We start from the raw sequence: 112,121 nt of genomic DNA on the forward strand, positions 1-112,121 counted from the left end.
ACCTTAAAGCTAGACTTAAGGTCAAATCCTCGGGCCGCCTCTCAAACTACACAAGGCGGCCGACGCCGGAGGGATACCAAGGTTAAGCTCGAATGTCACGATGAACAGCCAGACCTCGTAGTGTGAGACCTTGACCGCACGGGCTGCCAATTCCGCTTCAGACCATGCAGCGGCAGGTGCGGCGTCTGCGCGATCCGCTCGACAATGAAGGCGCGCTACGGATCAAGCACGCGTTTGCGCTGACCGCCGATCTTGCGCCGGCGGAGCCTTCTGTGTGATCGCTGGGAGCTAGCTGCGACCTCAGTTCTGCCATGCGCGCCGAACCTCGCTTCCCACCCGCTGCTGCATCTCGCGGGATATTGGCCCACTTTCTCAAAGGCGATCACGTCGGCACGCGAGAGCCTGGTTGTAAACCTCGGCGCAAAGCATTCGTATTTGACTTCCCGCCGCGCGGGCAATTGCCGACGACGCCGGTGATCAGCGTGGCCATTCTGGTCCACGCATCAAAATCGTTGGGGCACCATCGCCGATTTGAAATTGCATAAGGTCTTCGCCGACAACGAGCGGTCCTTTATATGTATCTCGGGTCTGGGAGATCACCTCGTCCCACCCAGGCAGTCCCCGCGGTCCGGGCAGAAGTCCCATATGCGAATAGACGGCCAGCTTAGGAGAGGCCTTTGCGAAGACCCTGCCGGCTTCGCGAGGTGCAGTGTGATGATCCAAAATCGCGATATACAGGGGGTTACTGGCCATCTCGGATGGGGCAGCAGCGAACTCGTGGACTAAGAGATCGACGCCCTCCGAGTTCCGGATGACGGTCTCGTCATACTTGGTGTCGCCACTGAACACGACGCTATGCCCTGCGTAATCGACTCGGTATCCGACAGCTGGCTTGATCTTGTCGCCGTGATCAACCGGGAACGCGGTCACCCTAACGCCAGCCTTCTCGAATATGACTCCCACTTCAAACTCATGTGCTATGACTTTCGTGCCATCCGCTGCAATACCCTCATCAGCTGAACGAATGGCCGAGTCTGCTGCGAAGAGTTTAGTTAGCCCCTCGACGACTACGGAAGTGCCTTTTGGTCCGTAGACCTGTAAGGGTGACGATCGCCCGCCCAGCAACTTCCAGCCTAGATACCCGGTTGCGTATAGGTCCGGCAGACCGCTGATGTGGTCGGAATGAAAATGCGTGAGGAAGATTGCGTCTACGGATCCCAGCGGTAGCCCGAGTTGGAACAAACGGATACCTGCGCCTCTGCCAGCATCAATCATCAGGTTCAGCCCACCTGCTTGAATCAGGTTCGCGAAGCCGAAGCGTCTTATGTTAATGGTCGGCGTCCCTGTGCCCAGGAGAGTTACAACCATCTTGCTCTCTTGGGCGGCCGCCGCGGCTGGCAAGCCTGTACCCTCAACGAACAATGCAACCGACACCACAACTGCACTTAGAGTCCGAATAAACATCACTTCCTCCCTTAACTTTGTTAGAGCACGCCTCTGCAACACAGGCGGGCTTAGTCTGAGTGAGGACAGCGAACTGCCCACACCCAGGGTTTTTCGAGCCGCGCCGGCGGTGACATTCGAAATGCTCTGGCCGGCTCTCAGAACTTCACAGTGACACCGGAATACAACGAAGACTCTGTACAGCTACGGTTCGTCGCGGCCGCAACACAGGGTGGGGCGAGCTGGTGATCGAGTCCAAATTTGTTCTGCCAGTAACGATAGGCGACCCACACGTCCGCGAAATGGGAATATTTTGGGCCCCAGATCGCCTTACTCGCGTCGAACGTCAAGCGGATGGGTTCGCTGTTGAATTCAGTTACGGTCGGTCGCTGAATTGTCAGCGGAACCTGGGCTGTTGTCGTTCCCGTACCTTTCGGACCTTGCCAGGCGGCTCGGCCGCTAATTGCGAAGTATTGAAGCGATGGGGGAAGGAAGCCGAGGTCCATGTACCAGTCTAGCTCGAGCGCCCAAGTAGGTCGAAAGTCGAGATTTCCGTCGACAATTCCCGGCGCTGGTGGTGCCACGAACGACGGCGTAAGGAATGCGCTATGATTCCATACCTTGAACAGCAGTGGGGCTACGTTGAAGTATCCCTTGTAGGGCAGGTCGAAAGCAAACTGCAAACCCGCAGCGAGCGCTCTCTGGTTCGGCGCAAGAAACTGGTTCTCAGTCTCGCCATTGGCGCCGACCTCGAACGACACATTGCGCAGCGGTCCGATCGAAAAAGCATTCGTGTTGAAGAGTTGGTTGAATCCAAAGGTGCTCCGTATAGTGCCGAAGAATTCGGTAGCGCCTGCGCAACCAGTACTGCGCTGGACGGGACATGGGGACGCGGGATCGGCATGATCGGATTTGTAAAGGCCGAGGTTGATAAGATTCGTCCCGTAAGCCCAGGCATCGAAATGTGTAAACGCGTAAACCTGTTTCGCTGTCTGATTCGCGAAGCCAGGACTGGTTGCGGTGAATTGGTAGGCGTATGTGATGCGATTGTCGTTAACTGAGAAGAACGGCGCGGGTGCGATCGGCGCCGGGGCTTTCGCTGGCAGATCTTCTGCGCGCGCTTGGCCGGAAATGCTCAACGCGATTGATATAAGCGCTGCGCTCAATGATATCGAATTCTGAAACATCGACTTCCCCCTTTGCATAAAGAACAAGAACGCGGAGCGTGCGAGCCATTGCGCCGTACGTCGCGTTGTCTCCCCGCTTCCCTCCTGCGCGCGTACGACAGGCCCGAATGCGAGACTTCTAGTTGGAGCGACGCTTCGATGTGGTTTTCGCGGCCCAAATTGAGTTTGGCGGCGTCAAGATTCATGCAGTGTGTCAAATGTACGACACCATAAGCATCGGCGCGATCGCGAGGGCGAGATCGGTCAGTCAATGGCCGTCAATTTTATCGAGCGTAATTGTCTCCCATGGCTCGGCTCAGGAGTCCGGCGCAATTTCTACCGTCAGCAAGCCCATTTCATCCGTTACGGTGATCTGGCATGACAACCGCGAATTCTTCCGTCGATGGTCAGATCCATCGAGTAGTTCGTTTTCATCATCCGACATGGGGGCAGGAGATCGGGTCGCTCGATGTCAACGTAGACATGACACCTCGCGCAGGAGCGACAACCGCCACAAAGTGCTGCAAGTTCATCGATGCCAGCATTGCGGATGTTTTCCATAAGCGAAATCCCTCCGCTGGTTTCAATCTGCCGCCGCGAACCGCTCGGGGCGGTCACTACGAGACGCGTCATTGTTCAGCCTAGCACCGCGATGCCACTTTCGACCCAGAGTTTCGGCGGCGGAAGGAGGAGCCGTTCGAAGATCTTGCTGCCGGCGAGGTAATCCGTTGAGAGGGGCGGCCGTTCATATGGCAGCTCCGGCTCTTCGCTGATGAGTGCGATCGATCCGGTGTCACCCTGTTGACGTGGACGAATCGCGGTAAGGGCGTCGGCATGACGCCTGCTTCCTCAGGCAGCTGATAGCGATTAGCACGCAAATTGAGGTTGTGGAACACGAGCGCTTCTTGAGCCGAGTATGACGCGTAGCACATTTATGGACGATATCCGGATGGCTCAGCAGACCTTGGGCACAAGCGCCTAGCTCGAGCAATCCCGCGCGATCGAGGACGATATCGCAGTCGACGGTATGGATCCGTGCATGCCGGGGTCGTTCGGCTCAAAAGGCTCAGAGATCCTTGGCGTTATCGGAGCCCCTTGTCCTTCAACCGTTCACGCATCTTGTTGACGTCAAGACTCAACTCGCCCGTGGCGTAGCGAAGGAGCAATGCTTCTCCCTTCTCCTCTTGGGCGCGCGCCCTGGCGGGAACTCCTGCGGCGTCAGTACTAGCGATGATGCGAACCCCGTCGTCGTCGGCGACGACTACCTCGCCAGGACTTACGCGCACACCGGCGCACACGAGGGGCATCTGCACATTGGCAAGCGTCTCCTTGACAGTCCCTTGAGCCGAGACGGCCTTGGACCAGACGGGGAAGGCCATGTCGGTAAGACGCGCTACGTCTCTCACGCCTGCATCGATCACCACGCCTTTGACGCCGCGCGATGCGAGTGCCGTCGCAAGAAGGTCGCCGATATAGCCGTCGTCACAAGGAGACGTCGGTGCAATGACCAGAACGTCGCCCGGTCGGGCTTGTTCGACCGCAACGTGAAGCATCCAGTTGTCGCCATGCGCCACTTCGCAAGTCAGGGCGCTTCCTGCCAGGCGTGCGCCGCGCCATACAGGACGCATGTGGCTTGCCATCAGTCCTCTTCGACCCTGTGCTTCGTGCACGGTCGCCACGCCTATTGCGCCAAGAGCAGCTACGACGTGGGGATGTGCGCAAGACGTGTTCGTCACTACAATCACACTTTCCTCCTTCGGGGCAACGAGCTAAGTCCATGCGCCACCATTGTCGATTTTGAGTCCTCTTCGCCAGTCGCCGACAATGCGCAGGTAAGAGACGGAGACCGGCCGTCGTTTTGCGGTGAAAGCTCTTCCAAGAGTCCCATGGGCATACGGGAAGCTGCGGAAACAAGCATCGGTGGCCCATTTCCAGTGACCAATGAATGGCCAGGACGCGACGGGATGATTGCTGGACGATCGGAACACCAGGAAGACTGCGATCTGAGGCCACATGGTGAAACGAGTTCCGGCTGATCTCGGCTTACCAAAAAAAGGCTGCGCGACTCCTCGCGCAGCCTAGTCTCTGGGAGAAACGACAGCTTGCGTCATTAGAACTTCAGGGTGCCCGAGTGCAAAGCGCAACCCCACAGACCGACTGACGTTCTAACGCGAACGAGTGTACTTCCACGTCGCTCCGAATGTGGTTCGAAAAGCCCATCTTGGGTCGGCACGATGGATTTTGTCCGGCGTGTCAAATGAGGGACACTGTGGAGACGTGGGCTCTTCCAGCGAAGCACGGGAATCAAATGAAGCCGGCGCCTTACTTCAATTGGTCAGCCTAGTGCCACTTGAGATGCCAAGGATAGCCAGGGCCGTTGAGCCCACGGGTTCCTCAATGACAACTCCGGCGACGGGTCGGCAAGTAAGACTTGCTCCACCTCGCAATATGCAGACAGTCTGAGCCGCGCGGGCGCGAGATGATTGTTGCGATCCATCACACACACACACACACACACACATAGTGATCGGAGGGGAGATGGCCGATAGGATGAAAAGCGGATCGCGGAATACGTTCCGTAGGCCCTCATCGCAAATCGAAGACGAGGACCAAAGCACCCACCGCTCCGAAGTCGATGGAGTCGAGCGCAGAATTCATGTGACATAACTGAGCTCCCGGGATGGTCCAGGCGGCCACCAGCGTAGCATCAGTTATGCAACAATTCGATGAGGTCTATTGAGGCGATCGAATTGAGGGTTCAGCTTCGGGCCGGTAATGTCCTCACAAATGAGACCCTAGGGAGGAAAGATGACGAGCGCTGCACCGGTCATCTCGGACATCACTTATCACGAACTGCTCGACGATCCCTATCCGATCTTCAGGCGCGTTCGCGACATGGCTTCCGCCGTATTCGTGGCACCGGCCAACCTGACGCTCGTCACGCGGTTCGACGATATCGTGAGAATCGAACGCGACCCCGTGACCTATTCGTCCGACAACCCGGCATCCCTGGTCAACAAGGTGATGGGGCCGACCTTCATGCGGAAGGACGGCGCGGAGCACGCCGCCGGCCGCAAGGCCATCGAGCCCTCGTTCCGTGCGGGCACGATCAAGGAGCATTGGACGCCACGATTTGCGGAGATCTGCGAACGACTTATCGACTCGATAAGTGAATCTGGCGAAGCGGATCTCTTCACGGCGCTTGCAGCGCCAATGGCATCGCTGAGCTTGATGGAGATGATCGGCTTCAAGGAGATGCCTTGGCAGACTTTGGCGCTGTGGTCTCAGTCGCTGATCGACGGTGCCGGCAACTATGCGCGGAACGCCGAAATTGAGCGGAAAGCCATAGAGGCCGGCGCGGGCATCGATGCCGCGATCGAAGCGGTACTCGACGAGCACCGGGCTCACGCCAATCCTTCGATTTTGTCGTCGATGGTTCACGCGGATCCTCCAATGTCGATCGAGGAGATCCGTGCCAACATCAAGGTAATTATTGGCGGCGGTCTGAATGAGCCACGCGACGCGATCCTCACGCTGACCCTGGGCCTCTTGCAAAATGCGGCACAAAGGGACAGCGTGCTCGCCAAGCCGGAACTGTGGTCGAATGCCTTCGAGGAGGCGGTGCGTTGGATTTCGCCGATCGGCATGTATCCGCGTCGAGTCACTCGCGAAACCGATCTCTCAGGCGTCGTTCTGCCGGAAGGGCTCCAAATCGGGTTGTGCGTCGGTGCGGCCAATCGGGACGACAGGCGTTTCAACGATCCGGATATCTTTGATATTTCCCGGCCCCGGCAATCGCATCTGGCCTTCGGCGCCGGCGCCCATTTCTGCGCGGGCACATGGGTGTCGCGGCAGACCGTCGGCAAGATCGTGGCGCCGATGCTGTTCGAGCGCCTCCGCAATCTGCATCTTCGCGAAGACGCTCCGCCCCTCATCCGCGGCTGGGTGTTCCGCGGCCCGGTGTCGCTGCCTGTCCGTTGGAACGCTTGAGGGGCAGAGATGCCAAAAATCACCTTCGTCTGCGCGGACGGTGCTACCCGTGAAGTTATCGCGGATCTGGATCAATCGATCATGGAAGCGGCGCTTGCCGCCGGCGTGCCCGGCATCGTCGCCGAGTGCAACGGCGCTGCTGCTTGCGCCACCTGTCACTGCTACTTCGAGTCCGCCTACGCGGCTCATACCGGCGAAATTGGCGAGCATGAGAGCGAGATGCTCGATTTCACTGCCTCGGAGCGCACGGCCGAAAGCCGCTTGAGCTGCCAAGTGCGCGTAGCCGCGGGGATGGAGGGCATGACCGTGCGAGTGCCCCCCACGCAATAGGTCTCTAAAGGATAGCCATATGACCCGAGTTGTTATCGTCGGAGCCGGACAAGCCGGAAGCTCTGCCGCGCTAAAACTGCGTGCCCTTGGCTTTTCAGGTGACATTATCCTGATCGGTGACGAGCCGATTGCGCCATACCAGCGCCCGCCACTTTCGAAAGCCTATCTGTTGGGGAAGACTACGGCGGAAGCGCTTCTGATCCGGCCAGTCTCTCTTTACCGGGACCAATCGATTGATTTGCGCCCGGGATGTCGGGTCGATCGCATCTTGCCGCACGCGCGACGCATTGAGACCAGCACAGGAAGTCTCGACTACGACCATCTTGTGCTGGCAACCGGTGCAAGGCCGCTGCAGCTCGACGCATCGATTGGCGGCGCGCTCGGAAACGTCTTTTTGCTTCGTTCGCTGGAGGATGTCGACCGGATCCGGCCGGCATTCGTGGCAGGTCGGCGGCTCCTGGTGGTCGGCGGCGGCTACGTTGGGCTCGAGGTGGCCGCGGTGGCCGCACAGGCTGGGCTCCAGGTGACACTGGTTGAGATGGCGGACCGCATCTTGAAGCGCGTTGCCTGCGCCGAGACTGCTGCATACTTCCGAGCGCTTCATGCACGGCAGGGGGTCCGAATTCTTGAGGGGACCGCAGTGCAGCGGCTCGAGGGAAGCGGCCCCATCACGTGGGCTCACCTGTCCGATCGAGAGGACTTGGCGACCGACCTGGTCGTCGTCGGCATCGGGGTAAAACCAGATATCTCGCTCGCAAGCGGGACCGGCCTAGACATCGATAATGGTATCAAAGTCGATCAATTTGGGCGCACCTCTGTCGAAGGAATATGGGGCGTCGGCGATTGCGCGTCCTTCCCACACTACGGCGAACGCATTCGCCTGGAGAGCGTGCCGCATGCGATCGAACAGGCCGAGACGGTCGCCGCGAACATTTGCGGAGCGCAGAAGGTCTACGTCGCCAAGCCATGGTTCTGGTCGGACCAATTCCACGTCAAGCTTCAGATCGCGGGGCTCAACACGCGCTATGATCGCGTTGTGGTCCGCCAAGATAGTCGTCCCGACGTTGCCTCACACTGGTATTTCGGGGGGGAGAGGCTGCTTGCGGTCGATGCGATGAACGATGCCCGTAGCTATATGGTCGCGAAGCGAATGATCGAGGCCGGAATATCTCCTGATCCGGAAGCGGTCCGAGATCCCACGACGGATCTTGGCTCTCTGTTGAAGTCTCTCGCTGTGGTTGCTGTGCCGAACTACTAGAGCTGTAACCTGCTAAGCACTAGAGGCCGCTCGCCACGCAACCGCGCCTAAGAAGACAACCACAATTGCTGCTACGTATCCGACTTAACATCGGGGGCGCCGTGACGCTCTGGGTCGTCAACGTCCGGCGCAGCTCGGAGATTATCCAGCTTCGCTGCTGAACGAATCTCTCTACCCGAGCTTCACCGTTACGTGCGAAACCTTCCAAGTCACGTCATCAATTTGATGATCCATCGGCTAACCTAACACAAGCCAGCCGTGTAGGCCGGCCGAAACTTGAAAGAGGCGAGGGCCGACATGAGCCGGCCGCAGCTTCTGTATTCGTGCGTGATACCAGTTGTCTGACGCTCGCGTGTCACTTTGCTCCAGCACCCAGCAGCACGAAGGCAAGCGTAGCGGGCTTGCCGCTGGGATTGCGCCACGCATGCCGGGCACCCTGCTGAACAACGGTGTCGCCCTTCTTGAGCTGGACGGTGACTTGGTCGTCAAGCTCAAGCACAATCTCCCCGTCGACAACGCAGGCATAGTCCACCGTGGATGTGGTGTGCATGCCCGGATTGTCCATCTCGAACGTTTCGGCGATGCCAGGGGCCGCCACGAGATGCTCGGGTCCTGCCTTCGCCGGATCGAAATCGGCGGACATCATCACGCTGTCGGGAGGGAACGTGACGACCATGAAGCTCGAACCGCCCGGACCGGGAAGCAGGCTGCTGTCCGGCACCGACATCGGATCCTTGGCGTCCGCCGGAAGCGACGGCGCACCGGGAATCATCCACATCGGTGCGGAGACAAAGCCGGGCGTATGTTTGAGAGCCATTTCGCGCGGCGAGGCGCCATCGCTCATGACTACTGATTTTCCTGCGGCGCTCTTGCCGGTCACGACACGTCGGAAGTTCATGTTTCTCGTCCTTGTCTCGCTTAGGGATAGATGACGAAATTGGAGAAGCCGCCGTGCCGCTGCGCAATGCCGGAAATGGCGTCGTTCACTTCAGACAGTTGACGCCCTTGGGTCTCGAGGATCGACAGGTCCACCACTCCGGCGGCCACCAAGTCCGCCATTTCCTGTCCTTCCTCAGTGGTAAGCCAGGCAGAGCCGTACAAACGCTGGTTGCGATCCATCAGCCGATGAACGTCAATCGCGACCGGTCCCATGACAGCACCGATATCCACGGCGATGCCACCACGACGCAGGCTGTAAAGGCCCTGCTGGAACGTCTCGTGAAGCGCGCCAGGTCCGAGGCAGTCCAGGAAGGCGTCCACGCCTTCGCCGTCGGTATGCTTCATGACGAAGTCCGTGACACTGCCATCGTCGATCGAGAATACCTCGATGCGCGACGGCGCGAGTGCCTTGACTTGCTCGAGTAGTTTGCGATCGCGCCCAGTGCCGAGGATCTTCTTGACGCCCATAGCCGGCGCAAAGATCGCGGCGCTGATGCCAAGTGTGCCGCTGATGCCGTTGACGAGAATCGTGTCGCCGGGCCCGGCATTGACTTTCTTCAACGCCGAATAGACCGTGCCGAGATAGCCGAGGCGGGCTGCCTGTTCGTAGGTCATATTATCCGGGATCTTCACGATCGCTGAGGCCGGTACCACCGTGTATTCACTCAGACCTCCAATCGGGTAGTCGCCAAACGTCTGCATGGCGTGCTCGCTGAACCCGAAATAGCCCTGAAATGCGTAATGCTTGCACGCGATTGAATCGCCGCGGCGGCAATGACGACATGTGCCGCATGAGCGGCCTGGATTGGCATAGACGCGATCACCGGTCTTGAGTCCATGAACCTGGCGGCCGACTGCCGCGATCTCGCCGGCTGGGTCCAGTCCGAACACGGCGGGGAGCGGCGGTTGCGGCATATGGGGAAACCAGGTCGGCCAGTTGGCAAGGATGTTGCCGAGGTTCGGCACGATCCCGCAAGCCCGGACGCGGATCAGAACGTCCATGTCACCCGGCTTCGGCGTTGGCAGCTTTTCCAGTTTCAATTCACCGCCGATCGCATGCATGCGGGCAGCCGTCATCGTTTCAGAAACGACCATCTAATCCTCCCTTATGTCGTGTTGGACGGCAGGCCCTCAGGACCCGCTGCCTCCCATGGACATTCTGGCATTAGAATTTCGAAAATACAATATCATTTCGTAATATCTTCGCGCGCCCAAGGGGCTACGCCGCCTAGCCATCTAGCCGAGTGATGTCTAAGCCGTTTCTGGAGCTTCGTCTTAAATAGGGAGAACCGGTGCTGGGCTATTCAGCTGCGACGTCAGCACTCCGGCCCTGCCGTTCGTCGTCCACCTGGACGAAGAGGTGACCGGCATGCTTGATCACGTTTTCTGTCGTCTCGCGGATGTGCCGCTCGATCAACTCCTGAGCCTTTGCGGTATCACGCCCGATGACCGAATCCATGATCATCTTGTGTTCGACATCCTTGGCACGCCACTTGGTTCGGAATTGGGACGACATCCGCCGATAGCGATGTGCGCGTTCGAACAACTTCTGACGAATTTCCAGGAGATTGGGCGAGCCACTGGCTGCGACAAGCGAAAAATGAAAATCGCCGTGGAGCTTACCCCACTCCTCCGAAAGGTAGTAATTGGAGCCAAGCCGGGTCTGGAGGCGATCCATGCGGTGAAATGCACCGATGATATCGGCTTCCCAACCGTCATCGCCGTGTTCGATGGCAAGGGCTAGGCACTCACGCTCGACAAGCACGCGAACGTAGGTCAGGTCAATAAGGTCTTCCATCGAGACTGGCGCGACAATAAATCCGCGCTGGTCTTCAGCGATCACTAGCCCTTCGGCGACCAGCCGCGAAAGGGCCTCCCGGAGTGTTGAGAAGCTGACGCCATACATCTCCCGCAATGCCTCAAAGCGCAGCTTTGCGCCGGGCTTCAGCGTGCAACTGATGACGTCGGCACGCATCCGGTGCAGCACGTCTGCTGCCCTTGTTTCTCCCGCTGGTTTGGCCTTGTCGCGCATTCACGCCGTCCTACTTGCTGATCGCAGCAACGACTATGAGCCGATTTTCGAAAAAAATCAAACCTTTCGGTCGGCCGGATTGCGAGAGCTGGGCAAGGGTGAGGGGTCGTCAACGGGAGCTAGGTTGAGCAATCCGCGGTGTCAAAACCCAGGAGCTCTGGCCGCGGCTGCCATTACGAGAAGCCCTGCAATCCCGTCTGAGCGCGGCCGAGAATTAGCCATGCACGTCGTACGCCCCCTCACATGTGTTGACGGTTTCGAGGTTCAGCATGTGCCGCATGACACAGAATTCGTCCGAGATGCCATTGCCGCCATGCATGTCAGGCGCGGGCCGTGCAAATGCCCGAATGCCTTGCCGCAATTGTTGCGCTTAGTCAGGTTGATCATCTGCATCCTCCGCTCGAAGAGTCTACCAACACGCAGCGCGGCCTGAAGCCCAAGCGCGATTTCCATCTTCTGATGGAGCTGGGTGTTGGCGAGAGGTCGCCCGAACTGCTTGCGGTAGAGACCGTACTGACGTGCGGCGTGCCAGCCGCTTCGGCTGTCGCGCCCAGGCTCCCGTAGCGAGCCCGATTGAGGCAGCCGAAAGAGTCCGGCGAGGTCCTCCGCATCCGGCAGGAGTGCCTCCTGATCGACCTCAAAGCCGCGGATTTTGCCTCCGTGAGCATCGGACTTCGCCATACGACGAATACATCGGCTGACGGCGCATTTGTAATCCAGGTCTTTGCGCCATTTAGCCGATAGCCGCCGGCGATCTTCCTCGCGCGTCTTCATGCCGCCGGGGTAGAGTCGGCGTCCGGTTCGGTCAGGCCGAAGTAGCCGATCCATTTGCCCCGACCTGTCGAATTCGCGGAACAAGCCGATCCTATACATAAGCGCGGCGGTGTCGCGAATCATCCGCTCTTCTTCACCGAATTGCGCTTCGAGCAGGAAAGGATCGCCCCACGCAAATGGATTCCTCTTCTTTGTTCCTGCCATCGCTCTCACGTTCTTGACCGCCGGCGGCTTTCTCGCAGGCGGCCTCGACTTCAAGGGAAGCCCATCCTGCATAATTTCGAAATAATGTGCTGTTTCGAAAATATGTTGCCTTCGCCCTCCTGATGAGGTAGCTCAGATCGCAGAAACTCAACATCGCAGATTTCGGGAGGCGGCAATGTCGCATTTGGTGAACGCCATCGGGCACGTGAAGATCAATACGACCGCAACCGAGGCAGTGGTGCGCGAAGCCACCGAAATCCTCGGACTACACGTGACCTATTCCGATGAGCGCCAGACCTGGCTGAGCTCCAACGGGCGTGCGGCCGAGCTGGTGCTGCTCAGGTCCGCTGAGAATTCGACCCACACCATTGGGCTGGAAGCGCTCACCGGGCAAGCCGTCCGCGAGGCGGAGTCGCGGGTCGAGGACGCGGGGTGCCGGATCCTGACGCGAGAACCGAGCCTCAAATGCATCGCCGCTGGCGTCACCTTCGCCACGCCGGAGGGCTTGCGCTTTGAGATCCACACCCCCGTTCGCAACAAGATCTATGCGCGACGTCACCCGACCCATGGAGTCGGCCCTAATCGTATGGACCATTTGAATCTGACCTCGCCCGATCCGGTCGCCACGCGTCAACAGCTCGAGAAAATCTGTGGTCTGCAGTTGTCCGAGCGCATGGTCGATGACAGCCTTAGCTGGATGTATGGCGGCAACCGCCAGCATCACATCCTCGGCGTCGTTCGCGGCAAGACGGGGCTGCACCACTATTCGTTCGAATTCCGGGAATTCAACGACTACCTCAAGCTGGGCGACCTGCTCGATCGGTTCGACAAAGAGATGCTGTGGGGACCGGGTCGCCATCGCCCCGGCGACAACACCTACGCCTACTACACCGACTCCAGCGGAGCGATGATCGAATGCTCCGGCTCGATGGCTCTGATCGCCGATGATGGAGATTACGAGCCGAACGTCATCACCAATCTCGAGCGGCCGGGTAATGTGCGGGCAATGAACGTCTGGGGTACGCCCGCGCCTCTTGAGTGGCGTCAGCATCATTTTCCCTTCACCGCTATCAATTGATCCAGGGGCCCTCCACGGGCCATCGGCGTCTCGCTGCGCCCAGCAACACCAAGGATAAGCCAATGCAAGAAAAGCTCTCCTTCCGTTCAGACGGGCTCAAGCTTTCCGCTGTTCTCCATGTGCCGGAGGGTCGGAAGGCAGGCCAGCGTTTGCCGGCATTCATCGTTCTTCACGGGTTCGTAGGCTCGAAGGACGAATCCCACGCTGAAATTCAAGCGGGCATGCTCGAAGAGATGGGCTACGTCGCACTTCGTTTCGATTTTCGCAGCTGCGGCGAGAGCGAAGGGGAGCGAGCTCAGGTGCGTTGCTTCGACCAGGTGGCGGATGCCAAAAATGCGCTGACGTTCCTTGCCGAGCGCGAAGAGGTCGACCCGAAGCGGATCGGCGTGGTCGGTCACAGCTTTGGCGCGGCCGTCTCCGTCTATTCCGCGGGCGTGGACGATAGGTTCGCCTGTGTGATCTCGTCTTGCGGCTGGGGTGACGGCGAGCGCAAGTTTCGCGGACAGCACCCGAGCGCCGAGGCGTGGGCCAAGTTCACAGGTCTCCTGGAGAAGGGCCGCAAGCAAAAGCAGGAAACCGGAAAGAGCATGTGGATCTCCCGCTTCGACGCAGTCCCGATCCCGGAGCACCTGCGCAAGAACCTCTCGCCCAAGGCAATCATGGAGATCCCGGTCGAGACCGCATGGAGCATGTACAATTTCCGCGCCGACGATGTCGTGGGCAACATCGCTCCGCGTCCGATCCTGTTCCTGCATACGGCCAACGACACGATCACGCCGACTGAACAATCGATCCGCATGTTCGAGAAGGCCGGCCAGCCGGCCGAACTCGTCCTGATCACCGGCACGTCGCACTTCCCGCTCGCGCACGATGACGCGCCGCGCACCAAGGCAGTCATCAAGAGCTGGCTCGACAAGTTCTTTCCGTCGCCGCTGGGGGCCTGAGCGTGGGCGGAGTTAGCGACATGGTCGGGGTCGGCGCTGGCCCGCTCGAATGCTTCGCGGCTGCGCTGCTAAGGGCAGGCGGATTCAGCGCCGATCAGGCTGAGCAGACTGCGGCCATTCTGGTCTGGGCCAATTTGCGCGGCGTCGATTCTCATGGAGTGCTACGGATCCCCCGCTATCTCGAGATGGTCGAGCTCGGCCTGATCAATCCCGCAGCCGGACCGCGCCAAGTCTTGGGCAAGGGCGCGGTCGCGGTGATTGACGCGCAGCGCGCGCCCGGCGCCGTGGCAATGAACCTTGCCACGCAAACGGCGGTCCGACTTTCGGACGCTCACGGTATCGGCTGGTGCGCGGTTCGCGCGATCACCCATGCTGGCGCGATCGGCTACTATGTGCAGCAGGCGGCGCGCGCAGGCCGTGTGGCCATCGCGATGACGGCGTCAAAGCCTCTCATGGTGTATCATGGGTCGAAGACGGAGGGCGTTTCGACCAATCCGATCGCGATTGCCGCACCAACAACCGATCCGGACCGTCCCTTGCTACTGGACATGTCGACCGCGTCGGTGGCGATCGGGAAGATCATGGCGGCCAAGGATGCCGGTCAGGCGATCCCGGCGGGCTGGGGGGTAGACGAGCAGGGTCGAGAAACCACCGATCCGCACAAGGTGAAGGCGGTCTTGCCGATGGCCGGCCCTAAGGGGTCGGGGCTGTCCCTAATGATCGAAGTGCTCGCCAGCGTCATGGTCGCAAATCCCCTCATCAGCGTCGCGCTGACCGAAGGCGGCGATCCCGGTGGCAATGGCTTGGTAGTTGTGGTTGATCCGTCGGCGTTCGGCAACGAATTCACGTTTGAAGTCGATCGCCTTCGTGCAGCCATCAAGGGCTTGCCCCTGGCCGATGGATTGGACGCCATCTATTTGCCGGGCGAACGAGGGTTTGAGGTGATGGAAAAGCGATCACGCGATGGCATCCCGCTCGCGCAGGGCACCCGGTCCCGCTTGGCAGCGCTCGCCAGGACACTGAACGTTGTGACGCCCGAAGGCCTCGCGTAGCGAGGGTTATCGCGAACGAGGTCCAATCATGAAGTTGTTGTCGTTCTCCGAAGGCGGGCGGGAGAGCTGGGGCGCTGTCGTGGATGAAGCCGTGGTGGATCTTGGCAGGGCCTTGCCTCAATATCCGGCGCTCGCGGATTTCGTAGGGAGCCTTGATTTTGACCGGCGCGACGACATCGCAGCTGAAACAGCAGGCCTAAAGCTCTCCGACATCAATTTCCTGCCGGTCATTCCGCGGCCCGAGAAGATCGTCTGCGTCTTGCGCAACTACCGCGACGGGATGTCGACATCCGGAGAAGCCGCCGAATTTCCGCCGATCTTCCTGCGCGTCTGGCGCTCCCAAGTTGGGCACAACGAGGCGGTGATCCGGCCGAAGGTCTCCCACCAGCTCGATTGGGAAGGCGAGCTCGCGGTGGTGATCGGAAAGGCCGGGCGCTACATCGCGCAGGCCGACGCCTGGACGCATATTGCCGGCTATTCGATCTACAACGACGTCAGCGCGCGTGACTGGCAGCGCCACGCTCAACAGATCGCTTCCGGCAAGAATTTCGTCGGAACCGGCCCGTTCGGACCTTGGCTGGTCACGCCGGATGATATCGGCGATCCGGCCAAGCTCAAGATCGAGACAAGGGTCAACGGAGCGGTGATGCAGTCGGCCGACACATCGATGCTGATCTTTTCGATCCCCCGACTGATCGAATACTGCTCGATCATCTTCGATCTCGTGCCGGGCGATGTCATCGTCACCGGCACGCCGGCCGGCGCCGGTTTCACGCGCAAGCCGCCGATCTTCCTCAAGGCTGGCGACCTGGTCGAGGTGGAGATCGAGAAGATCGGCGTGCTCAAAAATCACGTCATCGACGAGTGAGCTGCTGGCATCGAGGCATCCCGTTGTCCAAAAAAATGGGAGGGCGATGCCTCGCAATATCCGATTCGTCTGGGGGCGAAGGATGCTTGTGGAAAGAGCCGAAACGGAGGCACTGTAATGCGACTGCTCGAAACCGAGATCATCATCGATGCGCCACCGCAGACCGTCTGGGCGGTGCTTGACGACATCGCTTGTTATGCTGAATGGAATCCGGCGCTGCCTGCGCTCAGCGGCCGCACTACGGTCGGCCAGCAAGTTGTGGGAACATTGCGCCAACCCAATGTGCCGGAGCGCGAAGTTACGCCGACAATCACCCGCGTCGTCGGGGCCCGGGAACTGCGTTGGCTGAATCAGGCGCCCGGCGGAGTGTTCAGTGCCGAACATATCTTCATCCTCGAGCCCACTGGCGACGGCGGCACGCGCATCCTTCACAACGAGATTTTCGACGGTCCGCTGGCCGACGAGCGCTGGCCAAGCATCGACACCAATCTGCGTAAGGCCTATCTCGACTTGAACCAGGCGCTGAAGGCGAGGGCGGAGGCTCTGCGCGACAGGCCGATCGCACTGCATCCGGCGGTCGGAAAGGTGGCTTCGGGCTCGGTCGAGACGTTCACTGCGCGCTGCAAATGCGCCAGCGACCCGGTCGAGATCGAGGCGAGCCATGCTGTGGCGCACAACCATCTGTGTGGCTGTTCGAAATGCTGGAAGCCGGAGGGCGCTGCCTTCGCGCAGCTTGCCGTCGTGCCGGCGGGCTGCGTCGCCGTGAAGGCGCATGCCAAGAAGCTCGAGGCTGTAGACGCGACGCAGAAGATCGAGCGCCACCGCTGCAAATCCTGCGGGACGCACATGGTAGGCAAGGTGCATGATCCGGATCACCATTTCTACGGTCTTGAATTCGTGCATCCCGAGCTGGCGACGGACGGGCACCAGCCGAAAATCGAGTTCGCAGCCTTCGTGTCCTCGCTAGTCGAGACTGGGACGCCGCCGACCAGCATGGCCAGCGTGCGCAATGAACTGGGTAGGGCTAGAATTCCCGCTTATGACGCCTTCTCGCCGGAACTGATGGACATCATCGCTTGGCACAAGGTGAAGCTCGCTACGGCGGCCGGCTAAAGGCAGTCCAGTCTGGAGCCATGGAGGACAGGGACCGATACGCCGACGATTCCCATCTGCCGCTCGACTTGTTCGACACCTCGAAGCCGCCGCGTCCCGCCCTCTTTGACATCGCCACGGCTCCGGTGCTCGTGATTCGGCGGTTCAGGCGGGAAGGCATCTTGAAGGAGCCAACGCAGCTAGTGCCGGCATCCAATAGTTTGAGGAGAGCCGTATTCATCGGATCGCGAAGCAGGACCCTTCGGGCCCCTCGCAACATATCGTACCGCCGCGTGCGGTCAGCCGCTAACAGGAACAGTGTGGGCGTCGCATCGTCACGCGGTCAAATTAATGGGTACACACCCAAGCCGAAAGGCCGCCGGCGCCGCAAAGCAGGTGCACGGCGGCCCCACTTTCTGGAAGTAAGGGGCCTGGGCGACCGTAGCCCTGATTTCGCGCACCTTGTGCCTGTCCACCGTGCGGCGCTGTGGGTTGGATTCGCCCCACAAAATCGTGACCTCTCTGCCCGGCGTGGCGTGCTCGAGGTCGACGAGCAACAGCGAAATGATCGCGCCGGCATTGGCCGAGTAGGCGAGCCGTTGTGATATGCCGACGTTGTTGCCGTTCCTGAGAATCGCATCGGACTGGAAGGTCGTGTACATGGGATTCGGCAATTGCATGTACTTGCCGCCATCTGCGGCAGCGAACAGCGACGACCGCATCAGCTCGGTGACGTCGTCGTTGTTCCAGTCCAGGGTGACCTTCTTGCGCCTCGGGTCCTTGACCTTTTCGCGTACGCGTCGCGGCCGATGAAGTCGCGCTCGAAATCGATCAGCGACCCATACCCGACCTCCACCGATTCGACATAGTAGTCGACGATGTCGTCGGACAGGAAACTACCGCCTAGCGAGCCGATCGTCTCAAAGAAATAGTTCGTCAGCCACTGGCGGTAAGGGCGCATCGCCTCGCCATGATAGATCGCCGGCAGCGGCATCGGCATCCAGCCGGACTCCTCTGCCGTGGTCGAATAGGTGAGCGCGCCGACCTTGCGCATGCCGTATTTCTCGCCTGCTTTCTCCAGCGCCTCCCGAACGGTTTGTTGCGCGTCCCAGGGACCGTAGATCTCGTAACCCGGTTCACCCGCCATGCCGTGCCGCAACGCCCGAACCGTCTGGCCGGCGATCTTGAATTCGCCGATGTCGACGAACTTGATTTCGGGAAGCGTTCCCTCGGTGACCTCGCGCATTAGCGGCAGCGCTTGCGGTCCCTAGACCTGGACGCGGAACACGTCGCGGGTCCCCGAGCGGATCGAGAAATTGTCGTCGCGCGTTACGGTGACGTCGAGCGTGGTCTTTTCGGCGTTGAACTGCACCCAGTCGCTCGCGAACGGTGCGCCGACGATCCGCAGGAATTCCTCCGACTCCCGGAACAGGATCGCATCGGCGATGAAATAGCCGTCGTGTCCGGCGAGCACCAGCTGCTTGCCGCGCTTGACGGGAAACGGGTCGAACTTGTTGGTCGCGAGCTGTGACAGGAATTTGACGACGTTGCGACCTCTCAAGTGCAGCTCGGTCATGTTGTATGACAACTCGAGCAGTGCCACGCTATCCTTCCAGGCCTGCACTTCGTCCCGCCAATTTGAACTCCGGGGTAATGACGGGGAAGGTGTAGGGGCCGAGGTTCGAGCCGCGCAGCAGTTTGACCGGACCGCCGACTTCGTCGAGAATCGACTGCAGACTCTTGGGTGGTGCGTTGTGCGAGATTGCCATGATGTCTCCTCCTTGGATTATGTTGATTGTTTTGAAGTTGCTGCCCGCCAGCCGGTGGGCCGCTTTACGTTTCGGGCACGATCTCCACGGAGACCGTGCCCATCTCGGCCGTCACGACGAGCTGACACGACAGGCGCGAATTGTCCCGCCGATGGTCCAATGCATCGAGCAGGTCGTTTTCCTCATCCGAAATCGGCGGCAGAAGATCGGGTCTTTCGATTTCCACATAGACATGGCAGGTCGCGCAGCAGCGGCATCCGCCGCAAAGCGCTGCCAGTTCGACGACCCCTGCGTTACGGATGTTTTCCATGATGGAGATGCCGATGGTGGCTTCAAGTTGCTGGCGCTTTCCGCTCGGCGTCGTAACCAGGAGGCTGGGCATTCTTCAACTCACTCCCTGTCGGGCAATGTCACTCGGCTGTGCGAGGCGGTTGTCCGTTGCGGATTCAAAGCCTTGAGGATCGTCGCCGGATACGCGAATCGTGCATCGTCGAAGGATCAAAGATCCTTCGCGTCGACATATCGCAGCCCCTTCTGCTTCAGCCGTTCGCGCATGTTGTTGATGTCGAGGCCGAGCTCGCCCGCGGCGTAACGCCGGCGCAGCGCTTCCTCCTTCTCCTCGCGGGCGCGCGCCTTGGCGAGCACGCCGGCGGCCTCCGAACGGGAGACGATGCAGACCCCGTCGTCATCGGCCAGGACCACGTCGCCGGGACTGACGCGTGCTCCGGCACACAGGATCGGCACCTGCACGTTGGCGATGGTCTCCTTGACCGTGCCCTGGGCCGAGATGGTTTTCGACCAGACCGGGAACTTCATTTCGGCGAGCCGCGCTACATCCCGCACGCCGGCATCGATCACGATGCCGGCGACGCCGCGCGCGGCGAGCGCTGTTGCCAACAGGTCGCCGATGTATCCGTCGTCGCAAGGCGAGGTCGGCGTGACGACGAGCACGTCGCCGGGCCGCGCTAGCTCGACTGCGACATGGATCATCCAGTTGTCGCCAGGGGCGACTTCACAGGTGAGGGCGCTGCCGGCCACGCGCGCGCCGCTCCAGACCGGGCGCATATGGCTCGCCAGCAGTCCTTTGCGTCCCTGCGCTTCGTGCACCGTCGCAACACCGAGTGCGCCGAGACCGTTGACGACATCGACATCCGCGCGGGGCGCGTTCGTCACCACAAGCATCATTCCCCTCCCTGCGAGCACATTGTCGATCGTCGCCCTCACGCTTGGCCATTCGCGCCTGCGGAGGTTGACAAGCGATGTGCTCTTAGATACCGAATAGTATCTAGAAACTAAAAAGTATGTCAATCGATGAATTGCGCTCCCGATGAAATCCGGAAGCGCTCATCAGGGGAGGGTGCGATGACTGCCGATGCGCTGACTGGTGAAAATCTGTTTCGTGATCCCTATCCCGTCTACGCACGGCTTCGGAAAGAGGCGCCGGTGTGTCTGTTTCCGGAGACCGGCGAATGGTTCGTGACGCGCTGGGCCGATTGCCAGACCATTGGAATGAAAGACGCCATCTTCGGACCGTCGGACAGTTCAGGCCGGCCCGAGGCTCGGGTGATGGGCATGCCGAACGTGCTGAGCATGACGGGCGACGAGCACAAATGTCTGCGCGTGGGGATCGACGAGAACCTCACTGCCGAGAAGGTCGACAGCTACGTCGATCGCCTCGCGCGACCGGTCGCCCGGCGCTTTGTCGATGAGTTCAAGAGGCGCGGCTCGGGAGACCTCACGGCCGAATTGTTCGAGCCGATCAGCGTTCGCGTGATCGGCGACTTAGTCGGGCTTATCGATGTCGACGTCGAAGCGCTGACGCGTTGGTTCCACTCTCTCAATGGCGGACTCCAGCGGCCAAACGATCCGGAGGCCTGGGCGGCCTGCGAGCGGGCCCGTTCGGAGATCGATGCCGCAATGGGGCCGATCATCGAGCGCGTCACGGCGCGCCCCGATCAAACGCTGACATCGCATGTGGTGCACGGCGGCATGGGCGACGGCAAGGTGCGCAGTTTCGAGGAGATCATGCCGACCATGCGGGTCATCCTGCTCGGCGGCTTGCAGGAGCCCGGGCATGGCGCGGCCAACGCAGCGCTCGGACTGTTGCAGAACCCGGAGCAAGCCGTAGCCGTCGCTGCCGATCCGGAAGGGCTCTCGCTGCGTGCCTATGACGAAGGTTTGCGGTGGATCGCCCCGATCGGCGTGACGCCGCGGCAGGCGTCGGAGGACTTCGAGCTCGCCGGCACCGTGATTCCCAAGGGCGCCTCGGTCGCGATCGTGATGGCGTCCGCCAATCGCGACGAGGCCCGGTTCGAGAATGCGGACGCCTTCGATCTCAACCGCAAGCGCAAGCCGCACGCCTCCTTCGGGTACCGGCCGCATTTCTGTTCGGGCCACTATCTAAGCCGCCAGATCGGCAGGATATCGCTTGAGGAGGCCTTCCGCTCGCTCCACGATCTGAAGCTCGATCCCGACCGGGAGGTGGTGACGAAGGGCTGGCGCTTCCGGGGCGTCCTGCATCTGCCGGCACGGTGGAGCGCATGACGCAGTCAAGGGCCGAAGAACGATGATCATCGATTGCCACGGACACTACACGACCGAGCCCCGGTCTCATCACGCGTTCCGCGAGGCGCAGATCGCGTTCGCCGCGGGAAGCGGGTCGAAGCCGTCCTATCCGCAGATATCGGACGACGAGATCAGCGAGACGATCGCGGCCAATCAGCTTCGCCTACTGCGCGAGCGCGGTGCCGACATGACGATCTTCTCGCCGCGCGCTGCCGGCATGGGCCATCATATCGGCGACGAGGCGATCAGCAGGACCTGGTCGCGGCATGCCAACGATCTGATCGCGCGCATCGTCGGTATGTTTCCGGAGAATTTCGTCGGGGTCTGCCAGCTGCCGCAATCGCAGGGCGTGCCGATCGCGCAATCGATCGAGGAACTGCGGCGCTGCGTGACCGAGCTGGGCATGGTCGGCTGCAATCTCAACCCGGATCCCTCGGGCGGACATTGGACCGCGCCGCCGCTCACCGCCAGATCCTGGTATCCATTCTACGAGGCCATGGTCGAACTCGACGTTCCGGCGATGATCCACGTCTCGGGCTCGTGCAATGCGTGCTTCCATACCACGGGCGCGCACTATCTGAATGCCGATACGACAGCGTTCATGCAGCTGCTGCAGGGCGATCTGTTCAAGGATTTTCCAAGCCTGCGCTTCATCATCCCGCACGGAGGCGGTGCCGTTCCCTATCACTGGGGGCGATTTCGCGGATTGGCGATGATGCTGGGCAAGCCTGCGCTCGCCGAGCATCTGATGAAGAACATCTTCTTCGATACCTGCGTCTATCATCAGGCCGGCATCGATCTGCTGTTCGAGGTCATTCCCGCCGACAACATCCTGTTTGGATCGGAGATGTTCGGCGCCGTCAAAGGGCTGGATCCGGAAACCGGGTTTCCCTTCGACCATACCAAGCGCTATATCGACAGCTTGGAGCTGTCTCAGGACGACCGAGCGAAGGTTTTTGAAGGAAATGCGCGCCGAGTGTACCCCGGACTTGATGCGCTGCTGAAGCGACGGGGACTATGACCGGGTCGAGCCCGGTCGCTTTCCATAGGCATCATACATTGCCATGAGCGCGGTCTTTACCAGGTCTCTCACCGAGGGGCCGCGCGTGAAGCTCGCAGCGGCACCGTAGGTGAGCTCGAAGACGATGCCACCGAGCGTTTCCGCGTCAGCGGGTGCGGCGCCCTTCGGAAACATCCCGACCAAGATTTCGCCCAGGCCCTTCCACTGTTTCTCGAACAGATGGGCGTGACGCTTTCCGAAGGTCAAATCCTTCTTCGCGCGTCGGAATAGATCCAGTGCGAGCATGCCCCAGCTCGGATCCTTGGCCCGCGATCCGGCCCAGTCGCTGATGATCTCGATCATCTTCCGCGGGTCTTGCACGTCCTTCAGCAGTCCGGTTATCTCGCCGACGTCCGCAACCGAGTGTGTTTCCAGGAGCTCAAGGAAGATCTCCTCCTTGCTTTCGAAGTTCGAATAGAATGCTCCCTTGCTGAAGCCGGCTTCCTCGGCGATCCGATCGATCGAGGCGCCTTCATAGCCCTCTCGCGCCATGACCTCGTATGCCGACGCCAGCAGCTTCTCCCTGGTTAACGCCCGGCTTTCTTCGCGGCTCAGTCGCTTGGGAACGGATCTTTTTTTCTGCGCTACGACCATCTCTTCTCTTCTTTTGTCTCGGTCATATTTAGTCCGGATCGCCGACGTGACCGCGGTCAAACCCGCTGCGGCAAGTGCCAGGGTGCTACCTTAGAACGGACAGTATGCAAGCAGATGCCCAGAAAATCATATATTCCGGTCCCTGCTTCTGCCAGCGCCAGTTCAGCCCGTTGATCCTCACGACGGCATAGCTGGCGCCGACCAAGACCAGCACGGCAAGCCCGGCGGCTATTTTTTCGAAAATGCCGGTCACAAGCCCGATGCCGGCAAGCACTTCGCACGCGACTGTCAAGATAACGAACACGCGTCCAGGTCGCAGCCCGACCTTCTCAAAGGTCGGCGCGGCCCGTTCCATATTGCGCAGTTTTCCGATGATGTGAGGCAAGAACCAAACGCCGCAGAGAACCCGAAGCGTCGTGAGAGCGTCGAATTGAAACTCCATCATGCCGAGCCTCACTGAGTCCAAAGGCCGTCGAGGTACTGCCGATCGAGCGCCAGGTTGGCTTTGTCTCGATCGGCAGCCCCTAGAAGGCCTGCTTTGATCATAAGATCGACCGTAGTCTTGAAGGCCGACTTCGGTATTTCCAGGTGTGCAGGGAACAGGGCCTTTTCGCGCATATAGGCGAGCGCACGCCGCGAATAGGCTTCGCTTGATTTCGTGATTTCGGCGAGTATCGGAAGTACGAGTTCGTCGCGCGATTCGTCGTAGACTTCGGCCGTAGCCTCCGCCAGAGCCGTTAATAGCTTACGGACGCTCTCGCGGTTTTGCTTTAGCCAATCATCGGCGCCGATCATCGCAGTGAACGCAATCTCTGGGATCACATCCGTGACCTCGCCAAGATTGGAATAGCCGGCGTCGATTGCCACAAAATTCAGAGGAACTGGCTGAACCGCAGCATCGATCCGACCGTCTTGCAATGCCTGCCAGCGCTCGGGATGCACGCCCACCACCGCAAACTCATAGTCGCCCGGGTACTTGAGGCCGTGCCGCGCCAGCATCTCCATCGTATAAATCGCGGTGCCTTCCATCATCGACGAAGTACCGAGAACACAGCCCCGCAAGTCCTCGATCTTCTTGATGCGCGAGTGTGCGACCAGCGTCATCGGCAACCTGTTCGCGTTGCCGGCTACAATTCGCAGCCTCCCTCCCGCGATTGCGTTGGCGATCGCGCCCTCAGGAGGGGTGATCGCCAAATCGGCTTCAGAGTTCTTGATGGCCGCGGTCGCTTTGTCCACGGTGCCCATCCGCTTCAGGGAAACCTTCAATCCGTGGCGCATGAAGATCCCCGATTGCTCCGCGACGAAGACTGGGAGCCAATTGAAGCCCAATGCGCCACCGGCGAGCGTCAATTCCGTCATCTTGGGCGTGATCGCATCCATTTCTGCTCCTCCCGTCGCTGCGGCGCCTGCCAAACCGGCTTGTTCGGCTCCTCAGCCGGACACGTCGGCGCTCTTGACTACTGTTGATTTACAGATACTGATCGGTATTTCAAGTCAAATCGGTATGTCAATGGTCGCAGGGAACGAGCGCTAACGGCGCCGCTATGAGAACATGAGCGCCAGTATCATCGACGGAAGGAGCATTGCCGCGGAGCTACGCGGCCGCGCTGCCGACGAGGTCGCCCGCGTCAAACGCGAGCACAATCTGATACCAGGGCTCGCGGTGGTCCTGGTCGGCAACGACCCCGCCAGCGAGGTCTACGCCCGTTCGAAGCACACTCAGACCCAAGCGGTCGGTATGACCTCGTTCGAGCGCAAACTGCCGGCCGGGGGTCTCGCAAACCGAGCTGCTGGCCCTGATCGCAAAGCTCAATCGCGATCCCGCCGTGCATGGCATCCTGGTGCAGCTGCCGCTGCCGAAGGGCCTCAACACAGAAGCCGTCATTAACGCCATCGATCCCGCCAAGGACGTCGATGGCCTGCATCCGTACAATGCCGGCCGGCTCGCCGGCGGCTTCGAGGCGCTGTCGCCCTGCACGCCGCTCGGTTGCATCATCCTGTCCAAGAGCGTGCATGCCTCGCTCGAGGGCATGAATGCCATCGTCATCGGCCGTTCCAACCTGGTCGGCCGTCCGCTTGGACGCATATTGCCGGCTATTCGATCTACAACGACGTCAGCGTGCGTGATTGGCAGCGCCACGCTCAACAGATCGCGTCTGGCAAGAATTTCGTCGGCACCGGCCCGTTCGGGCCTTGGCTAGTCACTCCGGATGACATCGGCGATCCGACCAACCTCAAGATCGAGACCAGGGTCAACGGAGCAGTGATGCAGTCGGCCGAAACCTCCATGCTGATCTTTCCGGTTCCGCGGCTGATCGAGTACTGTTCGACAATCTTCGAACTCGTGCCGGGTGACGTCATCGTTACCGGCACGCCGGCTGGAGTGGGTTTCACGCGCAAACCGCCGATTTTCCTGAAGCCGGGGACATTGTTGAGGTGGAGGTCGAGAAAATCGGCATGCTCAGAAACAGCGTCGTCGACGAGTGACACGCAGCCCCTGCTGACATTGCAGACCGGGGAGGCGGGCGCCGGCACTTGGTACCTGGATGAAATATTTGGGTTGCCGCGGAAGGGCGGCTCTACCTTTGAGAATGAAGCGAAGGTGTGCTTCGATGGCGACGCAGGGTCGCTCGAGCGGAGAAATCTTGTCGGCAAGCATCGACAGTGCTTCCTGGTGGCTTGCGTTGTCGCGTCGAGACACCTTGGCAAGACCGCGATCAGCGCCTTCAACAAGTGGCTGAAGGCGTTCTGTGAACGCAAGCTGAAGGAGCCGTTTTCCTTATCTGATCCTAGACGCCCGCCACGAGCGCGTCAGGGAAGATGGCATCGCCATCCAGAAAGGTGTACTTCAAACTGAGATTATGCAAATCAGCCAAGACGAAGACCAAATCCGCACCTCTCATACCCTGGAAATGGACGCGGATAAGCGCGATGCCCCTGATCATCCAAACGAGCCATCAAGTGCCAGGCGGGAGCGATGAGCCGAAAAAGAAAGAAAGCCAACAAGCCAAAAAAAACGTTTGCAGGCTCATTGGTCGCGCGACCACCCACTCCCCAACCCGAGCCGAGGGTATGTCCTTGGCTTGTGACCTCGAAAACCGACACCACAGCGTTTAGCAGGCTCTACGGTGTGGCGAGGCACTATGCGGGTGCCAGCGACCGTTGGTGCGAGGTCCAACCCGGCGAGTTGCAGTTTCATTTTTCGGAATCCGATCCGGCGCGCGCCTTTGCTCGTTTCTGTCTAAAAAAAGGGTTGGATATTTCTCTCCGCGATAAGCGGAAGTCGGGAGAGTTGGAGGACCTGGATGCGTTGCGAGGTGAGATAAAGCAGCCGAGAGATGCAGCCCTGATGATGAAGGGCTTCCCGGAGAAGCGAACGTTTCCGATGCGTCTCGAACTGGCGGGGAATTACGCCGATGACGCAGTGGATTTCCTTCACCGGTATCGAGTCACTTTTTATTCGCAAGAGGTTGATTATCAGGGCATCAAGAGCAGGCGGGCCAAAGCCTACGTCGATTTGCGGATGGCGCTGGAAGCCCTGCTGAAGGCAATCCTCTGTTTGCGCTCTCCCTATTCGTTGGCGGGCAAGCCCCTCGTCGACAGCATTCGCCGATACTCTCATGACATCGATCGGCTCAGAAAAGCTGCCTTTAGAGGGGTTAAGCTGAATGAGGGGCAGGCGACGGCAATAGCCAAATGCAACATCGCTCCGGTTGATCTTCGGTACCAGTTTGACGCGATGAATTTTCGCGTTCCGAATGACCAAAACTACTACGACACGATCGGATCGAGCGCTTGGCTCAAGACGATCGAGGGGTTTGTTCAAGCAGGTCTGAAGAGGCTTCGGGCGGCCTTGGGCAGGCGATCCAAGATCGTGACAGGTAAGGTCGCGATACAGGAACTAAAGCGTCCATCGGACTACCCATCAGCATGAAAAGTGCGTCACTCGCCATCAGTGATTCCTGGCCAACAAAATTTCCAACAAAGTGTCCATCTCCATTCATAGTCGATGTGTGAGCGCCTACTGCTCGCAAAATAAGTCTTGCAGAAGCGGAATTCGTTAGGATTCGGTTTACTTTCAGACTGGTCGCCTACTTGTTTGGGCACTTCGCCCGCTTCAATATCGACTGCCCACCGCCCGCATTACCCCGTCGTTGGATCTAACCACCCGGTCGCCAAATCCCGGTAGGGACGTGCTTCGGCGAAGCGCGGACAGAACTGCTAGGGCTGGTCAGCACTGACAACCACTTCCATCGCGCATACTTGTCGCCGGTCTGACGCAAGTGTGTATAGCGCTTGAGACTCGACCAAGAACGATGCCCCGACACTGCAGCCACTTGAGGAATGTTGCGACCTATCTCAAATAGTCTTGAAATACCATCGTGACGAAGATCATGCAGATGCAAGTCGATGATCTCGAGGAATTGGCATGCGCGCGTGAAATTTGTTCCAATAGTGTCGCCGCAATAGGGAAAGATTTCTTCGCGGCTCTTGGGCATGGAGAGAATGATCTGAAGCGCTTCCTGCGGTAGATCGCACCATACGTCATTCCCGATCTTCTCTCCGGGATTCTTCATATCCCGGATCAAAACACGGCTTCCTTCCGCGTCGAGGTTCTTCCACGATATCCGCGTAATCTCCTCGAGGCGACGCGTTGAAAATATCGCGAAACCAATGATCTTCTGCATCGGAATGGACGATGGTCGGCGCTTCAGCCGTTCGCCGAAATATTCGAGGATCTTGTCGAGCTCTTCGAGGGACGGACGTCGATCGCGCTCGCGGCTCTTACCTGCAATACCGAGACGCCTCGCCACTACGAAGGCGTCCTTCATTGCGGTCTGATCAAGCGGGTATGACCATGCCGGCTTGGCCACGGCAAAGACTGCCCCCAAATGTGAAAGGTAGTTACCGACCGTTGACGGAGCGACGTTGACTATCAGTTCATTTGCAAGCGCTACGACATCAGTGCTCGTGATTTCCGAACACCTCTTATTCCCTATGTCGTAGTTCTTGATGGCTCGCAGAACCTGCGCCTTGGTCCGCCCAATCTTCTTTATGGATTCATCTGTGTACCGGTCGATAACTCCAGCTAGAGTGGGGTCTGGCGCTTCGAGACGTTCTAGGGCGCCGGGTTTGGCAAGTTCCTTTTCCCGTTTTTCGAGCCAAGCTGAGGCTGCCTGTCGCCGATCGAACGTTCGATTTTCCCGATGCACGATCTTGCCAGCTCGCTTGATAAGGAGCTGGGCTTGATATCCTGTAGAGCCATCACTTCGTTTGCGTTGGACGACCGTTCCCATCTTGGATGCCTCGTTTTCGGTACTGCATGGGCGTCTTCGGTACTGCACTGCAGTACCATAGGTACCAAAATGGATGAAAATGGCCAAAAAACGAGTTGAAAAGAAAAATTCAGAAGTGTCTATAAGTTGCTGATATGACCGAAAAAACTGCGAATATCTACGATGCTCCTTTCTCCGTCGCCCCGATGATGGACTGGACCGATCGGCATTGCCGGGTGTTCCACCGTCTCATGACGCGGCGGGCGCTGCTTTATACGGAGATGCTGACGACCGGCGCCATCATCCATGGCGATCGGGCGCGGTTGCTTGGCTTTGATGTGAGCGAGCATCCCCTGGCGCTGCAGCTCGGCGGGTCCGATCCGCGCGATCTCGCGACCGCCGCTCGGATCGGCGAGGACTTTGGTTATGACGAGATCAATCTCAATGTCGGCTGTCCGTCCGATCGGGTGAAGGATGGCCGCTTCGGCGCGTGCCTGATGGCGGAGCCCGCGCTCGTGGCTGACGGTGTCGCGGCGATGAAGCGCGCGGTGAAGATTCCCGTCACCGTGAAATGCCGCATCGGCATCGACGATCAGGATCCCGAGGTCGCGCTCGATACGCTGGCGCATGGTGTGGTCGCGGCCGGCGCCGATGCCTTGATCGTGCATGCGCGCAAGGCCTGGTTGAACGGGTTGTCGCCGAAGGAGAACCGCGACATCCCGCCGCTCGATTACGACCGCGTCTATCGGCTGAAGGCCGCGTTGCCGCACGTTCCTGTCGTCATCAATGGCGGCATTGCGAGCGTGGCCGAGGCAAAGGCGCATCTTGCGCATGTCGATGGCGTGATGCTCGGACGCGCGGCCTACCAGGAGCCGTGGCGGCTGCTTGCGGTCGATCCTGAGTTCTTCGGCGAAGCGGCGCCGCAGGCGACGATGAAGGACGTATTCGCCGCGATGATGCCTTACATCGAGGCGCAGCTGGCGCGGGGCACGCGGCTGCATGCGATGACGCGGCACTTCGTCGGTGCGTTCCACGGCGTGCCCGGCGCGCGCGCGTTCCGCAGGCATCTGGCGGAGAATGGCGTCAAGGCTGACGCCGGCGTCAATGTGCTGCGCGACGCGATCGCGCTGGTCGACGATCGCGCGCTCGCGACTATGGCGGCTTAGCGCGATCTACTTGGCGCGGCGATCCGCGAGCTCCGGATAGCCGTTCAGGGTCAGCTTGTCGGCCCGCACGCCCCAGCTTTCCAGGCGGTCGAGGAAGCTCATACCGAGCAGATTGGCCCTCATCTGGCCGCGCTGCACGACCAGCGCAGGCACCGATTTCTCAACGAGCTTGCCGACCGCGAGGCGGTCGAGCGTCAGCCGCGCCGCCTTGGTGTGACCGCCGGCGGTTTCCAGATCGACATTATATTCGAGCATGTCGGTCGGCAGGCCGATTGCTTTCGCGGTTTCCCAGGTCAGCACGACGGAGGTCGCGCCGGTGTCGATCACCATCGGCGCGCTGACGCCGTTGATCTTGGCGCGGAAGGCGAACTCGCCTCCATGGCCGCGCGCGATCTCGACCGCAGGGGGAGGGGCGAGGCTACCGCGGTGACCGAGGAAATGCGAGACGTGGTTCTTGGCGCGCGCGATCTGCGCGGGATCGCCATAGGCCACGACCGCGCCGGCGGTCGCCACCAGCATCAGCAGGACGAGGACGATGCGGCTCATTGCGCGCCCTCCCATGCAGCACGGTCGTTCAGGCGCGCCTGGGACGCGGCTCCATGCGCGGCAAACCGGCCTCCGTCATGCGCGCGGGCAGCAGCGCCATCACGTCCAGCCTTTCCGCGCGGTCCATCTTGTGCCAGCGCGCGATCTCCGGAAGCGTGCGGCCGCATCCGAAGCAGAGCTTGGTCTTGGGATCCATCATGCAGACTGCGATACACGGCGTGTCTTGGCTCATTCTGGAAGTGTTGAACGTTTTCGGCCGCTTCTGCAAGCCGCTCAGGGCGCGGTGAATGCATCGCGCCCTGATCCTTCTGGATCATTCCCGTAGTCCGGTGCCTGCGCCCATGATCGATCGGCGCACGCGCTTCCTGTCGTCGGTCTCGGTGGTCTCCGGCTGCAGCGGCGGCGCCTCTTCCGACATCGGCGCCAGCGCGCTCATCACGCGCTCCGGCGGGAAGGTGACGATCACCTCGGTGCCGATGCGCAGCTTGGATTTCAGCGTGAACGTGCCGCCATGCATGTCGATCAGGCTTTTCGCGATCGGCAGGCCGAGGCCGGCGCCTTGCTCGGCCGACTTGATCGAGTTGGAGCCCTGGCCGAACGAAGCCAGCACGATCGGGATCTCGTCCTCGGCGATGCCAGACCCGGTGTCCTTGACGCTGAGATACTGCCCGCCGGACGCGGTCCAGCCGACCTTGAGCCAGATCTCGCCGCCTTGCGGGGTGAACTTGATCGAGTTCGACAGCAGATTGAGCACGACCTGACGCACCGCGCGCTCATCGCCCCAGATCCGCGGCATGCCCTGCTCGAACACCTCGTGGATGGTGATGCCGCGGCTCGAGGCGCGCAGCTTCAAGAGATGATGGCAATCGGCGACGACATGCACCAGCGCGACCGCTTCCTCGTTCAACTCGTAGCGGCCGGCCTCGATGCGCGAGAGGTCGAGGATCTCGTTGATCAGGTTGAGCAGGTGCACGCCGGAATTATGGATGTCGGCGGAATATTCCTTGTAGACGGCGACCGCATGCGCGCCGAAAATCTCGCTCTTCATCACCTCGGAGAAACCGAGGATGGCGTTGAGCGGCGTGCGCAGCTCGTGGCTCATCTGGGCGAGGAAGCGCGACTTGGCGACGTTGGCGGACTCAGCGCGGTGCCGCGCCTCGTCCGAGATCGCCTTGGCCTGCTCGAGCTCGCCGATCAGCGCGTCCTTCTCGGCGCGCGCTTCGAGTGTCGCAAGCGTCGTCGAATGCAGACGATGGGCGAGCAGGGCGAAATAGCCCTCGGCGGCGAGCGCCAGGAGCGCCATCACGTAATTGTCGAAGGTGCCGTTCAGCGCCAGATCCACCGCGATCGCGACCGTCACCGGAACCGTCGCCGCGAGTGCTGCGATCGGCAGGCTCGCCGCCAGCATGCTGGAGACCGCGATCACCAGCAGCATCAGGAACATCATCAGCGTGTTGGAGGCGAGGTCGCGGCCGGCCGGGTGGATCAGGATCGCGGTCCAGCACAGGCCGTAGAGCAGATCGAGCAACACGAAGCGCGTGCGCCATTTCTTCGTCGCCGGCAGCGAGGCGGGCTCGCCGAGGAACCGCGCGCAGGAGCGGATGATCGCAGCATGGATGCAGAGCATGCCGACGGTCCAGGCGCCGGCGATCAGCGGCTGCATCCACAGACCGAACAGCACGCCGGTGGCGACCACCAGCAGCATCACGACATAGGAGGCGGAGAGCCGGGTCTGGGCATATTGGCGCAGCAGTTCGGCGTCGAAGGCGGGGCGGGTTCCACTCGTTGACGTTAACCGATCCCGCGCCTCACGCACCCGCTGCGCCGCGACGCGCCGATTGTTCACCGGCGCGGTGGGCTGAGGTCCGGCCGGAAGTTGCACAACTTCAGGCTTTTCTGCGGGATTACTCATAAACAACACAAACCCTGCCCACGAACCGCGCGGGCTTTTGCATTGTCTATCTGTGCCGCCAAATCCTTAAGCGATGACTTAAAGAGCTAAAGAATCCCGTTAACGCGAGGTTAAATTAACTTTTGCTCTCACCCCGCGATCCGCCTTCGCCCGAAGGCGGGCTTCGGCGAGACGAGGCGGGGTGAGAGCGGGACACGATTACCGCGACAGCCGGGCCAACAGGCTCGACGTATCCCAGCGCTTGCCGCCCATCTTCTCGACCTCGGCATAGAACTGGTCGACCAGGGCGGTGACCGGCAGGTTGGCGCCGTTGCGGCGGGCTTCGGCGAGCGAGATCGAGAGGTCCTTGCGCATCCATTCGACCGCGAAGCCGAAATCGTACTTGCCCTCGTTCATAGTCTTGTAGCGGTTCTCCATCTGCCAGGACTGCGCTGCGCCCTTGGAGATGGTCTCGATCACGGCTGGTACGTCGAGACCGCTCTTCTTGGCGAAGTGGATGCCCTCGGAGAGACCCTGCACCAGGCCCGCGATGCAGATCTGGTTGACCATCTTGGTCAGCTGGCCGGATCCAGCGGGCCCGAGCAGCTTGCACATCCGCGCATAGGCGCCTGATATGATCGGCTCGGCGCCGGCATAGGCATCATCAGCGCCGCCGCACATCACAGTGAGCACGCCGTTCTCGGCGCCGGCCTGGCCGCCGGAGACGGGGGCATCGACGAATTTGAAGCCGGCCTTGGTGGCGGCCGCGTCGAGCTCGCGGGCGACCTCGGCAGAGGCGGTGGTGTGGTCGACGAAGGTCGCGCCCTTCTTCATGCCGGCGAATGCGCCATCGGGGCCGATCGTGACCGCGCGAAGGTCGTTGTCATTGCCGACGCAGCACATCACGAAGTCCTGGCCCTCGGCGGCCGCCTTCGGGGTCGCCGCGGTCTTGCCGCCGAACTTGTCGGCCCATTCCTTCGCCTTCGCCGCGGTCCGGTTGTAGACGGTGATCTCATGGCCGCCCTTTTTCACGAGGTGTCCCGCCATCGGGAAACCCATCACGCCGAGACCGAGAAAAGCGACTTTAGCCATGTGTGCTACCTTGTTTTTTTGCCCTGGAAATTGGCTCGATTTGCCTTTGGAGCCGCGCCGGCCACGTTTGCCGCAGTCCGGGTGTTCCCGCGGAGGGAGGCCGCACCATACCCCCTGCGCAGGTAAGGGCAACGCCTTCGTTGGGTGGCAGGGACGCGTTTTGTGCTAGGCTGACGCACCTTAAGAACCACACAAAAATGGGAGTGTCTCGCATGGGCGTGAGCGTGGGTGTGCTCGATCATTTCAACATCCGGACCCGGAATCTTGGCGACACCGTCCGCTTCTACGAGGACATTCTGGGCCTGGAAAAAGGCCCGCGGCCGAATTTCGCCTTCCCCGGCGCCTGGATGTACAGCGAGGGCAAGGCGGTGGTGCATCTGGTCGATATTTCCAGGACTGATGAGGCGCAGAAGCCCGATTCCGGCGTGGTCCATCACGTCGCCTTTGCCAGCCAGGGCTTTGCCGGGATGAAGAGCCGGCTGCAGTCCAAGGGCATGGAATTCGACTCCCGCCAGGTTCCGGGCGGCGACCTCTGGCAGATCTTCGTCAACGACCCCAACGGGGTCATGATCGAGCTGAATTACGAGGCCGCCAAGGAGGAGGGCGGGGCGGCCCCGGCCGAACGGCGGGATGACGTCGGAGCGAGGTAGAATTCTGCGCTGCAACGTTCTAATGGGTCGCATCGGGGCATGATCCGGAAAAGTGTGAAGCGGTTTTCCGACCAGATCATGCCCACTTGAAACGTCCCAGGAGATGCGGTCGTGAGCGTGACGCAGCAACAGGTCCTCGAATGCCTTGCCAAGGTGATGTCGCCCCGCGGCGTCGCCTTGACCAACGCCAATGTGCTGTCGCCGATCACGGTCTCCGACGGCAAGGTGTTTTTCTCGATCAATGTCGATGCCGCGGAAGCCCGCGCCTGGGAAAGCGTGCGCGCGCAGGCCGAGACCGCCGTGCGCGCCATTCCCGGCGTCAGCGCCGCGATGATCGCACTCACCGCCGAACGCAAGGCTGGGCAGAGCGCACCCCCGCCGCCGCGTCCGGCCGGCGGCGTCCAGCCGGCCTCCGCCCATCGTCATCCGCAGCCGCCCGGTGGCGCCTCGCCGATGGCCCGGCAGGCCGACATCCCCGGCATCGCTGCCGTGATCGCCGTGGCCTCCGGCAAGGGCGGGGTCGGCAAATCGACCACCGCGCTCAACCTCGCGCTGGGTCTGCGCGACCTCGGCCTGCGCGTCGGGCTCCTTGACGCTGATATCTACGGCCCGTCGGTGCCGCGGCTGACCGGTATCCGCCAGAAGCCGGAACTGAATCACGACAAGAAGATGATTCCTCTCGCCCGCTTCGGGCTTGCGATCATGTCGATCGGCTTCCTGGTCGAGGAGGACACCGCGATGATCTGGCGCGGGCCGATGGTGATGTCGGCGATCACCCAGATGCTGCGTGACGTCGCCTGGGGCACGCTCGACGTGCTCGTGGTCGACATGCCGCCCGGTACCGGCGATGCCCAGCTGACTCTCGCGCAGAACGTGCCGCTGAAGGGCGCGGTGATCATCTCGACCCCGCAGGATCTCTCGCTGATCGACGCGCGGCGCGGACTTGCGATGTTCAAGAAGGTCAACGTGCCCGTGCTCGGCATCGTCGAGAACATGAGCTATTTCCAATGCCCGGAATGTGGCACACGCTCGGACATCTTCGGCCACGGTGGCGCCCGCCACGAGGCCGAGCGGCTCGGCGTGCCGTTCCTCGGCGAGATTCCGCTGCACATGGCGATCCGCTCGAGCTCGGATGCGGGTAACCCTGTGGTTGAAAGCGAGCCGGACGGCCCGCATGCCGCGATCTACCGCGAGATCGGTGCCAAAGTCCGCGAGCAACTCAAGGGCGCGATCGCGGCCGCCTGAGCGGTGCGCATCCCGTCGCGCGCGGACCGAAGCGCGGGACTGCTTCTGTTTCACGAAATTGCGCTCTGGACGATTGCCGGATCGCGTCCAGCCTGTATGCTTGGGCCGGCAGAGCTGAACAGGATCGCCCTGATTCTGCAGGCGAGGTAAGAGAGGCCTTACGGCAGCAATCGACATGGCACGCGCACCCGATTTCAAGAGAGCCCCCAAGCACATCACCAAGGACGAACGCGCCGTGGCCGCCAAACAGGCGGTCGCGCTGGCGAAGAAAATGGGGTCGCTGGGCGAGGCCGCAGAGACGATCGCCAAGCAGTATGGCGTGAGCCCGACCACGGCGCGGAGCTGGATCCGGCGCGGCCTGTACATGGCCAAGGTGGCCAAGGCAGCCAAGGACGCGGGGAAGCGCTGATTGGCGCTCTCGCGGCACAATCCAGCCGTCGTCCTGACGCAAGTCAGGACCCATAACCACCGAGTTTGGTTGTGAAGGGGATAGTGGCCCCAGCGGTGCGCCGCAATTCGCATTCGGGGTAATGGGTCCTGGCGTTCGCCAGGACGACGAATGTGTGGTGGGCAGCAATTGCAACAACTCGCAGGTCCACCTTCTCGCAACACAATACCGGTGTCATCACCCGCGCATGCGGGTGATGATACCGGTGTCATCACCCGCGCATGCGGGTGATCCAGTATTCCAGAGACCGTTGTGATTGAGCCGATGGGCCGCGGCGTACTGGGTCGCACGGTCCACGTGCGCAATTGCGCACAGGCCGGGCGATGACACTGAGCGTGAGGACACAGCTTCGCATTCTCGCGACATGATTTGTCCGAGGTTTCCATCTCGTTCCGCCCTCTCTCTAAATTGAGGGCGCAGGGAAAGCCGGGCGCTCACTTGCACCCGAGGTCTCGTGCGCAATGAGTAGAAGTTGCGCACACGAGCATACAGGTGCAGCCGAGACAGCCCGACTTCCCCTGCGCGATGGCTTTACGGCTTATACGTGCTCGCCCTGGTGAGACTCTGCTTTTGTGCCACCATCGTCAGCGACAGGCGTTAGCCTGTTCGCTTGCTTACCACCAACATCGGGGCGGCAGGCCCACACGACTTCGCCGTACGCCTTGCGCACACACGTCAATTGCACGCTCAGCGTCCACCGCATCTCCCCCACGTCCGTGACGTTCGCGAACGCCCCTCGTGTCGGGTGAGATGGGCAATTGTTAGCATATTCAGAAGTTCGCGTAAAGTAAAATATTTTCGCTCCGAGGCCTTGCGCCGTCGGGCAAATCAGCAGTCTAATGTCAGCGGGAGCGCCGTAGGTCCGTAGCCCGCATCAGCGATGTCGTTCCGCTCATCAGGGCCGGGCGACTGGTGCTAAGGCGGCCTCGGAACGATGCAGGATTTGTCCGAAGTGAGGCGGCTCCGTGTCGCGGCTATGATGGAGGCGCCTTTACCTTTGCTTCATCCCGAGTGAGGGCGGCCAGCCTGTCCAACTGGCTCGCCAGGCCCGTAAAGCTCCGCGCAATGTTCTTCAGCATGAACTCGCGATCCTTGGTAGCGCCGTGGGCTCGAGCGAGGCTTTTGTAGTGCTCGGCGAGTTCCTGGCACTGTGCGGCAGTCATTACCGCGCCGCCCGGCATGATGGCCATCGGGCTTACCGTGCTGATTTCGGAACGGGCGAGACCGCCCGAAAACCGAGGCGTGCAGCGTTCTCGGCGAGGCGAGCCTTGCGAATGAGATCGTCGCGTTGAACACCCGGCGGAGTGCCGCGAGCTTCTTTGCGTAGACGCTGAGCCTCCTCCAAGAGATGACTGTCCGTGGCGGCGATCTGATCAAACTTCTGCACGATGCTACTTCCTGTTCTGAATGGGGCGGGAGCGCAACCGGCGGTCTCATCACCGATAAATGCCAGATACAGAGCGGTGACGGGCAAAGCCTACACCCGACCAGCTCTTCGGAAAGTAACACAGGTAACAGACGTGAATCATCGCGCCGCGTCAAATGAGCCCAGCAATCCAGTCGGCCAGCCTGGCGGTTGAGATGATGCGTTGGCTGATGCGGATTTAGCGTTCCAGCTGCGACTTCGCTGGCCGTCAACATGACTTCGCGGGCGAACGCCTTCGCTTCGCCTTCGGTCGCGAAGGCGCGTGACATTCGCGGCAATACGTTTGGTCGCTGCGGGTCTGGCGCGGCCGGCGATAATTCCGACGGGAGGAACCGCCGTGCGTGCCTGTCATCACCCAAAATCGCGGTGTCTAGCGTTGACCGCCCGTGATGGTGCTTTGATTTCCCGCGCCTGAACCTGATTCACCTGGTTGATTGGGCTGGCATTGAGGCTGGCTTCCGTAGCCGCCCGGAAAGATCAGATGATAGCCGGGGCCGCAGGTCGGCGCGTTGTTGCTGTCGGCGCCGATATCGCAATGGTCGACAGCGCACCTTCCCTGGCGGCAGAAATGTCCCCCACCACAGTATGCGGCGCCGTCCGGCACGCATCCATGACCGTCATTGGCGCAGTAATTGCCGTGCGGACAGTAAGTTCCGTTGCCGCAATCAGAAGCTCCCGCCGGGATGCATTTGTTTTGCGAGACCGCAACTTCTCCCGGGTTGCACTTCGTGACGGCCAGGGACGCGGATGGGACGAGGGCGAGCAAGGCGAACGTGCACAAGAACTCGCAAAGTCCGAACCGCCGTGCGGGCCGCGTGTTCGAAGGGACGGCTGCCAGCAGACGATCGTTCCAGGCAACACCGAACAGCACGCCGAATAACCGATTGATCACGACAAATCTCAGCTCTCAAAAAATGATGCGATAGATCCTTTGAACGGCGCGATCCCGTTCAGGCCGTCGTCGGTCCAGTCGTTGGGCGCACTAGCCTTGCCGCCACCGCTCCCAGCGCGAAGCCCACAAGGAGGCCGACCAACCAAGCGATCTGGCCGTCCAGGCTCGCGTGGTATCGGGCCGCATCGGTATACCCTCCGTAGGGATTGAACAGGCTGAACAAAACAAATGCGACGATGCCGCCCACCAAGCCTGTGACGAAAAATGCCAGCACGTGGCGCTTCATCGTGCCGGACCGGCGCAACATCAAGAAAGCAATGCCCAGTGCAACAACAGTGTTGAAAATAGCCATCATAAATGCGTCTCCACCCCCGGCGGATCGGCTCGTGGACCGGGCCGCCAAACCTCCCCGAACAATGCTCGACTCCCAGGGCGACCGATGGCTCCTGACGAAGCGCAGTTCGGTTCCGAGAGTGCCGCACCGTTATTCCGATTCCAGACAAATCACCTTTCGATTTGGATCGCAGGACCCAAATGGGTCTAGGCGGCGGGCGACGGGTTGAAGATGGTGACAGTGAGAATGGCAATCAATCCTGAGCATGCGGGCTCGCAGCGTCACGGGATCCGGCCTGATAGTTGAGGCCCCGGGAGATACGTGACAAAAGAGATGCTCGACGGCTAACACACAATACAGGCATCTGTGACATGATATTTGGAGTGGCGACCTTGTTCATCTTTATCGCTCATTCGACGATTGTTGTGGCGGCCGAACCAAAGCCGACGATCGAGTTTGTCAATGACAAGACGGTTGCCTTTGACAACGCTTGCGCGGACGCGGCTGCGGTCATTGTCTCGGGGGCCTACGACGCAAAGTATCCAGAATGGGTGAAGCTATGTAATGCTAATCCCGACAAGGGCATTTGCAGAGCGACATTGGATTTACTCAGCGACAACCGAAAGCGGGAAACGTTCAAAATACCGACGGGTCCTCGTATCACTTGCGAATGAAAGATGCGGATCGAAAGGTTCGCTTCGGGAATACGGTGCAGTCCAGTGCTGTCACCGTGACTCCGCCGCACTCTGCTCAGCAACCTGCGTCCGCCACTGCTTGACCAGATCGCGCCTGCGGCCGGGATACCGTTCTTTCAAAGGCTTGATCCGTGCGATCCGGTCCGCGCGGAAGCTGCGGAAATCCTTCCGGAGCTCGCACCAGCCGGCGACGATGCGCCGGGCCTCGAAGAATCCCAGCATGATGGGCCAGATGACGCGCTCCGTCTCCGCTCCCTTCGGGTCGCGATAGACCACGCGCAGCTTGCGTTGCTCGCGCATCGCCTGCCGCACGGTCTGAATATCCACGGCGACGGCCTTCGGCGCGCGGCGACTGACATGAAAGCTTTTGTCGTCGACCTTGTCCCGCAATCCGCGGGAAGCACCGCGACGATTTTTGCGAGCGCGTTGTTCGCGGCAAAGGCGAGCCCTTCGTCGGTTTGCCGCTGCACCCATTGGACGCCGAGCGCCACCGCCTGAATCTCCTCTTCCGAGAACATCAGTGGCGGCAGCAGAAAGCCGGGGCGCAGCACATAGCCGACGCCCGGCTCGCCTTCGATCTCGGCGCCCAGTGCCTGCAAGGCGACGATGTCGCGATAGACCGTCCGCAACGACACGCCGGCCTCGCGCGCAAGGTCATTGCCCGACACGGGGCGCGGATGCCGGCGGAGCATCTGCATGAGATCGAGGAGCCGTTCGCTCTTGGACATGGGCGCAGCCTAGCACAGCTCTTGCCAATATTTGGCAGCAGGCGGTCAGGCCATGGCAACCAGGCCTTTTCCGGCGAGCTTCTGGCCGTTTTCGAGGGCCGTCACCAGACCGATCGCCCGATCGAGCGACACGATTTCGCCAATCGGCAATCTCAGGTGTCCGTCTCCGGCCGCGCGGGCGATTGCGTCGAGGATGTCCGATCGCGGCGAGCAGACGACTGGCTTCAGTCGGCGGTTGAAGAGTGCGCGGAGAAATTTCATGGGCGTCGGATCGATGTCCAGAAACACGCCCTTGCTTCGCGCAAGATGCAAGCCGGTCGCTGTTTGCATTACGGCGGCCGTATCGTAGACCACGTCGAACCGATCGCGCAGCGTGGAGAGATCGGTTGTCCGGTAGTCGAATATCTCTTGTACACCGAGATCGCGGGCTCTTGGCATCGCCTCTGCGCTGCAACTACCTGATATCGTGGCGCCGAGCATGCGTGCGATCTGCACGGCGGCCTCTCCAACCGCGCCGGTGCAGCCGTTGACGAAGACGGACTGCCCGCGCGCGAGGCCTGCCTTGTCGATCAGACCGTTCCAGGCCGTGACGCCTGGCGTGCCGAGGCAGGCCGCATCCTCGAAGGATACGTTGTCCGGCTTCTTTGCCAGGAAGCCTTCTTTGGTGACGACGGCTTCGCTGAGCGCGCCACTCTCCTTGAGCCGGGCAAGACCGAAGACGGCATCGCCGGGCCTGAAGCGCGTGACGCCGGCTCCGACCGACATCACCGTCCCGGAAAAGTCGCTGCCCATCGCGCGCGGGAAGGCTTTGCCCGTCATCATCTTGAGCGCGCCGCGACGCACTTTCCAATCGATCGGATTGATCGCGGCAAACCTGATCTTCACCGCGACCTGACCCTGCTTCGGGGATTCAAGCTCGAACGTCTCGAGCCTCATCGTCTCCGGACCACCGTACTGGTGGTACTGAATGCGTTTCACGGATGCGTTTCCTGCGACGGGAGTTAGTGAGGCCGCGCCGTCGCCATGTAGGCGGCGAATGGCGTTGCGTCGTAGATCACGTCCGTCGATGCGATCTTGCCGTTCCTGACCTTGATGAGTTCGGCGACGACGGAGCTCGGAACGGGGTGGGTTTCCGCGCTGTAGACGACGATGGCTTGATCGGCGTCACCGTAAGCTGCGAGAACCGTCACCTTCTTGAGCATGCGGGCGAAGCCGCCGTGAAAACCGCGGAATGCCTGCGTGCCGACGATGCGTCCGATCGGCGAGGTGCAGACGACATCGTCGGCGGAGAGCGAGATGATCCTCTCGACGTCCTTGTCGACGATGGCCTCGACGTAGATGCGAGCGGTTGCGAGTGCTGTGTGGTCAGTCATCATAATTCCTTTCATGGGGATGATGAGCTGACGCTAGCACGTGGTACTGACAGATTTTGTCAGCATCATGTAAGGCGCTGAGTTGGCTGATTTATTGCGGCGATCCCGGCCCTGACCGGGCCGCATTGGTTTGTCGCGGGAACAAGTGACGCGCGACGCGCTTTAGTCATCTGCGGGGCGAAGCGAGGTCGGGCCGATGTTCGTTCGACTTGCCCTTTTGGTTTTCGCATCTCTCCAGCTTGCCGGCTGTGCCAGCAGCCCTACGGCTGCGCGCGCTTCTGCGGCCATCGCGGATGCGTGGCCCCACTTTCTCGGCGGACTGCCGCCCGACGCGCCGCCGCGTCGCGGCACGCCTGAATACGACAAGTGGATGAGAGAGCGGGCGGCCGAAGCCGCACGGCCGAAGAATGCCACCGCGAAATAGCGACGGCGAGTTCGGTAGCTTGCGCTAGGAGTCGATCGTCACAAGAAAAGCCAAAAACAGATCGTCATCCGCGACATGATTGATGGCCGCTGCGGTGTAGGTTTTCCGCTCTTCAAGTGTGGCTTGCCGGACGGAGTATTTGGACCGGCGATGACAAAGGGGAACGCCGCTCGATGTCAGCGCGCAGAGATCGTTGCGCAGCCACTGCTCGCGCGTGAGCTCGAAGGCCTCGTTGCTTCGATCGGCCGCGAAGCACAGCAGCGGCTTTCCATCGACGATGAGTGCGTACACGAAGGGCCCGCGCGCCGGCTGACGATTTTCTCCGACACACGAACTGCTCTGCAAACCTGCTGGATTCATGTTCATCACCAATGGCGACCCTGATGGCTCGCATGAGCAACGCCAGGCGGCGCTCGCTAAACTGGGCGCTTAAATCCCCAGTGATTGTGAGTCATGGTTGTGCGGGAAAGGTTCAAAGACCCGCTGCCTGGATGGGGCGTCTGCGCCGGCCTGGGGTGCCGAGATCAGCTCTCGCCGGTTTCGTCCTTGCCGCCCAATGTCGTCAGCGCCTGAATCTCCTGGTCGATGTTCGCTTCCTCGCGATCGGGCTCGATCAGGAAGGCAAACAGGACGCCAGTCTGATCGAGGCGACCAAATTTCCGCCGGCGATAGATCGCCTTCTCGTCGGGGTGAGCCAGCCGCAGCCGGAAAATGGCGATGTCATCGCATAGCGGCGCGCCGCCCGATCTCACCTCGGCCAGTCGCGCACGCAGCTGTTCTTCGTCCAGGATCGCTTCAGCGGCGGCGTGCGTCCGCGATGCGAAGGCAACGACGGGCCTGCGGTCGACCTCGAGCACGAATACGGAAAGCGACAGGTCGTCGGTCATCTCGAGATTGTGCCTCCCTCGCGGTGCCCATCAGGTTAATGCGCGTTGCGACGGATCGAAAGGGGAGAGAGCCTGGGCTCCTAGGATTGGCGATTCGGACGACGTCAGGACGGGCCGTTTGGCGGGTCCGAGAGCGTGCGGGACGGCCCCGCGCGCGGCGATTGACCACGCGATCGGGGGCAGGGGGCCGCGGTGGTCGGGAAGCCGTTCCTGCCACCGGGGGCCCGATTTTGTCCCCCAACCGGCGGTCCCTCAGACTTTCGTTTAATCGGGGGAGACATGCCATTGTCGCGTTTCCGCAATCGCCGCTTCCGTGTTAAAGGCCGCCGGGAGAGCACCCCGGAATTCATCCCCGGGAGAAGCTTGCAGACATCAGGGAAACGCCCCTCAAGGAGATGCCTTAAGATGAAGCGTCGTGAATTTTTGAAGGTTTCTGCGGCTGGTGCGGCCGCGACGGCGACCGTGGCCTCGCCGGCGATCGCGCAATCCGCGCCCGAGGTCAAGTGGCGCCTGACGTCGAGCTTCCCGAAGTCGCTCGACACCATCTATGGCGGCGCCGAGCAGGTGGCGAAGTACGTCGCCGACATGACCGACAACAAATTCCAGATCCAGGTGTTCGCGGCCGGCGAAGTCGTCCCGGGCCTGCAGGCGCTGGACGCGACCTCGAACGGCACCGTCGAGATGTGCCATACCGTGTCATATTACTATGTCGGCAAGGATCCGACCTTTGCGATCTACGCCTCGGTCCCGTTCGGCCTCAATGCGCGCCAGCAGAACTCCTGGTGGTACCAGGGCGGCGGCATGGAGCTCGGCAACGAGTTCTTCAAGAAGTTCGGTGTGATCGGCTTCCCGACCGGCAACACCGGCACCCAGATGGGCGGCTGGTTCCGCAAGGAGATCAAGACGGTCGCCGATCTCTCCGGCCTCAAGATGCGCATCGGCGGCATTGCCGGCCAGGTGCTGCAGAAGGTCGGCGTGGTGCCGCAGCAGCTCGCCGGCGGCGACATCTATCCGGCGCTGGAAAAGGGCACCATCGACGCGGCCGAGTGGGTCGGCCCCTATGACGACGAGAAGCTCGGCTTCGCCAAGGTCGCGAAGTACTACTACTATCCGGGCTTCTGGGAAGGCGGACCGTGCGTCCACTCTTTCGTCAACCTGGAGAAGTGGAACGCGCTGCCGAAGAACTACCAGGCGATCCTGACCAATGCCTGCGCCAACGCCAACAGCTGGATGAATGCGCGCTACGACATGCAGAACCCGACCGCGCTGAAGCGCCTGGTCGCCGGCGGCACCCAGCTGCGCCCCTTCACCAACGAGGTGCTGGAAGCCTGCCTCAAGGCCACCAACGAGCTGTGGGGCGAGCTCTCGGCCAAGAACGCCGACTTCAAGAAGTCGATCGACGCCATGCAGGCCTACCGCTCCGACCAGTACCTGTGGTGGCAGGTCGCCGAATACACCTTCGACAGCTTCATGATCCGCTCGCGCACCCGCGGCTGACGCGTCAAAACAAGAATCGAAGGCTTCGGTTCTGACGTGATCAGAACCGAAGCCTAAGTTCTAAGCCCAAAGTAGCCCGGTCTCCGCGAGGAGGCCGGGCTTTTGCGTCTGGTATTCAGGGAAGGGATGCTCCATTCTTCGCCCAAGCCTCGGCATGAAGGCGGGTGCATGATCGGGCTTTGATCCTGCCGACCAAGAAAACCAGGGCGACACGATCCGAGTGGTCGGCGCCTTCAAAAACACAACCAAAGGGCAGGATTCGAAATGAAGCGAAGAGATTTCATCAAGGTCACGGGATTGGGCGTCGCCGGCGCCGCAGCGGTCGCGGCACCCGCGATCGCGCAGTCGATGCCGGAGCTGAAATGGCGGCTAACGACGAGCTGGCCGAAATCGCTCGACACGCTGCACGGCGGCGCCGAGCTGATGGCGAAGGCGGTGGGCGAGGCCACCGACAACAAATTCCAGATCCAGACCTTTGCCGCCGGCGAGATCGTGCCCGGCCTGCAGGTGCTCGACGCCGTGCAGAACGGCACGGTTGAGATGGGGCACACCGCGCCTTATTATTACTACGGCAAGGATCCGACCTTCACCTTCGGCTCGGCGGTGCCGTTCGGTCCCAACATGCGGCTGAACCAGGCCTGGTTCATGGTCGGCGGCGGCAAGGAGCTGCTCAACGATTTCTACAAGAGCTACAACGTCACCTCGCTGCTTGCCGGCAACACCGGCTGCCAGATGGGCGGCTGGTTCCGCAAGGAGATCAAGACCGTCGCCGATCTCAACGGCCTGAAATTCCGCATCGGCGGCTTCGCCGGCAAGGTGATGCAGAAGCTCGGCGCGGTGCCGCAGCAGCTCGCCGGCGGCGACATCTATCCGGCGCTGGAAAAGGGCACGATCGACGCCGCCGAATGGGTCGGCCCCTATGACGACGAGAAGCTCGGTTTCTACAAGGTCGCGCCGAACTACTACTTCCCCGGCTGGTGGGAAGGCGGCCCGATGCTGGTGGCGATGATCAATCTCGACAAGTGGAACGCGTTGCCGAAATATTATCAGCACGTGCTGGAGCAGGCCGGCCATCTCGCCAACAACTGGATGATGGCACGCTACGACCAGGCCAATCCGCCGGCGCTGAAGAAGCTGCTCGCCGGCGGCACCAAGCTGCGCCCGTTCCCGGCCGAGGTGATGGAAGCCTCCTTCAAGGCGGCGAAGGAGCTGCACAGCGAGGTCGCGGCGACCAACGCCAACTTCAAGAAGGTGTATGAGTCCCTGACCGCGTTCTCCAACCTCGGCTATCAGTGGTTCCAGGTCGCGGAAGTCGGCTACGACAATTTCATGGCGCGCCACTCGCAGGTGTGATGGCGGTGCTTCATCTTCGCCTCTCCCCGCGTGCGGGGAGAGGTCGGATTGCATCGCAGATGCAATCCGGGTGAGGGGGACTCACCGCGAACTGGCTCTCACCGTTTTCGCGGAGGCAGCCCCTCACCCTGACCCTCTCCCCGTAAGAACGGGGAGAGGGGAAAAGAGAGAGTGCCTAGGTCGCGAGAGTGATTGCATCAACTCTTCGACGCCACGCGCGTCTCGAACACGCAGCCCCGCCAGTCGCTGGTCGGGCAATGCGCCGGCCAGCCGCCGCCGAGCGCCATGAACAGGGCTGCGGTGTCGGACAGCCGCGTCGCCATCGCCAGGACGCGGATGGTGGCGGCGTTGAAATAGGCCTGCTGCGCGTTCAGCACATTGACCTGGTTGACCTGGCCGAGCACCAGCTGCTTCTGCACGATCTCGAGGCTGGCCTTCGCGGTGTCCTCGGCCTTGATCGCGGTCTGCACTGCGCGCGCGTCCGCCTGCAGGCTGCGGATCGCGTCGGCCACGTTCTGCAGCGCGGTGATCACGGCCTGCCGGTACAGCGCATTGGCCTGATCGAGCGCGGCCTCGGCGGCCTTCTGCTTGTGGTACAGCGTAAAGCCGTCGAACACGGTCTGCGTCGCGCTGCCGGCGACGGTGTAGAACAGCGTGCCCGGCGTGAACAGCTCGGCGGCCTTGAAGGCGCTGGCACCCGGATTGGCCGAGATCGTCAAACTCGGCAGCCGGGCGGCGATGGCGACGCCGACCAGCGCGCTTGCCGAATGCAGATTGGCTTCCGCGGCGCGCACGTCCGGCCGCTGCGCCACCAGCGCGCTCGGCAGGCTGACCGGCAGATTGCTCGGCAGCACGAGGCTCTGCAGGCTGAATTTCTGCAGGATCTCATCCGCAGAGAACTGCCCGGCGAGCGCGGTGAGCAGGTCGCGCTGGATCGCCAGCTGCTTCTGCAGCGGCGGCAGCGTCTGCTCCGATTGCGCCAGCGCGGTCTCCTGCGCCAGCACGTCGACCTGCGCGGCCTGGCCCGCATCGAACTGGTTCTTGAGGATGCCGAGGATGTCGCGCTCGATCTTGATGATGCGCTCGGTGGCGGCGATCTGGCCGCGCAGCGAGGCCTCCTGGATCGCTGCCGTCACGACGTTGGCGGTCAATGTTAGATAGGCCGCCTCGAGCTGGAACTGGGCCTGCTCGGTCTGCGCGTCCAGACTCTCGACGGCGCGGATGTTCTGGCCCCAGATGTCGGGCACGAAGCTGATGTTGAGCTGCGCCGTCTGCAGCGTGTAGCGGCTCTGCGGCGGATTGGCCGGGCCGGCTTGCGTCGCCATGTTGGAGAATTGCTGGTCGGACGGCGTATAGTTCACGCCGATCTGCGGGAAGAACAGGCCGCGCTGCGCCAGCGCGTTGGAGTTCGCAACCTGGATCGCGGCCTCCGCCGACTGCAGCGACGGATTGCGCTCGACGGACAGGCGGATCAGATTGTTCAGCGGGGCCGAACGGAACGCCGCCCACCAGCGCGTCGAGATCTCCGCGCCGGAGACGAAGCGCTGCTGCGCCACGTGCGGGCCGTCACGGTTGGTCTGCGGCGACTGCAGCGGCTCCCGCGTGTAGCCGGCGACATCGGGCGAGGGAGGTGCCACGAAGTTGGGGCCGACGGCGCAGCTTGCGGTGAACAGTGCGAGCGTACTCATCGCAAGCGCGCGCCAAGCAGCGGCGGATTGAGATCTTGTCGAGATGTGGAGCATGCAGGCCATCACTAATGTGCCGCTTCAGGCGGCGCGGTGGCCGGAGTCTCGCTCGGTGTGACGGCGCGTTCGCGCGACAGGAAGATTTTTCGCAGCGCCGGCGCCACGATCAGCAGCAGCAGGGGGCCGATGAACATGCCGCCGACCACGACGGTGGCGAGCGGCCGCTGCACCTGGCTGCCGATGCCGTGCGACAGCGCCGCTGGAAACAGGCCGACGCCGGCGGACAGCGCGGTCATCAGCATCGGCCGCATCCGCTGCTCGGCGCCATGGAATACGGCCTCCGCGATGCTCATGCCGGAGGCGCGCAGCTCGCGGAAATAGGTGATGTTGAGGATGCCGTCCATCACGGCGACACCGAACAGCGAGATGAAGCCGATCGCCGCCGAGATCGAGAAGTCGAGCCCGGCCAGATACAGCGCGATCAGCCCGCCGCCGACCGCGAAGGGAATGCCGGCCAGCGCCAGCAGGCTGTCGCGCAGCGAGTTGAACAGGCTGTAGAGCAGCACGAAGATCAAGAGCAGCGTGATCGGCACGACGACCATCAGCCGCGCCTTCGCCGCCTCCAGATTGTCGAACTCGCCGGACCAGATCATCCGGTAGCCGGTCGGCAGCTGCACGGCTTCCGCGACGCGCTGCTGCGCCTCGGCGACGGTGCCGCCGAGATCGCGGCCGCGCACGCTGAACTTGATCGGGATATAGCGCTGGCTGGCCTCGCGGTAGATGAACAGCGCTCCGGTATCGAGCGAGATGTCGGCGAGCTCGCTCAGGGGAATATAGGCGTTGCTGCCCGACGACGTCTGATAGGCGACCTTGATGTCGCGCACCGCATCGATGCTCTGGCGGAATTTAGTGTCGAGCCGGACGGCGACGCCGAACTGCCGGTCGCCTTCGAGCACCGTCGTCGCGTTGGTGCCGCCGAGCGCTGCCTGCACCACGGTGGTGACGTCGCCGGTGTTGAGCCCGTAGCGCGCGGCCTTCTCTCTGACGACCTTGATGTTGAGGTTGGGCTGGCCGACGAGGTGGAAAATGCCGAGATCGGCGACGCCGCGGATCTTGGCCATTTCCTCCGAGACCTTGGTCGCGAGCTGCTCCAGCACGTCGAGATTGGGGCCGATGATCTTGACCGAATTCGCGCCCTTCACGCCGGAGAGGGCTTCCTCGATATTGTCCTGGATGTACTGCGAGAAGTTGAAGGTGACGCCGGGCATCTCGGCGTCGAACTCCTGCTGCAGCTCCTCGGTCAGCTTCTCCTTGGTCAGGCCCGGCGGCCATTCGTCGAACGGCTTGATCGGCGCGAACAGCTCGACATTGGAGAAGGGCGAGGCATCGCTGCCATTGTCGGGCCGGCCGTGCTGCGACACCACGGTGATGATCTCGGGATGGCGCAGCAGGATCTCGCGCATCTTGCGGGTCGGATCGGTGCCGGCGTCGAGCGAGATGGTCGGCGGCATCGAGGCGCGGATCCAGAAATTGCCTTCCTCGAGCGCCGGCAGGAATTCGCTGCCGAGCCGGCTCGCGGCAAGCCCGCTGAGCACCAGGAAGATCACGCCGGCGGCGACCGCGACCTTGACGCGGCCGAGCGCCCAGCGCAGCACCGGCGTATAGGCCTGCCGCAGCCAGCGCACGATGATGGTCTCGGTCTCCTCGATATGCTTCGGCAGCAGCAGCGAGGCCAGCACCGGCGTCACCGTGAACGTCGCGAGCAGGGCGCCGGCGAGTGCATAGCCATAGGTGCGCGCCATCGGACCGAAGATCTGCCCTTCGACGCCTTGCATGGTGAACAGCGGCACGAAGGCGGTGACTGTTATCGCGGCGGTGAAGAACACGGCCTTGTCGACCTGCAGCGCGCTGACGAAGATCATGCGCAGCCGCTCGGTCCAGTTGCCGGGTGCCTGGCCATGCGTCGCTGTGGTCGGATCCGGGCCCCAATAGCCGTCCGCGAGATTCTTCAAGACGCGCAGCCGGCTCTCGGGCGTTGATTGGAAATTGCGGAAGATGTTTTCCATCATGATGACGGCGGAATCGACGATGATGCCGAAATCGACCGCGCCGAGCGACAGCAGGTTGGCGTCCTCACCCTGCAGCACCAGGATAACGATGGCGAAGAACAGCGCGAACGGGATGTTAGCTGAGACGATCAGCGCGCTGCGGAGATCGCCGAGGAACACCCACTGGATCACGAACACCAGCAGGCAGCCGAAGATCAGATTGTGCATCACCGTGTGGGTGGTGACGCCGACCAGCGTGCTGCGGTCGTAATAGGGCACGATCTTGACGCCGGCGGGCAGCGTGCCGTCGCTGTTGATCTTGGCAACCTCCGCCTGAACCTTCGGGATGATGTCGTTGGTGTGCTGGGTGCGACCCATCACGACGATCGCGGCCGCGACGTCATCGTCCTTGTCCTTGCCGGCGATACCGAGCCGCGGCACATAGCCGACCGAGACCTTGGCGACGTCCTTGATCTGGATCGGCAGCCCGTTGGACTGGGTCAGCACGATGTTCTCGATGTCGCGGACTTTGTAGCCCTTGGTGATGTCGTCGTCGCCGCCGGAATTGATCAGGCCGATGCCGCGGATGTTGACGGATTGCTGGCCGATCGCGATCTCGCGACCGCCGACATTGACGTTGGAATTGCCGAGCGCACCGATCAGCTGCGGCACGGTGATGTTGTAGGCCTCGAGCTTGGCGAGGTCGGCGTCGACGTTGAACTGCTTTGTGGTGCCGCCCCAGGCATTGATCTGCACCACGCCGGGCAGGGTCATCAGGCGGCGGGTGACGACGTAGTCCTGCAGCGTGCGCAGATTGGTCAGGCCGAAATTCGGCGGGCCGACCAGCCGGTAGCGATAGATCTCGCCGACCAGGCTCGACTGCTGGATGGTCGGCACCAGATTGCCGGGCAGCTGGATGTTCTGCTGGATCGAGTTGGCAGTCTGCGTCAGCGCGAAATAATAGTCGACGCCGTAGCGGAAGGTGACGCGCACGAAGGAGAGGCCGTAGAACGAGGTCGAGCGGATGTTGACCACGCCGGGCGTCGGGTAGAGCCCAACTTCCATCGGGATCGTGTAGTACTTCTCCATCTCCTCGGCGGAGAGACCCGGCGCCTGCGCGGTGATTTCGAGAATGACCGGGGCAGGGTTCGGATAGGCCTCGATGTTGAGCTTGGTGAACGCGGCGATGCCGGCGGCGCAGAACACCACGAGGCCGAGCACGATGATGGCGCTGCGGGTCAGGCCGAACTGGAGGATGCTCTTGACCAAGGTGCTGCACTTGTTGGGCTGGGGAACGACGTCCGATGACGCGGACGATGCGCTTCGTTTCACTCTCTCCGTTCTTGAGGAGAGAGAGAGGGTGAGGGGCAGTCACCGCAAACCCGGTTGGGTGGCGAGCTCGCGGAGGCTTCCCCTCACCCGGAATTCAAGCATTGCCTGAATTCCCACCGCTCCCCGCATCCGCCTACGCCAAGGCTTCGGCGGACAAGGGCGGGGAGAGGCGATCGAGACCGCACTCGGGGATGGAGCACGATCATCAGCCCGTGACCGCGTTGGCGAATTTGTTGCTGAGGAAGATTGCACCGGTGGAGGCGACGAGCTCGCCGGGGGCGAGACCGTCGAGGATCTGGCGCCAGCCGTCCTGTTCGAGCCCCGTTTTCACCGTGCGGCGCTCGAAGCGATGGCGGTCGGTGGTGACCCACACGGTCATGGTGCCGTCGCCCTCGCGCACGATCGCGTCGACGGGCACGCCGACCGATTGCTGCGGGGCGGCGGTCTCGATGGTGAACGTCGCCAGCATGCCGGCACGCAGTTCGTGCTGGGGATCGTCGATCACCGAGCGCACCAGCTGGCGGTGCGATGAGGAATCGATGTTGAGGCCGAGCGTGGTGACACGGCCGCGGAAGACCTCGTCGGGATAGGCGGGGACGCGCACCTCGACCGGCTGGCCGATCCGATAGGACGGCGCGTCGATCTCGATCACATTGGCGACCATCCACATGGTCGAGAGGTCAGCGAGCGAGTAGGGCGCCGGCGCGTTGCCGGGCTGCACATAGAGGCCCGGCGCGGCGTTGCGGGCGATGATCCGCCCGGAGATCGGACTGGGCACCACCAGGATCGAATCGACCTTGCGATCGGCGACGATGCGGTCGATCTCGGCATCGGTCTTGCCGAAAATCCGCACCGCGTCGCGCCCGGCCTTGTAATTGCCCTCGGCGGTCTGCTGGTCCGACGTCGCCTGGTCGACATCCTTCTGCGCGCCGCCGCCGGTCTTGAGCAGTTGCTTGACGCGCGCCAGGGTGCGGGTCTGCAGCTCCAGCACGCCGGATGACGCAAGCAGGGCCGACTCGGCCTGCAGCAGATCGGGACTGTCGATGGTGAACAATGCGTCGCCCTTCTTCACCTCGTCGCCGATGTTGAAGAAAGTGTCGACGATCTTGCCGGGGTTCGGCGTGAACGCCTGCACCAGCATGTTCTGGTTGAAGTCGATCGAGCCGACCGCGTTCTTGGTGGTGCGGAAGGTATGTTGCTCGGCAGCGATCACCTTGAACTGCCCGGCCTGCTTGTCGTTCAACGCAACCGTCCCAAGCGCGACGTCGACGTCCTGCGGCGCCTTGCTCTGGGCCGCCTTCGCGGTCTCGACGGCATTGCCATGGCTCGTCAGCAGCCAGCCGCCGAGCAGCGCGCCCGCGATCACCGGCAGTGCCAGATAGGGTGCATGTCTTTTCCGAATTGCCATCGCCGTCGATCCGCCCGAAAAGAAGCGCACCTGTTATCAGGGACGGCTGACGCCAACCTTACGGCGATGTTCAAAACGTTGCGTGTCAGCGGCGAATTTTGATTGCGGCGCAGGCGCTTTTATTTATTTTCCATAGGCGCCGCCGACGCGATGGATAGCGAAAACATAGCGCGGCACGGCGGCACGATGCGTTGTGATGAAAAGCGCTTCGTTTGCACAGCGGGTTTGCCCAAGCCATGACCTCTGTAGAAATTTGCATGGGCTGGCTTGGAGCATTGAACTGTGCGAAGTGAAGGCGCCCCGGGCGGTGGATGATGGACGTGATGATATGCGGCTTTTGATCGTCGAGGACAATGTCGAGCTGTCGCGGCTCGTAGCTAGCGGCCTGATGGCGGCGGGCTATGCCGCCGACATCGTCGGCAACGTCATGGAGGCGCGCGATGCGCTGCGCAGCGTCAACTATGCCGCCATGATCCTCGACCTCGGCCTGCCCGACGGCGACGGGCTGTCGGTGCTGTCGGAGCTGCGCCGCAAGGCGGACCCGCTGCCCGTGCTGGTGCTGACCGCTCGCAACGGCCTGCAGGATCGCGTCAGCGGCCTGCGCACCGGCGCCGACGACTATCTGGCAAAACCGTTTGCGCTCGAAGAGCTGGTGGCGCGGCTCGAGGCGATCCTGCGCCGGCCCGGCCAGCTGCTCGGCGCCTCCCTCAATCTCGGCAATCTCGTGTTCGACACCGAGAGCCGCCAGGTTTTCATCGACGGCGAGCCGCGGGTGCTGTCGGCGCGCGAGACCTCGGTGCTGGAGATCCTGCTGCGGCGGCAGGGCCGGGTGGTGCCGAAGAAGAATGTCGAGGATCACATCTTCGGGCTCGCCGGCGAGGTCGCTTCCAATGCGGTGGAGGTCTACGTCTCGCGCTTGCGCAAGCAGCTCGCCGAATTTGGCGCCAAGACCGTGATCCACACCATCCGCGGCGTCGGCTACATGATGGCCGAGGAGAAATAGCGTGCTTCGTTTCGCTTCGCTGACATCGCGGATCGTGTTTTTGCACATCGTCGCGGTCGCGGTGGTGGCGATCTTCCTGCCGCTCTTGCTGCTCTGGCTGCTCAATTCCGAGATTTCCTTCCTGCACCGCGACGCCATGCGTGACCAGGCCGAGGTGCTCGGCGAGAAGCTTGCGGTGAGGCCAGACGGCACGCTGACGCTCAATCTGCCGGAGAGCCTGAAGGGGCTCTATTCCGAGGCCTATGGCCGCTACCAATACGATGTCTACGATGCCGAGGGCCGGTTGCTGTTTTCTTCGCATCGCAAGCCGACCGATGCCGCGCCGGGTGCGATCTCGAGCGGCGGCGTCGAGCGGACCATCGGCGGGCAGACGGTGCGGATCCGGGTCGCCGAGGACCTGTCGCATCGCGACGTCATCATCGACGACATCGTCTCCAATTTCTTCCGCCGGGTCGGATGGATCACGATCCCGATCTTGCTGATCCTGCTCGCGATCGACATCGTGATCTTCCGCCGCGCCGTGATCCCGCTGCTGCGTGCTTCCGAGGAGGCCAAGAACATCGGTCCGGCGCGCACCGATATCCGCCTGCCGACCGAGCGGATTCCGAGCGAGATCCTGCCGCTGGTCACCGCGGTCAACCAGGCCTTCGACCGCCTCGAGAACGGTTTTCGCGCGCAGCGCCAGTTCACCGCGGATGCGGCGCATCAGCTGCGCACGCCGCTCGCAATCCTGCGGACGCGGATCGAGACGCTGGACAAGGGCAGCGGGGCGCAGGAGCTTCTGGCCGACATCGAGGGCATGAGCCGGATCGTCAGCCAGCTGCTGGAGATCGCCGAACTCGACACGCTGGTGCTCGATCCCGCCGAGACCGCCGATCTGCGCGCGGTCTGCGCCGAGGTGGTCGGCTCGATCGCGCCTTACGCGCTGGCGCGCAGCAAGGACATCGCGCTGCGCGGCACCGACGAGCCGGTGCGTGTCAAAGGCAATGCCGAGATGCTGCAGCGGGCGATCTTCAATCTCGCGGAGAACGCGATCAAATACACCGCCGACGAAACCTCCGTCGACGTCGAGGTCCGCGACGACGGCTCGGTACGGGTGCGCGACTGCGGCCCGGGCATTCCATCGGCCGAGCAGGGGCTGATCTTCCAGCGCTTCTGGCGCGGCGATCGCCGACGCACCGATGGCGCGGGGCTCGGACTCTCGATCGTTCGCGGCGTGGTCGACGATCACGCCGCAACGGTGGCGGTGGAGAATTTGCCTGATGGCGGCGCCCAGTTCACACTGAGCTTCCGCCTCGCGGGGCGCGCGTCCGTTCCGGCCTCGTGATTACTTCAGCTTGCCGGTCGACAGGTCCATGATCATGCGCGTGGCGAGATAAAGCCGCGGCACGATGCTGTTGATCTGGACATATTCGGCATCGTTGGAGTGCGCGCCGAAGCCCGACAGGCCCATGCCTTCCACGACGGCGCCCTGCGTCTTGAGGGCGGCAAACGCGGCGTCAGTGCCGCCGCCGGTGGCCTTCTCGTCCACCTTGAGCGGGATTCCGAGCTCTTGATAGATCGTCTTGCCGTAGGCGGCGATGCGGTGCGAGGCCTCGTTGGCTTCGAGCGGCGGGCGGCGCACCTCGAACTTCAGCGCCACCTTCGAGTCAGGCAGCAGCTTGTTCTTGATCTTCTCCTGCAGCGCCTTCTCCAGCGCGTCGAAGTCCGACACCTTGAGCGCGCGTGCATCGGCCTGCGCGGACGCATCAGCCGGGATCACGTTGCGATTGGTGCCGGCCTTCGACACCGTCCAGTTCAGCTTCAGACCCTGCTCGGGCTTCGACAAATCCTTCATCTGCAGCACCTGGTGCGACAGCTCGTACAGCGCGTTGATGCCGCCCTCGGGCCGTGCGCCGGCATGCGACGACTTGCCCTGCACGGTCAGATAGGCCGAGCCGATGCCGCTGGTCGCGAGCCGCAAGGTGCCGTCGGTGCCGCCGCCCTCGAACGAGAACACGACATCCTGGTCGGCCGCGAGCTTGGTGATGGTGCTGCGCCAGCCCGGCGAAGAGATCTCCTCGTCGGAATTGGTGAGCACCGTGAGCGTGCCGTACTCCTTGAAGTTCAGCTTCTGCAGCATCGCCACGGTGTGCAGGATCAGCGCAACGCCCTGCTTGTCGTCGGCGATGCCGAGGCCGTAGGCCTTGTCGCCGTCGATGCGGAACGGCTGATCCTTCAGCATGCCTTTCAGATACACCGTGTCCATATGGGCGATTAGCATGATCTTCTTGGTGCCGGTGCCCTTGAAGGTGGCGTGGACGGCCGGGCCGATCTTTTCGGGCGTGTCGTCGAGGCGATAGATGTCGGTCGGCTGCAGGATCTCGACGGTGCCGCCGAGCTGTTTGAGCTGGCTGGCGACGCGCTCGGCAATCTGGTTCAGGCCCTCGAGATCCTTGCTGCCGGATTCGATGCTGACGAGATCGCGCAGCGTGTCGAGCAGCAGCTGCTGTTCCTTCTGCGCCAGCGCATGGACGTCGGCGACCGGCTCGGCATGCACGACGGTCGCGGCGCAGGCGAGCCAGAGCGAAGCAATCAACGGACGAACGAGGGACGGAGCGGAGGGTATTTGCAGCATGGCGAGGCGGTCCATGAGGTTGGAGGGCGATCCCGTATGCCCCGGTTTGCATCGCTTGTCACGGGTGCGGGCTTGCCGCCGGCGGAGGGGAGGGAACCGGCTGTTGCGAGCAGATTGTTGCAACAACCAGTGCGCGGACTTATTTGTGCGGAATATTCAGCCGCGAACCTTGTTTTTCGCCTTGGTCCCACCTTCATTGTTGAAGCGCGTATCGCGGCACACCCTTTGGATCATGTTTCATGAGCACCAATTCGACGAATGCAGGACTTCTCCCCGAGCGCGTCCGAAATGCCGCGCAGGAACGGATCGCGACGGGCACTTACCCGACGCTGGTGTTCGGCGTCGTGGATGGTGACAGAAGCGAGGTTGTGGCCTTCGGCAAGCTCGATGACGGCAAGGTGCCCGATGGCGAGACGGTCTACGAGATCGGTTCGATCACAAAGACGTTCACCGCCACGTTGCTGGCACAGGCGGTGCTCTCAGGGCGTTTAACGCTCGATACGCCGGTGGCGCAACTTCTGCCGGACTTCAAGATCCCGTCAGGCGCTGGCAGGGAGATCACGTTCGGCGATCTCGCCACGCATCACTCCGGCCTGCCGCGGATGCCGTCCAATTTCATGCCGCAGGACCCGGCAAATCCCTATGCCGACTACGATGTGGTGAAGCTGACGGCATTTCTTGCCGATTACCAGCTGCCGCGCGAGCCCGGCGTATCCTACGAATACTCCAATCTGGGATACGGGCTGCTGGGCCATGCGCTGGCGCAATCCGCGTCCACGACCTATGACGCCCTCGTCAGCGACCACATTCTGCAGCCGCTCGGGATGACGATGAGCGGCACGGCGTTCACCGACGCGATGCGCGCCCGTCTCGCTCCCGGTCACGACGAAACCGGCGGAGCGGCAAAGAACTGGGACCTCGACGCATTCGCAGGTGCAGGCGCGCTGCGTTCGACAGCCAACGACATGCTGCGCTATCTGAAGGCCAACATGGGCATCGGTTCGTCGCCGTTGGTCGCCGCGATGAATCTTGCGCAACAGCCGCGCAGCGACATGGCGAAGGCGGTGCGCGTTGGCCTGGCCTGGATCACGACCGATAAGGGAATCGTCTCGCACAATGGCGGGACAGGCGGATACAGAGGCTTTCTCGGCTTCACGGCGGACCGGAAGCGCGGCGTCATCGTCCTCACCAACACGACTACGGATCCCGACGATCTCGGTTTCGCCGCGCTCGACGCGGATGCGCCGCTTGCGCCGACACTTGAGGCGATTGTGCTGCCCAGCGCGTCGCTCGATGAGTATGCGGGAGTCTACAAGCTCGCCGACAATTTCCTGCTCAAGGTGTACCGGATGAGCGGTCGGCTCTATGCCCAGGCGACCGGACAGGATGCGTTCCCCATCTTCCCGTCCGCGCCCAACGAATTCTTCGCCAGGGTTGCCGGAATCCGCATGACATTCAAGCGCGATGCCGAGGGCGTGGTGGATGGACTGGTCCTGCACCAGAATGGCGACCATGCGGCGCCGAAACTGGCCGAAGCGAAAGAGACTGAACGCAGCGCCTCTGACCTTGCCTCCGGACTCCTGAGCGAGGTTCGGCTGCTGAATGACGACCACACGCCGATGGAGTTCGTGGCCTATGTCCTGGAAGGGGTCTTCGACAAGGATCGCGAGACCGCCATGCGGATCATGCTTGGGATCCATCACGAGGGCTCCGGTGTGTGCGGCATCTATCGGCACGACGTCGCTGAGGCGAAGGTGAGGGTGGTCCTGGACCTGGCACGCCAGCATCGGCATCCGCTGCAATGCGTGCGTCAGCCCATCTCGTCGGCCAATTGAACGATGGGACGGACTACAACTCGGTCCGCACCTTCCAGAGCTCCGGGAACAGCACGACCTCGAGCATCCTCCGCAAATAGGACACGCCGGAGGTGCCGCCAGTGCCTTGCTTCAGGCCGATGATGCGCTCGACGGTGGTGACGTGGTTGAAGCGCCAGCGGCGGAAATAGTCCTCGAAATCGACCAGCTTTTCCGCGAGCTCGTAGAGCATCCAGTGGGTTTCCGGCGACGTGTAGATCGTCTTCCAGGCGGCCAGCACCTTGTCGTTTTCGGTCCGCATCGTGCGCCAATCGGTGCGCTGCGCGTCCGCGCCGATGTCGAAGCCGTTGCGGCCGAGCAGCAGGATGGCTTCGTCATAGAGGCTCGGTGCAGCCAGGATCTCCTCCAGCTTCGCGACGATGTCGCCGCGATGATCGTGCGGCCGAAGCATTGCGAGATTGCGGTTGCCGGCGAGGAATTCGATCGCGCGGTACTGGTAGGACTGGAAGCCCGAGGACTGTCCGAGCCGGTCGCGAAACTTGGTGTATTCGCTCGGCGTCATCGTGCGCAGCACATCCCAGGCATTGTTGAGCTGCTCGAAGATCCGCGCCATCCGCGACAGCATCTTGAAGGCGGACTCGAGCTGATCGCCGCGGATCGCCCGGATCGCCGCGCGGATTTCGTGAACCGCAAGCTTCATCCAGAGCTCGGAGGTCTGGTGCTGGATGATGAACAGCAGCTCGTCATGCGCATCCGAGAGCTGCTTCTGGGCGCCGAGCACGAGCTCGAGGTTGAGATAGTCGCTGTAGGACATGCGGTCCGCAAACGACATCTGGGCGCCCTCACTCGAGGGGTCGTAGGGTTTTCTGGTCATGTCACCAAGGCCCTCTTGCGATATTCCGCGGTGTCCCAGCGCCGGTTGGCGAGGATATCAGCGAGGACGTCGACCGCGGCTCGCACCTCGGCCTCGCCGATATAGAGCGGCGTGAAGCCGAAGCGAAGCGCATCCGGCGCTCGGAAGTCGCCGATCACGCCGCGCGCGATCAGCGCCTGCATGATCGCGTAACCCTCGTCGTGACGGAACGACACCTGGCTGCCGCGTTGGCTGCCGTCGCGCGGCGAGGCGAGCGTCAACTCAGGGCAGCGCGCCTCTACCTCGCGGATGAAGAGATCGCCGAGCGTGATCGACGCCTTCCGCACGTCGTCCATGCTGACGCCGTCCCAGACGTCGAGCGCGGCATCGAGCGCGGCCATCGCGATGACGGGCGGCGTGCCGACCCGCATCCGCTCGATGCCTTCGCCCGGACGGTAATCGAGATCGAACGCAAAGGGCGACTGATGTCCCATCCAGCCCGACAGCGCCGGCCGCGCCGTCTCGGCATGTTTGGGCGCCACATAGATGAAGGCCGGCGCGCCGGGGCCGGCGTTGAGATATTTGTAGGTGCAGCCGACCGCGAAATCCGCTTTCGCGCCGGAAACGTCGACGGGGATCGCGCCGGCCGAATGGGCCAGATCCCAGATCGCGAGCGCGCCCGCGTCGTGCGCCTTCCTGGTCAGCGCCGCCATGTCATGGAGGCGGCCGGTGCGGTAATCGACCTCGGTCAGCATCGTCACGGCGATGGTGTCGTCGATCGCTGCTTCGACCTCTTCGGGCGCGACGACCTTGAGCTCATGGCCACGGTCGAGCGTCTTGAGCAGGCCCTCAGCCATGTAGAGATCGGACGGGAAGTTGCCGCTGTCCGACAGCACCACGCGGCGGGATGGATTGAGCGCGAGCGCCGAGGCGAGCGCCTGGTAGACCTTGATCGACAGCGTGTCGCCGACCACCACGGTGCCGTCGGGCGCGCCGATCAGGCGGCCGATGCGGTCGCCGATCCGGCGCGGCTGCACCATCCAGCCGGCGCTGTTCCAGCCCCGGATCAGCAGCTCTCCCCATTCCTCCGTCATCATGCGCTGGACGCGCGCGGTGACGGTGGCGGGCAGGGGCCCCAGCGAATTGCCGTCCAGATAGATCACGCCGGCCGGCAGGCTGAACAGGGATTGTGTCCGCTTGAAATCGGTCATCCGTTTCCCTCACGCGCAAGGGGCAGATAGTGGCATGCCGGGAAATTACTTCAAGCCTAAAATTTATAGGCATGAAATAGATTCTCCTTGGGCGTCGTGGCGCGATGCTATTAGATTCCATCGACCTGGTCGCGGCTGACCATTCAGGATACCGGCCCATGATCTTTCATCAGATTTCCGACTGGAATGACGCCTACGCCAACGGCCCCAACATCCCCGGCGGCGAGCGCTGGCCGGCGGCGTGGGTGCAGCCAGCGCAGGCCTATCGTGATGAACTCGTGGGCAGCGGTCGCGCCACGCTCGATATCGGCTATGGCGACAAGGCGCGGAACCGGTTCGACCTGTTCCGCCCCGAGGGGACGCCCAGAGGCCTCGTCGTGTTCGTGCATGGCGGCTTCTGGAAGGCGCTCGACAAGAGTTTTTGGTCGAATCTCGCGCGCGGGTCCGTCGACAGCGGGTACGCGGTGGCGATGCCGTCCTACACGTTGTGTCCGGCGGCGCGCATTGCCGACATCACGCGCGAGGTCGGCGCCGCGATCGCGCAAGCCGCCGCGATGGTGCAGGGGCCGATGTGTCTCACGGGCCACTCGGCCGGCGGCCACCTGGTGACGCGGATGATCTCGGCGACGTCGCCGCTGCCGGCCGAGGTGTGCGCACGCATCCGCCACACGGTGTCGATCTCCGGCCTGCACGACCTGCGGCCGTTGATGAACACCGCGATGAACGCCGATCTCAGGATCGACGAGGCGGAAGCGTGGGCGGAGAGTCCGGCCTTGCTGCAGCCTCTGCCCGGGGCGCGCGTCACCTGCTGGGTCGGCGGCGCCGAGCGTCCGGAGTTCATCCGCCAGAATGCGCTGCTGGCCAACATCTGGACCGGACTCGGCGCGCGCACCTGCGCCATCGAAGAGCCGGGCAAGCACCATTTCGACGTCATCGACGGTCTTGCCGATCGCGGGCATCCGATGGTGCGGATGTTGTTGTCGGAGGCGTAAGCGCAAGCAAAAACCCCGGAGCGCATGCCCGGGGTTTTTCCTTTCCGAGATGCGGCCGCGCTATTGCTTCGGCTGGCCGAAATCGAGCGGCGGCAGCTCGATCTGCGGCACCTCGATCTTGACCTTATTGAGGTCGACGTCGACCGGCTTGTCGAGCAGGCCGGTGACGACGACCGGGAAGGCGATCACCAGCGCCACCATGATCGCCTGCAGGCCGATCCACGGCATCGCGCCCCAATAGATGTCGGAGCTCTTCACTTCCTTCGGCGCCACGCCGCGCAGGTAGAACAGCGCAAATCCGAACGGCGGATGCAGGAACGAGGTCTGCATGTTGACGCAGAGCATCACGCCGAACCAGATCAGCGCGGCGTCCGCGCCGACCACCGGCGTCAGGATCTTCTGCGCGATCGGCGCGATCATCGGCAGGATGATGAAGGCGATCTCGAAGAAGTCGAGGAAGAACGCCAGGAAGAAGATGAAGAGGTTGATGAAGATCAGGAAGCCCCAGACGCCGCCGGGCAGCGAGGTCAAGAGATGCTCGAGCCAGACGCCGCCGGAGACGCCGAGGAACACCACCGAGAAGCAGGTCGAGCCGATCAGGATGAAGGTGACCATGCAGGTGAGGCGCATGGTGGACTCGTAGCCCTGCTTGATCAGGTCGCGCAGCTCGGGAATCCGCACCGCCTCGAGACACACCCAGACCACCGCCAGATAGGTCACGGCAAAGGCGAGCTTGAAGACCAGGTTCTCGCTGTAGAGGATGGCGACGATGGTGCCGATGCCGGCCGCGATCACGCCGGCGATCATGATCTTGTGGCCGGTCGAGCTGAAATCCTTGTGATGCAGGGCGGCGAGCACGATGGCGCCGACCGCGCCCATGGCGCCGGCTTCGGTCGGGGTCGCAAGGCCCATCATCATGGTGCCGAGCACGACGAAGATCAGCACCGCGGAGGGGATGATGCCCATCAGGCACTTCTTCCACAGCGGCCAGCCGGTCAGGGTGCGCGCCTCCTTGGGCACCGGCGGCACGTGGTCCGGCTTGATCAGGCCGAGCAGGAAGGTGTAGCCGGCGAACAGCATGATCTGGAACACCGAGGGGCCCCAGGCGCCGAGATACATGTCGCCGACCGACTTGCCGAGCTGGTCGGCGAGCACGATCAGGACCAGCGACGGCGGCACCAGCTGCGTGATGGTGCCCGAGGCCGCCAGCACGCCGGTGATGTAGCGCATGTTGTAGCCGTAGCGGATCATCACCGGCATCGAGATCAGCGCCATCGCGATCACCTGCGCCGCCACCGTGCCGGTGATGGCACCGAGGATGAAGCCGACGATGATGACGGAGTAGCCGAGGCCGCCTCTGATAGGGCCGAACAGCTGGCCCATCGAGTCCAGCATGTCCTCGGCGAGCCCGCATCTCTCCAATATCGCGCCCATGAAGGTGAAGAAGGGGATCGCGAGCAGCAGCTCGTTGGAGAGCACGCTGCCGAACACGCGGCCCGGGATCGCCTGCAGGAAGTTGAGGTCGAAGAAGCCGAGATAGATCGACAGGAAGCCGAACGACAGGCCGACCGCGGCGAGCGTGAACGCCACCGGGTAGCCGATCAGCATGGCCAGGACCAGGCCGCCGAACATCAACGGCGGCATCATCTCCAGCGTAATCATTGCGTCGGCCTCTCGTACTTCGCGTCGATCGTTACATAGCCCTGCAGCGCGGCGGCGCGCTTGATCACCTCGGAGACGCCTTGCAAGGCCAGCATCACGAAGCCGGACGGGATGACGAACTTGATCGGCCAGCGCACCAGGCCGCCGGCGTTGGAGGAGATCTCGCCGACCTCATAGGCCTGGTAGAAGAACGGCCAGGACAGATAGGCGAGCAGCAGGCAGGCCGGGATCAGGAAGATCAGCGTGCCGAGCATGTCGAGCCAGAGCTGGGCGCGCTCGGAGATCATCAGATAGAAGATCTCGACCCGGACGTGCTCGTTGCGCTTGAAGGTGTAGGAGGCGCCGAACATCACCAGCAAGGCGAACATGTACCACTGCAGCTCGAGCCAGCCGTTGGAGGAGTAGCTGAACGCGTAGCGGATCATCGCGTTGGCGGCGCTGACCAGGCAGGCCAGCAGCACGAGCAGGTTGCAGACGTAGCCGATCTTCTCGTTGAGTTGGTCGATGGCCGTACTCAGAGCCAGCAATGGACGCATCACGGTCTCCACGGCCACGCCCAGCGCGTGCCTGATATGTTGACGAGCATCACAGCCCCGTCACGCGACAACGCGCGCGGGCACGGCTCACTTCCGGGAGCGATTGCAACGGTCGTCCTCCCCCTCGAAATCCGCTTCCGCCGTCTTGGCTGCGCCTGTCCCGGACGCAGCGGCCTGTTCGGCCGGCTGGCTGAAAGCCGTGGGCACCATTTCAGCGCCTCAACGCGCCGTCAATCGGAAAATGGGCAAATTGACGCGGCCACAAAGGGTTGTCCCGGTTTGGTGAAGTCGATGGCGGTATACTTTTGGGGGAGGGAGAACCGGTCCGGCTGGAGGGGGCAGGGCCTAAGGCGCGTTCCCCGCCGGGATATCGCCACAGGACGATCTGCATCGGCTCGCCCGCTGGCCGATTCGTGCTTAGGGCGTCCGGTGTTTCGCAGTGGCGTTCATGCATGAGGTCTCGTTCTCGCGGCACGATTTGCCCGAGCTTTGCGTTTCGTTTCGCCCCCTCTTGGTAGCGAGGGCGCAGGGAAGACCGGGAGCACGCCGCCCCCGCGGTCTCACGTGCAATGTGCACAAAAAAGTGCGCACGCGAGCATACAGGTTCGGCTGAGACATCCCGGCCTTCCCCGCGCGATGGTCTTACGGCTTATACGTGCTCGCCCTGGTGAGACTCTGCTTTTGTGTCACCATCATCCACGATCGGCTTTGGACCTTTCGCAGACTTGCCACCAGCATCGGGGCGGCAGGCCCACACGACTTCGCCGTCCGCCTCATGCGCGCAACGTCAATCGCACACTCGGCGGCCACCGCATCTCCACCCACGTTCGTGGCGTTCGCGAGCGCCCCTCGTGTCGGGTGAGACGGGGGATATATAGCACTGGTTTGTCATTCTGACAAGACGAAATTTAGTTCGTGGAAGGCGAAATATTTTGCGGCGAGGGACTTGCGCCGTCGGGCAAATCAGTGATCGAATATCGCAGCGAGGACTGTGCGAGCGCCATCACGTGGTAGGGGCAACATGCGACGTGGCTCTGGCGGTAGAATGAGCGGGCAAGCACCCCGTACCTGGCCAATAAGTGTAACCGTAATTCGGCAGCACGAAAGAACGGCGCAACATAAGCCTAGCTAGTGCTAAGCGGCTTCATAGGCATAAATCAACTCTTCCAAAAACTTTCGCTCTTCTGGAAGCTTCTCGGTCGGATCGTGCAACACATTGCGGACGAGATAATATTCTGTTTCGGTTTTTATGTGGCCTCGCTTTTTGATCTTTGCGTAGCTCTTCGAATATCTTCGCCTCAGTTCGGAGAGCGTGATAATGCCGCGACTTCGAAGCTGGGCGTCTAGTTTCACGACGTCCTCATGGTTGAAATGTAACGACATTTCCACACAGTCGTTGATAGCTTGGCGGAGTCCGTTCAAGGCTGCCGTCATGCTCTTTTTCTCCAGAGCTTCAAGGCGCGCTATCGGCAGCTTGTCCGCCGGCAGTCCCTCAGCTTTGAGATATCGCTCAGCATAAAATGAAAGAAAACCTTTCATCTGCGCATATTCTAGCTTGGAGTTGTTCTGCATCGCAGATATCCGCTACGGCGCTAGGATTACGGTGACAGTGCTGGACTGCACCCCTCAAGTGAGACACGATAATTACAGTGACAGGCATTCCGAGGATGACCTGTGGCAAGACGAGCAAAGAAGCGTCAGTTTCCGACGGCTTACAAATTGAAGGCGATCAAGCGGGTGGAGCGGGGCGAAGGCGTCCTCCCTGTAGCCCGCGAGCTTGGAATCTCCCGCAAGATTCTTCATGACTGGATCAAAGCCTGGAACGCCGATGGGCCGGACGGTTTGAACCGGAAGCCCGGACCCAAGCCTGGCCCCCGCAAACTCGAACTTGTAATTTGGACCGTTGAGTTTCAGGGGTGTGGCGGCGGCACGAGCATCCAAATCTGAAAGAGTAGCGCCAGCGTTCCGACAATCGTTCCGACAACGGTGAGAACGACGCGCCCAACGATTTCCATGTCTCGTGGATACATGAGGGGATTGTGGTCGTTGTTATCCTTCATGTGCCGCTCCCAAAATCAAACTAGAAAAGACCGATTTCGGCTGATCGGATTTGACAATGGCCCGGCGCAGATGCAGCGGCAGTCCGGCGATAACCCAATTACCCCCCCGTCACGCTCATATGGCGGCTGACGCTCGGGCGGTTGTGGCGGCGGTCGATGATGAAATCGTGGCCCTTGGGCTTCAGCCCGATGGCGCGATCGATCGCTGCCGCAAGCAGGTCGTTGTCGGCGGAGGCGCGCAAGGGTTTGCGCAGGTCGGAGGCATCCTCGTGGCCGAGGCAGGTGTGCAGCGTGCCGGTGCAGGTGATGCGCACGCGGTTGCAGGACTCGCAGAAATTATGCGTCATCGGCGTGATGAAGCCGAGCTTGCCGCCGGTCTCGCTGATGCGGACGTAGCGCGCCGGGCCGCCGGTGTCGTCGGGCAGGTCCGTCAGCGTGTAGTGCTGCTCCAGCCGCGCGCGGAGCAATGACAGCGGCACATACTGATCGATACGGCCTTCGCCGATGTCGCCCATCGGCATCACCTCGATCAAGGTCAGGCCCATGCCCTTGCCATGCGCCCATTCCATCAGCGAGGGGATTTCCTCCTCGTTCAGGTTCTTCAGCGCCACCGCGTTGATCTTCACCGCAAGGCCGGCCGCACGCGCGGCCTCGATGCCTGATAGAACCTTGTCGATGTCGCCCCAGCGGGTGATGGCACGGAATTTTGCGGCGTCCAGCGTATCGAGCGAGACGTTGACGCGGCGCACGCCGCAGTCGGCGAGCTCGTTCGCGAAGCGCGCGAGCTGCGAGCCGTTGGTGGTCAGCGTCAACTCATCGAGCGCGCCGCTCTTGAGATGCCGCGACAACGAGCGCACCAGGCTCATCACATTGCGGCGGACCAGCGGCTCGCCGCCGGTGAGGCGGATCTTGCGCACGCCCTTGGCGACGAAGGCCGAGCAGAGGCGGTCGAGCTCTTCGAGCGTCAACAGATCGGCCTTGGGCAGGAAGGTCATGTCCTCGGACATGCAGTAGAAGCAGCGCAGGTCGCAGCGGTCGGTGACCGAGACGCGCAGATAGCGGATCGTCCGCCCGAACGGGTCGGTCATCGGACGGAACAATTGGTCAGGAAGCGCTTGCGTCGATCCGCTCATTCACCCTCAGGCCTTGCACTCTTCACGCTCGGCGGCGCCGCGATCGCGGGAGAACGTTCCCGCTAGCATAATCTAGGCATGTTGGCACGCAGTCTCAATGCGTCGCATAAGGATGATCCGCAACATGCCAAAGCCCTATCGCACGATAGGCGAGAGGCATTGTGCGCGATCAAAGTACGACAACGAAAAGCCCGGCGAACAGCCGGGCTCTTGTGCAGTGCAATCTCATTGGCGAGGCGCTGCCGGAGGCGGCGGGGCCGCGGCGGGCGGGGGCGCGGCATTGGGATCGGCCGCGGGCGCAGCGGCGGCCTTCGGCTTCTTCTTTTTCGGCCGCATCGGCTTGCGTGCCGCCTTCGGCGGCGGGCCGGCGGGTTTCAGTTCCGCGAACACCGGATTCGGATCGATCGCGACCGAGGCCGGCGTCGTGAAGTCGCCGGGGTTGCGGGTCACGGCGACGGGCACGGTCACCGGCAGCATCTTCGGCATGTTGAAGGTGACGGAGAAGCCGGCATCGGGCGCGGGCACCGAGACCGAGCAGGGCGTCTTGCAGCCCGGCCCGAGCGAGGTGACGGCGTCGGCGCCCGGCGGCACCGATTCCAGCTGAACCTGCACCGGCTGCGGCGCAGGTTTGAGCGAGTCCCAGGACATTGAGGAACAACCCGCCAGACTGAGCCCGGCGACGGCAATCGCGATGATACGCATGATCCACACTCACTGCGGCAAGCTGCCGCAATCCCCGCGGGGACCATAGGAGGGTGCGACCAAAGGCGCAACCGCCGGGGGCCTCATCGTTAGGAAATGGTTAACGGCAACAGTCGGTTCATGGACATTTCCAAGCAATATCAGCTGCTTGGGTTCATGACCTCAGTCTTTGGTGAGGCTCGCCACCGCCCCCGGCAGATCGCGGAAATGGCTGATCAGCCGGTCCGGCTTGAGTTCCACCATGGGAACGTCGGTGTAGCCGAAGTCGACGCCGACCACGGGGACCTGGGCCCGCCGGGCCACGCCGACGTCGGTGCCGGCATCGCCGACCATGATGGCGTCAGTCAGTCGGCCGCCGGCCCGCGCCACCGTCTCGCGCAGGAAGGCCGGGTCGGGTTTCGCCACCCCGAAGGTGTCGGCACCGCAGATCGCGGCAAAGCGCGGGGTGAGGTCGAGGCGGTCGAGCAGCAGCTTCGACAGCCATTCCAGCTTGTTGGTGCACACCGCAAAGCGGTGGCCGAGTGCTTCCATCTCGTCGAGCGCGGCCTCCAGCCCCTCGAACGGCCGCGAGCCGTCGGCGATGTGCTCGGCGTAATAATCGACGAAGTCCTTGGTCAAATGGTCGAGTTCGCTGACGGTGACCGAACGCCCTTCGACTTCAAGCCCGCGCTCGAGCAGCTTGCGTGCGCCGGCGCCGATCATGTTGCGTGCGGCGGCCAACGGAACCGGCCGCAGGCCTTCGCGATCGAGCACGTAGTTCAGGGCGGCGATCAGGTCCGGCGCGGTGTCGACCAGCGTGCCATCGAGATCGAATACGACGATGCGGGGGGGAGCGGAGGAGGCCATGGTCTCCAGCTATCGGGCGCGGCACCCTGATGCAAGCGAAGATCGCGTCTCGTCCGTGTTCCCACCCACCGACCAAGGTCGGACTGCTGCGAAAAGCGGCCTCGATATTGATCCTGGACAGCCCCTGATAGCGCTGTTCCCACAGACAAAACGACGCTAGATATGCGCCCGCCGGACCGGCCGATCGCGCCCGGATGGGCGCAAGGCGGAGGCTTGGGCGACACGTGGACATGGACGCTTTGAAACGGCAGGCGGCGGCCCGCGCGCTGGAGGAAGTGCGTGATGGCATGAAGCTCGGCCTCGGCACCGGCTCGACCGCCAAGCATTTCGTCGAGCTGCTCGGCGAGAAGGTCGCGGCCGGCTTGAAGGTCGTGGGCGTGCCGACGTCGGAAGCCACGCGCGCGGATGCGATCCGCTGCGGCGTGCCGCTGACCACGCTGGAGGAGATCGACCATCTCGACCTCACCGTCGACGGCGCCGACGAGATCGATCCCGACCTCAATCTGATCAAGGGGGGCGGCGGCGCGCTGCTGCGCGAGAAGATCGTCGCGGCCGCCAGTGATCGCATGATCGTGATCGCCGACGACAGCAAATGGGTCGAGACGCTCGGCCGCTTTCCGCTGCCGGTCGAGGTGATCCCGTTCGGGCTCGCGGCGACCCAGGCTGCGATGGCCCGGGCCTTCGCCGCGGTCGGGGCCTCCGGGCAGATGGTCGTCCGGAAGGGCAAGGACGGTCACGTTTTCGTCACCGATGGCGGCCACTGGATCGTCGATGCCCATCTCGGTCGTATCAATGATGCGCCGCGCCTGGCGGGATTGCTGAACCCGATCCCCGGCGTGGTCGAGCACGGCCTCTTCATCGGGCTTGGCAGCCGCGCCGTTCTGGCCGGCGGGCAGGGAATTCGGGTTGTTGAAAAGCGGTGACGCCGCAAGCGAGGAGAGTTGGAATGAACGGTTTTTCGAAGATCGTGTCGGCCGCGGGTCTGGCGGTCGGGCTCGCCATGGCGGCAGCGCCTGCGATGGCGCAGCAGAAGCAGGAGCCGGTGGCGGCAGCCCCGACGTCTTCGTCTCCGGCAGCGATTGCGGCGGCCACGGAGATTCTGAAGATGAAGAACACCGCCGCGATGTATGCCGGCGCCGTTCCTGGAATCATCGAGAAGACCAAGACCGGGCTGCTGCAGCAGTATTTGAACTACCAGAAGGATCTCAACGAGGTTGCGGTCATCATCGCCAAGAACAACGCCGGCCGGGAGAGCGAGATCAGCGAAGGCATGGCGAAGGTCTACGCCGGCCAGTTTACCGAGCAGGAACTGAAGGACCTCGTGACCTTCTACAAGTCGCCGCTCGGCCAGAAGCTTCTGACCTCCGAGCCCAAGGCGATCACCGCCTCGCTCGGCTTCCTGCAGACCTGGGCCGCGCAGTTCGGTGAGACCGTGGCCGGACAGTTCAAGGTCGAGATGAAGAAGCGCGGCAAGGACATTTGATTCCGCTTGTCACCTCTCCCCGCCTGCGGGGAGAGGTCGAAATTCGCGCAGCGAATTTCGGGTGAGGGGGACTCTCCGCAGAGTTCAATTCGCGGAGATGGCCCCTCATCCCAACCTTCTCTGACAAGGCAGGGAGAGGGAAAAGAAAGAAGGGCTACCATGGCTGAATTCGACGTCGATCTCTTCGTCATCGGTGGTGGATCGGGCGGCGTGCGCGCCGGCCGCATCGCCGCCAACCATGGCGCCAGGGTGATGCTCGCCGAAGAATACCGCATGGGCGGCACCTGCGTGATCCGCGGCTGCGTGCCGAAAAAGCTGTTCGTCATCGGCTCGCACATGAAGGACGAGATCGAGGACGCCAAGGGTTTTGGCTGGACCATTCCGCCGGCCTCTTTCGACTGGCCGACCCTGATCGCCAACAAGGACAAGGAGATCGCCCGCCTTGAGGCGGCCTACACCACCAACGTCGAAAAGTCCGGCGCAAAGGTGGTGAAGACCCGCGCGGTGCTGGAGGATGCGCACACCGTGCGCCTCGGCACCGGCGAGACGGTGAGCGCAAGGTATATCCTGATCGCGACCGGTGGCGCGCCGAACCACGGCAAGGAGATCCCGGGCATCGAGCACGTGATCTCCTCCAACGAGGCGTTTCATTTGACCGAGCTGCCGAAGCGGATCGTGATCCAGGGCGGCGGCTACATCGCGCTGGAATTCGCCGGCATCTTCGCCGGCTACGGCTCCGACGTGACCGTGATCTACCGCGGCGACAACATCCTGCGCGGCTTCGACGAGGACGTGCGCAAGCATGTCCGCACCGAGATGGAGAAGCGCGGCATCACCATCCTGACCGGCTGCACCGTCACTGAGGTGACCAGGCACGGCAAGGATTACACCACGCATCTCTCGAACGGATCGAGCATTGCCTCCGACCAGGTGATGTTCGCGATCGGTCGCCATCCCGCGGTTGCCAATCTCGGGCTCGAGAAGGCCGGCGTTGCGATCAACCCGAAGAACGGCGGCATCCAGGTCGACGCCTGGTCGAAGAGCTCCGTCGACAACATCTACGCGATCGGCGACGTCACCCATCGCCACAATCTGACGCCGGTCGCGATCCGCGAGGGCCACGCCTTCGCCGACACGGTGTTCGGCAAGCGCCCCGTCCAGGTCGATCACGCGACGATCCCGACCGCGGTGTTCTCGCAGCCCGAGGTCGGCACGGTCGGCCTGACGGAAGCGGAAGCGCGCGCGCAAGTGAGCCACGTCGATATCTACAAGACCGACTTCCGCCCGATCAAGGCGACCATGTCCGGCCGCGACACCCGCGTGCTGATGAAACTCGTCGTCGACGGCTCAACCGACCGCGTGCTCGGCTGCCACATCGTCGGCGACGCCGCCGCCGAGATCACGCAGGCGGTCGCGATCGCCGTGAAGATGAAGGCGACCAAGGCCGACTTCGACGCCACCATCGCGCTGCACCCGACCGCGGCCGAAGAGCTGGTGACGATGCGGACGCCGACGGCGAGGTATGTGCGGGAAGCGGCGGCGGAGTAGGGCTGGGTCCAACGGGTCTAGGCTCTGGAACTATGTACGCCAATGGCGTATATAGCCGAAGTGGCTCGACGATTCATCACCGTGGCGGAGACGCCTCTGTTCAGCCGTCAGTCCCTGGATGTTTGGGATGACGCCGAGCGGGAGGCTTTCATTGATTTCATCGCGCGGAATCCCGAAGGAGGGGATTTGATCCCCGAGACCGGCGGTGTGCGGAAGATCCGATGGACGCGCCCCGGAAGTGGCAAGCGTGGTGGCGCGCGGGTGATCTACTTTTACTACAGAAGCGACCGCCCGCTCTATTTGCTGATGGTCTACGCCAAGGCGCGTCAGGAGAACCTGACAGCTGAAGAGAAGAAGGCCATTCGAAAGCTAGCTGCGATCCTGAAAGGCTGAGCGATCGCGCAAGATGGAACAACAAAGATGACCAAGTTTGGCAAGGAACTGATCGAGAGTATGCAGCAGGCGGCAAAGCATGCTGCAGGCAAGAAAGTGCGCGGGCTGCGTGTGTCCAAGGTCGAGTTGCCGGACGTGAAGGCGATACGGCTTGCGTTGCGGATGTCGCAGGATCACTTCGCGGCGGCTTATCGTATTCCACTTCCGACGCTGAGGAACTGGGAGCAGGGCCGGCGCATGCCGGATGCTCCTGCGGCCGCCTATCTGCTGGCGATCAAGCGGCGCCCGAAGGAAGTCATGGAGGCCGTCGCACGGCCATGACCGTCGCCAACCGGCGACGATCACTGCTCCCCCGCAGCTCAATTCCAGGCCGGGCAGGCGCCCGTGTGACGTCCGTCACGGTGGACCCCTGCCAGCCAAGTGTAGATTTGCGACCAGGGAAGGGACGGATAGGCCCGCTGGGCCGCAAACAGGGGAATGATCAATGGCGATGACAGCACATGCCGACGACCATTTCGGTGGAGAGTGCGGCAGGGACCATGACCATAATCTGCGTCGCGCGCGCGTGGCCGGATATGTGCTCCTCGCAGGCCTTTTGCTTGAGGCTGTGTGCGGCATCATCTGGTTTCGTGGCGTCGAGAGCCTGGCTTCGCTCATCGCCGTAACGTTGGTGGCGGGAGGTGTGCTGGGAGAGATCATCTTTGAAAACAGAGCCAGACTTGGCGGACAAGGACTTGGCGGACAAGGACTTGGCCGGCAAGAACTTGACCGGCAAGGGCATCCCCATCGCCGGCGTGCGCCTCACCAGCAGGATTCGCGAGCCAAGGTCGGGCTACAGCTGGTCGGAGACCTAGACGAATTGGAGAGACGTGCACGCGAGCGCCGGGCCGGGCGAACTCCCGCGCCATCGAAATATGCCTTTGCCGGATCCGCCGCCCTGCAATGAGACTTGAACGGCGGGTTACGCTCACGCCAACCCGCCCGACGCCTGCGACATCCCTCACAAATCAAAATTCGTCGGCAGCATCACGACGTCGCGGATGGTCATGCCGCGCGGGCGGGTCAGCATGAACAGCACGACGTTGGCGACTTCGCTGGCCTCCAGCAGGCTGCCGGACTCCCGGGCTTCCCTGAGCTTCTCGGCCGGCCAGTCGGCGAGCAGGGCGGTGATCACGGGACCGGGCGAGATCGCGCCGACGCGGATGCCGTGCTTGAAGACCTGGCGGCGCACGGTCTGGACGAAGCAGTCGATCGCCCATTTCGACGCCGCATAGACCGGCTCCCACGGCGTCGGGAAGTGTGCCGCCAGCGAGCTCGTCACGATGATGTCGCCGGTCTTGCGCGCGATCATGTGCGGCAGCACGTCGTGCACGTTCTTCATCACGACGTTGATGTTGAGGTTCAGCATCCGGTCGATCGCCGATGTGTCGGCATCGACGAGATCGCCGCCGACATAGCTGCCGGCATTGGCGTGGAAGATGTCGAGCTGGCCGGCCGCCTCCAGCACGCGCGGCAGCAGCGTCGCGCAGTCCCTGGGATCGAGCAGGTCGATGACGACGGGGATCACGGCATCGCCATGCTTGTCGCGGAGCGCTGCGAGCGCGGCCTGGTCGCGGTCGATCATCGAGACGCGCGCGCCCGCGGCCAGCATCGCCTCACTGCTCGCCAGCCCAATGCCGGATGCGGCCCCGGTTACGGCGGCAATCTTGCCTTCGAGGTCTCGTGCCATGGATTGTCTGCCCTGGGATTGCACGCGTTGCGCCAGTATAGCGCGTCACGATGCCCGTTTGATCGGGGCATTCTGGCCCGAATAGATCTCGTTCGGCACGGCGGCCCGCGGCGCGTCACGCCGCGCCGGCGAGCGCGCCAGATAATGTCCGAGCCGTATCATCGGCGATTCGATCACAGTGAAGGTCAGCCAGGACACCGCAACGCAAACTGCGATCGAGAGAAAACGCCATGGCTCGGCGGCCCACTCCGGCAGGTGGAATGGCACATACACGACCGAGGCGTAGGACATCACCACGAACACGAGGTAGTGCAGCAGGTAGATCGAGTAGGAGGCATCTCCGGTCCGGACCAGCCAGCTGAAGGGCGCCCGCTCCCAGGGAATTCTGACATGCACCATGCCGGCCAGCAGGGCCGCCATGGCAATCGGCACGGCATAGGGCGTGATGGCCTGCCTCATCACCGCGAGAATGGCGATGCCGATCAGCAGCGGAATCAGCCCGCCGATGCGCGATAGCTCATATCGCGCCATGAACACGAGGACGCCGGCGAGAAAATCCGCCTGCACCGTCGACACCAGATGAAAGGACCAGGGATTGCGGTAGTAGAAGCCGGCTGCTGCGAGGCCGGCCAGAACGACCGCCAGGCCCCACACGCGGCCGATAGGAACGATCAAGGCTGCGAGTGCGTAGAAGACAACTTCACGCTCGAGCGTCCAGCTGACATCATAGGCCGGCGTTCCCTGTTGCGGCAGCAGCGTCATGGAATAGAGGACGTGGGGCCACGAAACGGGGCCGCTCCGTCCCCACCAGATCAGCAGCCCCATCAGGACCAGTGCCGTCCAGTACATCGGATAGAGCCGCAGCAGCCGCTTGATCGCGAATCCCCCAAGCGTGAAGCTCGGTTTTGTCACCACCAGGCAGATGACGTAACCGGAGATGGCGAAGAAGAAGTCGACGCCAAGGAAGCCCCACTGCTTCAACCACGGCACCGGCATCCACGCGGACTCGGGAAAGGCGCCGCGGATCGCCGCATAGGAATGAAAATAAGCAACCGACAACGCGGCGATCGCGCGCGCGGCTTGCAAACCTTCTTCCCTGAGCTCTTGCTCCAAATTTTTGCCCTATCGCCCGGCCACCGTGAATGCCCGGCAAGGTTTTAGAGGGGTGGACAAGTTCCAGCAATAGTCAGACACAAAATACGTGTCCGCTGAAACCCATGACGACAATACGACACTGAACCTGGAGTGCGCCATGACCGGCCGGATCGATCTCGCAGAAAAGTTATCGACGTTCTCCGACCACTGGTCGCCGCGCACCGTCGCGCAGTTCAACGCCTGCGACGTCATGGTGGTGAAGGTGAAGGGCGAGTTCGTCTGGCACAAGCATGACGACACCGACGACTTCTTCCTGGTGCTGAAGGGCGTGCTCGACATCGAACTGCGCGACCGCACCGTGACGCTTCTGCCGGGCCAGATGTACATCGTGCCGAAGGGCGTCGAGCATCGCCCCGTGGCGCGGGAGGAGGTGCATCTGCTGTTGATCGAGCCGACGGGCACGCCGAACACGGGCGATGCCGCGACGGCTGCGGAGCGGAAGCTGGTGTAAGGGTGGTGGTGGCCGCAAGCCGTCATGGCGAGGAACTCGCGATAAAATTGCAAGGCAATTTTGCGCTGAAGCGACGAAGCAATCCATCGCTCCGCATATGCTGAATTATGGATTGCTTCGCTTCGCTCGCAATGACGGTGGAAGGATCGTTACCCCTCCGCCTGCACCCATTCCGCCGCGCCACGCCACAGCGTGTCGCGGTGCTCGCTGCGGAAGAAGCCGAAATGGCCGAGCTTGGGAACGTTGGCGTCCGCGGGGCGGATCGAGATGATGTCGGGTGTGATCGACGTGAAACCCGAGCACAGCAATTCGACCGCGGGCCGCGTCGCCCAGGGATCGTCGGTGATGCTGATGGCGCGGAGTTTTCCTTTGAACTTTGCAAAATTCTCGCGCGCAGTGAGGCTGGGGTCGTCGAGCAGATAGCGCGGGCGCATCACCCAGCCGACCCATTGCTCGAAGACGCCCTTCGGCAGGTCCATGCCGAGCCCGGCCCAGCCGGGCATATAACCCATCACCTTCGTCAGCGGCAGCCCGACGCCGTTGAGCATTGCGACCACGCGATAGCGCTCCGGCGAGGCCATCAGCTTCCAGTAGCCGGCTTGGGAAGCGATCAGCAGCGCGCGCGAAACTTCCGTGTTGTTGGCAAGCAGCCCGAGCGCCTGGCCGCCGAAGGAGTGGCCGACATAGGACAGCGGCATGTCGCGATAGCGCTCGCGCATCCAGCGCACCGCGGCGGTGACATCGAGCGCCGCCCAGTCCGACATTGTGGCTTTGAAGCCGACCAGCGATTTCGGCGGATTGTGGCCGGTCATCGACGGCTGCCGGCTGTCGCCGGTGCCGCGATAGTCATAGGTCAGCACCGCGCAGCCGCGGCGGGCGAGATAGCCGGCAAAGCCGCGATAGAGTTTTCGCGGGACGGCGGTCGCGGAATTGATCAGCACGGCATGGCGCTTGGCGCCGCGCGGCAGGAACAGCGTCGCGCCCAGGGGATAGCCGTCCATCGCCGGCACGACGATCTCGTCGACGTAGACGTCGTCGATGGCGGCCTCGGCCACGATCTTTCCCTGGGCATTCATGGTAGGCTCTACCAAATGCGAATTCGGCTTCCACTGCAAGGTCTTGACGAGATTGCCGGAATTCGCCCCTAGCGGCGCGGGGAGAGCCTGTGTATAACCCGGCCCTTCCCGGATTCTTGCGGATAAGTTGCGGTTTTTGCTTGAGGAGTTGACGTCATGTCCGAGCGGTGGACACCCGACAGCTGGCGCGCCAAGAAGGTGGTGCAGGTGCCTGATTATCCCGACGCCAAGGCGCTGGCCGACGTCGAGGCGCAGCTTGCGACCTTTCCGCCGCTGGTGTTCGCGGGCGAGGCGCGCAATTTGAAGAAGGCGCTGGCGCGGGTTGCGGCCGGCGAGGCCTTCCTGCTGCAGGGCGGCGACTGCGCGGAGAGCTTTGCCGAGCACGGCGCCAACAACATTCGCGACTTCTTCCGCGTGCTCTTGCAGATGGCCGTCGTGCTGACCTATGCCGGGGCGCTGCCGGTGGTGAAGGTCGGCCGCATCGCCGGACAATTCGCCAAGCCGCGCTCGTCGCCGACCGAGAAGCTCAATGGCGTGGAATTGCCGAGCTATCGCGGCGACATCGTCAACGACATCGCGTTCACGCCGGAAGCGCGCATCCCCGATCCGCAGCGCCAGCTGATGGCCTATCGCCAGTCGGCCGCCACGCTGAACCTGCTGCGCGCGTTCGCGACCGGCGGCTTCGCCAATCTCGGCAGCGTGCATCAGTGGATGCTCGGCTTCCTGAAGGATTCGCCGCAGTCCCGCCGCTACAAGGAACTCGCCGACCGCATCTCGGATGCGCTGAACTTCATGCAGGCCTGCGGCCTCGATCTCGAGAGCCATCCCGAGTTGCGCTCGACCGATTTCTACACCAGCCATGAGGCGCTGCTGCTCGGCTATGAGCAGGCGATGACCCGCGTCGATTCCACGACCGGCGACTGGTACGCGACCTCGGGCCACATGATCTGGATCGGCGACCGCACCCGCCAGCTCGATCACGGCCATGTCGAATATTTCCGCGGCATCAAGAATCCGATCGGGTTGAAGTGCGGTCCGTCGCTGAAGGGCGATGAACTGCTGAAGTTGATCGACATCCTCAATCCCGACAACGAGCCGGGCCGTCTCACGCTGATCAACCGCTTCGGCAATGAGAAAGTCGGCGATCATTTGCCGGGCCTTATTCGCGCGGTGCAGAAGGAAGGGCGCGTCGTGGTGTGGTCGTGCGATCCGATGCACGGCAACACCATCACCTCGACCTCGGGCTACAAGACCCGCCCGTTCGACAAGGTGCTGTCGGAGGTGAAGTCGTTCTTCCAGATCCATGCGGCCGAAGGCACCCATGCCGGCGGCGTGCATCTGGAGATGACCGGGCAGGACGTCACCGAATGCATCGGCGGCGCCCGCGCCATCACCGACGAGGATCTCAACGACCGCTATCACACGGTCTGCGATCCCCGCCTGAATGCCGAACAGTCGATCGACATGGCCTTCCTGATCGCCGAACTGCTGAAGCAGGAGCGCGCCGGCAAGGCCAAGCCGATGCCGGCTGTCGCAGGGCTGTAACACTTTCTGGTAAGAAGACTTGCAGGGCAGTGACAGGTTTTACGGGGCAGTGACACTGTGCTGAGGTTCTGGCGGGCGACCCTCAATTCGCGCAACGGGCTGGCGTTCGCGATCAAGTCGGAGCAGGCGATCCGCGAGGAGGTGGTGGCGCTTGTGCTGTCGCTGCCGCTCGCCTGGCTGATCGGCGCCACCATGATGCGTCGCGTCGAACTGGTCGCCACCGTGATGCTGGTGCTGGTGGTCGAACTCCTGAACACCGCGATCGAGAAGCTCGCCGACCGCCTGACCATGGATCACGATCCGCAGATCGGGCGGGTCAAGGACATGGGCTCGGCCGCCGTCGGCGTCGCGCTGATCATGACCGGGCTGTTCTGGCTGTTCGCGCTGGCGGAACGCATGGGGCTGATCTGACCCGGAAGGCCGCGTCACCATGAGCGCCAACACAGCGATCAAACTTGCGGTGATCGGACGTGGCCTGATCGGCGCGGCGGCGGCGCGACATCTGTCCAAGCTGGGCCATCAGGTCGCACTGATCGGGCCAGATGAGCCGGCCAGTTTTGCGCGCCATGGCGGCGTCTTTGCCAGCCACTACGATGAAGGCCGCATCACGCGGCGTTTCGATTCCGAGACATTCTGGCGGCAGGCGAATTGCGCGGCGATAGCGCGCTACGGCGAGATCTCGGCCGAAAGCGGCGTCGAGTTCTACCGGGAAGTCGGTTGCCTTCACGTCGGCGCCAAGGAAAGCAGCGACGCCACCGCCACCGGCAAGATCGCCGCCGAGGCCGACATTCATTGTGAGGTCTATGATGACGCTGATCTCGCGGAGCGGTTTCCGTATCTGGGATCGACGGCTGGAATGCGCGGGCATTTCGAGCCGCGGCATGCCGGATACATCAGTCCGCGCCGCCTGGTGCGGGCGCAGACGATCGCCGCGGAACGTGCCGGTGCTGAAATCATCGACGAGCCGGCGCGGGCGATTTCGGAAACCGGCTCCGGTGTGACGATCCGGACGAGATCGGGCGACGTCGCGGCCGAGCGCGTTCTCGTTGCCGCGGGAGGGCACACCCAATCGCTGCTCGGGAGGTCATTGGGCTTCAAGGTCTATGCGCGCACCGCGGCGCTGTTTCGGCTCGGCGCGGCGGAGGTTCAAAGGCTCGACGGCATGCCGTCGATGCGTTGCTTCGGGCCGAAGGGCGACAATCCCTACATTCTGCCGCCGATCGTCTATCCGGATGGGCAAAGCTGGCTCAAGCTCGGCGGCGATCCCGTTGATGTCGCGCTCGAGAGCGAGGCTGATATCAAGGACTGGTTCCGCTCGGGTGGATCGGCTCAGGTTGCGGATCGGCTGCAAACACAGATCCTCGCCCGCATTCGCGACCTCAAATTCGAAGAGCGCCGCGTCGTGCCCTGCATGACCACCTTTGGCGAGTCGGGCCTGCCTTTGATCGGCCCGCTGTCGGAGCGCGTCACGGTGGCAACCGGGTGCTACGGCAAAAGCGCGAAATGTTCGGACGAATTGGGCCGGTTGGGTGCAATGGTGTTGCTCGGCGAGGTCCAGCCGGAGCTCGCACCGTGATTTCTGCAATCACGCCATGATCCCGGGCCCATTGAAGTTTGTGCTCATGCGGAGCAAATTAGAGGGATGAGCGAGCAAACGATCAAGATCACCCTGGCGCAACTCAATCCGACGGTCGGCGACGTCACCGGCAACGCCGCGAAAGCGCGCGCCGCGCGCGAACGGGCGAAGGCCGATGGCGCCGATCTGGTCGTGTTCTCAGAGCTGTTCATCGCCGGCTATCCGCCGGAAGATCTGATCCTGAAACCAGCGTTCCAGTCGGCCTGCCGCGCCGCAGTCGAGGAGCTGGCGCGCGAGACCAGAGATGGCGGACCGGCGGTGCTGATCGGCACGCCCTGGGTCGAGGACGGCAAGCTCTATAACGCCTGCGCGCTGCTCGACGAAGGGCGCATCGCCGCACTTCGCTTCAAGGCGAATTTGCCGAACTACGGCGTGTTCGACGAGAAGCGCCTGTTCGCGCGCGGGCCCGCGTCGGGCCCGGTACCAGTACGCGGCGTGCGCATCGGCATTCCGATCTGCGAGGACATCTGGCTCGAAGAGTCCGAGGAATACGAAAACGTCGTCGAGTGTCTCGCCGAGAGCGGCGCCGAGATTCTCGTTGTGCCGAACGGCTCGCCCTATGCACGCGACAAGAATGATTTGCGGCTGTCGATCGTCGTCGCCCGTGTCACCGAGAGCGGGCTGCCGCTGATCTATCTCAACGAGATCGGCGGGCAGGACGAATTGATCTTCGACGGCGCATCCTTTGCGCTGAACGCCGACCTCTCGGTGGCAGCCCAACTGCCGGCGTTCGAGGAGAACATCACGACGCTGACCTGGCACAAGACCGCCGACGGCTGGCGCTGTTCGGGACCGATCGTGCCGGTGCTGGAAGGCGACAAGGCTGACTACGCGGCCTGCGTGCTGGGCCTGCGCGACTACGTCCGCAAGAACGGTTTTCCCGGCGTGCTGCTCGGCGTCTCCGGCGGCATCGACTCGGCGCTGTGCGCGGCGATCGCGGTCGATGCGCTCGGCGCCGACAAGGTGCGCGGCGTGATGATGCCGTTCCGCTTCACCGCGCAGGTCTCGCTCGATGACGCGGCCAAGCTCGCGACGGCGCTTGGTTTCAGCTACGAGGTGCTGCCGATCGCGGACGCCGTGAACGGGTTCGAGAAGATTCTGGCGCCGGTGTTTGCCGGACTCGCGCGCGACATCACCGAGGAGAATCTGCAGGCGCGCGCTCGCGGCACGCTGCTGATGGCGATCTCCAACAAGACCGGCGCGATGGTCGTGACGACGGGCAACAAGTCGGAAATGTCGGTCGGTTACGCCACGCTGTACGGCGACATGAACGGCGGCTTCAACCCGATCAAGGATATCTACAAGACCGAAGTGTTCCGCCTGTCGTTCCTGCGCAACGAGTGGAAGCCGGACGGCGCGCTCGGGCCGTCAGGCGAGGTGATCCCGGTCAACATCATCACGCGTCCGCCGACCGCGGAGTTGCGCGAGAACCAGACCGACCAGGACTCGCTGCCGCCCTACGACATGCTGGATGCGATCCTCGAGCGCCTGGTCGAGCGCGAGGAGCCGCTAGCCTCGATCATCGCGGCCGGCTTCCCGGCCGACGTGGTGACGCGCGTCGACCGCCTGCTCAACATCGCCGAGTACAAGCGCCGCCAGGCCGCACCGGGCGTCAAGGTCACGCAGAAAAACTTCGGCCGCGACCGCCGCTATCCCATCACAAACCGCTTTCGCGACACCGGCAAGATCCTGCCCGCGCCCGACGAGACGCTGGTGACGCGCGCCAGCCGTGCGTCGGCGGAGGCGTTCGACGGGTAGCTAAGCTATAGCCGCGACGGGACTCTGCTCCCTCTCCCGCTTGCGGGGGAGGGCGGGGTGGGGGTGTCTCCGCATCGGGATTCCCTGCGTGGAGAGAGCCCCCACCCGCCGCGCTCTTCGAGCGTGTCGGCCTCCCCCGCAAGCGGGAGAGGCGAAGAAGAACGATCGCTCTACTGCTTCGGCGGGATGAACGTCGGGCCGACCGAACGGATCGGCCGATCGCCTGACGCTGCCGGCGGCGTTTCGGCCGCGGCAGCCGGCGGCTGCGGAGCGGCCTGTGCGGCCGTCGGCGCGCCCTTCTTGCTCGACGCCTTCGGCTGCTGCTTCTCCTGCGCGCGCTGCTGCATCTTCTTCGCGCTCTCTTCGGTGACGATGATGTCACCCTGCTGCGCGGCCTCGGCCTTGTCGTCGATCGACTTCAGCGCGTCCGCCCAGCTCTGGCCCGCCGCCTTGCAGGAGCAGGACGGGTTGAACTCGGTGCGATATTTGAACGCGTTCGGCAGCGATGAATAGGACTGGCCGCTGATCGACACCGCCTGGTTGATGTCCTCGCCCGGATTGCGATAGGCGAACAGCGAGGCCTCCGCCGCCGGGCAGAGCGCCTTGCAGGTCCGCTCGTCGTCCGCGAAGCGCGCCTGCGAGGTTGCGTAGGAGATCGGGAAATAGGCGCCGTCGCAGCTGCGCACGCACACGGTGCGGAAGGTGCCGGACTGGGCGCCATATTCGGGGCCGGGCGGCGGCAGCTGGCTGTTCGGATTGCCAAAGAGATTGTCGATGAAGCTGCCGGGGCCGCGCGCGGCGGCCGCCGCATATTGCGGGCCGCAATTGTTCTGCGCCAGCGCGGTCAGCACCGAGCGGCGCTGGTTCTCGCGGTCGGAGCCGCCGAGCCCGCCGGAGCGCAGCCGCTCCAGATTCTGGGTCATCTGGTCGAGATTGGCGCGCATCTGCTGGATCTGGGTATTGACCGGACCGCACTGCGCCGAATTGTTGTTGAACAGCGAGAAGAAGCCGGAGCTCTCGCAGCCCATCCGCTTGGCCTGCTGGGTCACGCGGTCGAGTTCGGCCTGCTGCCGGGAGGCTGCGTCCTGATAACGGCGGATCTGCTCGTCCTTGGCCGGATCGCCGCTGCCGCCGCCGCGATCGATGGTCGCGAGCTGGCCTTCGAGGCGGACGCAGATCGGGTTGGCCTGCGCGCCGCCTTGCTGCTGCGGCGGTGCCCCGGGCGGGCCGGGCGGCATCTGCGCCAGCGCGCTGCTCGCCGGCATGGCGAGGCCAGCCAGCACGGCGCAGGTCAAAAACCAGCGGGAGAAGAGACGAGCAGAGCTATCGGGCATATCCAGCCATTACATCGGCGCCGCGCGGCAAATGCCTGATCACGCGGCCAAGGCGGCCCCAAATAGCCTGTTCTCGGGGCAGCGTCACGTCGTTTCCGCGGCGCCGCTGTGGCAAAAAGCCCGTTTCTCGCCAGTTGCTTGGCGGGATTTCAGCGCTGGCAGGTGATGGCCACGTATTCGCCGCAGCTATTTCCGGTGCATTTCTCGTTGGCCGGCCGCGGGACCGCGCCGGTGATCTCGTCGGGATCGACCCGGCGATAGCTCGAGGCCTGGGCGAAATCGCGTGACTGGCAGTAGGCGCGGGCGGCGTGCGCGCCGCATTTGTCGCCATGAGCGAGGCACTGGTCGATGCCGTAGCCGTCAGCCTGATTGGCGATGATGAAGACGCGGCTATCGGCGAACGCGGCCGAGGCGGCGAAGAGGGACGCGCAGGCAATCAATGCTGAAATGGGCCGCATGGGTGCACCGATGAAAAGGTGAAATCCGCATGTCACCGGATAAGCCCAAATCCTTAAGAATGATTAACCACCGCGGAACCCGACGTCGGTTGCCGCGAAAAGATCGGCAAAACCGCACCCAGCAGGCCCTTGACGCCATGGAGGGGCCGTGAGAGAGGTGGAACCATGAACGGTCACCTCGCCATCTGCAGCATTTGCCGCGAGATTATTAGCTAGCGATTCGCTGGCTGAGGCCGTCTTTTCTCAATCATCCTGAGATCATTGGACCGCCCGGCCGCAAGGTAGGGTCATCCCATGGAATTGCGTCTCTACGATACGTTGACCAAGGAGAAGCGGCCGTTCGTGCCGCTCGATGCCGCCAATGTCCGCATGTATGCCTGCGGACCGACGGTCTACGACTTCGCTCATATCGGCAACGGTCGTGCCGCTGTTGTCTTCGACGTGCTGTTCCGCGTGCTGCGGCATCGCTTCGGCGCCGAGCATGTGAAGTACGTCCGCAACATCACCGACGTCGACGACAAGATCAATGTGCGCGCCGCGCGCGACTATCCCGGCGTGCCGCTGAACGAGGCGATCCGCAAGGTCACCGAGACGACCTATCAGCAGTATCAGGACGACGTCACGGCGCTGGGCTGCTTGGCCCCGACGGTGCAGCCGCGTGCGACCGAGCACATCCCGGAGATGCGCGCGATCATCGAGAAGCTGATCGCCGGCGGTTTCGCCTACGCCGCCGAGGATCACGTGCTGTTCTCGCCGCAGGCGATGAACGCGGCCAATTCGGCACTGCCGCGCTACGGCGCGCTGTCGAAGCGCTCGCTCGACGAGATGATCGCCGGCGCCCGCGTCGACGTCGCGCCCTACAAGCGCGACAACACCGACTTCGTGCTGTGGAAGCCGTCGAAGCCGGGCGAGCCGTCATGGCCGTCGCCGGCCGGCATCACGGTCGAGGGCCGTCCCGGATGGCACATCGAATGCTCGGCGATGGCCTGGAAGCATCTCGGCGAAAAATTCGACATCCATGGCGGCGGCATCGACCTCGTGTTTCCACACCATGAGAACGAGCTCGCCCAGACCTGCTGCGCGTTCCATTCCGACCGCATGGCCAATGTCTGGATGCACAACGGCTTCCTGCAGCTCGAGAGTGAGAAGATGTCGAAGTCGCTCGGCAACTTCTTCACCATCCGCGAGATGCTGGCCGATTGGCCGGGCGAGGTGCTGCGGTTGACCATGCTGAAGACGCATTACCGATCGCCGCTCGACTGGACTCAGAAGGGTGCCGAAGAGAGCGCGAAGACGCTCGACGACTGGTATGCGGTCGCAGCCGATGTCGAGGCTGCCACGCCGCCGCCGGCTGTCGTCGAGGCGCTGTATGACGACCTCAACACGGCGCAGACCCTGGCCGAGCTGCATGCGCTGCGCAATGCCGGCTCGAGCAACGCGCAGAAGCTCAGGGAGTTCGCAGGATCGCTGCGGCTGCTCGGCTTCTTCTCGGAGAGTGCGGAGCAATGGAAGAGCCGGAAGCAGCAGGCGAGCGGAGTCGATGTCAAACTGGTCGAGGCGCTGATTGCCGAGCGCACGGCGGCGCGCGCGCGAAAGGATTTTAAAGAGTCCGATCGCATCCGCGACCAGCTTGCGGCGATGGGCGTGACCATCAAGGACTCCAAGGACGGCACCACCTGGGAGATCGCGCGATGAGCGAACGGGAAAAGCCGGCGCTGCGGCCGTATCTGCCGGCGGATGCGCCGCTGCTGGCGGCGATCTTCGCCGCGTCGATCATGGAATTGACCGGCGACGATTACAGCGAGGCGCAGCAGGAGGCCTGGGCGATGGCCGCCGAGGACGAGGCTGATTTCGGCAAGAAGCTCGCGGGCCAGCTCACGTTGATCGCGACGCTCGGCAATTCGTCTGTCGGCTTTGCCTCGCTCAAGGGCACGGACAAGATCGACATGCTCTATGTGCATCCGAGCGCGGCCGGGCAGGGCGCGGGCAGCGCGCTCTGTGACGCGCTGGAGAAGATCGCGGGCGCCCGCGGCACCAAGAGCCTCACTGTCGATGCCAGCGATACCGCGCTCGAATTCTTCCGCAAGCGCGGCTACGTCGCGCAGCAGCGCAACTCCGTGACCATCAACGGCGAATGGCTCGCCAACACCACGATGCAAAAGGCGCTCGACGGCGCCGTGGCCCCGGGAGGCCTGCAATGAGCCGCGAACGCCTCTATCTCTTCGACACCACGCTGCGCGACGGCGCGCAGACCAACGGCGTCGACTTCACCTTGCAGGACAAGCAGGTGATCGCGAAGATGCTGGACGAGCTCGGCATCGACTATGTCGAGGGCGGCTATCCCGGCGCCAATCCGACCGACACCGAATTCTTCAGCCAAAATCCCGGCTTCGATCATGCCCGCTTCACCGCCTTCGGCATGACGCGCCGGCCCGGCCGCTCGGCGTCGAACGATCCGGGCCTTGCCGGCATCCTCGAGGCCAAGGCGGATGCGATCTGCTTCGTCGCAAAATCCTCGGCCTATCAGGTCCGCGTGGCACTGGAGACGACGAATGAGGAGAACCTCGCCTCGATCCGCGACAGCGTCAGCGCTGCGAAGGCGCTCGGGCGTGAGGTGATGGTCGATTGCGAGCACTTCTTCGACGGCTACAAGGAGAACCGCGAGTTCGCACTGGCCTGTGCCAAGGCGGCGTATGAGTCCGGCGCGCGCTGGGTGGTGCTGTGCGACACCAATGGCGGCACCATGCCGCATGAGGTTGAGACCGTTGTCGCCGATGTGATCAAGCATGTGCCCGGAGCCAATCTCGGCATCCACGCCCATAACGACACCGAGCAGGCGGTGGCCAATTCGCTCGCCGCGGTGCGCGCCGGCGTGCGGCAGATCCAGGGCACGCTGAACGGGCTCGGCGAGCGCTGCGGCAACGCCAATCTCTGCTCGCTGATCCCGACGCTGCGGCTGAAGGGCGAGTTCGCCGACAAGTTCGAGATCGGGGTGTCGGCCGAGAAGCTGGCAACGCTGGTCAAAGTGTCGCGCACGCTCGACGACATGCTCAACCGCGCGCCGAACCGCCACGCGGCCTATGTCGGCGAGAGTGCCTTCGTCACCAAGACCGGCATTCATGCGTCCGCAGTGCTGAAGGATCCGCAGACCTATGAGCATGTGCTGCCGGAGCTGGTCGGCAACCACCGCAAGGTGCTGGTGTCGGATCAGGCCGGCCGCTCCAACGTGATCGCCGAGCTCGACCGCGCGGGCATCGCCTATGAGAAGAGCGATCCGCGGCTGACGCGCCTGGTCGAGGAGATGAAGGAGCGCGAGGCGGCGGGCTTCGCCTACGAGTCCGCCAACGCCTCGTTCGATCTGCTGGCGCGGCGCACGCTCGGCAAGGTGCCCGAGTATTTCAAGGTCGAGCAGTTCGACGTCAATGTCGAGCAGCGCTACAACGCCAACGGCCAGCGCGTCACGGTGGCGCTCGCGGTGGTCAAGGTCGACGTTGCCGGCGAGCGGCTGATCTCGGCCGCTGAAGGCAACGGCCCGGTCAATGCGCTCGACGTCGCGCTGCGCAAGGATCTCGGCAAGTACCAGAAGTACATCGACGGGCTGAAGCTGATCGACTACCGCGTGCGCATCCTCAACGGTGGCACCGGCGCAGTCACCCGCGTGTTGATCGAGAGCGAGGACGAGAACGGCGACAGCTGGACCACGGTCGGCGTCTCCCCGAACATCATCGATGCCTCGTTCCAGGCGCTGATGGATTCGGTGGTGTACAAGCTCGTGAAGTCGGGCGCGCCTGCTTAGGAGAGATGTAGCCCGGATGGAGCGCAGCGAAATCCGGGAAAGTCGACCCGCGGATGCACATGCCCCGGATTGCGCTGCGCTCCATCCGGGCTACTGTTGACGGAGGGAGGCCCATCAATGATCGACCACATCTCCGTCGGCGTCAGCGATCTCGAACGCTCTGCGCGCTTCTACGAGCCGACGCTGGCGGCGTTGGGTCTCACGCGCCTCGTTACGCGGCCGGCGACGATCGGCTTCGGCAAGGCCTATCCGGAATTCTGGCTCAATCTGCGCCCGGGAATGCCGCAGGTCGCGCATGAATGCGGCACGCATATCTGCCTGCGCGCGAAGACGACAGCCGAGATCGATGCCTTCCACGCCGCCGCGGTGTCATCCGGTGGCCGCTCCGACGGCGGCCCGGGCCTGCGCCCGCACGACCGTGTCAGCTACTACGCGGCGTTCGTGCTCGATCCCGATGGCAATCGGATCGAGGCCGTCACTTTCCCGAGCGCATAAACCTCACATCCGCCGCGCGACCTCGGGGACCATCTGCTTGGCTTCCTCCGGCACCTTCGCGGCAGCCGAGCGCAGCTTGGGCAGGATGTCCTCGACGCGGTCGGCCATCAGCACGTCGACGGTGAACGGCGCGCGGATGAATTCGGTGGTGCGCATGTGGCTCAGCAGCGAGAGCAGGGGCTGCCAGAAATCGTCGATATTGGCGAGCAGCACGGGCTTGGAATGGCGGCCGAGCTGCTGCCAGGTCAATTGCTCGACCAGCTCCTCCAGCGTGCCGACGCCGCCGGGCAGCGCCACGAAGGCGTCGGAGCGTTCGAACATCAGCCGCTTGCGCTCGTGCATGTCGGGGGTGACGACCATTTCCTGGATCCGCGTCAGCGCGTTCTCGCGCGCGCGCAGGAATTCCGGAATGATGCCGGTGACGACGCCGCCATGATCGAGCACGGATTCGGCGACCGCGCCCATCAGGCCGACCGAACCGCCGCCATAGACCAGACGGACATTGTTCTCGGCGAACACCTTGCCGAGCCCTTTTGCTGCCTCAACGAAACGGGGATTGTTGCCGGCACCGGAGCCGCAATAGACACAAACGGTTTTGATCTGATTCATGCGGTCCATGTGGCACTGCAACGCAAAAAGCGTCAAGTCCGGGATATGGGCATGGAGAGGCCAAAAATCCCGCAAATCCCCGTAAATCGCGAAAGAATTTCGTCATAAGGCTGTACGGGGCATTCAAACGATCTATATGACGGTCAGAATGTCACAAAGCGAACAACATATGACGGCGACCCGGTGCGCCGCCCCGCACCGGGCTGTCAGCTGATGGCCCATCATCACCACGGCTCGGTACCGGCGACCGACGCGTCGACCCCCTCCAGCGCGAACGCCGAGAAGGCGACCCTGGTCGGGACGCTGGTTCATCTCTGGCCCTACATCTGGCCGGGCGATCGCGCCGACCTGAAGATGCGCGTCGTCTGGTCGGTGGTGCTGCTGCTGTTCGCCAAGCTCGCGACGCTCTCGGTACCCTTCACCTTCAAATGGGCGATCGATGCGCTGAACGGCACGAACTCGGCGCCGGTGCAGTCCGACAACTGGATGATGTGGCTGATCGCGTCGCCCTTACTGATGACGATCGGCTACGGCGCGGTGCGCATCATCATGGCGGTGCTGACGCAGTGGCGCGACGGCATCTTCGCCCGCGTCGCCATGCATGCGGTGCGGCGGCTCGCCTATCTCACCTTCGTCCACATGCACGAGCTGTCGCTGCGCTTCCATCTGGAGCGCAAGACGGGCGGCCTGACGCGGGTGCTGGAACGCGGCCGCACCGGCATCGAGACCATCGTGCGCATGGTGATCCTGCAGCTGATCCCGACCATCGTCGAGGTCGCGCTGTTGTCGGCCGTGCTGTTCTGGCAATTCGACTGGCGCTACGTGGTGGCGGTGCTGATCACCGTCGTCGTGTTCATGTACTTCACCTATGTCGCGACCGAGTGGCGGATCGAGATCCGCCGCAAGATGAACGACTCCGACACCGAGGCGAACACCAAGGCGATCGACTCGCTGCTCAACTACGAGACCGTGAAATATTTCGGCGCCGAGGAGCGCGAGGCCCGGCGCTACGACCGCTCGATGGAGCGCTACGAGCAGGCCAGCGTGAAGACCTACACCTCGCTCGCCGTGCTCAACACCGGGCAGGCGATCATCTTCACCGCGGGCCTCACCGCGACCATGATGATGTGCGCCGTCGGCATCCGCAACGGCACCCACACCGTCGGCGATTTCGTGCTGATCAACGCCATGATGATCCAGCTCTACGTGCCCCTGAACTTCATGGGCATGGTCTATCGCGAGATCAAGCAGGCGATCATCGACATCGAGAAGATGTTCGAGGTGCTGTCGCGTAATCCGGAAGTCAAGGATCGTCCGGGCGCGCAGCCGCTTTCGATCTCGGCCGGCACCGTCCGTTTCGAGGACGTGCGTTTCTCTTACGATCCCGATCGTCCGATCCTGCGGGGCCTGAGCTTCGAGGTGCCGGCCGGCAAGACGGTCGCGATCGTCGGCCCCTCCGGCGCCGGCAAGTCGACGATCTCGCGGCTCTTGTTCCGCCTCTACGACATCTCCGGCGGCAAGATCCTGATCGACGGCCAGGACATCCGAAATGTGACGCAGGCCTCGCTGCGCGCATCGATCGGCATGGTGCCGCAGGACACCGTGCTGTTCAACGACACCATCCGTTACAACATCCGCTACGGCCGCTGGGACGCCAGCGATGTCGAGGTGGAGGAGGCGGCGCAGCTCGCGCAGATCGACGCCTTCATCAAGATGTCACCGAAGGGATACGAGACCCAGGTCGGCGAGCGCGGCCTGAAACTCTCCGGCGGCGAGAAGCAGCGTGTGGCGATCGCGCGCACCATTTTGAAGGCGCCGCCGATCCTGGTGCTCGACGAGGCGACCTCGGCACTCGACAGCCATACCGAGCACGAGATCCAGGAGGCGCTGGACCGGGTCTCGCGCAACCGCACCTCGCTGGTGATCGCGCACCGCCTCTCGACTATCGTCGGCGCCGACGAGATCATTGTGCTTGATCAGGGCCGGATCGCCGAACGCGGCACCCATGCCCAGCTGCTGGCCGCCGACGGCCTCTATGCCAGCATGTGGAACCGGCAGCGCGAGGCCGAGGCGGCCCGCGAAAAGCTCGCCCAGATCGACGACGACAACGAGGCGCCGAACCGCCTGCCGCCACAGGTGGCCGAGCCTGGCGCCGATTCGGCCCCGGCGCCGGCCGACAAGCCCTTGCCGACCGCCGCGGAATAGTCGAAGTAGGGCGCCGATCTCCCGCCGATGGGGCGGGGCAGACGTGAAGCGAGCCCAGATGTCGATCGCCAACTCCATCCGCCAGCAGATCCCTCCGATTCACCCCGAGGGCTATCCGTTCATCGGCGGCTTTGCGCTGGCGAGCCTGATCCTGTTCTGGCTGTGGAGCCCGCTCGGCTGGATCGGCGTCGTGCTGACGGTCTGGTGCGCGCTGTTCTTCCGCGATCCCGTGCGTGTCACGCCGGTCCGCGACGGCATCATCGTGTCGCCGGCCGACGGCCGCGTCTCGCTGGTGATGCAGGCGTTGCCGCCGGCCGAGCTCGGTCTCGGCGACAAGCCGCTGCCGCGGGTCTCGATCTTCATGAGCGTGTTCAACTGCCATGTGAACCGCAGCCCGGTGGCCGGCCGCATCGACCGCATCGCCTATCGTCCCGGTGCCTTCATCAATGCCGAGCTCGACAAGGCGAGCGAGGACAATGAACGCAACGCGCTGGTCATCTCGACGCCGAACGGCCGGATCGGTGTGGTGCAGATCGCGGGCCTCGTGGCGCGCCGCATCGTCTGCTTCGTCAAGGAAGGCCAGTCGATCGGGGCCGGCGAGCGCTTCGGCCTGATCCGCTTCGGCTCCCGCCTCGACGTCTACATGCCCGAGGGCACCAGGGCGCTGGTCTCCGAAGGCCAGACTGCTGTCGCCGGCGAGACTGTCCTGGCCGACTTCCGCGACGCCGACTCGGGGCGGACATTCCGCGCCGATTAACCATTTATCCCGCTGGATCAGATGGTTCCGCCGCGCGATGGCGGAGCCGGGCAGCACTTGCTATATTGGATCGCATGATGATGCCATCCGATCCGAACTCGACCGAGTACCGCCGCCGGCGCTTCCGCCCGATCCCGGTGCGGATGCTCGTGCCCAACATGATCACGCTGCTCGCGATCTGCGCGGGCCTGACGGCGATCCGGCTCTCCACCGAAGGGCGGATGGAGCTTGCGGTCGCGGCCATCGTGTTCGCCGCCGTGCTCGACGGCATCGATGGCCGCGTCGCGCGGCTGATGAAGGGCCAGTCGAAATTCGGCGCCGAGCTCGACAGCCTCGCCGACTTCGTCAATTTCGGCGTGGCGCCCGGCCTGATCCTGTATTTCTGGCAGCTGCATGATTTGAACAATGGCGGCTGGATCGCCGCGATGGTGTTTGCGATCTCCGGCGGCCTGCGGCTGGCGCGCTTCAACGCCTCGATCGACGATCCGAACAAGCCGCCGTTTGCCGCGAATTATTTCACCGGCGTGCCGGCGCCGGCCGGCGCGGTGACCGCGCTGTTGCCGGTCTATCTCTCGTTCCTTGGCGTGCCGATGCCGCCGGCGACGCTGACCGCGTTCTATACGCTCTTGATCGCGTTCCTGATGGTGTCGCGCCTGCCGGTGTTCTCCGGCAAGTCTGTGAAGATGCGGGTGCCGCCGGAGATGGTGCTGCCGGTGTTCGTCGCGGTGGTGTTCTTCGTCGCGCTGCTGATCGGCTATCCTTGGCACATCCTGTCGGCCGGTACGGTGCTCTATCTGTTGAGCCTGCCGTGGGGCTGGAAGTCCTATCGCGACCACGAGCGCGAGCTTGCCGCGCAGACGCCGGCGGAGAGTGCGCCTGCGCCGACGTCGGCACCCGCTGCGACATATTCGCCGCAGGCCTCCAGTGCCGACCAGGACAACCGCCCGGCGCGGTTGAACTAGAAGACCCTCATGGTGAGGAGGCGCGCAAGCGCCGTCTCGAACCATGAGGCCACAGTCGGGCCTCGTCCTTCGAGACGCCGCTCCGCGGCTCCTCAGGATGAGGGGTAAGACCTTCCACGGATATCAGCCATTCCCGTTCCCTGAGTTGGGTTCGCACCCGATCTCGGCTATAGCCGGGATGCATCCTCGCGAAGCCAAAAATCAGGAGAGAAACGCCGTGACCACATCTGCCCCGTTGCCCGCATCCGTCCTCGAAGCGTTGGCGCGCTACGACACGCCGACGATCTGCAACGCGATGGAGATCGTGGCGCCCGAGCGCAGGCTGATCGGCTACACCGTGAAGCCGCTGGTCTGTCCGTTTCCGACGCTGCCGCCGATCGTCGGCTATGCGCGCACGGTCGCGATCCGCTCGGTGCTGAAGTCCGGCCTCTCGGCGGAAGAGCAGTCGAAGCGCCGCATCGAATATTACGAATATGTCGGCACCGGCTTCGGGCCGCGCATCTCCGTGATCCAGGACATCGACGGTCCGGACGTCGGCTACGGCGCGTTCTGGGGCGAGGTGCAGAGCAATGTGCACAAGGCGCTCGGATGCCTCGGCGTCATCACCGACGGTTCGATCCGCGACATCCCGCAATGGGCGCCGGGCTTCCAGGCGCTGGCCGGTTCGATCGGTCCGTCGCATGCCTGGGTGCATGCCGAGAGTTTTGGCGGTGAAGTCCGCGTCGCCGGCATGACCGTGCGCTCCGACGATCTGATCCACGCCGACAGCCATGGCGCCATCGTGATCCCCTATGAGGTCGCCGCCAAGCTGCCGGAAGCCGCCGAGCTCTGCGGCCGCCGCGAGACCCCGATCCTCGAGATCGCGCGAGCCAAGGATTTTACGCTGGAGAAGCTGAAGGACGCGCTGAAGAAGTCGGCGGAGATTCACTAGCTCCGATGCCGTAGGGTGGGCAAAGGCGCATAGCGCCGTGCCCACCATCCACGGCGTGCTCGCGATGGTGGGCACGCTTCCGCCTTCGCTCGTTGAGCTACGGCGGACGGGGTCGCTTTGCCCACCCTACGATTCACTGCCCTCGCGCAGGCGATCAATCCGCTGCATGGTCTCGATTACGAGATATCCGCCGTCGCGGTAGCGCTCGCTGATCTCGAGCGCATCGCCGTGGCAGTGCGGGCAGGTGCGCGCGCCCTCGAAGACGTATCGAACGCACTGGCGGCAGAGCACCAGCACCGGCGCCGCTTTGGCGTGTCCGCTCGCAATCATGTGCAGCGCGCCTCCGGTGTTGGTTCCCTGGGCAACGGCTCCTCGATCAGCGCGAAGCGGCCGGTGGCAAACGGCAGGGCCGGGGCGTCCTCGACCTTGACGATGCGCTCGCGGATGCCGCGCTCGGCGAGCGTGAGCACGCGGTGATGACAATAGGGGTTGTTGCCGCGGCGGCCGAGCAGGGAGTCTGCGGTCCAGGTACAGCCGCCGCGACAGGCCTCGGCATAGTAGCAGTCGCGGCAAAAGCCCCAGAGGTCGTCAGTGCCGCGCGCGCGGTTGAACTGCAGCGCCGGGTGCGATTGCCATAATTCGGCGATCGATGTGGAACGAACATCGCCGGCGCCGTAACGATCGGTCGCCAGCGACGGGCATCCCTTCACCGTGCCGTCGGCTTCCAGCCCGATCACATTCTGTCCCGCGGGGCAGCCTGAGTAATAGCCGCGGTCCGGGCCGCGCCACAGCACCTCGTGCGGGCCGAAATAGCCGATATTGTTGCCGGGCAGCAGCACCAGATCGTGCGCGCGCCCTTTCAGATGCAGCTCCGCCAGGAGCGGCATCAGTGTCGCGAGATCGTAGGGCTGCAGCAGGATGTCGTCGTGATCGACCGCATTGCCCATCGCGACGGTGAGCTGCACCTGCCAGTACTTTGCGCCCGCCGCGATGATGGTCTCCATCACCTGCGGAAGATCAGGCATCACCGACGCCGTGATCTGGGTGTTGACGCTCGCGGTTAGCCCGATCTGCCGGCAATCGTCGAGCACGCGCAGCGCTTCGCGATAGGAGCCGCGGACGCCGCGCAGCCGGTCATGCAGCGCCTCGGGCCCGTCGATGGAGACGCCGAGGCCGAGCAGGCCGGCGTCGGCCGCGGAGCGCAGCATGGACGACGACAGCTTGTAGGCGCCGCTCTGCATGGTGCAGTCGATGCCGTGGTCGCTGATCGCGCGGATGATGGTCAGCCAGTCCCGGCGGATGAAGGCCTCGCCGCCGATGATCGAGATCTCGCGGGTGCCGAGCTCGGCGAGCTGCCGGATCACGTCGATGCATTCGTCGGTCGTCAGCTCGCGGGCGCGGCGATGGCCGGCCCGCGAGCCGCAATGGATGCATTTCAGATTGCAGGCGAGCGTCAGCTCCCACACCACATAGACCGGCACGCAGTCGAGCTGGTCGCTGAGCGACAGCCGTCGTCGCGGCGTATCGTCGAGAGCTTGATCCATTGCATGTCGTCCGGAGGGCTCGCACGGCGGTTCGCATGCGGGGCGCAGGAACCGCGCCCCGATTGCGACGTCAGGCCGAAGGTCGCGATGCCGGCGTCAGCCGCCTTTCGCCTTGATCGCGGCGTCGAGGTCCTTCAGCGACGCCTTGAGATCGTCGGCGTCGGCGCCGTTGTGATCCTTCAGCAGATCGTTCGCCACCGTCTTGTAAGCCTTCAGCGTATTGAGATCGGCATATTTGCACTTGTCGCGAATGATGACGCCATAGAGCGGACGGATTCCGCCGGAGGTGGGTGCTGCCATTGTCATATCTCCAATGAAGTTGGTTTTTCCAATCTGAGTCGAACTGACGCCGGACACTTCTGCCGACGTCAGTTCGACCCTCGCGGCAAGTGTGCGGGGCGCTGGCAGCGAATGCAACCTAAAAGTGAGTCATGGAACATCACAGTTTAAGGAGGTATCGTGAGCGGTCGCCACGGCAAGGGCCGCGGTGCGGACCGCCGCCGTGCCACATTATGTCGGCGCGATCCTGGCGACATCGCCGGCGCCGCGGATCGTCATGTCGATGGCGACATAGAGAATGACGGCGAGGCCGACATAGGCGATCCAGCGATAGTTTTGCAGCAGCCGCGCGATGAAGGCCGCGGCGGCGCCCATCATGGCGATCGAGAGCATCAGGCCGAAGACCAGAACGATCGGGTGCTCGCGCGCCGCGCCGGCTACGGCGAGCACATTGTCGAGCGACATCGAGACGTCGGCGACGATGATCTGAGTGGTTGCCTGCAACAGGGTTTTTCGCGGCGCCATCGCGCCCGGTCCGCCGGCGGTCGCCAGCTCGGCGGTGTGAGATGCGCGCAATTCGCGCCACATCTTCCAGCACACCCATAGCAGCAGGAGTCCGCCCGCCAGCAGCAGGCCGACGATCTGCATGATCTGCGTCGCCACCACGGCAAACATGATGCGCAGCAGCGTCGCCGCACCGATGCCGATCAGGATCGCCTTGCTGCGCTGTTGCTCGGGCAGGCCGGCGGCGGCGAGACCGATCACGACGGCGTTGTCGCCGGCCAGCACGAGGTCGATGACGACGACCTGCACCAGCGCGCCGAGCATATCGAGCGAAAACAGTTCGGACATGGATCTTGCTCCCCTTGCTGTCGGGGAGTGGTCCGATCCTGACGTGGGATATATCGCCATCCGGCTGAAGATCCGAACGGCGCCACAGGTCGAAACAGGGCCACTCCAACTTCATTCCAGTCCGACATCGCAGCTTTTTGGCTGCCAGAGGGGCCCGGCCTGGGACTTACCGCATGATCCGGAAAAGTGTGAAGCGGTTTTCCGAGAAGATCATGCGCAAACAAACGCGGTTTACGGTCGCGAACCCGGACGGAGCGCAGCCTGTTCCTCGAAGAACAACGCCGCCTGGTCCGGCTCGCCGAGAATTGCCGCCGCGCACCCCATCAGGGTGAATGCGCCGGCAAAATCCCACAAGGTGATGTGCGTCGAATTCCTCTGCACGTGAATGGCGCAGGCCACGATCGCGGTGATCGCCGCCTGTATGAACAGCAGCATGCTGAGCGCGGGCAGGACGAGCCCCGGCTCCAGCAGGCGGATGGCCAGAATCGTCGGCAGCGCGGTCAGCGCGCCGAACAGCAGCAGCATGCCGTACGGTTGCAACGGCGCATTGCGCATGATCCTGTTCGAAGCGGACGCAAACATCGTGCTCTCGCTCGCGCAAGGCCCGGCAATCGCGCCACGGCCTGATTTGAGGTCACACGATACCAGAACGCAGCTATGCCGGCGCGTGGCGGAGCGCCGCAGATGGGTGTAGTCCTCTGCGACCGCGAGCCGCGCGACAAACTGTGCAAATCCACATCAGAATGGAACTCGGCGATGAATGTGAACGGTCAGACGATCCTGATCACCGGTTCCACCGATGGCGTCGGCCGCTACGTGGCGAAGAAGCTCGCCATCGCCGGCGCCAGGGTGCTGATCCACGGCCGCGATGCCGCGCGGGCGCAAACGCTGGCCGATGAGATCGCGCGTGCCGGCGGCCGCGCGCCGAAATTCTATACTGCGGACCTGTCGTCTCTCGGTGAGGTGCGCAAGCTCGCCGATGCGGTGCTGTTGCGGCTCGGCGGTCCGCTGCTGGAGCTGATCGATCGCCTGGCCTCCGCCGAGCTGCGCTCGCGGCAGGGCCAGATCGAAAAGCTCCTGCACGAGGCGCTGACGCGGCGCGGCGCCTGGCCGCCGAAAGTTTTGACGGAAGAGACGGCGGAGGACGAAACGCCGGAGACACGTTGAAGGCTGACTGAAAGATTCCAAGGAAACGACAGGGGAGTTTGCCATGCTTCGCCGTATCGTCTGGATCATCATCGCTGTGCCGCTGGCGCTGATCGTCATCGGCACGGGTGCGGCGTTCTCCTTGCCGGCCACGCGCCATCTCATCTCGGGTTGGTGGAACGTCCCCGACGGGCTGCCGGCATTGTCAGACAACAACCTGGTTCACTACGAGCCCGGTGCCGAGGAATTTGCGCGCGACGTCGCGAAGCTGTTGCCGGCTGCGGTTGCGCGGGTCGAAGCCGTGCAAGGCCGCCGCTTCGCGCAACCGGTCACGCTGGGCGCCTACGCAACGCCGGAGGCGTATATGGCGGCCAACGGCATCGGCTCCATGGGTCCTGTGGGCACCACGCTGTTCGGCCGGATCAACCTGTCGCCAAAACTGTTCTCACTGCAACGCCGGCGATTGCCTGGGATCCTCACCCACGAACTTTCGCACGCACATATCCAAGGTTGGCTCGCGCGTCAGGCGTGGACGGGCTCGCTCACTTACGTCGCGCTGCCGAACTGGTTCAAGGAAGGCCTCGCGGTGATGGTGTCCGATGGCGGCGGCGCCGAGCTGGTCAGCGAGGAGGAGGCGCGCCAGGCCATCTCGCGCGGCGAGCAGATCGAGATCAACGACGCCGGCAGCCTATTCAATCTGACCGAGATCAGGTTCGCCCGCGCGCCCGCGCAGCAGGATCCGGCGTGGTATCCGACCGTGCTGGCCTATCGCGAGGCAGGCCTGTTCGTGAGCTATCTGCACGAGAGCGATCGCGCCGCGTTCGACCGGATGATGAAGGATGTTCTCGATGGTCGCACTTTTGCAGAGGCGATGCGCGACGCCTATCACAGCGACGCGAAAGAACTTTGGGAAAAATTCAAGACAAGCTTCGCGCGCACTTGATGCGTAGGGTGGGCAAAGGCGCTCTTGCGCCGTGCCCACCATCACAAGCGTGCTCGCGAAGGTGGGCACGCTTCCGCCTTCGCTCTTCGAGCTAAGGCGGACAAGTCGCTTTGCCCACCCTACGACGCTACGATTCTTGCTTCGCTTCCGGCTTCGTCGCGAATTGCGGAAACATCTCCGCGACAACAGGCCCATCGAGCCGCCACGAATAACACCCGCCGACGAAGAACGGCGGCTTGGTCATCTCACGCGCGCGCTCCGACCATGTGCGGTCTTCCGGATCGCCCTTGTTCGTCGACACCGTCTGGAACAGCGTCGTCACCGCAGGTCCCAGCAATTCCTGCAGATGCGTGCAGGTCTCGAGCTTGCCGATCTTGCCGCGGACGGTCTCGCGCCAGCCCTTGCCGATGCGCTCGCCGACCAGGCGCTGCAAGATGCCTTCGACGTCGATGCAGGACGGGTAGGGCGTCGAGGCCATCGTGGTGCCGGCCTCGTGGATCAGGAAACTGTCGTCGACCGCAAGGCGCAGGCGGATGTCGTGCACGGGATCGTCTGATGTCCGCGCGCCGCGATAGCGGTCCTGCCGCGGATACGGTTTGGTGTCGACCAGCCGCGCCTCGACCTCCCAGAGGCCGTCATCTCTGAGATAGCCGAGGCACTCGACCGAGCGGCGGTGCATCAGGCGGCGGGGCTTTCCGTCGGCATTGGTATCGGTGATGGACATCTTGGCTCGCGAAAGGAGGTGTTTCGCGAAATTGAATCGGTCGCGCGGCCCGATGTCAACGCCCACCGGCGACGCAGCCCCATGCGAGGCGCGTCAGCTGACCCTCCGCTCGCGGTTCTCCCAATACGGCTTGCGCAATTCGCGCTTCAAGATCTTGCCGGCGCCGGAGAGCGGTAGCGGGTTCGGCGTGATGTCGACGCTGCGCGGGCATTTGTAGCCGGCGATCAGCGTCTTGCAGTGCTCCATCAGTTCCTCGGGCGTCGCTGAAGCACCGGCCTTCAGCACGACGACGGCATGGACCTGCTCGCCCCAGCGCTCGCTGGGAATACCGATCACGGCGCATTGCGCCACCGCCGCATGCTGCGCCAGCGCGTTCTCGACCTCGGCCGAGTAGACATTCTCGCCGCCGGAGATGATCATGTCCTTGACGCGATCAACCACATAGACAAAGCCGTCCTCGTCCATGTAGCCGCCGTCGCCGGTGTGCATCCAGCCGTCGATCACGGCGCGCGCGGTCTCTTCCGGCCGCTCCCAATAGCCCATCATCACGACGTCGCCGCGCACCGCGATCTCCCCAACGGTGCCTGAGGGAACAGGGTTGTCGTCGGCATCGACGATTCTCACCTCGCAGCCGAAGGTGACGCGGCCGGCGCCGCGATGCCGGCCCTTGGCGCGGCCATCGCCGATATGCTCCTTCCAGTGCAGGATGGTCGCGATCGGCGACAGCTCGGTCATGCCATAGGCCTGGGTGAACTGGACATGCGGCAGCGCCTTCATCGCGCGCATCAGCACGGCATCGCTGATCACGGATGCGCCGTAGGCGATCCCCTTCAGGGACGACAGGTCGTAATTGCCGAGCGAGGGGTGATCGACGAACATCTGGATCATGGTCGGCACCAGCAGCACGTCGGTGACGCGTTCCTTCTGGATCGCGGCCGCGACGCCATCGGGCGTAAAGCCCTGGATCACGACATTGGAACCGCCACCGAGCAGCACCGAATACATCGCCGCGCCATTGGCGAGATGGAACATCGGGGCGGCGTGCAGGTAGGTCGTGCCGGCCGGCCATAGTCCTTCGCTGAGCGCGTTCAGCGCATTGGCCATCAGATTGCCGTGGCTCAGCATCACGCCCTTGGAGCGGCCCGTGGTGCCGCCGGTGTAGAAGATGCCCGCGAGGTCGTCGCGCTTGCGCATCGCGTCCGCGATCGGCTGACTCTGCGCGATCAGCGTCTCGTAACCGGCCATGCCCTCCGGCGTTTCGCCGTCATCGGCATAGACCAGCTTGAGGGCAGGGATGGCCTTGGCGAGCGCAGTGCCAACCGGTGCAAACGCCTTGTCGACGAACAGGATTTCTGCGCGGCAGTCGCGCATCGCATCCTCGTTCTCGAGCGGGCTCCAACGGATGTTGAGCGGCACGATCACCGCGCCGGCCCAGCCGACGGCGAGATAGAGCTCGAGATTGCGATCGGAATTCAGCGACAGCACGGCGACGCGGTCGCCGTCTTTCGCCCCGAGCCCGCGAATGGCGGAGGCGAGGCGAGCGACGCGGTCGCCGACCTCGCGCCAGGTGCGCCTGCGCTCACCGCAGACGATGGCGAGTCCGTTTGGATTGACCTGCAGCGCGCGGCGCAGTCCGTGCGTGATGTTCACCTCGATCCTCCCTGGATGGTTTGCTTGTGCCGGGCGGCTTGTCCGCCTTCTTGCGTTTTGATGTCGTGGCGATGCCCTCGGTGAGGCGGATCGCGAATTCCTCGGCGACGGCCTTGCCGGTCATCGCGCCGTCGGGCTGGAACCAGTGACCGATCCAGTTCAGCGAGCCCGCGATCGCGAAGGCCGCGAGCTTCGGATCGCACGGCTTGATCGTGCCGTCGGCGATTCCCTGCGCGATATAGTCGCGGAAGGCGCGGTCGATCCGGCGCTTCGCCGTCCGCACGATCTTGCGGTTGTCCTCGCTGAGATCGCGGATGTCGAAGCGGACGAGGCTCTTGCCGTAATCCTCCGTCATCAGCTCGGCATAGAGCAGCAGCAGCTTGCGCAGCTTGTCGAGCCCCGAGCCGCCGCCGGACGACGTCTCGGCGATGCAATCATCGACCAGCTCGTTGCCGATCGCCCAGCACTCGAACAGGATCTCGTCCTTGCCGCGGAAGTAATTGTACAGCGCCGGCTTGGTGATGTTGAGCCGTCTTGCGACCTCGTTCAGCGTGGCGCGGTGATAGCCCTGCTCGAGGAACAGCGCGACCGCCATGCGCAGCACCGCCTCGCGCTTCTCGTCGCGCGCGCGGCGCCGGCTTGCGAAGGGAAGCCAGGGAGAGGGGGGACTGGGGGAACGGGCGTCCATGTCGCTGACTGTACCGCATTGACTCGGGATGGTCCGTATATTACCCATGGGTAATAAATAGTCCAGCGGGTAAATTCCGGGAGGAGCAAATGACGTCACGCAGCCATGTTGCCGGGGTCGGCATGATCCCGTTCGTCAAGCCCGGCGCCAATGCGCCTTATCACGTGATGGGCGCGGAGGCGGCGAAGCTCGCGCTCGCCGATGCCGGGCTCGATTACGGTAAGGTGCAGCAGGCCTATGTCGGCTATGTCTATGGCGACTCCACCTGCGGCCAGCGCGCGCTGTATGGCGTCGGCATGACCGGCATCCCGATCGTCAACGTCAACAACAATTGCTCGACCGGCTCGACCGCGCTGTTCCTGGCGCGGCAGGCCATCGAGTCAGGCGCGGCCGATTGCGTGATGGCGCTCGGCTTCGAGCAGATGAGGCCGGGTGCGTTAGGGGCCGTCTTCACCGATCGCCCCAGCGCCTTCGACGATTTCGATGCCGCGGCCGACAAGCTGGTCGATGCCCCCGGCGTGCCGCTGGCGTTGCGCTATTTCGGCGGCGCCGGCCTCAGCCACATGAAGAAGCACGGCACGCCGCTGTCTGCGTTCGCCAAGGTACGCGCGAAAGCAAGCCGCCACGCCAAAAATAATCCGCTGGCGCTGTTCCGCAAAGAGGTCACCGCGGACGATGTGATGAACGACCAGGTGATCTGGCCGGGTGTGATGACGCGCCTGATGGCCTGCCCGCCGACCTGCGGCGGCGCCGCGGCGATCCTGGTCTCGGAGAAGTTTGCCGATCAGCACGGTCTCAACAAGAGCGTGCGCATCGCAGCCCAGGCGATGACGACCGATACGGCATCGACCTTCGGCGCCGGCGACATGATGCAGGTGGTCGGCTACGACATGGCGCGCGACGCCGCGAAAAAGGTGTATGAGGCTGCCGGCATCGGGCCCAACGATCTCGACGTCGTCGAGCTGCACGACTGTTTTGCGCATAACGAGTTGATCACTTACGAAGGTCTCGGGCTTTGCCCGGAGGGCGGCGCCGCAAAATTCATCGACGATGGCGACAACACCTATGGCGGCCGCATCGTCACCAATCCGTCCGGTGGCCTGCTGTCGAAGGGCCATCCGCTCGGTGCAACCGGCCTCGCGCAGTGCTACGAGCTGACGCGGCAGCTGCGCGGCACCGCGCAGGCGACCCAGGTGGAGGGGGCGCGGCTCGGCCTGCAGCACAATCTCGGGCTCGGCGGGGCCTGCGTCGTCACGCTCTACGAACGCGCCTGAGGTCGAGATGGTCGATCAATCCGCCGTCGGGCGTGAGTTCACGCCGGTCACCGCGCGTGTCGAGCCGGGGCGCCTGCGCTTCTTCCTCGACACGATCGGCGAGACCAATCCGATCTATCGCGACGAGACCGCCGCGAAGGCGGCCGGGTATGCGGCGGCCCCGGTGCCGCCGACCTATCTGTTCTGCCTGGAGATGATGGACGCGACCATCCCGTTCGAGTTCCTGACCGCGCTCAACATCGATCTCGCCCGCGTGCTGCATGGCGAGCAGCGCTTCGACTATCACGCGCCCGTCGTGGTCGGGGACATCCTGACCTTCAAGCCGCGCGTCACTGGCGTGACCGAGAAGAAGGGCGGGGCGATGACCTTGATCGTGGTCGATACGCCGGTCACCAACCAGAACGGCGTCCATGTCGCCGATGTCTCGCGCACGGTCGTGGTGCGCAATGCGAGGCCGTCATGAGCCAGCAGCCATCGGTCGGCGACCGCATCGTCCACAAGGAATTCCCGCCAATCACCCGCCACCGGCTCGCGCTTTATTGCGGCGCCTCCGGCGACCACAATCCGATCCATGTCGATCTCGACTTTGCCAAGGCGGCCGGTTTTCCGGACGTGTTCTCCCACGGCATGCTTGTCATGGCCTATCTCGGCCAGGCGCTGACGGATGCGGTCACGCCGTCGCGCATCCGTTCCTTCTCCACGCGCTTCGCGGCGATCACCCAGCTTGGCGCCAGGCTGACTTGCGAGGGCACGGTGACCGAGCTGTTCGAGGACAAGGGCGAGAAGCGCGCCAGGATCGCGCTCACCACCAAGGACCAAACCGGTGAGACCAAGCTCGCCGGCGAAGCCATCATCGCGCTGTAGGGTAGGGGATACCGTCGAGCCACGAAGGGACTGCGCTCCCTCGCCCCGCGCTTGCGGGGAGAGGGTTGGGGTGAGGGGCTGCATCCGCGAGCGATGCGAGCGGTGAGACCTGTACCCCCTCACCCGGAACGCATCTGACGATGCGTTCCGACCTCTCCCCGCAAGCGGGGCGAGGTGAAGCGGAGCGAGCGGCTCGAGTTGAATATTCGGTTTGCCAAGGGAGAAATCATGTCGAAACTGAAAGGGAAGGTCGCGCTCGTGTCAGGCTCGGGCCGCGGCATTGGGCGGGCGATTGCACTGAAGCTCGCAAGCGAGGGCGCCAAGGTCGTGATCAACGATCTCGATGCCGAGCCGGGCGATGCCGTGGTCGCCGAGATCAAGGCTGCCGGCGGCGAGGCTGTCGCGGTGAACGGCAGCGTCACCGAAGCGGGCTTTGCCGATCGCTTCGTAGGCAGCGCGATCGAACGCTTCGGCGGGCTCGACATCATCGTCAACAATGCCGGCTACACCTGGGACTCAACGATCCAGAAGATGACCGACGAGCAGTTCCAGGCCATGCTCGACGTCCATCTGGTCGCACCGTTCCGCATCATGCGCGCCGCCGCCGAGCCGATCCGGGTGCTGGCGAAGAAGGAGGCCGAGGCCGGCCGCGAGGTGTTCCGCAAGGTCGTCAACATCTCCTCGATCGCGGGCCTCTACGGCAATGCCGGGCAGGCGAGCTACTCCTCGGCGAAGGCGTCGCTGATCGGGCTCACGCGCACGATGTGCAAGGAGTGGGGCCGCTACAAGGTCAACGTCAACTGCGTGGCGTTCGGCCTGATCAACACCCGCCTGACCCAGCCGATCGAGAGCCAGCAGAAAACCATCGACGTCGCGGGCCGCGACATCAAGGTCGGCGTGCAGCCGCAGATGCTGGAGGCGATGGGCCGGATGATCCCGCTCGGCCGCGGCGGCACGCCGGAAGAGGCGGCGGATGCGGTCTATCTGTTCTGCAGCCCGGAATCGAACTACATCAGCGGTCAGGTGATCGTCGCCGGCGGCGGTCTGCTGATCTGATAGCGAGGAAGCGATGCACTACCGATCGTCCTGGATGACTGAAGAGCTGGATACCTTCCGCGACCAGTTCAAGAAATTCCTCGCCAAGGATCTGGCGCCGCATGCCGAGAAGTGGCGCACGCAGAAGATGGTCGATCGCTCGGCGTGGCGGGCGCTCGGCGAGATGGGCGCGCTGCTGCCGAGCGTGCCGGAGGCCTATGGCGGGTTAGGGGCGACCTTTGCCTATGACGCGGCGGTGCTGGAGGACATCGAGAGCACGGTGCCGGAAGTCACCACCGGCGTCTCCGTGCACAGCGCGATCGTCGCGCATTACATCCTCAACTACGGCTCGGAGGAGCAGAAGACGCGCTGGCTGCCGAAGATGGCCTCCGGCGAGATGGTCGGCGCCATCGCGATGACCGAGCCTGGCACCGGCTCGGATCTGCAAGCCGTGAAGACCACGGCCAAGAAGCAGGGCAATTCCTACGTCATCAACGGCCAGAAGACGTTCATCACCAACGGCCAGGCCGCCGATCTCGTCATTGTGGTCGCGCGCACGGGAGGCGCGGGCTCCAAGGGCATTTCGCTGATCGTGGTGGAGACTGCGGGCACTGAGGGCTATCGGCGCGGGCGCAATCTCGACAAGATCGGCCTGCACGCCTCCGACACGTCGGAACTGTTCTTCGACAATGTCACGGTTCCGCCGGAGAACCTGCTCGGTACCGAGGAGGGCAACGGCTTCGTCCAGCTGATGCAGCAATTGCCGCAGGAGCGGCTGTCGCTCGCGATCGGCGCCGTCGCCTCGATGGAACGCGCGGTGAAGCTCACCTCCGAATACACCAAGGAGCGCACCGCATTTGGAAAACCGCTGCTCGAATTCCAGAACACCGCCTTCAAGCTCGCCGAGCGCAAGACGGAGGCGATGATCGCCCGCGTGTTCGTCGACTGGTGCGTCGATCGTCTGGTCGCCGGTGATCTCGACACCGTCACGGCGTCGATGGCGAAATGGTGGTGCTCGGAGAAGCAGGTCGAGACCGCGGACGAATGCCTGCAGCTGTTCGGCGGCTACGGCTACATGCAGGAATACCCGATCTCGCGGATGTTCATCGATTCTCGCATCCAGAAGATCTATGGCGGCACCAACGAGATCATGAAGCTGTTGATCGCGCGGTCGCTCTAAGCGTTTACCCTGCAACGCTCGTGTCCCGGACGCGGCGCAGCGCGTCAGCGGTGCGCCGCAGAGCCGGGACCCATGTCCTTGCGAAAGACGCCGATGGATGGGCCCCGGTTCAGCGGCGTATCACTTTGTGCTGCGCCGCGCCCGGGGCACGGGTGCGGATGAGAGCGTCTACTTCGCCTCGTGGAAGCGGCTGAGGAACGCCTTCAGCCGCTCGCTGCGGGGACGGCGGATGATCTCCTCCGCGCTGCCGACCTCGGCCATGACGCCGTCATTCATGAAGCCGACGCGGGTGGAGACGTCGGCGGCAAACGCCATCTCGTGGGTCACCAGCACCATGGTCATGCCCTCGGCGGCGAGGCTGCGGATCACCGCCAGCACTTCGCCGACCAACTCCGGATCGAGCGCGGAGGTCGGCTCGTCGAACAGCATCACGTCGGGCTTCATCGCGAGCGAACGCGCAATCGCAACGCGCTGCTTCTGGCCGCCGGACAGCCGGCTCGGATAGGCGTCGGCCTTGTCGGCAAGGCCAACCTTGGCGAGCAGATCGCGAGCGAGCGCCCTGGCCTCGGCCTGCGCCATGCCCTTCACCTGCACCGGACCCTCGGTCAGATTGCCGAGCACCGACATGTGCGGGAACAGGTTGAAGTGCTGGAACACCATGCCGACGTTCTCGCGCAGCTGCGCGAGCTCGGCGTCGACGGGGGCGCGCAGGCCCTTGCCGAAGGCGAAGCGGTGGGTGCCGATCGCAAGCTCGCCCTGTTGCGGCATTTCGAGCAGGTTGAGGCAGCGCAGGAAAGTGGACTTGCCTGAGCCGCTGGCGCCGATCAGCGTCACGACCTCGCCGCGCGCGACCGACAGCGATGCGCCTTTCAGCACGTGGTTGTTGCCGAACGCTTTGTGGATGTTGCTGGCTTCCAGCGTCACGCCATCGGCGCTCATCGGTGCGCTCCCATCCGGAGCTCGACCTGGTCGGCGACCAAGGTGAGCGGAAACAGCACGACGAAATACAGCACCGCGATCGTCGTATAGACCTCGAGCGGCCGGTAGCTCGCCGCGGTGATCACCGTGCCCTGGTAGAGGAGGTCGCCGACTGCGACCACCGAGACCAGCGAGGTGTTCTTCAACTGCATGATGGTCTGGTTGATGAAGGAGGGGATCATCACCTGGATCGCCTGCGGCAGCACGATGCGGCGAAAGATCCGGCCGCGGCGCATGCCGATGGCGCGGCCGGCTTCCCACTGGCCCTTGTCGACGGCCTCGATGCCGCCGCGGAAGATCTCCGCATAGAACGAGCCGGCATAGAGCGAGAGCGCGACGAAGCAGGCCATTGCCGGCGACATGTCGACGCCGATCAGGACGGGCAGGGCGTAGTAGACCCAGACCAGCTGCACCAGCAGCGGCGTGCAGCGGAACACCTCGATGTAGAGGCGCAGCGGCACCGAAACCCAGCGCGGCGAATTGGTGCGCAGGATGCCGACGGCAAGCCCGATCACCAGTCCCGTGACCACCGTGATCACCGTGTAGAACACGGTGATCATGAGGCCCTGCCAGATCAGGGGCCAATAGGGCTTGAGTGCCGCGAAATCCCAGGCGTACATCGGCGCGGGATCAGAACTGCACTTCGCCGGGAATGTCGTCCGCGCTCAAGCCCACGGCCTCGAATCCCTTCAGCATCCATTCGCGGGTCTGGCCGAGCGAGCGGTTGTAGTCGGCCCAGGCGCTGAGGAAGTCCTTGTAGCGGCGGTCGCTCTCGGCGCGGATGCCCATGTTGGTCGGTAGCGTCAGCAGCGGTCGCGGGATCGCAAGCTCGCCGAGATTGGGATTCTTCTTCAGCGTCGACACTGCCAGCACGGCGAGCGATACGTTGCAGTCGGCGCGGCCGGTCGCGACCGCCAGGATCGCCTCGTCGCGGCTCTTGAAGCCGAGGATGGTTGCCTTTGGGCAGTAGCGCCGCGCGATCGTCTCATGCGTCGAGCCGATATCGACCGCGATCTTCACCTCGGGCTTGTTGAGCTCGGCCCAGGTCTGCGGCTTGGCAAAGCCCTTCTTGGTGATGACGGTGAAGGAGTGCACCAGGATCGGGGTCGAGAAGTCGATCACCAGCGAGCGCTCCGGCGTCGGGTTCACGGCAAACGCAAGGTCGACCTTGCCGCCCTGCAGATCGAGGATCTGGTTGCCCCATGTCGATTCCAGCGTCTCGACCTTCGCACCGAGCTTGCCGGCGATGTCGGTGGCCATGTCGATGCAGGCGCCCGACCATTGGCCGGTGGCGAGGTCCTTATGGAAGTAGGGCTCCTGGCCGACGATCACGGCGATCCGCAGCACGCCGCTCTTCTTGATGCGCTCGATCGAGGACTCCGAGGACGGGGTGTCGGCCTTGGCCGAGGTGGAGGCGGCAAGCGCGGCGCCTGCCAGCGCCACGGTGGTGAGTGCGTCCCTGCGATTCATGGTCAGGCTCCCAAGAAAAAGTCGTTGATCAACTCCGGCGCTTCGACTATTCCTGTATTCAGGACAAAATGCAATACGGTATTTTGGGTCGATTCCCCGGAAATGGGGCCGGTCCCAGAGCCCAAGACCAAAAGGAGAGGCCCATGCGCGCTCTATTCGTCGATGCCAACGACACGCTGGCAGATGTCACCGACAAGCTGCTGGCCGCGCAAAAGCTGCCGGTCGCGATCAACCGCAACGCCGGCATCAAGCCCGACGATCTGCCCGCATTGCTCGATGGCGCGGAGATCATGATCGTCGACCATACCGCCGTGCCGACTTCGATCGCCGCCCAGTGCAAAGGCCTGAAGCACATCGTCTTCCTCGGCACCGGCGCGCGCAGCTACATGAATCCGGAAGAACTCGCCGAGCACGGCATCTCCGTCCACACCATCAAGGGCTATGGCGACACCGCCGTTGCCGAATGTGCGATCGCGCTGATGTGGGCGTCGTCCAAGAGCTTTGGCGAGATGGATCGCGGCATGCGTGCCGGCAACTGGCTGCGCCGCGACGCCATTCAGCTCACCGGCAAGACGCTCGGCCTGATCGGCTTCGGCGGCATCGCCGCGGAAGCCGCGCGCATGGCAGCGGGCTGCGGCATGAAGGTGATTGCCTGGAACCGGACGCCGAAGACGCACGCGAGCGTCGAGTTCGTCTCGCTGGACAGGCTGCTGGCCGAGAGCCACGTCATCTCGCTGCATCTTCTGCTCAATGACGACACCAAAAACTTCCTCAGCCGCGAGCGCATCGCCGCGCTGCGGCCCGGCGTCATCCTGATCAACACCGCGCGCGGCGCGCTGGTGGACGAGGCCGCGATGCTCGACGCGTTGCGCTCCGGCCATATCGCGCATGCCGGCCTCGACGTCTTCACCGTCGAGCCGCTGCCGGCCGGCCATCCGCTCACCACACTGCCCAACGTGACGCTGTCGGCGCATTCGGCGTTCCGTACGCCGGAGGCCAGCGACAATCTCATTGGCGCCGCGCTCGACCACTGCCGCCGCATCATCGCGACCGGCAAATAACAACAAGAAAAGGATATCCCATGACCGACATCACCCGCATCGATCAGAACCAGCGCCGCAGCCGCGCGTCCGTGTTCGGCGATCTCGTGTTCCTGGCCGGCCAGGTCGCGGACACCAAGACATCAGATATCGCCCAGCAGACCCGCGAGGCGCTGGCGAAGGTCGACGACATGCTGGCGCGCGCCGGTACCGACAAGTCGCGGCTGCTCAGCGTGCAGGTCTGGCTCAAGACCATGGACGATTTCGAGGCGATGAACGCGGTCTACGATGCCTGGGTCGTGCCGGGCAATGCGCCGACGCGCGCCTGCGGCAAGGTCGAGCTTGCCGATCCCGGCTATCGCATCGAGGTGATCGCGATCGCTGCACGCGCATAAAATGCGGAGCCACCCGTGACCGTTCACGATCTGCCGTCAACCTTCCGTCCCGCGCAGCGCATCGGCGCGATCGGCGTCTCCGAGATCCTCAAGATCGGGGCTGTCGCGCAACGCCTGAAGCGGGAGGGGCGGCCGGTGATCGTGCTCGGTGCCGGCGAGCCCGACTTCGACACGCCCGATCACGTCAAGGAAGCCGCGGAGAGGGCGATCCGCGCCGGCCAGACCAAATACACCATCCTCGACGGCACGATGGAGCTGAAGGCCGCCATTGCGGACAAGTTCCGCCGCGAGAATGGTGTCGACTATGCCAGCGACGAGATCACGGCGGGCGCGGGCGCCAAGCAGGTGATCCACAATGCCTTCATGGCGACGCTGAGTGCCGGCGACGAAGTGATCCTCACCGCGCCCTATTGGACCAGCTACGCCGACATGGTGAAGATCGCCGACGGCACGCCGGTCGACGTGCCCTGCCGCGCGGAGAACGGCTTTCGCCTCGACGCCGCCGATCTCGAACGCGCCATCACGCCGCGCACCCGCTGGCTGCTGCTGAACTCGCCGTCGAACCCGACCGGTGCTGCCTATTCCGCGGCACAGCTTCGCCCGATCCTCGACGTGCTGCTGCGCCATCCGCATGTCTGGCTGATGGCCGACGATATCTATGAGCACCTGACCTATGACGGGATGCACTTCGTCACCGCGGCTGCGATGGAGCCGCGGCTGAAGTCGCGCACGCTCACCGTCAACGGCGTGTCGAAGGCCTATGCCATGACCGGCTGGCGCGTCGGCTATGGCGGCGGCCCGCGCGAGCTGATCGCGGCGATGGCGGTCGTGCAGAGCCAGAGCACGACCAATCCGTGCTCGGTGAGCCAGGCCGCTGCAATCGCCGCACTGAGCGGTCCGCAGGAGGTGCTGGCCGAACGCCGCGCCGCGTTCCAGCGCCGCAGGGATCTCGTGGTCGATGCGCTCAATGCGATCGAGGGCGTGACCTGCCGCCGCCCTGAAGGCGCGTTCTATACCTTCGCCAGCTGCGCCGGCCTGATCGGGCGTCGCACGCATGGCGGTATGCAAATCGGCAGCGACAGCGATTTTTGCCGCTATCTGCTGGAACAGCATGATGTCGCGGTCGTCCCGGGCAGTTGCTTCGGCCTTGCGCCGTATTTCCGCCTGTCCTACGCAACCTCGGAACAAAATCTGCGCGAGGCGCTCGGACGCATCGCCAAAGCCTGCAGGGAGCTGTCATGACCAAATCCAACGCCCGCACCGGGGGCCAGATCCTGATCGATCAGCTGGTTGCGCAAGGGGTCGAGCGCGTGACCTGCGTGCCCGGCGAGAGCTATCTGGCGGCGCTGGACGCGATGCATGACAGCGCGATCGACGTCGTGATCTGCCGCGCCGAGGGCGGGGCGGCGATGATGGCGGAAGCTTACGGCAAGCTGACCGGCAAGCCCGGCATCTGCTTCGTCACCCGCGGCCCCGGTTCGACCAATGCCAGCCACGGCGTCCACATCGCGATGCAGGATTCCACGCCGATGATCCTGTTCGTCGGCCAGGTCGACACCGGCATGCGCGAACGCGAGGCGTTCCAGGAGCTCGACTACAAGGCGGTGTTCGGCACCATGGCGAAATGGGTGGTCGAGATCGACAAGCCCGATCGCATTCCGGAGTTGGTCGCGCGCGCCTTCCGCATCGCGCTGCAGGGCCGTCCCGGTCCTGTCGTGATCTCGCTGCCGGAGAACATGCTGACGGAGACCGCGGCCGTCTCCGACGCGCCGAAGGTCGAGCCCGCTGTGAGCTGGCCGGCACCATCCGATCTCGAGTGTCTCGGCACCATGCTCGCAAGCGCCAAGTCGCCGCTGGTTATCCTCGGCGGCTCCGGCTGGACGGCGGACGCCGCCAAGGGCATCGCGCGCTTTGCCGAGCGTTTCGATCTTCCGGTCGGAACCTCGTTCCGCCGCGCCTCGCTGTTCGACGCCGATCATTCGCATTATGCCGGCGATGTCGGCATCGGCCCGAGCCCGAGCCTGAAGGCGCGCATCGACAATGCAGACGTGATCCTGCTGATTGGCGGCCGCATGTCGGAAATGCCGTCATCGTCCTACACGCTGCTCGACATTCCCTCGCCGAAGCAGAAGCTGATCCATGTGCATCCGGGCTCCGAAGAACTCGGCCGCATCTATCAGCCGACGCTGGCGATCCAGGCGACGCCCACCGCGTTCGCCGCTGCCGTCGAACAGATGAAGCCTGCGTCTGCGCCGGCCTGGAAGGGCGAGGCGGCCAAGGCGCATGCGGATTATCTCGCCTGGACCGAGAAGCCGCGCGAGCTGCCGGGCGCGTTCCAGTATGGCCAAGTCGTCACCTGGCTGCGCGATCGGCTGCCGAAGGATGCGATCGTCTGCAACGGCGCCGGCAATTATGCCGGCTGGATCCATCGCCACCATCGCTTCCATTCGTTCGCCGCCCAGCTCGCGCCGACCTCGGGCTCGATGGGTTACGGCGTGCCGGCGGCCGTGATGGCCAAGCGGCATCATCCCGATCGCGTCGTCGTGGCGTTTGCCGGCGACGGTTGCTTCCTGATGAATGGTCAGGAGTTCGCGACCGCCGTGCAGTATGACGCCCCGCTGATCGTGATCGTGATTGACAACGCGCAGTATGGCACCATCCGCATGCACCAGGAGCGCGATTATCCCGGCCGCGTCGTCGGCACGCAATTGAAGAACCCGGATTTCGCGCTGTACGCCAAGGCGTTCGGCGGCCATGGCGAGCGCGTCGAGCGCACCGAGGATTTTGCCCCGGCGTTCGAGCGTGCGCTGGCGTCCGGCAAGCCCGCGATCCTGCATTGCCTGGTCGATCAGCGCGCGCTCTCGGTCGGCAAGGACTTTGTCCCGGAGGCGAAGAACTGATGCCTCAAGCTGCCGGTTTGCACGTCGCGATCATCGGCGCCGGCGCGGTCGGCGTCATCAGCGCCATCGAGGCGCTGCGCGAGGGCCACAGGGTCACGCTGATCGATCCCGGCCCGTCCGGCGGCGAGCAGGCGGCGAGCTATGGCAATGCCGGCTGGCTATCCTCGCATTCGGTGATCCCGCCGGCTGAACCCGGGACGTGGAAGAAGGTGCCGGGCTATCTGATGGATCCGCTCGGTCCGCTCGCGATCCGCTGGTCCTATCTGCCGAAGGCGCTGCCCTGGCTGATCAAATATCTGCTGTCGAGCTGGACCGAGGCGCAGGTCGAAAAGACCGCATGGGCATTGCGCGATCTCCTGAAGGATGCGCCGCTGTTGCACAAGCGGCTCGCGGAGGAGGCCGGCGTCCCCGAACTGGTCGAGCGGCGCGGCGTGATGCACGTGTTTCCCTCGCGCGCGCCCTTTGATGGGGACCTGGGCTGGCGCATCCGCAAGCGCGTCGGCGTCGAGTGGCTCGAGCTCAACGAAGACGAGATGCGCCAGCGCGAGCCGGACCTGCATCCGCGCTACACCTTCGGCGTCGTCGTGGAGGAGGCGGGGCGGTGCCGCGATCCCGGCTCTTACGTCGCAGCCCTGGCCGCGCACGCAGAATTGCTTGGTGCAAAGCGCGTTGTGGCCAAGGCAACGGGATTGAAGCTCGACGGCAACAAGCTCGTCGCCGTCATGACCGAGAGCGGCGAGATCGCCTGCGATGCCGCGGTCGTGGCCGCCGGTGCGCGCTCCAGGCAGCTCACGTCGTCGATCGGCGATCCGCTGCCGCTGGAGACCGAGCGCGGCTATCACGTCATGATCGAGAGCCCGGAGTCCGGTCCGCGCAATTCGATGATGGCCTCCGACGCCAAGATGGTCGTGAACTGGACCGACAAGGGCCTGCGCGCTGCCGGCACCGTGGAGATCGCGGGTCTCGACGCCGCACCGAACTGGAAGCGCGCGGAGATCTTGCGCGATCATCTCCTCAGCATGTTCCCGAAACTGCCGAAGAACATCCCGGCCTCGCGCATCAAAACCTGGTTCGGGCATCGGCCGAGCATGCCGGACGGGCGTCCCTGTATCGGCTACGCCCGCGCCACGCGCGACGTCGTCTACGCCTTCGGCCACGGCCATATCGGCCTGGTCGGCTCGGCCCGCACCGGCCGGCTCGTCGCGCAACTCGTCAGCGGCAAGCCGCCGGAAATCCCGCTTGATCCCTTCGCACCCTCTCGCTTCCTCTGAGACATCGCGTCATGACCTATCCTGCGAACACCACCTCTCGTATCGCCCGCGGCGGCAAGGCGCTCTACGGTGCGCCGCTCGGCATCCTGATGCTGGAAGCGCGCTTTCCCCGCATTCACGGCGACATGGGCAACGGCACCACCTGGCCGTTCCCGGTGCTCTATCGCGTGGTCGGCGGCGCATCGCCGGAGAAGGTGGTGCTGAAGGGGGCGGCCGGGCTGCTGCCCGATTTCATCGATGCCGCGAAGGAGCTGGTGCGGCTCGGCGCTGAAGCCATCACCACCAATTGCGGCTTCCTCGCGCTGTTCCAGAAGGAGCTCGCGGCCGCCGTCGGCGTGCCGGTTGCGACCTCGTCCTTGATGCAGGTGCCGTGGGTGCAGGCGACCTTGCCGCCGGGCAAGCGCGTCGGCCTCGTCACCGTGTCAGGCTCGACGCTGACGCCGGCGCATCTCGAAGGTGCCGGCGTGCCGCTCGATACGCCGGTGGTCGGCACCGAGAACGGCAAGGAGTTCTTCCGCGTCCTGATCAAGGCCGAGAAGGACGACATGGATGTCGCGCAGGCCGAGCGCGACGTGGTCGAGGCC

The 112,121-nt window shown here is 63.3% G+C and carries 109 protein-coding genes and 9 pseudogenes (1 of these 118 running past the window's edge); 59 read left to right on the top strand and 59 right to left on the bottom strand.

All coding sequences use genetic code 11. From position 1 onward, the window contains the following. Positions 1–477 precede the first annotated feature (477 nt). The 3 genes from JQ604_RS05150 to JQ604_RS05160 all read right to left on the bottom strand — a co-directional run bounded on the left by JQ604_RS05150 (position 478) and on the right by JQ604_RS05160 (position 4,354). On the bottom strand, positions 478–1,464 hold the full coding sequence (locus tag JQ604_RS05150; RefSeq protein WP_212353926.1) for an MBL fold metallo-hydrolase: 987 nt from the start codon (positions 1,462–1,464) through the stop codon (positions 478–480). A 137-nt stretch (positions 1,465–1,601) separates the two neighbouring features. Next, on the bottom strand, positions 1,602–2,630 hold the full coding sequence (locus JQ604_RS05155; protein ID WP_212353933.1) for a hypothetical protein: 1,029 nt from the start codon (positions 2,628–2,630) through the stop codon (positions 1,602–1,604). A gap of 1,061 nt (positions 2,631–3,691) precedes the next feature. Next, positions 3,692–4,354 carry a 4-carboxy-4-hydroxy-2-oxoadipate aldolase/oxaloacetate decarboxylase gene (locus JQ604_RS05160; RefSeq protein WP_212353935.1) on the bottom strand — a complete coding sequence of 221 codons (663 nt, stop codon included), beginning with the start codon at positions 4,352–4,354 and terminating at the stop codon, positions 3,692–3,694. 1,063 nt (positions 4,355–5,417) lie between these two features. On the opposite strand from JQ604_RS05160, the gene JQ604_RS05165 reads away from it, so the two are divergent. Genes JQ604_RS05165 through JQ604_RS05175 form a run of 3 tightly spaced genes read left to right on the top strand, consistent with a single transcriptional unit; the run spans position 5,418 to position 8,187 of the window. Then, positions 5,418–6,599 carry a cytochrome P450 gene (locus tag JQ604_RS05165; RefSeq protein ID WP_212353937.1) on the top strand — a complete coding sequence of 394 codons (1,182 nt, stop codon included), beginning with the start codon at positions 5,418–5,420 and terminating at the stop codon, positions 6,597–6,599. Positions 6,600–6,608: 9 nt separating this feature from the next. Continuing rightward, positions 6,609–6,929 carry a 2Fe-2S iron-sulfur cluster-binding protein gene (locus tag JQ604_RS05170; RefSeq protein ID WP_212353939.1) on the top strand — a complete coding sequence of 107 codons (321 nt, stop codon included), beginning with the start codon at positions 6,609–6,611 and terminating at the stop codon, positions 6,927–6,929. Positions 6,930–6,948: 19 nt separating this feature from the next. Then, the gene (locus JQ604_RS05175; protein ID WP_212353941.1) at positions 6,949–8,187 is read left to right on the top strand and encodes an NAD(P)/FAD-dependent oxidoreductase; all 1,239 of its coding nucleotides are present in this window, start codon (positions 6,949–6,951) and stop codon (positions 8,185–8,187) included. Positions 8,188–8,542: 355 nt separating this feature from the next. Here the strand turns inward: JQ604_RS05175 and JQ604_RS05180 are convergent, their stop codons facing one another. The 4 genes and pseudogenes from JQ604_RS05180 to JQ604_RS05195 all read right to left on the bottom strand — a co-directional run. Next, positions 8,543–9,085: a cupin domain-containing protein gene (locus tag JQ604_RS05180; protein ID WP_212353943.1), complete on the bottom strand. Its 543-nt coding sequence runs from the start codon at positions 9,083–9,085 to the stop codon at positions 8,543–8,545. 20 nt (positions 9,086–9,105) lie between these two features. Continuing rightward, positions 9,106–10,221: an alcohol dehydrogenase catalytic domain-containing protein gene (locus JQ604_RS05185; protein ID WP_212353945.1), complete on the bottom strand. Its 1,116-nt coding sequence runs from the start codon at positions 10,219–10,221 to the stop codon at positions 9,106–9,108. A gap of 205 nt (positions 10,222–10,426) precedes the next feature. Further along, entirely contained in the window at positions 10,427–11,158 is a 732-nt protein-coding gene (locus JQ604_RS05190) for a GntR family transcriptional regulator (protein ID WP_212353947.1), read from the bottom strand. 173 nt (positions 11,159–11,331) lie between these two features. Then, a pseudogene (locus JQ604_RS05195) lies at positions 11,332–11,991 on the bottom strand (acyl-CoA dehydrogenase family protein); the annotation flags it as partial. Between the two features lie 320 nt (positions 11,992–12,311). Here JQ604_RS05195 and JQ604_RS05200 point away from each other — a divergent pair. From JQ604_RS05200 to JQ604_RS05220, 5 genes are all read left to right on the top strand, one after another. Then, entirely contained in the window at positions 12,312–13,214 is a 903-nt protein-coding gene (locus JQ604_RS05200) for a VOC family protein (protein ID WP_212353966.1), read from the top strand. 62 nt (positions 13,215–13,276) lie between these two features. Next, the gene (locus JQ604_RS05205) at positions 13,277–14,158 is read left to right on the top strand and encodes an alpha/beta hydrolase (RefSeq protein ID WP_212353968.1); all 882 of its coding nucleotides are present in this window, start codon (positions 13,277–13,279) and stop codon (positions 14,156–14,158) included. 20 nt (positions 14,159–14,178) lie between these two features. Next, on the top strand, positions 14,179–15,210 hold the full coding sequence (locus JQ604_RS05210) for an Ldh family oxidoreductase (RefSeq protein WP_212353970.1): 1,032 nt from the start codon (positions 14,179–14,181) through the stop codon (positions 15,208–15,210). Between the two features lie 28 nt (positions 15,211–15,238). Then, positions 15,239–16,078: a fumarylacetoacetate hydrolase family protein gene (locus tag JQ604_RS05215; protein ID WP_212353972.1), complete on the top strand. Its 840-nt coding sequence runs from the start codon at positions 15,239–15,241 to the stop codon at positions 16,076–16,078. 117 nt (positions 16,079–16,195) lie between these two features. After that, positions 16,196–17,191 carry an SRPBCC family protein gene (locus JQ604_RS05220; RefSeq protein WP_212353974.1) on the top strand — a complete coding sequence of 332 codons (996 nt, stop codon included), beginning with the start codon at positions 16,196–16,198 and terminating at the stop codon, positions 17,189–17,191. Between the two features lie 314 nt (positions 17,192–17,505). Here the strand turns inward: JQ604_RS05220 and JQ604_RS05225 are convergent, their stop codons facing one another. The 5 genes and pseudogenes from JQ604_RS05225 to JQ604_RS05250 form a co-directional block, all read right to left on the bottom strand. Next, positions 17,506–17,892 carry a hypothetical protein gene (locus JQ604_RS05225; protein ID WP_212353976.1) on the bottom strand — a complete coding sequence of 129 codons (387 nt, stop codon included), beginning with the start codon at positions 17,890–17,892 and terminating at the stop codon, positions 17,506–17,508. Beyond that, positions 17,892–18,746 (bottom strand): annotated as a pseudogene (locus tag JQ604_RS41445) (hypothetical protein). Before JQ604_RS41445 ends, JQ604_RS05225 begins: the two are co-directional and overlap by 1 nt. 28 nt (positions 18,747–18,774) lie before the next feature. Next, complete coding sequence (locus JQ604_RS05240; RefSeq protein WP_212353981.1) at positions 18,775–18,939, bottom strand: hypothetical protein; 165 nt, start codon at positions 18,937–18,939, stop codon at positions 18,775–18,777. A gap of 64 nt (positions 18,940–19,003) precedes the next feature. Then, positions 19,004–19,321: a 2Fe-2S iron-sulfur cluster-binding protein gene (locus tag JQ604_RS05245; RefSeq protein WP_212353983.1), complete on the bottom strand. Its 318-nt coding sequence runs from the start codon at positions 19,319–19,321 to the stop codon at positions 19,004–19,006. Positions 19,322–19,437: 116 nt separating this feature from the next. Beyond that, a complete protein-coding gene (locus JQ604_RS05250) occupies positions 19,438–20,124 on the bottom strand; it encodes a 4-carboxy-4-hydroxy-2-oxoadipate aldolase/oxaloacetate decarboxylase (protein WP_212353985.1) in 687 nt (228 codons plus the stop codon). A 177-nt stretch (positions 20,125–20,301) separates the two neighbouring features. Between JQ604_RS05250 and JQ604_RS05255 the strand changes: the two genes are divergently transcribed. After that, on the top strand, positions 20,302–21,483 hold the full coding sequence (locus JQ604_RS05255) for a cytochrome P450 (RefSeq protein ID WP_212353987.1): 1,182 nt from the start codon (positions 20,302–20,304) through the stop codon (positions 21,481–21,483). Between the two features lie 22 nt (positions 21,484–21,505). Continuing rightward, entirely contained in the window at positions 21,506–22,525 is a 1,020-nt protein-coding gene (locus tag JQ604_RS05260) for an amidohydrolase family protein (RefSeq protein WP_212353989.1), read from the top strand. Here JQ604_RS05260 and JQ604_RS05265 read toward each other — a convergent pair. The 3 genes from JQ604_RS05265 to JQ604_RS05275 form a co-directional block, all read right to left on the bottom strand. Then, complete coding sequence (locus tag JQ604_RS05265) at positions 22,520–23,158, bottom strand: TetR/AcrR family transcriptional regulator (RefSeq protein WP_212353991.1); 639 nt, start codon at positions 23,156–23,158, stop codon at positions 22,520–22,522. The genes JQ604_RS05260 and JQ604_RS05265 overlap by 6 nt on opposite strands. A gap of 85 nt (positions 23,159–23,243) precedes the next feature. After that, positions 23,244–23,603 (bottom strand): DoxX family protein, encoded by a 360-nt coding sequence (locus JQ604_RS05270; RefSeq protein WP_249158038.1) that lies wholly within the window; start codon positions 23,601–23,603, stop codon positions 23,244–23,246. An 8-nt stretch (positions 23,604–23,611) separates the two neighbouring features. After that, positions 23,612–24,538, bottom strand: coding sequence for an ABC transporter substrate-binding protein (locus JQ604_RS05275; protein WP_212353993.1), 927 nt, complete (start codon positions 24,536–24,538; stop codon positions 23,612–23,614). A 172-nt stretch (positions 24,539–24,710) separates the two neighbouring features. On the opposite strand from JQ604_RS05275, the pseudogene JQ604_RS05280 reads away from it, so the two are divergent. The 4 genes and pseudogenes from JQ604_RS05280 to JQ604_RS05290 form a co-directional block, all read left to right on the top strand. Further along, positions 24,711–25,278, top strand: a pseudogene (locus tag JQ604_RS05280) (tetrahydrofolate dehydrogenase/cyclohydrolase catalytic domain-containing protein); the annotation flags it as partial. Continuing rightward, positions 25,278–25,535: pseudogene (locus JQ604_RS42095) on the top strand (fumarylacetoacetate hydrolase family protein); the annotation flags it as partial. The pseudogenes JQ604_RS05280 and JQ604_RS42095, both read left to right, overlap by 1 nt. 333 nt (positions 25,536–25,868) lie before the next feature. Continuing rightward, positions 25,869–26,007, top strand: a pseudogene (locus JQ604_RS42100) (transposase); the annotation flags it as partial. A 128-nt stretch (positions 26,008–26,135) separates the two neighbouring features. After that, on the top strand, positions 26,136–27,092 hold the full coding sequence (locus JQ604_RS05290; RefSeq protein ID WP_212353995.1) for a hypothetical protein: 957 nt from the start codon (positions 26,136–26,138) through the stop codon (positions 27,090–27,092). 226 nt (positions 27,093–27,318) lie between these two features. Here JQ604_RS05290 and JQ604_RS05295 read toward each other — a convergent pair whose 3' ends face one another. After that, positions 27,319–28,455, bottom strand: coding sequence for a site-specific integrase (locus tag JQ604_RS05295; RefSeq protein ID WP_212353997.1), 1,137 nt, complete (start codon positions 28,453–28,455; stop codon positions 27,319–27,321). A 134-nt stretch (positions 28,456–28,589) separates the two neighbouring features. Here JQ604_RS05295 and dusA point away from each other — a divergent pair, with 134 nt between their 5' ends. Beyond that, the gene (dusA, locus tag JQ604_RS05300) at positions 28,590–29,600 is read left to right on the top strand and encodes a tRNA dihydrouridine(20/20a) synthase DusA (RefSeq protein WP_212353999.1); all 1,011 of its coding nucleotides are present in this window, start codon (positions 28,590–28,592) and stop codon (positions 29,598–29,600) included. Positions 29,601–29,606: 6 nt separating this feature from the next. Here the strand turns inward: dusA and JQ604_RS05305 are convergent, their stop codons facing one another. The 4 genes from JQ604_RS05305 to JQ604_RS05320 all read right to left on the bottom strand — a co-directional run bounded on the left by JQ604_RS05305 (position 29,607) and on the right by JQ604_RS05320 (position 33,129). After that, entirely contained in the window at positions 29,607–30,146 is a 540-nt protein-coding gene (locus JQ604_RS05305; protein ID WP_212354001.1) for a TIGR02281 family clan AA aspartic protease, read from the bottom strand. A gap of 28 nt (positions 30,147–30,174) precedes the next feature. Beyond that, positions 30,175–30,378: a DUF1289 domain-containing protein gene (locus JQ604_RS05310; protein WP_212354003.1), complete on the bottom strand. Its 204-nt coding sequence runs from the start codon at positions 30,376–30,378 to the stop codon at positions 30,175–30,177. 81 nt (positions 30,379–30,459) lie between these two features. Continuing rightward, positions 30,460–32,058 carry a sensor histidine kinase gene (locus JQ604_RS05315; protein WP_212354005.1) on the bottom strand — a complete coding sequence of 533 codons (1,599 nt, stop codon included), beginning with the start codon at positions 32,056–32,058 and terminating at the stop codon, positions 30,460–30,462. A 198-nt stretch (positions 32,059–32,256) separates the two neighbouring features. Continuing rightward, positions 32,257–33,129: an NAD(P)-dependent oxidoreductase gene (locus JQ604_RS05320; protein ID WP_212354006.1), complete on the bottom strand. Its 873-nt coding sequence runs from the start codon at positions 33,127–33,129 to the stop codon at positions 32,257–32,259. A 212-nt stretch (positions 33,130–33,341) separates the two neighbouring features. Here JQ604_RS05320 and JQ604_RS05325 point away from each other — a divergent pair, with 212 nt between their 5' ends. The 3 genes from JQ604_RS05325 to JQ604_RS05335 all read left to right on the top strand — a co-directional run bounded on the left by JQ604_RS05325 (position 33,342) and on the right by JQ604_RS05335 (position 35,433). Beyond that, on the top strand, positions 33,342–33,779 hold the full coding sequence (locus JQ604_RS05325; RefSeq protein WP_433996227.1) for a VOC family protein: 438 nt from the start codon (positions 33,342–33,344) through the stop codon (positions 33,777–33,779). 111 nt (positions 33,780–33,890) lie between these two features. Further along, complete coding sequence (locus tag JQ604_RS05330; RefSeq protein WP_212354010.1) at positions 33,891–35,024, top strand: Mrp/NBP35 family ATP-binding protein; 1,134 nt, start codon at positions 33,891–33,893, stop codon at positions 35,022–35,024. Between the two features lie 175 nt (positions 35,025–35,199). Further along, on the top strand, positions 35,200–35,433 hold the full coding sequence (locus JQ604_RS05335) for a hypothetical protein (RefSeq protein ID WP_212354012.1): 234 nt from the start codon (positions 35,200–35,202) through the stop codon (positions 35,431–35,433). A 1,013-nt stretch (positions 35,434–36,446) separates the two neighbouring features. Here the strand turns inward: JQ604_RS05335 and JQ604_RS05340 are convergent. From JQ604_RS05340 to JQ604_RS05355, 4 genes are all read right to left on the bottom strand, one after another. Further along, positions 36,447–36,662, bottom strand: coding sequence for a hypothetical protein (locus tag JQ604_RS05340; protein WP_249158040.1), 216 nt, complete (start codon positions 36,660–36,662; stop codon positions 36,447–36,449). A gap of 5 nt (positions 36,663–36,667) precedes the next feature. Continuing rightward, positions 36,668–36,859, bottom strand: coding sequence for a hypothetical protein (locus JQ604_RS05345; RefSeq protein WP_249158087.1), 192 nt, complete (start codon positions 36,857–36,859; stop codon positions 36,668–36,670). Positions 36,860–37,268: 409 nt separating this feature from the next. Beyond that, positions 37,269–37,790, bottom strand: coding sequence for a hypothetical protein (locus JQ604_RS05350; protein ID WP_212354014.1), 522 nt, complete (start codon positions 37,788–37,790; stop codon positions 37,269–37,271). Positions 37,791–37,848: 58 nt separating this feature from the next. Next, positions 37,849–38,145, bottom strand: a complete 297-nt coding sequence (locus JQ604_RS05355; RefSeq protein ID WP_212354016.1) for a YtxH domain-containing protein — start codon at positions 38,143–38,145, stop codon at positions 37,849–37,851. A gap of 362 nt (positions 38,146–38,507) precedes the next feature. Here JQ604_RS05355 and JQ604_RS05360 point away from each other — a divergent pair, with 362 nt between their 5' ends. Continuing rightward, positions 38,508–38,798, top strand: coding sequence for a hypothetical protein (locus JQ604_RS05360; RefSeq protein WP_212354018.1), 291 nt, complete (start codon positions 38,508–38,510; stop codon positions 38,796–38,798). 51 nt (positions 38,799–38,849) lie between these two features. Here the strand turns inward: JQ604_RS05360 and JQ604_RS05365 are convergent. From JQ604_RS05365 to JQ604_RS05385, 5 genes and pseudogenes are all read right to left on the bottom strand, one after another. Next, positions 38,850–39,547: pseudogene (locus JQ604_RS05365) on the bottom strand (helix-turn-helix transcriptional regulator). 45 nt (positions 39,548–39,592) lie between these two features. Further along, positions 39,593–40,525 carry an NAD(P)-dependent alcohol dehydrogenase gene (locus JQ604_RS05370; RefSeq protein ID WP_212354020.1) on the bottom strand — a complete coding sequence of 311 codons (933 nt, stop codon included), beginning with the start codon at positions 40,523–40,525 and terminating at the stop codon, positions 39,593–39,595. A 23-nt stretch (positions 40,526–40,548) separates the two neighbouring features. Then, on the bottom strand, positions 40,549–40,920 hold the full coding sequence (locus JQ604_RS05375) for a nuclear transport factor 2 family protein (RefSeq protein WP_212354022.1): 372 nt from the start codon (positions 40,918–40,920) through the stop codon (positions 40,549–40,551). A 448-nt stretch (positions 40,921–41,368) separates the two neighbouring features. Beyond that, positions 41,369–41,704, bottom strand: coding sequence for a hypothetical protein (locus JQ604_RS05380; RefSeq protein ID WP_212354024.1), 336 nt, complete (start codon positions 41,702–41,704; stop codon positions 41,369–41,371). A gap of 164 nt (positions 41,705–41,868) precedes the next feature. After that, a complete protein-coding gene (locus tag JQ604_RS05385) occupies positions 41,869–42,231 on the bottom strand; it encodes a hypothetical protein (RefSeq protein ID WP_212354025.1) in 363 nt (120 codons plus the stop codon). Between the two features lie 405 nt (positions 42,232–42,636). Between JQ604_RS05385 and JQ604_RS05390 the strand changes: the two genes are divergently transcribed. Both JQ604_RS05390 and JQ604_RS05395 read left to right on the top strand, forming a co-directional pair. Beyond that, positions 42,637–43,728 carry a TRAP transporter substrate-binding protein gene (locus JQ604_RS05390; RefSeq protein WP_212354027.1) on the top strand — a complete coding sequence of 364 codons (1,092 nt, stop codon included), beginning with the start codon at positions 42,637–42,639 and terminating at the stop codon, positions 43,726–43,728. Positions 43,729–43,992: 264 nt separating this feature from the next. Next, positions 43,993–45,081 (top strand): TRAP transporter substrate-binding protein, encoded by a 1,089-nt coding sequence (locus JQ604_RS05395; RefSeq protein ID WP_212354029.1) that lies wholly within the window; start codon positions 43,993–43,995, stop codon positions 45,079–45,081. 197 nt (positions 45,082–45,278) lie between these two features. Here JQ604_RS05395 and JQ604_RS05400 read toward each other — a convergent pair whose 3' ends face one another. The 3 genes from JQ604_RS05400 to JQ604_RS05410 all read right to left on the bottom strand — a co-directional run bounded on the left by JQ604_RS05400 (position 45,279) and on the right by JQ604_RS05410 (position 51,554). Next, positions 45,279–46,769, bottom strand: a complete 1,491-nt coding sequence (locus tag JQ604_RS05400) for an efflux transporter outer membrane subunit (RefSeq protein WP_249158041.1) — start codon at positions 46,767–46,769, stop codon at positions 45,279–45,281. A 65-nt stretch (positions 46,770–46,834) separates the two neighbouring features. Beyond that, positions 46,835–50,083, bottom strand: a complete 3,249-nt coding sequence (locus tag JQ604_RS05405) for an efflux RND transporter permease subunit (RefSeq protein ID WP_212354033.1) — start codon at positions 50,081–50,083, stop codon at positions 46,835–46,837. A 268-nt stretch (positions 50,084–50,351) separates the two neighbouring features. Further along, positions 50,352–51,554 carry an efflux RND transporter periplasmic adaptor subunit gene (locus tag JQ604_RS05410; protein WP_212354036.1) on the bottom strand — a complete coding sequence of 401 codons (1,203 nt, stop codon included), beginning with the start codon at positions 51,552–51,554 and terminating at the stop codon, positions 50,352–50,354. A gap of 328 nt (positions 51,555–51,882) precedes the next feature. Here JQ604_RS05410 and JQ604_RS05415 point away from each other — a divergent pair, with 328 nt between their 5' ends. Together JQ604_RS05415 and JQ604_RS05420 are read left to right on the top strand one after the other, a co-directional pair. Beyond that, a complete protein-coding gene (locus JQ604_RS05415) occupies positions 51,883–52,557 on the top strand; it encodes a response regulator (protein ID WP_212354038.1) in 675 nt (224 codons plus the stop codon). Between the two features lies 1 nt (position 52,558). Further along, on the top strand, positions 52,559–53,884 hold the full coding sequence (locus tag JQ604_RS05420) for a sensor histidine kinase (RefSeq protein ID WP_212354040.1): 1,326 nt from the start codon (positions 52,559–52,561) through the stop codon (positions 53,882–53,884). Here the strand turns inward: JQ604_RS05420 and JQ604_RS05425 are convergent, their stop codons facing one another. Further along, entirely contained in the window at positions 53,885–55,174 is a 1,290-nt protein-coding gene (locus JQ604_RS05425) for a M20/M25/M40 family metallo-hydrolase (RefSeq protein ID WP_212354042.1), read from the bottom strand. Between the two features lie 239 nt (positions 55,175–55,413). On the opposite strand from JQ604_RS05425, the pseudogene JQ604_RS05430 reads away from it, so the two are divergent. Both JQ604_RS05430 and JQ604_RS41455 read left to right on the top strand, forming a co-directional pair. Continuing rightward, positions 55,414–56,661, top strand: a pseudogene (locus JQ604_RS05430) (serine hydrolase); the annotation flags it as partial. Between the two features lie 93 nt (positions 56,662–56,754). Beyond that, a pseudogene (locus tag JQ604_RS41455) lies at positions 56,755–57,009 on the top strand (ATP-dependent Clp protease adaptor ClpS); the annotation flags it as partial. Positions 57,010–57,022: 13 nt separating this feature from the next. Here JQ604_RS41455 and kynA read toward each other — a convergent pair. Beyond that, positions 57,023–57,862, bottom strand: coding sequence for a tryptophan 2,3-dioxygenase (kynA, locus tag JQ604_RS05435; protein ID WP_212354058.1), 840 nt, complete (start codon positions 57,860–57,862; stop codon positions 57,023–57,025). Further along, a complete protein-coding gene (gene kynU, locus JQ604_RS05440; RefSeq protein ID WP_212354060.1) occupies positions 57,859–59,052 on the bottom strand; it encodes a kynureninase in 1,194 nt (397 codons plus the stop codon). The genes kynA and kynU overlap by 4 nt, the downstream gene beginning before the upstream one ends. Before the next feature lie 158 nt (positions 59,053–59,210). Between kynU and JQ604_RS05445 the strand changes: the two genes are divergently transcribed. Beyond that, positions 59,211–60,044, top strand: coding sequence for an alpha/beta hydrolase (locus JQ604_RS05445; protein WP_212354062.1), 834 nt, complete (start codon positions 59,211–59,213; stop codon positions 60,042–60,044). A gap of 60 nt (positions 60,045–60,104) precedes the next feature. Here the strand turns inward: JQ604_RS05445 and JQ604_RS05450 are convergent, their stop codons facing one another. The 3 genes from JQ604_RS05450 to JQ604_RS05460 form a co-directional block, all read right to left on the bottom strand. After that, on the bottom strand, positions 60,105–61,706 hold the full coding sequence (locus JQ604_RS05450) for a TRAP transporter large permease (RefSeq protein ID WP_212354064.1): 1,602 nt from the start codon (positions 61,704–61,706) through the stop codon (positions 60,105–60,107). Beyond that, the gene (locus JQ604_RS05455) at positions 61,703–62,242 is read right to left on the bottom strand and encodes a TRAP transporter small permease subunit (RefSeq protein ID WP_212354067.1); all 540 of its coding nucleotides are present in this window, start codon (positions 62,240–62,242) and stop codon (positions 61,703–61,705) included. Before JQ604_RS05455 ends, JQ604_RS05450 begins: the two co-directional genes overlap by 4 nt. Positions 62,243–63,376: 1,134 nt before the next feature. Beyond that, positions 63,377–63,814, bottom strand: coding sequence for a hypothetical protein (locus JQ604_RS05460; RefSeq protein WP_212354069.1), 438 nt, complete (start codon positions 63,812–63,814; stop codon positions 63,377–63,379). A gap of 102 nt (positions 63,815–63,916) precedes the next feature. Between JQ604_RS05460 and JQ604_RS05465 the strand changes: the two genes are divergently transcribed. After that, positions 63,917–64,189: a helix-turn-helix domain-containing protein gene (locus JQ604_RS05465; protein WP_212354071.1), complete on the top strand. Its 273-nt coding sequence runs from the start codon at positions 63,917–63,919 to the stop codon at positions 64,187–64,189. Here JQ604_RS05465 and JQ604_RS05470 read toward each other — a convergent pair. The 4 genes from JQ604_RS05470 to JQ604_RS05485 form a co-directional block, all read right to left on the bottom strand. Further along, positions 64,153–64,302 (bottom strand): hypothetical protein, encoded by a 150-nt coding sequence (locus JQ604_RS05470; protein WP_212354696.1) that lies wholly within the window; start codon positions 64,300–64,302, stop codon positions 64,153–64,155. The two genes, JQ604_RS05465 and JQ604_RS05470, sit on opposite strands and share 37 nt — an antisense overlap. A gap of 98 nt (positions 64,303–64,400) precedes the next feature. Beyond that, positions 64,401–65,435, bottom strand: a complete 1,035-nt coding sequence (moaA, locus tag JQ604_RS05475; RefSeq protein WP_212354072.1) for a GTP 3',8-cyclase MoaA — start codon at positions 65,433–65,435, stop codon at positions 64,401–64,403. Positions 65,436–65,660: 225 nt separating this feature from the next. Beyond that, a complete protein-coding gene (locus JQ604_RS05480) occupies positions 65,661–66,140 on the bottom strand; it encodes a hypothetical protein (protein ID WP_212354651.1) in 480 nt (159 codons plus the stop codon). Between the two features lie 159 nt (positions 66,141–66,299). Continuing rightward, positions 66,300–66,983: an HAD hydrolase-like protein gene (locus JQ604_RS05485; protein WP_212354074.1), complete on the bottom strand. Its 684-nt coding sequence runs from the start codon at positions 66,981–66,983 to the stop codon at positions 66,300–66,302. A 224-nt stretch (positions 66,984–67,207) separates the two neighbouring features. Here JQ604_RS05485 and rpiA point away from each other — a divergent pair, with 224 nt between their 5' ends. The 6 genes from rpiA (at position 67,208) to JQ604_RS05515 (ending at position 71,353) form a co-directional block, all read left to right on the top strand. Continuing rightward, positions 67,208–67,906, top strand: a complete 699-nt coding sequence (gene rpiA, locus JQ604_RS05490; protein WP_212354076.1) for a ribose-5-phosphate isomerase RpiA — start codon at positions 67,208–67,210, stop codon at positions 67,904–67,906. Between the two features lie 23 nt (positions 67,907–67,929). Beyond that, on the top strand, positions 67,930–68,466 hold the full coding sequence (locus JQ604_RS05495) for a DUF2059 domain-containing protein (protein WP_212354078.1): 537 nt from the start codon (positions 67,930–67,932) through the stop codon (positions 68,464–68,466). Positions 68,467–68,625: 159 nt separating this feature from the next. Continuing rightward, a complete protein-coding gene (gene gor / locus JQ604_RS05500; RefSeq protein ID WP_212354080.1) occupies positions 68,626–70,014 on the top strand; it encodes a glutathione-disulfide reductase in 1,389 nt (462 codons plus the stop codon). 42 nt (positions 70,015–70,056) lie between these two features. Then, the gene (locus JQ604_RS05505; protein WP_212354082.1) at positions 70,057–70,407 is read left to right on the top strand and encodes a type II toxin-antitoxin system RelE/ParE family toxin; all 351 of its coding nucleotides are present in this window, start codon (positions 70,057–70,059) and stop codon (positions 70,405–70,407) included. Positions 70,408–70,434: 27 nt separating this feature from the next. After that, the gene (locus JQ604_RS05510; RefSeq protein WP_212354084.1) at positions 70,435–70,728 is read left to right on the top strand and encodes a helix-turn-helix domain-containing protein; all 294 of its coding nucleotides are present in this window, start codon (positions 70,435–70,437) and stop codon (positions 70,726–70,728) included. Positions 70,729–70,891: 163 nt separating this feature from the next. Next, on the top strand, positions 70,892–71,353 hold the full coding sequence (locus JQ604_RS05515; protein ID WP_212354086.1) for a hypothetical protein: 462 nt from the start codon (positions 70,892–70,894) through the stop codon (positions 71,351–71,353). Positions 71,354–71,407: 54 nt separating this feature from the next. Here the strand turns inward: JQ604_RS05515 and JQ604_RS05520 are convergent, their stop codons facing one another. Together JQ604_RS05520 and JQ604_RS05525 are read right to left on the bottom strand one after the other, a co-directional pair. Further along, entirely contained in the window at positions 71,408–72,136 is a 729-nt protein-coding gene (locus JQ604_RS05520) for an SDR family oxidoreductase (protein ID WP_212354088.1), read from the bottom strand. 45 nt (positions 72,137–72,181) lie between these two features. Then, positions 72,182–73,222 (bottom strand): acyltransferase family protein, encoded by a 1,041-nt coding sequence (locus JQ604_RS05525; RefSeq protein ID WP_212354090.1) that lies wholly within the window; start codon positions 73,220–73,222, stop codon positions 72,182–72,184. Between the two features lie 166 nt (positions 73,223–73,388). Here JQ604_RS05525 and JQ604_RS05530 point away from each other — a divergent pair, with 166 nt between their 5' ends. Continuing rightward, complete coding sequence (locus JQ604_RS05530) at positions 73,389–73,742, top strand: cupin domain-containing protein (RefSeq protein ID WP_212354092.1); 354 nt, start codon at positions 73,389–73,391, stop codon at positions 73,740–73,742. Between the two features lie 149 nt (positions 73,743–73,891). On the opposite strand, the gene JQ604_RS05535 is transcribed toward JQ604_RS05530, so the two are convergent. Further along, entirely contained in the window at positions 73,892–74,818 is a 927-nt protein-coding gene (locus JQ604_RS05535) for an alpha/beta hydrolase family protein (RefSeq protein ID WP_212354095.1), read from the bottom strand. 156 nt (positions 74,819–74,974) lie between these two features. On the opposite strand from JQ604_RS05535, the gene JQ604_RS05540 reads away from it, so the two are divergent. The 4 genes from JQ604_RS05540 (at position 74,975) to JQ604_RS05555 (ending at position 79,757) form a co-directional block, all read left to right on the top strand. Next, on the top strand, positions 74,975–76,363 hold the full coding sequence (locus tag JQ604_RS05540) for a class II 3-deoxy-7-phosphoheptulonate synthase (RefSeq protein ID WP_212354097.1): 1,389 nt from the start codon (positions 74,975–74,977) through the stop codon (positions 76,361–76,363). Positions 76,364–76,420: 57 nt separating this feature from the next. Continuing rightward, complete coding sequence (locus JQ604_RS05545; RefSeq protein ID WP_212354099.1) at positions 76,421–76,774, top strand: diacylglycerol kinase; 354 nt, start codon at positions 76,421–76,423, stop codon at positions 76,772–76,774. A 19-nt stretch (positions 76,775–76,793) separates the two neighbouring features. Beyond that, positions 76,794–77,939, top strand: coding sequence for an NAD(P)/FAD-dependent oxidoreductase (locus JQ604_RS05550; protein WP_212354102.1), 1,146 nt, complete (start codon positions 76,794–76,796; stop codon positions 77,937–77,939). Between the two features lie 66 nt (positions 77,940–78,005). Beyond that, the gene (locus JQ604_RS05555; RefSeq protein WP_212354104.1) at positions 78,006–79,757 is read left to right on the top strand and encodes an NAD+ synthase; all 1,752 of its coding nucleotides are present in this window, start codon (positions 78,006–78,008) and stop codon (positions 79,755–79,757) included. Between the two features lie 170 nt (positions 79,758–79,927). On the opposite strand, the gene JQ604_RS05560 is transcribed toward JQ604_RS05555, so the two are convergent. Together JQ604_RS05560 and JQ604_RS05565 are read right to left on the bottom strand one after the other, a co-directional pair. Further along, positions 79,928–81,091, bottom strand: coding sequence for a DUF2865 domain-containing protein (locus JQ604_RS05560; RefSeq protein ID WP_212354106.1), 1,164 nt, complete (start codon positions 81,089–81,091; stop codon positions 79,928–79,930). A 149-nt stretch (positions 81,092–81,240) separates the two neighbouring features. After that, the gene (locus JQ604_RS05565; protein ID WP_212354108.1) at positions 81,241–81,549 is read right to left on the bottom strand and encodes a hypothetical protein; all 309 of its coding nucleotides are present in this window, start codon (positions 81,547–81,549) and stop codon (positions 81,241–81,243) included. Positions 81,550–81,843: 294 nt separating this feature from the next. On the opposite strand from JQ604_RS05565, the gene cysS reads away from it, so the two are divergent. The 4 genes from cysS (at position 81,844) to JQ604_RS05585 (ending at position 85,840) form a co-directional block, all read left to right on the top strand. Further along, positions 81,844–83,244, top strand: coding sequence for a cysteine--tRNA ligase (cysS, locus tag JQ604_RS05570; protein ID WP_212354109.1), 1,401 nt, complete (start codon positions 81,844–81,846; stop codon positions 83,242–83,244). Continuing rightward, positions 83,241–83,750, top strand: coding sequence for a GNAT family N-acetyltransferase (locus tag JQ604_RS05575; protein WP_212354110.1), 510 nt, complete (start codon positions 83,241–83,243; stop codon positions 83,748–83,750). The genes cysS and JQ604_RS05575 overlap by 4 nt, the downstream gene beginning before the upstream one ends. Continuing rightward, positions 83,747–85,345: a citramalate synthase gene (cimA, locus tag JQ604_RS05580; protein WP_212354112.1), complete on the top strand. Its 1,599-nt coding sequence runs from the start codon at positions 83,747–83,749 to the stop codon at positions 85,343–85,345. Before JQ604_RS05575 ends, cimA begins: the two co-directional genes overlap by 4 nt. A gap of 117 nt (positions 85,346–85,462) precedes the next feature. Next, positions 85,463–85,840, top strand: a complete 378-nt coding sequence (locus JQ604_RS05585; protein WP_212354114.1) for a VOC family protein — start codon at positions 85,463–85,465, stop codon at positions 85,838–85,840. Between the two features lie 3 nt (positions 85,841–85,843). Here the strand turns inward: JQ604_RS05585 and JQ604_RS05590 are convergent, their stop codons facing one another. Then, on the bottom strand, positions 85,844–86,449 hold the full coding sequence (locus JQ604_RS05590) for a TIGR00730 family Rossman fold protein (protein WP_212354116.1): 606 nt from the start codon (positions 86,447–86,449) through the stop codon (positions 85,844–85,846). Positions 86,450–86,662: 213 nt separating this feature from the next. Between JQ604_RS05590 and JQ604_RS05595 the strand changes: the two genes are divergently transcribed. The 4 genes from JQ604_RS05595 (at position 86,663) to JQ604_RS05610 (ending at position 91,304) form a co-directional block, all read left to right on the top strand. Next, on the top strand, positions 86,663–88,654 hold the full coding sequence (locus JQ604_RS05595; RefSeq protein WP_212354118.1) for an ABCB family ABC transporter ATP-binding protein/permease: 1,992 nt from the start codon (positions 86,663–86,665) through the stop codon (positions 88,652–88,654). Positions 88,655–88,697: 43 nt separating this feature from the next. After that, positions 88,698–89,411 (top strand): phosphatidylserine decarboxylase, encoded by a 714-nt coding sequence (locus tag JQ604_RS05600; protein ID WP_349631056.1) that lies wholly within the window; start codon positions 88,698–88,700, stop codon positions 89,409–89,411. Positions 89,412–89,491: 80 nt separating this feature from the next. After that, positions 89,492–90,373 (top strand): CDP-diacylglycerol--serine O-phosphatidyltransferase, encoded by an 882-nt coding sequence (gene pssA, locus JQ604_RS05605; RefSeq protein ID WP_212354655.1) that lies wholly within the window; start codon positions 89,492–89,494, stop codon positions 90,371–90,373. A gap of 178 nt (positions 90,374–90,551) precedes the next feature. Further along, positions 90,552–91,304 carry an RraA family protein gene (locus JQ604_RS05610; RefSeq protein WP_212354120.1) on the top strand — a complete coding sequence of 251 codons (753 nt, stop codon included), beginning with the start codon at positions 90,552–90,554 and terminating at the stop codon, positions 91,302–91,304. Positions 91,305–91,430: 126 nt separating this feature from the next. Here the strand turns inward: JQ604_RS05610 and JQ604_RS05615 are convergent, their stop codons facing one another. From JQ604_RS05615 to JQ604_RS05635, 5 genes are all read right to left on the bottom strand, one after another. Beyond that, positions 91,431–91,634: a hypothetical protein gene (locus JQ604_RS05615; RefSeq protein WP_212354122.1), complete on the bottom strand. Its 204-nt coding sequence runs from the start codon at positions 91,632–91,634 to the stop codon at positions 91,431–91,433. After that, positions 91,631–92,848, bottom strand: coding sequence for a radical SAM/SPASM domain-containing protein (locus JQ604_RS05620; RefSeq protein ID WP_212354124.1), 1,218 nt, complete (start codon positions 92,846–92,848; stop codon positions 91,631–91,633). The genes JQ604_RS05615 and JQ604_RS05620 overlap by 4 nt, the downstream gene beginning before the upstream one ends. Positions 92,849–92,944: 96 nt before the next feature. Beyond that, positions 92,945–93,148, bottom strand: coding sequence for a hypothetical protein (locus tag JQ604_RS05625; RefSeq protein WP_212354132.1), 204 nt, complete (start codon positions 93,146–93,148; stop codon positions 92,945–92,947). 210 nt (positions 93,149–93,358) lie between these two features. Beyond that, positions 93,359–93,979, bottom strand: a complete 621-nt coding sequence (locus JQ604_RS05630) for a TerC family protein (protein WP_212354134.1) — start codon at positions 93,977–93,979, stop codon at positions 93,359–93,361. Positions 93,980–94,210: 231 nt separating this feature from the next. Continuing rightward, a complete protein-coding gene (locus JQ604_RS05635; protein ID WP_249158045.1) occupies positions 94,211–94,534 on the bottom strand; it encodes a hypothetical protein in 324 nt (107 codons plus the stop codon). A gap of 201 nt (positions 94,535–94,735) precedes the next feature. On the opposite strand from JQ604_RS05635, the pseudogene JQ604_RS41460 reads away from it, so the two are divergent. After that, positions 94,736–94,969 (top strand): annotated as a pseudogene (locus tag JQ604_RS41460) (SDR family NAD(P)-dependent oxidoreductase); the annotation flags it as partial. 253 nt (positions 94,970–95,222) lie between these two features. Next, positions 95,223–96,068 (top strand): hypothetical protein, encoded by an 846-nt coding sequence (locus JQ604_RS05645; protein ID WP_212354136.1) that lies wholly within the window; start codon positions 95,223–95,225, stop codon positions 96,066–96,068. Positions 96,069–96,195: 127 nt separating this feature from the next. Here JQ604_RS05645 and JQ604_RS05650 read toward each other — a convergent pair whose 3' ends face one another. The 3 genes from JQ604_RS05650 to JQ604_RS05660 all read right to left on the bottom strand — a co-directional run bounded on the left by JQ604_RS05650 (position 96,196) and on the right by JQ604_RS05660 (position 99,130). After that, positions 96,196–96,792 carry a DUF2889 domain-containing protein gene (locus JQ604_RS05650; RefSeq protein WP_212354139.1) on the bottom strand — a complete coding sequence of 199 codons (597 nt, stop codon included), beginning with the start codon at positions 96,790–96,792 and terminating at the stop codon, positions 96,196–96,198. A gap of 93 nt (positions 96,793–96,885) precedes the next feature. Further along, on the bottom strand, positions 96,886–98,442 hold the full coding sequence (locus tag JQ604_RS05655) for an acyl-CoA synthetase (RefSeq protein WP_212354141.1): 1,557 nt from the start codon (positions 98,440–98,442) through the stop codon (positions 96,886–96,888). Beyond that, the gene (locus JQ604_RS05660; protein ID WP_212354143.1) at positions 98,372–99,130 is read right to left on the bottom strand and encodes a TetR/AcrR family transcriptional regulator; all 759 of its coding nucleotides are present in this window, start codon (positions 99,128–99,130) and stop codon (positions 98,372–98,374) included. The genes JQ604_RS05655 and JQ604_RS05660 overlap by 71 nt, the downstream gene beginning before the upstream one ends. A gap of 89 nt (positions 99,131–99,219) precedes the next feature. Between JQ604_RS05660 and JQ604_RS05665 the strand changes: the two genes are divergently transcribed. The 5 genes from JQ604_RS05665 to JQ604_RS05685 all read left to right on the top strand — a co-directional run bounded on the left by JQ604_RS05665 (position 99,220) and on the right by JQ604_RS05685 (position 103,483). Next, positions 99,220–100,404 carry a lipid-transfer protein gene (locus JQ604_RS05665; protein ID WP_212354145.1) on the top strand — a complete coding sequence of 395 codons (1,185 nt, stop codon included), beginning with the start codon at positions 99,220–99,222 and terminating at the stop codon, positions 100,402–100,404. A gap of 7 nt (positions 100,405–100,411) precedes the next feature. Continuing rightward, complete coding sequence (locus JQ604_RS05670; RefSeq protein ID WP_212354147.1) at positions 100,412–100,867, top strand: MaoC family dehydratase N-terminal domain-containing protein; 456 nt, start codon at positions 100,412–100,414, stop codon at positions 100,865–100,867. Further along, positions 100,864–101,268 (top strand): MaoC family dehydratase, encoded by a 405-nt coding sequence (locus JQ604_RS05675; protein WP_212354148.1) that lies wholly within the window; start codon positions 100,864–100,866, stop codon positions 101,266–101,268. The genes JQ604_RS05670 and JQ604_RS05675 overlap by 4 nt, the downstream gene beginning before the upstream one ends. 228 nt (positions 101,269–101,496) lie before the next feature. After that, positions 101,497–102,324, top strand: coding sequence for an SDR family NAD(P)-dependent oxidoreductase (locus JQ604_RS05680; RefSeq protein WP_212354150.1), 828 nt, complete (start codon positions 101,497–101,499; stop codon positions 102,322–102,324). A 13-nt stretch (positions 102,325–102,337) separates the two neighbouring features. Continuing rightward, complete coding sequence (locus JQ604_RS05685) at positions 102,338–103,483, top strand: acyl-CoA dehydrogenase family protein (protein WP_212354152.1); 1,146 nt, start codon at positions 102,338–102,340, stop codon at positions 103,481–103,483. Positions 103,484–103,651: 168 nt separating this feature from the next. On the opposite strand, the gene JQ604_RS05690 is transcribed toward JQ604_RS05685, so the two are convergent. From JQ604_RS05690 to JQ604_RS05700, 3 genes are read right to left on the bottom strand one after another with little or no spacing between them, the layout of a single operon-like run. Beyond that, a complete protein-coding gene (locus JQ604_RS05690; RefSeq protein WP_212354154.1) occupies positions 103,652–104,422 on the bottom strand; it encodes an amino acid ABC transporter ATP-binding protein in 771 nt (256 codons plus the stop codon). After that, positions 104,419–105,081 (bottom strand): amino acid ABC transporter permease, encoded by a 663-nt coding sequence (locus tag JQ604_RS05695; protein WP_212354156.1) that lies wholly within the window; start codon positions 105,079–105,081, stop codon positions 104,419–104,421. Before JQ604_RS05695 ends, JQ604_RS05690 begins: the two co-directional genes overlap by 4 nt. Positions 105,082–105,091: 10 nt before the next feature. Then, positions 105,092–105,931: a transporter substrate-binding domain-containing protein gene (locus tag JQ604_RS05700; RefSeq protein WP_212354158.1), complete on the bottom strand. Its 840-nt coding sequence runs from the start codon at positions 105,929–105,931 to the stop codon at positions 105,092–105,094. A gap of 143 nt (positions 105,932–106,074) precedes the next feature. On the opposite strand from JQ604_RS05700, the gene JQ604_RS05705 reads away from it, so the two are divergent. The 6 genes in view from JQ604_RS05705 to JQ604_RS05730 are tightly spaced (at most 20 nt apart) and all read left to right on the top strand, a layout consistent with a single transcriptional unit that may run on beyond the window. Beyond that, positions 106,075–106,992, top strand: a complete 918-nt coding sequence (locus tag JQ604_RS05705; protein WP_212354160.1) for an NAD(P)-dependent oxidoreductase — start codon at positions 106,075–106,077, stop codon at positions 106,990–106,992. A gap of 20 nt (positions 106,993–107,012) precedes the next feature. Further along, positions 107,013–107,366, top strand: coding sequence for a RidA family protein (locus JQ604_RS05710; protein ID WP_212354161.1), 354 nt, complete (start codon positions 107,013–107,015; stop codon positions 107,364–107,366). 15 nt (positions 107,367–107,381) lie between these two features. Further along, complete coding sequence (locus tag JQ604_RS05715; protein ID WP_212354170.1) at positions 107,382–108,608, top strand: pyridoxal phosphate-dependent aminotransferase; 1,227 nt, start codon at positions 107,382–107,384, stop codon at positions 108,606–108,608. Next, positions 108,605–110,266 (top strand): thiamine pyrophosphate-binding protein, encoded by a 1,662-nt coding sequence (locus JQ604_RS05720; RefSeq protein WP_212354172.1) that lies wholly within the window; start codon positions 108,605–108,607, stop codon positions 110,264–110,266. Before JQ604_RS05715 ends, JQ604_RS05720 begins: the two co-directional genes overlap by 4 nt. After that, the gene (locus tag JQ604_RS05725) at positions 110,266–111,537 is read left to right on the top strand and encodes an NAD(P)/FAD-dependent oxidoreductase (RefSeq protein WP_212354174.1); all 1,272 of its coding nucleotides are present in this window, start codon (positions 110,266–110,268) and stop codon (positions 111,535–111,537) included. Before JQ604_RS05720 ends, JQ604_RS05725 begins: the two co-directional genes overlap by 1 nt. A gap of 11 nt (positions 111,538–111,548) precedes the next feature. Next, a protein-coding gene (locus JQ604_RS05730; protein WP_212354176.1) for an aspartate/glutamate racemase family protein crosses the window boundary here: on the top strand, positions 111,549–112,121 show its 5' portion. It continues 171 nt past the right edge of the window; only the first 573 of its 744 coding nucleotides appear in the window; the start codon lies at positions 111,549–111,551; the stop codon falls past the right edge of the window.

This window comes from Bradyrhizobium jicamae (assembly GCF_018130695.1).
GTDB classification, from domain to species: Bacteria; Pseudomonadota; Alphaproteobacteria; order Rhizobiales; family Xanthobacteraceae; genus Bradyrhizobium; species Bradyrhizobium jicamae_B.

Coding starts and splice junctions, on each gene's coding strand:
- JQ604_RS05595 (WP_212354118.1), top strand. CDS start 86,663: ATGGCCCATCATCACCACGGCTCGGTACCGGCGACCGACGCGTCGACC.
- JQ604_RS05550 (WP_212354102.1), top strand. CDS start 76,794: ATGAGCGCCAACACAGCGATCAAACTTGCGGTGATCGGACGTGGCCTG.
- JQ604_RS05555 (WP_212354104.1), top strand. CDS start 78,006: ATGAGCGAGCAAACGATCAAGATCACCCTGGCGCAACTCAATCCGACG.
- JQ604_RS05385 (WP_212354025.1), bottom strand. CDS start 42,231: ATGACCGACGACCTGTCGCTTTCCGTATTCGTGCTCGAGGTCGACCGC.
- gor (WP_212354080.1), top strand. CDS start 68,626: ATGGCTGAATTCGACGTCGATCTCTTCGTCATCGGTGGTGGATCGGGC.
- JQ604_RS05410 (WP_212354036.1), bottom strand. CDS start 51,554: ATGGCAATTCGGAAAAGACATGCACCCTATCTGGCACTGCCGGTGATC.
- JQ604_RS05380 (WP_212354024.1), bottom strand. CDS start 41,704: ATGAATCCAGCAGGTTTGCAGAGCAGTTCGTGTGTCGGAGAAAATCGT.
- JQ604_RS05210 (WP_212353970.1), top strand. CDS start 14,179: ATGGTCGGGGTCGGCGCTGGCCCGCTCGAATGCTTCGCGGCTGCGCTG.
- JQ604_RS05520 (WP_212354088.1), bottom strand. CDS start 72,136: ATGGCACGAGACCTCGAAGGCAAGATTGCCGCCGTAACCGGGGCCGCA.
- JQ604_RS05190 (WP_212353947.1), bottom strand. CDS start 11,158: ATGCGCGACAAGGCCAAACCAGCGGGAGAAACAAGGGCAGCAGACGTG.
- JQ604_RS05540 (WP_212354097.1), top strand. CDS start 74,975: ATGTCCGAGCGGTGGACACCCGACAGCTGGCGCGCCAAGAAGGTGGTG.
- kynA (WP_212354058.1), bottom strand. CDS start 57,862: ATGACCAGAAAACCCTACGACCCCTCGAGTGAGGGCGCCCAGATGTCG.
- JQ604_RS05675 (WP_212354148.1), top strand. CDS start 100,864: ATGAGCCAGCAGCCATCGGTCGGCGACCGCATCGTCCACAAGGAATTC.
- JQ604_RS05710 (WP_212354161.1), top strand. CDS start 107,013: ATGACCGACATCACCCGCATCGATCAGAACCAGCGCCGCAGCCGCGCG.
- JQ604_RS05395 (WP_212354029.1), top strand. CDS start 43,993: ATGAAGCGAAGAGATTTCATCAAGGTCACGGGATTGGGCGTCGCCGGC.
- JQ604_RS05460 (WP_212354069.1), bottom strand. CDS start 63,814: ATGCAGAACAACTCCAAGCTAGAATATGCGCAGATGAAAGGTTTTCTT.
- JQ604_RS05695 (WP_212354156.1), bottom strand. CDS start 105,081: ATGTACGCCTGGGATTTCGCGGCACTCAAGCCCTATTGGCCCCTGATC.
- JQ604_RS05425 (WP_212354042.1), bottom strand. CDS start 55,174: ATGCTGCAAATACCCTCCGCTCCGTCCCTCGTTCGTCCGTTGATTGCT.
- dusA (WP_212353999.1), top strand. CDS start 28,590: ATGACCGAAAAAACTGCGAATATCTACGATGCTCCTTTCTCCGTCGCC.
- JQ604_RS05325 (WP_433996227.1), top strand. CDS start 33,342: ATGGGCGTGAGCGTGGGTGTGCTCGATCATTTCAACATCCGGACCCGG.
- JQ604_RS05670 (WP_212354147.1), top strand. CDS start 100,412: ATGGTCGATCAATCCGCCGTCGGGCGTGAGTTCACGCCGGTCACCGCG.
- JQ604_RS05705 (WP_212354160.1), top strand. CDS start 106,075: ATGCGCGCTCTATTCGTCGATGCCAACGACACGCTGGCAGATGTCACC.
- JQ604_RS05295 (WP_212353997.1), bottom strand. CDS start 28,455: ATGGGAACGGTCGTCCAACGCAAACGAAGTGATGGCTCTACAGGATAT.
- JQ604_RS05625 (WP_212354132.1), bottom strand. CDS start 93,148: ATGGCAGCACCCACCTCCGGCGGAATCCGTCCGCTCTATGGCGTCATC.
- JQ604_RS05720 (WP_212354172.1), top strand. CDS start 108,605: ATGACCAAATCCAACGCCCGCACCGGGGGCCAGATCCTGATCGATCAG.
- JQ604_RS05615 (WP_212354122.1), bottom strand. CDS start 91,634: ATGATTGCGAGCGGACACGCCAAAGCGGCGCCGGTGCTGGTGCTCTGC.
- JQ604_RS05470 (WP_212354696.1), bottom strand. CDS start 64,302: ATGAAGGATAACAACGACCACAATCCCCTCATGTATCCACGAGACATG.
- JQ604_RS05375 (WP_212354022.1), bottom strand. CDS start 40,920: ATGACTGACCACACAGCACTCGCAACCGCTCGCATCTACGTCGAGGCC.
- JQ604_RS05535 (WP_212354095.1), bottom strand. CDS start 74,818: ATGAATGCCCAGGGAAAGATCGTGGCCGAGGCCGCCATCGACGACGTC.
- JQ604_RS05660 (WP_212354143.1), bottom strand. CDS start 99,130: ATGGACGCCCGTTCCCCCAGTCCCCCCTCTCCCTGGCTTCCCTTCGCA.
- JQ604_RS05275 (WP_212353993.1), bottom strand. CDS start 24,538: ATGGATGCGATCACGCCCAAGATGACGGAATTGACGCTCGCCGGTGGC.
- JQ604_RS05340 (WP_249158040.1), bottom strand. CDS start 36,662: ATGGCCATCATGCCGGGCGGCGCGGTAATGACTGCCGCACAGTGCCAG.
- JQ604_RS05450 (WP_212354064.1), bottom strand. CDS start 61,706: ATGATTACGCTGGAGATGATGCCGCCGTTGATGTTCGGCGGCCTGGTC.
- JQ604_RS05305 (WP_212354001.1), bottom strand. CDS start 30,146: ATGAGCCGCATCGTCCTCGTCCTGCTGATGCTGGTGGCGACCGCCGGC.
- JQ604_RS05200 (WP_212353966.1), top strand. CDS start 12,312: ATGTCGCATTTGGTGAACGCCATCGGGCACGTGAAGATCAATACGACC.
- JQ604_RS05390 (WP_212354027.1), top strand. CDS start 42,637: ATGAAGCGTCGTGAATTTTTGAAGGTTTCTGCGGCTGGTGCGGCCGCG.
- JQ604_RS05700 (WP_212354158.1), bottom strand. CDS start 105,931: ATGAATCGCAGGGACGCACTCACCACCGTGGCGCTGGCAGGCGCCGCG.
- JQ604_RS05155 (WP_212353933.1), bottom strand. CDS start 2,630: ATGTTTCAGAATTCGATATCATTGAGCGCAGCGCTTATATCAATCGCG.
- JQ604_RS05505 (WP_212354082.1), top strand. CDS start 70,057: ATGGCGTATATAGCCGAAGTGGCTCGACGATTCATCACCGTGGCGGAG.
- JQ604_RS05690 (WP_212354154.1), bottom strand. CDS start 104,422: ATGAGCGCCGATGGCGTGACGCTGGAAGCCAGCAACATCCACAAAGCG.
- JQ604_RS05215 (WP_212353972.1), top strand. CDS start 15,239: ATGAAGTTGTTGTCGTTCTCCGAAGGCGGGCGGGAGAGCTGGGGCGCT.
- JQ604_RS05530 (WP_212354092.1), top strand. CDS start 73,389: ATGACCGGCCGGATCGATCTCGCAGAAAAGTTATCGACGTTCTCCGAC.
- JQ604_RS05255 (WP_212353987.1), top strand. CDS start 20,302: ATGACTGCCGATGCGCTGACTGGTGAAAATCTGTTTCGTGATCCCTAT.
- JQ604_RS05590 (WP_212354116.1), bottom strand. CDS start 86,449: ATGAATCAGATCAAAACCGTTTGTGTCTATTGCGGCTCCGGTGCCGGC.
- JQ604_RS05415 (WP_212354038.1), top strand. CDS start 51,883: ATGCGGCTTTTGATCGTCGAGGACAATGTCGAGCTGTCGCGGCTCGTA.
- JQ604_RS05665 (WP_212354145.1), top strand. CDS start 99,220: ATGACGTCACGCAGCCATGTTGCCGGGGTCGGCATGATCCCGTTCGTC.
- JQ604_RS05205 (WP_212353968.1), top strand. CDS start 13,277: ATGCAAGAAAAGCTCTCCTTCCGTTCAGACGGGCTCAAGCTTTCCGCT.
- JQ604_RS05180 (WP_212353943.1), bottom strand. CDS start 9,085: ATGAACTTCCGACGTGTCGTGACCGGCAAGAGCGCCGCAGGAAAATCA.
- JQ604_RS05175 (WP_212353941.1), top strand. CDS start 6,949: ATGACCCGAGTTGTTATCGTCGGAGCCGGACAAGCCGGAAGCTCTGCC.
- JQ604_RS05510 (WP_212354084.1), top strand. CDS start 70,435: ATGACCAAGTTTGGCAAGGAACTGATCGAGAGTATGCAGCAGGCGGCA.
- JQ604_RS05400 (WP_249158041.1), bottom strand. CDS start 46,769: ATGAGTACGCTCGCACTGTTCACCGCAAGCTGCGCCGTCGGCCCCAAC.
- JQ604_RS05150 (WP_212353926.1), bottom strand. CDS start 1,464: ATGTTTATTCGGACTCTAAGTGCAGTTGTGGTGTCGGTTGCATTGTTC.
- JQ604_RS05515 (WP_212354086.1), top strand. CDS start 70,892: ATGGCGATGACAGCACATGCCGACGACCATTTCGGTGGAGAGTGCGGC.
- JQ604_RS05575 (WP_212354110.1), top strand. CDS start 83,241: ATGAGCGAACGGGAAAAGCCGGCGCTGCGGCCGTATCTGCCGGCGGAT.
- JQ604_RS05685 (WP_212354152.1), top strand. CDS start 102,338: ATGCACTACCGATCGTCCTGGATGACTGAAGAGCTGGATACCTTCCGC.
- JQ604_RS05620 (WP_212354124.1), bottom strand. CDS start 92,848: ATGGATCAAGCTCTCGACGATACGCCGCGACGACGGCTGTCGCTCAGC.
- JQ604_RS05270 (WP_249158038.1), bottom strand. CDS start 23,603: ATGATGGAGTTTCAATTCGACGCTCTCACGACGCTTCGGGTTCTCTGC.
- JQ604_RS05565 (WP_212354108.1), bottom strand. CDS start 81,549: ATGCGGCCCATTTCAGCATTGATTGCCTGCGCGTCCCTCTTCGCCGCC.
- JQ604_RS05315 (WP_212354005.1), bottom strand. CDS start 32,058: ATGAGTAATCCCGCAGAAAAGCCTGAAGTTGTGCAACTTCCGGCCGGA.
- JQ604_RS05265 (WP_212353991.1), bottom strand. CDS start 23,158: ATGGTCGTAGCGCAGAAAAAAAGATCCGTTCCCAAGCGACTGAGCCGC.
- JQ604_RS05220 (WP_212353974.1), top strand. CDS start 16,196: ATGCGACTGCTCGAAACCGAGATCATCATCGATGCGCCACCGCAGACC.
- JQ604_RS05260 (WP_212353989.1), top strand. CDS start 21,506: ATGATCATCGATTGCCACGGACACTACACGACCGAGCCCCGGTCTCAT.
- JQ604_RS05165 (WP_212353937.1), top strand. CDS start 5,418: ATGACGAGCGCTGCACCGGTCATCTCGGACATCACTTATCACGAACTG.
- JQ604_RS05310 (WP_212354003.1), bottom strand. CDS start 30,378: ATGAGCCAAGACACGCCGTGTATCGCAGTCTGCATGATGGATCCCAAG.
- JQ604_RS05680 (WP_212354150.1), top strand. CDS start 101,497: ATGTCGAAACTGAAAGGGAAGGTCGCGCTCGTGTCAGGCTCGGGCCGC.
- kynU (WP_212354060.1), bottom strand. CDS start 59,052: ATGACCGATTTCAAGCGGACACAATCCCTGTTCAGCCTGCCGGCCGGC.
- JQ604_RS05290 (WP_212353995.1), top strand. CDS start 26,136: ATGAGCCGAAAAAGAAAGAAAGCCAACAAGCCAAAAAAAACGTTTGCA.
- JQ604_RS05610 (WP_212354120.1), top strand. CDS start 90,552: ATGCATCCTCGCGAAGCCAAAAATCAGGAGAGAAACGCCGTGACCACA.
- JQ604_RS05485 (WP_212354074.1), bottom strand. CDS start 66,983: ATGGCCTCCTCCGCTCCCCCCCGCATCGTCGTATTCGATCTCGATGGC.
- JQ604_RS05225 (WP_212353976.1), bottom strand. CDS start 17,892: ATGCGGTCGTCGCTGTTCGCTGCCGCAGATGGCGGCAAGTACATGCAA.
- JQ604_RS05355 (WP_212354016.1), bottom strand. CDS start 38,145: ATGATGGCTATTTTCAACACTGTTGTTGCACTGGGCATTGCTTTCTTG.
- JQ604_RS05250 (WP_212353985.1), bottom strand. CDS start 20,124: ATGATGCTTGTGGTGACGAACGCGCCCCGCGCGGATGTCGATGTCGTC.
- JQ604_RS05455 (WP_212354067.1), bottom strand. CDS start 62,242: ATGCGTCCATTGCTGGCTCTGAGTACGGCCATCGACCAACTCAACGAG.
- JQ604_RS05630 (WP_212354134.1), bottom strand. CDS start 93,979: ATGTCCGAACTGTTTTCGCTCGATATGCTCGGCGCGCTGGTGCAGGTC.
- moaA (WP_212354072.1), bottom strand. CDS start 65,435: ATGAGCGGATCGACGCAAGCGCTTCCTGACCAATTGTTCCGTCCGATG.
- cimA (WP_212354112.1), top strand. CDS start 83,747: ATGAGCCGCGAACGCCTCTATCTCTTCGACACCACGCTGCGCGACGGC.
- JQ604_RS05170 (WP_212353939.1), top strand. CDS start 6,609: ATGCCAAAAATCACCTTCGTCTGCGCGGACGGTGCTACCCGTGAAGTT.
- JQ604_RS05635 (WP_249158045.1), bottom strand. CDS start 94,534: ATGCGCAATGCGCCGTTGCAACCGTACGGCATGCTGCTGCTGTTCGGC.
- JQ604_RS05185 (WP_212353945.1), bottom strand. CDS start 10,221: ATGGTCGTTTCTGAAACGATGACGGCTGCCCGCATGCATGCGATCGGC.
- cysS (WP_212354109.1), top strand. CDS start 81,844: ATGGAATTGCGTCTCTACGATACGTTGACCAAGGAGAAGCGGCCGTTC.
- JQ604_RS05445 (WP_212354062.1), top strand. CDS start 59,211: ATGATCTTTCATCAGATTTCCGACTGGAATGACGCCTACGCCAACGGC.
- JQ604_RS05725 (WP_212354174.1), top strand. CDS start 110,266: ATGCCTCAAGCTGCCGGTTTGCACGTCGCGATCATCGGCGCCGGCGCG.
- pssA (WP_212354655.1), top strand. CDS start 89,492: ATGCCATCCGATCCGAACTCGACCGAGTACCGCCGCCGGCGCTTCCGC.
- JQ604_RS05495 (WP_212354078.1), top strand. CDS start 67,930: ATGAACGGTTTTTCGAAGATCGTGTCGGCCGCGGGTCTGGCGGTCGGG.
- JQ604_RS05585 (WP_212354114.1), top strand. CDS start 85,463: ATGATCGACCACATCTCCGTCGGCGTCAGCGATCTCGAACGCTCTGCG.
- JQ604_RS05240 (WP_212353981.1), bottom strand. CDS start 18,939: ATGGCAATCTCGCACAACGCACCACCCAAGAGTCTGCAGTCGATTCTC.
- JQ604_RS05650 (WP_212354139.1), bottom strand. CDS start 96,792: ATGTCCATCACCGATACCAATGCCGACGGAAAGCCCCGCCGCCTGATG.
- JQ604_RS05245 (WP_212353983.1), bottom strand. CDS start 19,321: ATGCCCAGCCTCCTGGTTACGACGCCGAGCGGAAAGCGCCAGCAACTT.
- JQ604_RS05560 (WP_212354106.1), bottom strand. CDS start 81,091: ATGCCCGATAGCTCTGCTCGTCTCTTCTCCCGCTGGTTTTTGACCTGC.
- JQ604_RS05320 (WP_212354006.1), bottom strand. CDS start 33,129: ATGGCTAAAGTCGCTTTTCTCGGTCTCGGCGTGATGGGTTTCCCGATG.
- JQ604_RS05335 (WP_212354012.1), top strand. CDS start 35,200: ATGGCACGCGCACCCGATTTCAAGAGAGCCCCCAAGCACATCACCAAG.